103 protein-coding genes and 1 pseudogene (2 of these 104 running past the window's edge) are annotated in these 113,767 nt (G+C 63.4%); 45 read left to right on the top strand and 59 right to left on the bottom strand.

Going from position 1 to position 113,767, the window contains the following annotated elements:
- Window positions 1-729: the 3' portion of a GGDEF domain-containing protein gene (locus CSC67_RS05280; RefSeq protein WP_209304272.1), read on the top strand. It extends 480 nt beyond the left edge of the window; 729 of the gene's 1,209 nt are visible here — the last part of the coding sequence; its start codon lies beyond the left edge, outside the window; the stop codon is at window positions 727-729.
- Window positions 730-757: 28 nt separating this feature from the next.
- Here CSC67_RS05280 and CSC67_RS05275 read toward each other — a convergent pair whose 3' ends face one another.
- Window positions 758-1,132, bottom strand: coding sequence for a cupin domain-containing protein (locus CSC67_RS05275; protein WP_118993472.1), 375 nt, complete (start codon window positions 1,130-1,132; stop codon window positions 758-760).
- 84 nt (window positions 1,133-1,216) lie between these two features.
- On the opposite strand from CSC67_RS05275, the gene CSC67_RS05270 reads away from it, so the two are divergent.
- The 4 genes from CSC67_RS05270 to CSC67_RS05250 all read left to right on the top strand — a co-directional run bounded on the left by CSC67_RS05270 (window position 1,217) and on the right by CSC67_RS05250 (window position 5,028).
- Entirely contained in the window at window positions 1,217-1,852 is a 636-nt protein-coding gene (locus tag CSC67_RS05270; RefSeq protein ID WP_167752761.1) for a TetR/AcrR family transcriptional regulator, read from the top strand.
- 134 nt (window positions 1,853-1,986) lie between these two features.
- Entirely contained in the window at window positions 1,987-2,910 is a 924-nt protein-coding gene (locus CSC67_RS05265) for an Rpn family recombination-promoting nuclease/putative transposase (RefSeq protein ID WP_167752760.1), read from the top strand.
- Window positions 2,911-2,954: 44 nt separating this feature from the next.
- Entirely contained in the window at window positions 2,955-3,569 is a 615-nt protein-coding gene (locus CSC67_RS05260; RefSeq protein WP_118993469.1) for an ABC transporter ATP-binding protein, read from the top strand.
- Between the two features lie 268 nt (window positions 3,570-3,837).
- Complete coding sequence (locus CSC67_RS05250; RefSeq protein ID WP_135227424.1) at window positions 3,838-5,028, top strand: hypothetical protein; 1,191 nt, start codon at window positions 3,838-3,840, stop codon at window positions 5,026-5,028.
- A gap of 324 nt (window positions 5,029-5,352) precedes the next feature.
- Here the strand turns inward: CSC67_RS05250 and CSC67_RS05245 are convergent, their stop codons facing one another.
- The gene (locus CSC67_RS05245) at window positions 5,353-6,513 is read right to left on the bottom strand and encodes an IS30 family transposase (RefSeq protein ID WP_118993466.1); all 1,161 of its coding nucleotides are present in this window, start codon (window positions 6,511-6,513) and stop codon (window positions 5,353-5,355) included.
- A 177-nt stretch (window positions 6,514-6,690) separates the two neighbouring features.
- On the opposite strand from CSC67_RS05245, the gene CSC67_RS05240 reads away from it, so the two are divergent.
- Window positions 6,691-7,713, top strand: coding sequence for an LLM class flavin-dependent oxidoreductase (locus CSC67_RS05240; protein ID WP_118993465.1), 1,023 nt, complete (start codon window positions 6,691-6,693; stop codon window positions 7,711-7,713).
- A gap of 69 nt (window positions 7,714-7,782) precedes the next feature.
- Here CSC67_RS05240 and CSC67_RS05235 read toward each other — a convergent pair whose 3' ends face one another.
- The 7 genes from CSC67_RS05235 to CSC67_RS05205 are packed head-to-tail and all read right to left on the bottom strand — an operon-like array spanning window position 7,783 to window position 14,067.
- Complete coding sequence (locus CSC67_RS05235) at window positions 7,783-9,018, bottom strand: alpha/beta fold hydrolase (RefSeq protein WP_118993464.1); 1,236 nt, start codon at window positions 9,016-9,018, stop codon at window positions 7,783-7,785.
- Between the two features lie 41 nt (window positions 9,019-9,059).
- Window positions 9,060-9,764 (bottom strand): ABC transporter ATP-binding protein, encoded by a 705-nt coding sequence (locus CSC67_RS05230; protein WP_118993463.1) that lies wholly within the window; start codon window positions 9,762-9,764, stop codon window positions 9,060-9,062.
- Window positions 9,761-10,510 carry an ABC transporter ATP-binding protein gene (locus CSC67_RS05225; protein WP_118993462.1) on the bottom strand — a complete coding sequence of 250 codons (750 nt, stop codon included), beginning with the start codon at window positions 10,508-10,510 and terminating at the stop codon, window positions 9,761-9,763. Before CSC67_RS05225 ends, CSC67_RS05230 begins: the two co-directional genes overlap by 4 nt.
- Complete coding sequence (locus tag CSC67_RS05220) at window positions 10,507-11,520, bottom strand: branched-chain amino acid ABC transporter permease (RefSeq protein WP_118993461.1); 1,014 nt, start codon at window positions 11,518-11,520, stop codon at window positions 10,507-10,509. Before CSC67_RS05220 ends, CSC67_RS05225 begins: the two co-directional genes overlap by 4 nt.
- A complete protein-coding gene (locus CSC67_RS05215) occupies window positions 11,520-12,443 on the bottom strand; it encodes a branched-chain amino acid ABC transporter permease (protein ID WP_118993460.1) in 924 nt (307 codons plus the stop codon). Before CSC67_RS05215 ends, CSC67_RS05220 begins: the two co-directional genes overlap by 1 nt.
- A gap of 12 nt (window positions 12,444-12,455) precedes the next feature.
- The gene (locus CSC67_RS05210; RefSeq protein ID WP_118993459.1) at window positions 12,456-13,640 is read right to left on the bottom strand and encodes an ABC transporter substrate-binding protein; all 1,185 of its coding nucleotides are present in this window, start codon (window positions 13,638-13,640) and stop codon (window positions 12,456-12,458) included.
- Complete coding sequence (locus CSC67_RS05205) at window positions 13,633-14,067, bottom strand: hypothetical protein (protein ID WP_118993458.1); 435 nt, start codon at window positions 14,065-14,067, stop codon at window positions 13,633-13,635. The genes CSC67_RS05210 and CSC67_RS05205 overlap by 8 nt, the downstream gene beginning before the upstream one ends.
- 283 nt (window positions 14,068-14,350) lie before the next feature.
- On the opposite strand from CSC67_RS05205, the gene CSC67_RS05200 reads away from it, so the two are divergent.
- Both CSC67_RS05200 and CSC67_RS05195 read left to right on the top strand, forming a co-directional pair.
- The gene (locus tag CSC67_RS05200) at window positions 14,351-15,301 is read left to right on the top strand and encodes a helix-turn-helix domain-containing protein (RefSeq protein ID WP_118993457.1); all 951 of its coding nucleotides are present in this window, start codon (window positions 14,351-14,353) and stop codon (window positions 15,299-15,301) included.
- Complete coding sequence (locus CSC67_RS05195; protein WP_118993456.1) at window positions 15,298-16,242, top strand: AraC-like ligand-binding domain-containing protein; 945 nt, start codon at window positions 15,298-15,300, stop codon at window positions 16,240-16,242. Before CSC67_RS05200 ends, CSC67_RS05195 begins: the two co-directional genes overlap by 4 nt.
- Here CSC67_RS05195 and CSC67_RS05190 read toward each other — a convergent pair.
- The gene (locus CSC67_RS05190; RefSeq protein ID WP_118993455.1) at window positions 16,209-17,753 is read right to left on the bottom strand and encodes an FAD-binding oxidoreductase; all 1,545 of its coding nucleotides are present in this window, start codon (window positions 17,751-17,753) and stop codon (window positions 16,209-16,211) included. The two genes, CSC67_RS05195 and CSC67_RS05190, sit on opposite strands and share 34 nt — an antisense overlap.
- Window positions 17,754-17,774: 21 nt before the next feature.
- Window positions 17,775-19,187: a glycolate oxidase subunit GlcF gene (gene glcF, locus CSC67_RS05185; protein ID WP_118993454.1), complete on the bottom strand. Its 1,413-nt coding sequence runs from the start codon at window positions 19,185-19,187 to the stop codon at window positions 17,775-17,777.
- A gap of 208 nt (window positions 19,188-19,395) precedes the next feature.
- Here glcF and CSC67_RS05180 point away from each other — a divergent pair, with 208 nt between their 5' ends.
- Window positions 19,396-20,868, top strand: coding sequence for a 3-deoxy-D-arabino-heptulosonate 7-phosphate synthase (locus CSC67_RS05180; protein ID WP_118993453.1), 1,473 nt, complete (start codon window positions 19,396-19,398; stop codon window positions 20,866-20,868).
- A gap of 16 nt (window positions 20,869-20,884) precedes the next feature.
- Here CSC67_RS05180 and CSC67_RS05175 read toward each other — a convergent pair whose 3' ends face one another.
- The 6 genes from CSC67_RS05175 to CSC67_RS05150 form a co-directional block, all read right to left on the bottom strand.
- The gene (locus CSC67_RS05175) at window positions 20,885-22,081 is read right to left on the bottom strand and encodes an acetyl-CoA C-acyltransferase (RefSeq protein ID WP_118993452.1); all 1,197 of its coding nucleotides are present in this window, start codon (window positions 22,079-22,081) and stop codon (window positions 20,885-20,887) included.
- Between the two features lie 16 nt (window positions 22,082-22,097).
- Entirely contained in the window at window positions 22,098-24,515 is a 2,418-nt protein-coding gene (locus CSC67_RS05170) for a 3-hydroxyacyl-CoA dehydrogenase/enoyl-CoA hydratase family protein (protein WP_118993451.1), read from the bottom strand.
- Window positions 24,516-24,616: 101 nt separating this feature from the next.
- Entirely contained in the window at window positions 24,617-25,846 is a 1,230-nt protein-coding gene (gene clsB / locus CSC67_RS05165) for a cardiolipin synthase ClsB (protein WP_118993450.1), read from the bottom strand.
- Between the two features lie 198 nt (window positions 25,847-26,044).
- On the bottom strand, window positions 26,045-26,896 hold the full coding sequence (locus CSC67_RS05160; protein ID WP_118993449.1) for an endonuclease/exonuclease/phosphatase family protein: 852 nt from the start codon (window positions 26,894-26,896) through the stop codon (window positions 26,045-26,047).
- A gap of 15 nt (window positions 26,897-26,911) precedes the next feature.
- On the bottom strand, window positions 26,912-28,702 hold the full coding sequence (aspS, locus tag CSC67_RS05155) for an aspartate--tRNA ligase (protein WP_118993448.1): 1,791 nt from the start codon (window positions 28,700-28,702) through the stop codon (window positions 26,912-26,914).
- Between the two features lie 105 nt (window positions 28,703-28,807).
- The gene (locus CSC67_RS05150; protein ID WP_118993826.1) at window positions 28,808-29,119 is read right to left on the bottom strand and encodes an FmdB family zinc ribbon protein; all 312 of its coding nucleotides are present in this window, start codon (window positions 29,117-29,119) and stop codon (window positions 28,808-28,810) included.
- 408 nt (window positions 29,120-29,527) lie between these two features.
- On the opposite strand from CSC67_RS05150, the gene CSC67_RS05145 reads away from it, so the two are divergent.
- From CSC67_RS05145 to CSC67_RS05135, 3 genes are all read left to right on the top strand, one after another.
- A complete protein-coding gene (locus CSC67_RS05145) occupies window positions 29,528-30,826 on the top strand; it encodes an aminotransferase-like domain-containing protein (protein ID WP_118993447.1) in 1,299 nt (432 codons plus the stop codon).
- 9 nt (window positions 30,827-30,835) lie between these two features.
- Window positions 30,836-31,789 carry a 4-hydroxybenzoate octaprenyltransferase gene (gene ubiA / locus CSC67_RS05140; protein WP_118993825.1) on the top strand — a complete coding sequence of 318 codons (954 nt, stop codon included), beginning with the start codon at window positions 30,836-30,838 and terminating at the stop codon, window positions 31,787-31,789.
- A gap of 139 nt (window positions 31,790-31,928) precedes the next feature.
- On the top strand, window positions 31,929-33,197 hold the full coding sequence (locus tag CSC67_RS05135; protein ID WP_118993446.1) for a putative Na+/H+ antiporter: 1,269 nt from the start codon (window positions 31,929-31,931) through the stop codon (window positions 33,195-33,197).
- A gap of 140 nt (window positions 33,198-33,337) precedes the next feature.
- On the opposite strand, the gene ddpX is transcribed toward CSC67_RS05135, so the two are convergent.
- The 5 genes from ddpX to CSC67_RS05115 form a co-directional block, all read right to left on the bottom strand.
- Window positions 33,338-33,898, bottom strand: a complete 561-nt coding sequence (ddpX, locus tag CSC67_RS05130) for a D-alanyl-D-alanine dipeptidase (RefSeq protein ID WP_118993824.1) — start codon at window positions 33,896-33,898, stop codon at window positions 33,338-33,340.
- 142 nt (window positions 33,899-34,040) lie between these two features.
- A complete protein-coding gene (locus CSC67_RS21640; protein ID WP_280812754.1) occupies window positions 34,041-34,163 on the bottom strand; it encodes a hypothetical protein in 123 nt (40 codons plus the stop codon).
- Window positions 34,164-34,268: 105 nt separating this feature from the next.
- On the bottom strand, window positions 34,269-35,249 hold the full coding sequence (dctP, locus tag CSC67_RS05125) for a TRAP transporter substrate-binding protein DctP (protein ID WP_118993445.1): 981 nt from the start codon (window positions 35,247-35,249) through the stop codon (window positions 34,269-34,271).
- 19 nt (window positions 35,250-35,268) lie between these two features.
- Window positions 35,269-36,588: a TRAP transporter large permease gene (locus CSC67_RS05120; RefSeq protein WP_245220129.1), complete on the bottom strand. Its 1,320-nt coding sequence runs from the start codon at window positions 36,586-36,588 to the stop codon at window positions 35,269-35,271.
- Window positions 36,585-37,115, bottom strand: coding sequence for a TRAP transporter small permease (locus CSC67_RS05115; protein WP_209304271.1), 531 nt, complete (start codon window positions 37,113-37,115; stop codon window positions 36,585-36,587). Before CSC67_RS05115 ends, CSC67_RS05120 begins: the two co-directional genes overlap by 4 nt.
- 229 nt (window positions 37,116-37,344) lie before the next feature.
- On the opposite strand from CSC67_RS05115, the gene CSC67_RS05110 reads away from it, so the two are divergent.
- A complete protein-coding gene (locus CSC67_RS05110; RefSeq protein WP_118993444.1) occupies window positions 37,345-37,998 on the top strand; it encodes a 2OG-Fe(II) oxygenase in 654 nt (217 codons plus the stop codon).
- Window positions 37,999-38,001: 3 nt separating this feature from the next.
- On the opposite strand, the gene CSC67_RS05105 is transcribed toward CSC67_RS05110, so the two are convergent.
- The 12 genes and pseudogenes from CSC67_RS05105 to mdcA form a co-directional block, all read right to left on the bottom strand.
- Window positions 38,002-38,733, bottom strand: coding sequence for an ABC transporter ATP-binding protein (locus CSC67_RS05105; protein ID WP_118993821.1), 732 nt, complete (start codon window positions 38,731-38,733; stop codon window positions 38,002-38,004).
- Complete coding sequence (locus tag CSC67_RS05100) at window positions 38,733-39,512, bottom strand: ABC transporter ATP-binding protein (protein ID WP_118993443.1); 780 nt, start codon at window positions 39,510-39,512, stop codon at window positions 38,733-38,735. The genes CSC67_RS05105 and CSC67_RS05100 overlap by 1 nt, the downstream gene beginning before the upstream one ends.
- Window positions 39,509-41,428, bottom strand: coding sequence for an ABC transporter permease (locus CSC67_RS05095; RefSeq protein WP_118993442.1), 1,920 nt, complete (start codon window positions 41,426-41,428; stop codon window positions 39,509-39,511). The genes CSC67_RS05100 and CSC67_RS05095 overlap by 4 nt, the downstream gene beginning before the upstream one ends.
- Window positions 41,429-41,543: 115 nt before the next feature.
- Complete coding sequence (locus CSC67_RS05090; RefSeq protein ID WP_413817075.1) at window positions 41,544-42,761, bottom strand: ABC transporter substrate-binding protein; 1,218 nt, start codon at window positions 42,759-42,761, stop codon at window positions 41,544-41,546.
- Window positions 42,762-43,111: 350 nt separating this feature from the next.
- Window positions 43,112-44,167 (bottom strand): XdhC family protein, encoded by a 1,056-nt coding sequence (locus CSC67_RS05085; protein ID WP_118993441.1) that lies wholly within the window; start codon window positions 44,165-44,167, stop codon window positions 43,112-43,114.
- Window positions 44,168-44,306: 139 nt separating this feature from the next.
- Complete coding sequence (gene mdcH / locus CSC67_RS05080; protein ID WP_118993440.1) at window positions 44,307-45,245, bottom strand: malonate decarboxylase subunit epsilon; 939 nt, start codon at window positions 45,243-45,245, stop codon at window positions 44,307-44,309.
- Entirely contained in the window at window positions 45,242-46,096 is an 855-nt protein-coding gene (locus CSC67_RS05075) for a phosphoribosyl-dephospho-CoA transferase MdcG domain-containing protein (RefSeq protein ID WP_118993439.1), read from the bottom strand. The genes mdcH and CSC67_RS05075 overlap by 4 nt, the downstream gene beginning before the upstream one ends.
- On the bottom strand, window positions 46,093-46,893 hold the full coding sequence (gene mdcE / locus CSC67_RS21505; RefSeq protein ID WP_425337631.1) for a biotin-independent malonate decarboxylase subunit gamma: 801 nt from the start codon (window positions 46,891-46,893) through the stop codon (window positions 46,093-46,095). The genes CSC67_RS05075 and mdcE overlap by 4 nt, the downstream gene beginning before the upstream one ends.
- A gap of 144 nt (window positions 46,894-47,037) precedes the next feature.
- A pseudogene (locus CSC67_RS21500) lies at window positions 47,038-47,847 on the bottom strand (biotin-independent malonate decarboxylase subunit beta); the annotation flags it as partial.
- Between the two features lie 21 nt (window positions 47,848-47,868).
- The gene (locus tag CSC67_RS05065; RefSeq protein WP_118993437.1) at window positions 47,869-48,171 is read right to left on the bottom strand and encodes a malonate decarboxylase subunit delta; all 303 of its coding nucleotides are present in this window, start codon (window positions 48,169-48,171) and stop codon (window positions 47,869-47,871) included.
- A 54-nt stretch (window positions 48,172-48,225) separates the two neighbouring features.
- Window positions 48,226-49,155, bottom strand: coding sequence for a triphosphoribosyl-dephospho-CoA synthase (locus CSC67_RS05060; protein ID WP_245220128.1), 930 nt, complete (start codon window positions 49,153-49,155; stop codon window positions 48,226-48,228).
- Window positions 49,155-50,810, bottom strand: coding sequence for a malonate decarboxylase subunit alpha (gene mdcA, locus CSC67_RS05055; RefSeq protein WP_209304270.1), 1,656 nt, complete (start codon window positions 50,808-50,810; stop codon window positions 49,155-49,157). The genes CSC67_RS05060 and mdcA overlap by 1 nt, the downstream gene beginning before the upstream one ends.
- Before the next feature lie 116 nt (window positions 50,811-50,926).
- Here mdcA and CSC67_RS05050 point away from each other — a divergent pair, with 116 nt between their 5' ends.
- Window positions 50,927-51,862 (top strand): LysR family transcriptional regulator, encoded by a 936-nt coding sequence (locus CSC67_RS05050; RefSeq protein WP_118993434.1) that lies wholly within the window; start codon window positions 50,927-50,929, stop codon window positions 51,860-51,862.
- On the opposite strand, the gene CSC67_RS05045 is transcribed toward CSC67_RS05050, so the two are convergent.
- Entirely contained in the window at window positions 51,851-52,411 is a 561-nt protein-coding gene (locus CSC67_RS05045) for an MgtC/SapB family protein (RefSeq protein WP_118993433.1), read from the bottom strand. The genes CSC67_RS05050 and CSC67_RS05045 overlap by 12 nt on opposite strands.
- Before the next feature lie 97 nt (window positions 52,412-52,508).
- Here CSC67_RS05045 and CSC67_RS05040 point away from each other — a divergent pair, with 97 nt between their 5' ends.
- Window positions 52,509-53,819 carry a short-chain fatty acid transporter gene (locus CSC67_RS05040; RefSeq protein ID WP_118993432.1) on the top strand — a complete coding sequence of 437 codons (1,311 nt, stop codon included), beginning with the start codon at window positions 52,509-52,511 and terminating at the stop codon, window positions 53,817-53,819.
- A gap of 65 nt (window positions 53,820-53,884) precedes the next feature.
- Here the strand turns inward: CSC67_RS05040 and ppc are convergent, their stop codons facing one another.
- Complete coding sequence (gene ppc / locus CSC67_RS05035) at window positions 53,885-56,758, bottom strand: phosphoenolpyruvate carboxylase (protein ID WP_118993431.1); 2,874 nt, start codon at window positions 56,756-56,758, stop codon at window positions 53,885-53,887.
- 184 nt (window positions 56,759-56,942) lie between these two features.
- On the opposite strand from ppc, the gene ada reads away from it, so the two are divergent.
- Complete coding sequence (gene ada, locus CSC67_RS05030) at window positions 56,943-58,031, top strand: bifunctional DNA-binding transcriptional regulator/O6-methylguanine-DNA methyltransferase Ada (protein ID WP_245220127.1); 1,089 nt, start codon at window positions 56,943-56,945, stop codon at window positions 58,029-58,031.
- A gap of 24 nt (window positions 58,032-58,055) precedes the next feature.
- Here the strand turns inward: ada and CSC67_RS05025 are convergent, their stop codons facing one another.
- Window positions 58,056-59,054 carry an ABC transporter substrate-binding protein gene (locus CSC67_RS05025; protein ID WP_118993429.1) on the bottom strand — a complete coding sequence of 333 codons (999 nt, stop codon included), beginning with the start codon at window positions 59,052-59,054 and terminating at the stop codon, window positions 58,056-58,058.
- 215 nt (window positions 59,055-59,269) lie between these two features.
- On the opposite strand from CSC67_RS05025, the gene CSC67_RS05020 reads away from it, so the two are divergent.
- The 3 genes from CSC67_RS05020 (at window position 59,270) to CSC67_RS05010 (ending at window position 62,239) form a co-directional block, all read left to right on the top strand.
- Window positions 59,270-59,977 (top strand): TetR/AcrR family transcriptional regulator, encoded by a 708-nt coding sequence (locus CSC67_RS05020; RefSeq protein ID WP_118993428.1) that lies wholly within the window; start codon window positions 59,270-59,272, stop codon window positions 59,975-59,977.
- 67 nt (window positions 59,978-60,044) lie between these two features.
- Window positions 60,045-61,040: an aromatic ring-hydroxylating dioxygenase subunit alpha gene (locus CSC67_RS05015; protein ID WP_167752759.1), complete on the top strand. Its 996-nt coding sequence runs from the start codon at window positions 60,045-60,047 to the stop codon at window positions 61,038-61,040.
- A gap of 11 nt (window positions 61,041-61,051) precedes the next feature.
- Window positions 61,052-62,239, top strand: a complete 1,188-nt coding sequence (locus tag CSC67_RS05010) for an FAD-dependent oxidoreductase (RefSeq protein ID WP_118993426.1) — start codon at window positions 61,052-61,054, stop codon at window positions 62,237-62,239.
- A gap of 50 nt (window positions 62,240-62,289) precedes the next feature.
- Here the strand turns inward: CSC67_RS05010 and CSC67_RS05005 are convergent, their stop codons facing one another.
- Entirely contained in the window at window positions 62,290-63,312 is a 1,023-nt protein-coding gene (locus CSC67_RS05005) for a carbon-nitrogen hydrolase family protein (protein WP_118993425.1), read from the bottom strand.
- A gap of 142 nt (window positions 63,313-63,454) precedes the next feature.
- Here CSC67_RS05005 and CSC67_RS05000 point away from each other — a divergent pair, with 142 nt between their 5' ends.
- Window positions 63,455-64,498: a ketopantoate reductase family protein gene (locus tag CSC67_RS05000; protein ID WP_118993424.1), complete on the top strand. Its 1,044-nt coding sequence runs from the start codon at window positions 63,455-63,457 to the stop codon at window positions 64,496-64,498.
- A gap of 43 nt (window positions 64,499-64,541) precedes the next feature.
- Here the strand turns inward: CSC67_RS05000 and CSC67_RS04995 are convergent, their stop codons facing one another.
- The gene (locus CSC67_RS04995) at window positions 64,542-65,219 is read right to left on the bottom strand and encodes a GntR family transcriptional regulator (protein WP_118993423.1); all 678 of its coding nucleotides are present in this window, start codon (window positions 65,217-65,219) and stop codon (window positions 64,542-64,544) included.
- A gap of 178 nt (window positions 65,220-65,397) precedes the next feature.
- Between CSC67_RS04995 and CSC67_RS04990 the strand changes: the two genes are divergently transcribed.
- Window positions 65,398-66,237, top strand: coding sequence for a fumarylacetoacetate hydrolase family protein (locus tag CSC67_RS04990; protein ID WP_118993422.1), 840 nt, complete (start codon window positions 65,398-65,400; stop codon window positions 66,235-66,237).
- A 67-nt stretch (window positions 66,238-66,304) separates the two neighbouring features.
- Complete coding sequence (locus CSC67_RS04985) at window positions 66,305-67,246, top strand: VOC family protein (protein ID WP_118993421.1); 942 nt, start codon at window positions 66,305-66,307, stop codon at window positions 67,244-67,246.
- 425 nt (window positions 67,247-67,671) lie between these two features.
- On the opposite strand, the gene CSC67_RS04980 is transcribed toward CSC67_RS04985, so the two are convergent.
- The 4 genes from CSC67_RS04980 to CSC67_RS04965 form a co-directional block, all read right to left on the bottom strand.
- Entirely contained in the window at window positions 67,672-68,394 is a 723-nt protein-coding gene (locus tag CSC67_RS04980; RefSeq protein WP_118993420.1) for an ABC transporter ATP-binding protein, read from the bottom strand.
- Window positions 68,387-70,276 (bottom strand): branched-chain amino acid ABC transporter ATP-binding protein/permease, encoded by a 1,890-nt coding sequence (locus tag CSC67_RS04975; protein ID WP_118993419.1) that lies wholly within the window; start codon window positions 70,274-70,276, stop codon window positions 68,387-68,389. Before CSC67_RS04975 ends, CSC67_RS04980 begins: the two co-directional genes overlap by 8 nt.
- Window positions 70,277-70,279: 3 nt before the next feature.
- Window positions 70,280-71,137, bottom strand: coding sequence for a branched-chain amino acid ABC transporter permease (locus tag CSC67_RS04970; RefSeq protein ID WP_167752758.1), 858 nt, complete (start codon window positions 71,135-71,137; stop codon window positions 70,280-70,282).
- A gap of 83 nt (window positions 71,138-71,220) precedes the next feature.
- Window positions 71,221-72,438, bottom strand: a complete 1,218-nt coding sequence (locus CSC67_RS04965; protein WP_118993418.1) for an amino acid ABC transporter substrate-binding protein — start codon at window positions 72,436-72,438, stop codon at window positions 71,221-71,223.
- Between the two features lie 248 nt (window positions 72,439-72,686).
- Here CSC67_RS04965 and CSC67_RS04960 point away from each other — a divergent pair, with 248 nt between their 5' ends.
- Complete coding sequence (locus tag CSC67_RS04960) at window positions 72,687-74,081, top strand: amidase (protein WP_118993818.1); 1,395 nt, start codon at window positions 72,687-72,689, stop codon at window positions 74,079-74,081.
- 73 nt (window positions 74,082-74,154) lie between these two features.
- Here the strand turns inward: CSC67_RS04960 and CSC67_RS04955 are convergent, their stop codons facing one another.
- The 3 genes from CSC67_RS04955 to hmpA form a co-directional block, all read right to left on the bottom strand.
- Complete coding sequence (locus CSC67_RS04955; protein WP_118993417.1) at window positions 74,155-74,736, bottom strand: DUF937 domain-containing protein; 582 nt, start codon at window positions 74,734-74,736, stop codon at window positions 74,155-74,157.
- Window positions 74,737-74,750: 14 nt separating this feature from the next.
- Complete coding sequence (locus tag CSC67_RS04950) at window positions 74,751-75,173, bottom strand: DUF3597 domain-containing protein (protein WP_118993416.1); 423 nt, start codon at window positions 75,171-75,173, stop codon at window positions 74,751-74,753.
- 223 nt (window positions 75,174-75,396) lie between these two features.
- Complete coding sequence (hmpA, locus tag CSC67_RS04945) at window positions 75,397-76,602, bottom strand: NO-inducible flavohemoprotein (RefSeq protein ID WP_118993415.1); 1,206 nt, start codon at window positions 76,600-76,602, stop codon at window positions 75,397-75,399.
- A 245-nt stretch (window positions 76,603-76,847) separates the two neighbouring features.
- Here hmpA and CSC67_RS04940 point away from each other — a divergent pair, with 245 nt between their 5' ends.
- Entirely contained in the window at window positions 76,848-77,339 is a 492-nt protein-coding gene (locus CSC67_RS04940) for a DUF2165 family protein (protein WP_118993414.1), read from the top strand.
- Window positions 77,340-77,421: 82 nt separating this feature from the next.
- Here CSC67_RS04940 and ssb read toward each other — a convergent pair whose 3' ends face one another.
- Both ssb and CSC67_RS04930 read right to left on the bottom strand, forming a co-directional pair.
- A complete protein-coding gene (gene ssb, locus CSC67_RS04935; protein WP_118993413.1) occupies window positions 77,422-77,907 on the bottom strand; it encodes a single-stranded DNA-binding protein in 486 nt (161 codons plus the stop codon).
- Window positions 77,908-78,103: 196 nt separating this feature from the next.
- Window positions 78,104-79,096: a nitrilase-related carbon-nitrogen hydrolase gene (locus tag CSC67_RS04930; protein ID WP_118993412.1), complete on the bottom strand. Its 993-nt coding sequence runs from the start codon at window positions 79,094-79,096 to the stop codon at window positions 78,104-78,106.
- A gap of 154 nt (window positions 79,097-79,250) precedes the next feature.
- On the opposite strand from CSC67_RS04930, the gene CSC67_RS04925 reads away from it, so the two are divergent.
- Window positions 79,251-80,018: an IclR family transcriptional regulator gene (locus CSC67_RS04925; RefSeq protein ID WP_118993411.1), complete on the top strand. Its 768-nt coding sequence runs from the start codon at window positions 79,251-79,253 to the stop codon at window positions 80,016-80,018.
- A gap of 24 nt (window positions 80,019-80,042) precedes the next feature.
- Here the strand turns inward: CSC67_RS04925 and CSC67_RS04920 are convergent, their stop codons facing one another.
- Window positions 80,043-80,966 carry a LysR family transcriptional regulator gene (locus tag CSC67_RS04920; protein ID WP_118993410.1) on the bottom strand — a complete coding sequence of 308 codons (924 nt, stop codon included), beginning with the start codon at window positions 80,964-80,966 and terminating at the stop codon, window positions 80,043-80,045.
- Window positions 80,967-81,090: 124 nt separating this feature from the next.
- Between CSC67_RS04920 and CSC67_RS04915 the strand changes: the two genes are divergently transcribed.
- From CSC67_RS04915 to CSC67_RS04875, 9 genes are all read left to right on the top strand, one after another.
- Window positions 81,091-81,915, top strand: a complete 825-nt coding sequence (locus CSC67_RS04915; protein ID WP_118993409.1) for a dioxygenase family protein — start codon at window positions 81,091-81,093, stop codon at window positions 81,913-81,915.
- An 11-nt stretch (window positions 81,916-81,926) separates the two neighbouring features.
- Window positions 81,927-82,274: a hypothetical protein gene (locus tag CSC67_RS04910; RefSeq protein ID WP_118993408.1), complete on the top strand. Its 348-nt coding sequence runs from the start codon at window positions 81,927-81,929 to the stop codon at window positions 82,272-82,274.
- 31 nt (window positions 82,275-82,305) lie between these two features.
- Entirely contained in the window at window positions 82,306-82,767 is a 462-nt protein-coding gene (locus CSC67_RS04905) for a RidA family protein (protein WP_118993407.1), read from the top strand.
- Between the two features lie 160 nt (window positions 82,768-82,927).
- On the top strand, window positions 82,928-84,073 hold the full coding sequence (locus CSC67_RS04900) for an ABC transporter substrate-binding protein (RefSeq protein WP_118993406.1): 1,146 nt from the start codon (window positions 82,928-82,930) through the stop codon (window positions 84,071-84,073).
- Window positions 84,074-84,209: 136 nt separating this feature from the next.
- Window positions 84,210-85,376: an ABC transporter substrate-binding protein gene (locus CSC67_RS04895; protein WP_167752757.1), complete on the top strand. Its 1,167-nt coding sequence runs from the start codon at window positions 84,210-84,212 to the stop codon at window positions 85,374-85,376.
- 36 nt (window positions 85,377-85,412) lie between these two features.
- Entirely contained in the window at window positions 85,413-86,195 is a 783-nt protein-coding gene (locus CSC67_RS04890; protein WP_118993404.1) for an SDR family oxidoreductase, read from the top strand.
- 60 nt (window positions 86,196-86,255) lie between these two features.
- Entirely contained in the window at window positions 86,256-87,125 is an 870-nt protein-coding gene (locus CSC67_RS04885) for a branched-chain amino acid ABC transporter permease (protein ID WP_118993403.1), read from the top strand.
- A gap of 1 nt (window position 87,126) precedes the next feature.
- Window positions 87,127-88,986, top strand: a complete 1,860-nt coding sequence (locus CSC67_RS04880) for a branched-chain amino acid ABC transporter ATP-binding protein/permease (protein ID WP_118993402.1) — start codon at window positions 87,127-87,129, stop codon at window positions 88,984-88,986.
- Window positions 88,973-89,698, top strand: coding sequence for an ABC transporter ATP-binding protein (locus tag CSC67_RS04875; RefSeq protein ID WP_118993401.1), 726 nt, complete (start codon window positions 88,973-88,975; stop codon window positions 89,696-89,698). Before CSC67_RS04880 ends, CSC67_RS04875 begins: the two co-directional genes overlap by 14 nt.
- A 3-nt stretch (window positions 89,699-89,701) precedes the next feature.
- On the opposite strand, the gene CSC67_RS04870 is transcribed toward CSC67_RS04875, so the two are convergent.
- Window positions 89,702-90,895 (bottom strand): MFS transporter, encoded by a 1,194-nt coding sequence (locus CSC67_RS04870; protein WP_245220126.1) that lies wholly within the window; start codon window positions 90,893-90,895, stop codon window positions 89,702-89,704.
- A gap of 164 nt (window positions 90,896-91,059) precedes the next feature.
- Here CSC67_RS04870 and uvrA point away from each other — a divergent pair, with 164 nt between their 5' ends.
- The 3 genes from uvrA to CSC67_RS04855 all read left to right on the top strand — a co-directional run bounded on the left by uvrA (window position 91,060) and on the right by CSC67_RS04855 (window position 96,401).
- The gene (gene uvrA, locus CSC67_RS04865; protein WP_118993399.1) at window positions 91,060-93,906 is read left to right on the top strand and encodes an excinuclease ABC subunit UvrA; all 2,847 of its coding nucleotides are present in this window, start codon (window positions 91,060-91,062) and stop codon (window positions 93,904-93,906) included.
- Between the two features lie 194 nt (window positions 93,907-94,100).
- The gene (locus CSC67_RS04860) at window positions 94,101-95,147 is read left to right on the top strand and encodes an aromatic ring-hydroxylating dioxygenase subunit alpha (RefSeq protein WP_118993398.1); all 1,047 of its coding nucleotides are present in this window, start codon (window positions 94,101-94,103) and stop codon (window positions 95,145-95,147) included.
- Between the two features lie 93 nt (window positions 95,148-95,240).
- Window positions 95,241-96,401 (top strand): ABC transporter substrate-binding protein, encoded by a 1,161-nt coding sequence (locus CSC67_RS04855; RefSeq protein WP_245220125.1) that lies wholly within the window; start codon window positions 95,241-95,243, stop codon window positions 96,399-96,401.
- Between the two features lie 60 nt (window positions 96,402-96,461).
- Here CSC67_RS04855 and CSC67_RS04850 read toward each other — a convergent pair whose 3' ends face one another.
- Window positions 96,462-97,697 carry a LysR family transcriptional regulator gene (locus CSC67_RS04850; protein WP_118993396.1) on the bottom strand — a complete coding sequence of 412 codons (1,236 nt, stop codon included), beginning with the start codon at window positions 97,695-97,697 and terminating at the stop codon, window positions 96,462-96,464.
- Window positions 97,698-98,011: 314 nt separating this feature from the next.
- Here CSC67_RS04850 and CSC67_RS04845 point away from each other — a divergent pair, with 314 nt between their 5' ends.
- Entirely contained in the window at window positions 98,012-98,641 is a 630-nt protein-coding gene (locus CSC67_RS04845) for a cysteine hydrolase family protein (RefSeq protein ID WP_167752756.1), read from the top strand.
- A 51-nt stretch (window positions 98,642-98,692) separates the two neighbouring features.
- On the opposite strand, the gene CSC67_RS04840 is transcribed toward CSC67_RS04845, so the two are convergent.
- From CSC67_RS04840 to CSC67_RS04820, 5 genes are all read right to left on the bottom strand, one after another.
- On the bottom strand, window positions 98,693-99,622 hold the full coding sequence (locus CSC67_RS04840; protein WP_118993394.1) for an MBL fold metallo-hydrolase: 930 nt from the start codon (window positions 99,620-99,622) through the stop codon (window positions 98,693-98,695).
- Window positions 99,623-99,637: 15 nt separating this feature from the next.
- Window positions 99,638-100,198, bottom strand: a complete 561-nt coding sequence (locus CSC67_RS04835) for a 3-hydroxyanthranilate 3,4-dioxygenase (RefSeq protein ID WP_245220124.1) — start codon at window positions 100,196-100,198, stop codon at window positions 99,638-99,640.
- 200 nt (window positions 100,199-100,398) lie between these two features.
- Window positions 100,399-101,532, bottom strand: coding sequence for a deoxyguanosinetriphosphate triphosphohydrolase (locus CSC67_RS04830; RefSeq protein WP_118993392.1), 1,134 nt, complete (start codon window positions 101,530-101,532; stop codon window positions 100,399-100,401).
- Window positions 101,533-101,543: 11 nt separating this feature from the next.
- Entirely contained in the window at window positions 101,544-102,623 is a 1,080-nt protein-coding gene (aroB, locus tag CSC67_RS04825; protein ID WP_118993391.1) for a 3-dehydroquinate synthase, read from the bottom strand.
- Window positions 102,620-103,228: a shikimate kinase gene (locus tag CSC67_RS04820; protein WP_425337627.1), complete on the bottom strand. Its 609-nt coding sequence runs from the start codon at window positions 103,226-103,228 to the stop codon at window positions 102,620-102,622. The genes aroB and CSC67_RS04820 overlap by 4 nt, the downstream gene beginning before the upstream one ends.
- Before the next feature lie 115 nt (window positions 103,229-103,343).
- Here CSC67_RS04820 and CSC67_RS04815 point away from each other — a divergent pair, with 115 nt between their 5' ends.
- Entirely contained in the window at window positions 103,344-105,776 is a 2,433-nt protein-coding gene (locus CSC67_RS04815) for a penicillin-binding protein 1A (protein ID WP_118993390.1), read from the top strand.
- Here the strand turns inward: CSC67_RS04815 and cyaY are convergent.
- Entirely contained in the window at window positions 105,773-106,102 is a 330-nt protein-coding gene (cyaY, locus tag CSC67_RS04810) for an iron donor protein CyaY (RefSeq protein ID WP_118993816.1), read from the bottom strand. The two genes, CSC67_RS04815 and cyaY, sit on opposite strands and share 4 nt — an antisense overlap.
- Window positions 106,103-106,133: 31 nt before the next feature.
- Between cyaY and lptM the strand changes: the two genes are divergently transcribed.
- Complete coding sequence (gene lptM / locus CSC67_RS04805) at window positions 106,134-106,352, top strand: LPS translocon maturation chaperone LptM (protein ID WP_118993389.1); 219 nt, start codon at window positions 106,134-106,136, stop codon at window positions 106,350-106,352.
- On the opposite strand, the gene CSC67_RS04800 is transcribed toward lptM, so the two are convergent.
- Window positions 106,330-107,238, bottom strand: coding sequence for a LysR family transcriptional regulator (locus CSC67_RS04800; protein ID WP_118993388.1), 909 nt, complete (start codon window positions 107,236-107,238; stop codon window positions 106,330-106,332). The genes lptM and CSC67_RS04800 overlap by 23 nt on opposite strands.
- 119 nt (window positions 107,239-107,357) lie before the next feature.
- On the opposite strand from CSC67_RS04800, the gene CSC67_RS04795 reads away from it, so the two are divergent.
- The 5 genes from CSC67_RS04795 to lysA all read left to right on the top strand — a co-directional run bounded on the left by CSC67_RS04795 (window position 107,358) and on the right by lysA (window position 113,033).
- The gene (locus CSC67_RS04795; protein ID WP_118993815.1) at window positions 107,358-108,245 is read left to right on the top strand and encodes a branched-chain amino acid transaminase; all 888 of its coding nucleotides are present in this window, start codon (window positions 107,358-107,360) and stop codon (window positions 108,243-108,245) included.
- Window positions 108,238-109,239, top strand: a complete 1,002-nt coding sequence (locus CSC67_RS04790) for a hypothetical protein (protein ID WP_118993387.1) — start codon at window positions 108,238-108,240, stop codon at window positions 109,237-109,239. The genes CSC67_RS04795 and CSC67_RS04790 overlap by 8 nt, the downstream gene beginning before the upstream one ends.
- Window positions 109,240-109,258: 19 nt before the next feature.
- Window positions 109,259-110,536, top strand: a complete 1,278-nt coding sequence (locus tag CSC67_RS04785) for a metal-dependent hydrolase family protein (RefSeq protein ID WP_118993386.1) — start codon at window positions 109,259-109,261, stop codon at window positions 110,534-110,536.
- Between the two features lie 85 nt (window positions 110,537-110,621).
- Window positions 110,622-111,602: a TRAP transporter substrate-binding protein DctP gene (gene dctP, locus CSC67_RS04780; RefSeq protein ID WP_118993385.1), complete on the top strand. Its 981-nt coding sequence runs from the start codon at window positions 110,622-110,624 to the stop codon at window positions 111,600-111,602.
- 156 nt (window positions 111,603-111,758) lie between these two features.
- Window positions 111,759-113,033, top strand: coding sequence for a diaminopimelate decarboxylase (gene lysA, locus CSC67_RS04775; protein WP_118993384.1), 1,275 nt, complete (start codon window positions 111,759-111,761; stop codon window positions 113,031-113,033).
- Between the two features lie 128 nt (window positions 113,034-113,161).
- Here lysA and CSC67_RS04770 read toward each other — a convergent pair whose 3' ends face one another.
- Window positions 113,162-113,767 carry the 3' portion of an ABC transporter substrate-binding protein gene (locus CSC67_RS04770; RefSeq protein WP_118993383.1) on the bottom strand. 570 nt of this gene lie beyond the right edge of the window, so 606 of the gene's 1,176 nt are visible here — the last part of the coding sequence; its start codon lies beyond the right edge, outside the window — the gene reads right to left on this strand; the stop codon is at window positions 113,162-113,164.

The following is a 113,767-nucleotide window of genomic DNA, read 5'->3' as shown; positions in this document are numbered from 1 at the left end:
AGTGGAATCTGTATCTTGAACGCGCTGAAATTCATGAAAATTGTGGATGACGGCCTGGACGCGCTGCAGATGGACAGCCGCTTTCAAATGATCTTCTACATCTATATGTCCAGCCTGGCTACCATCGTGCCGCCCTCCATCGTGTGGCTGGTACTGCGACGGCTGACCGACGATCTGCGCAACAGGGCCGCACGCGACCCCATGACAGACCTGCTCAATCGCAGAGGCATCTCGGAAGCCCTGCAGCGGTACTTCAAGGCTCGAAAAGCCGCGCCCGCCTACTTGCTGCTGATGGATGTCGACCACTTCAAGCAGATCAACGACACCTACGGCCACCAAGCCGGGGACGAAGTGATATGCCAGGTTGCCCACCTGCTTCGCTCTACCGTGCGCCATGGCGACCTGACAGGCCGTATTGGCGGCGAAGAGTTCGTGGCCATCTGCCTGGAAACGGACAGTGAGGACATAAGGCAACTGGCAGAACGCCTGCGTGCCGACGTTGAAAGCCAGGCGATCAAGCTTGCTGGTTCCGGTCATGTGCTGCGCTGTACCGTCACCATCGGGATTTCACCGCATTTCTATGGCGCACATGGCCTGGAAGAGGCTCTTCGCCAGGCCGATTCCGCGCTCTACAGAGGTAAAGCGGCTGGACGCAATCGGGTCGAAGCAGCCAACCTCCCGCATGGTATTTCAGTTGAGAATGCTGAATTGGCAACAGTGAATCCATAGGCATTGCCAATGCCCATATAGCCGGAGCTCAGGCATGCAGCTCCGTCCACTCTTCATTGCCTTCACGCGGCGTGACAAACAGAATGTCGATATGGGGCGTGTGCAGTTGCGCCGAATGGGAATGGCCGTGTGGAATCAGCAGGGCGTCGCCTGCGGATAGACAGTGATCTTCCAGCGTGCCATCGTTGCCGCGGACAGTCATGGTAAAGCAGCCATCCAGCACCACCAGCAGTTCGTCTCCCTTGGGGTGGCGCTCCCATGAGCCCGCTGGGCGATTGTTATGGATGCGGATCACACCGACCATTGCACCGATTTCGCCACTTAGGCCGCCGAGCAGCGAGAATGGCTTATTGTCGGGAATGGACCGGACGGCGCTGTTCAGGTTTATGGACGTAGCAATCATCAGAACCTCTGTACAAGTGTTTGTTCAGGTACAAAAATTATGCGACCATTTCCTTGTACTGCCCACTCGCATTCGGATTCGTCTATGGATACCCGCACAAGACGCCGTAAATGGCCGCGCCAGCAGCGTTCCCGCGCCACTGTAGAGGCACTGCTCGAAGCCACCGCTCAGGTTTTGGTCAAACACGATTACAAGAACGCCACTACAGGCCGCATCGCCGAGCGCGCCGGCATCAGCATCGGCTCGCTGTATCAGTATTTCCCCCACCGCGATGCGCTCATCGCTGCGCTGGTAGAGCAGCACAGTAACCGTATCGTTGAATGCGTGGGTGCAGCCCTTGAGCAGGCCCCTGACCTGGAAACCGGATTGCGGAATCTAATCCATGCGGCACTGGATACCCAACGCATTGATCCGTCTCTTCACAAGATACTGGTCGAACAGATTCCGCAAGTGGGCCGGCGGGCCGAAGTGATCGATACGCACCGCTGCCTCACCACACAGATCGAGGCTTTTCTCAAACGGCACTCCCAACGGCTCTCCCCGGACCGCTCGCCCGCCCTGGCAGCGCTGCTTATCGAGAGCGCACTAGAGTCGGCAGTCCACCGCGCCGTGCAGACAGACGCTCAATTGCTTGATGACAGCAGCTTTGGCGATGAGTTGTATGTGTTGATGGTGGGTTATGTGACGGGAAGCTCGGCGAGACTTTCTGTTGGCAAGTAAACGGCCGCAAGATCTATCACAGACTCCGTCAGTCTCCGTACTTCCCCATGTGCTAAATCCATTCACCGAGCAACCCACATAAGTCCATAGCCCCATACAGTTCACGTATTGCTAATCCCCTTCGGAGCGCATGCGTGAACAAGTACGACGCCAGCTACCGCCTGCTGTTCAGCAATCCCGCCATCGTGCGCGGGTTGTTCCAAGGTATTGTTAGAGCGCCCTGGCAGGATCTGGTCAATTGGGATCAGCTCGAACCCCTGCCCGCAGATTACATCAGCGACAAACTGCGTCAGCGGCAGGGAGACATCGTCTGGCGCCTGCCCAGGCTGGATGGACCCGATGTATTTCTATTGCTGATGATCGAGCATCAGTCCACCATCGACTTCTACATGGCGCTGCGCATCCTCACGTATCTGGGGCTGCTGTACGAGGCGTTGCTGGCACGCAAGCTGATCAAGCCTGGCGAGCCGCTACCCATGGTGCTGCCTATCGTGATCTACAGTGGCGTGCCACGCTGGAATGCCACTCTTAATGTCTCTGATCTAATCAGGGCCATTCCCCAGGGTCTGCGGCGGTTTCTACCTCAGCTGCAGTACCTGCTGGTGGATGAAGGCGCGTTGGTCGCATCGGGGAAGCTGCCCCAGAACAATCTTGCAGCGCTGCTGTTTCGGCTGGAACATAATCGCGGTCTTCACGACGTGGAAGACCTGATTCAAAAAGTGTATAACTATAGTGAGGCTGACCCTTTCGTACGGCGCGCCTTCGCCAGCTGGACGCGGTACGTTCTGCTTCCGCGCTCACTGCCCGATGTCGATATGCCGCAGATCGATGATTTACTGGAGATCAAGAACATGCTCGCTGAACATTCTCGGTCTTGGACACATCAATGGAAGATGGAAGGCCAAACCTCCATCGTGCACAACCAACTCATTCGAAAATTCGGCCCGCTGCCCGAATCTGTTCGACAGCGGCTAGAAACCGCCACGCCGGAAGACCTGCAAAAGTGGTCACTGGCCTTGCTCGAGGCCTGCTCATTGGATGAAGTGTTTGGCGGCTGATCGCCAATAAGCAAGAAAGAGGGAATCAAGCGTAAACTTCCGGCATGCTACGCATCCAAAACCTCACCAAACGCTACGGCGACCATATCGTATTCCAGGGGCTGACTCACACCTTCCAGCCTGGCTGCTTCGCGCTATGCGAAGAACATAGCACCGGGAAATCCACTCTGCTGGACATCATCGCCGGCGTTACCGCCCCCTCCGAGGGCGACATCTGGATTGATGGGCATTCGCTAACAAAAACACCCCCGCAAGCCAAAACCCGCGTAGCCTACATTCCCGACGATTGCCTGGCGTTTCCCATGATGACGGGCCGCGCCCTGCTTGACCAAGTCGCAGCGGAAAAGAACACAACTGTCGACGATGCCGCGCTCGACTTCGGCTACCGAATGGGCCTAGAACCGCACCTGAACAAGCGCTTCGAACAAATGTCAAAAGGCACGCGCCGCAAGGTGTATCTAACAGCCGCCGCTTTGGGCAACCCGGCTGTCATCGTTGCCGATGGCCCAAGCAATGGTCTGGATACGCCGGCCTGCGCGGTGCTTGCCGAACAGTTCAAGGTTTGGGGGCAAGACCGCGTCGTGCTGTTTGCCTGCCATGACCATGAATTGGTGGAGGCGTGTGGGGCGAGCATGGTTGATGTTGGGGAGCTGTGCTAAGGGCGATTAGCCTTCACATTAGGTTCTCTTAGTATTGAAACTAACGCTTGTAGAAAGGCCGTATTCGGCCAGGAACTGCTATTCGAATCGCTGCAGGGATAGGTGCCTTGACGATCTCTCCAGCGCTTCATCTTTCTGCCGATCAGATAGCTCTAAACAGCAAGGGAAGTCATTCGACACACAACATGGGACAAACCGAGAACAACAACGAGGCGGTGGTGCTTCCGACGAAGTACCCACGGGCGAAGAGAGCGGTTTGCGTTCGGATATGGCTGATCACGATACAAAGTTCTCCCGATCTTCTACAGAGCTGCTTCTGAAGCTCGAGCGGGAGCGTCGACAACGACAGCGTCGAGAGCGGCTGCGCCGCTTTATGGAGGAGAGCCGTCTGGGGTGGCTTGTGCACCCAGATCCATTCGACACGTATCATCAAACTTTGCCACTACCGACCAAGTTGGAAGCAGCCCGTGCTCGCTTCATGCGACGATTTTCGTGGTTCGTGTTGCTTCGCAAGCGCAGTGAGCGGATATATCAGCTTGGCCTTGGCGGCATTGTGATAGCGCCGCTAGCTGCGTGGATTGTGCTACACAGCAACTCGGTCTTTGCGCGAGCCTTTCCCCTCCAGCTAGGTTTCCTCTACTTCTCTGGCCTTGCATATGTGCTGGCGTGTGCCTGGGTGGCTTGGCGCTGCCCGGATCTCATTAGAGAGGTATCCGAACGGCAGGCCAATTACGACCCTGATCGTAAGCTGCACTGGCGAGCCTTGATCGAGGAAGAGATTCATGCATTAGTCTCGGTCAGAGCCTATCCAATAGAGTTAGCCTTCGACGACTTCCAGCCCAGTGAAAACTCGAGACGGGCACGGCAACTTTTCCTTGGAGGTATCGAGCCACATCAAAGTGGCTTTGGTTCGTTTGGATGCTACCGGCTCGAAGAGGCCATCATCACGTGTGCGCATGAACGAGGACTTGCGGTGTATGAAGAATCAAGAACTTGCCCTCCGTTTCTGTCGCGAATCGAGGGGCCAAGAAAGCTGATCGAGGCGCGTGAACCATACGTCGTATCATTGTCGATCCGCCAAGCCTCAGAAAAGGAGGAAGAGTTTCATCGAGAGTCCAAAACTAAGCAGTCCTTGGCAGGCAAGCCCCTGAGCAGCGAATCCAAGGGCGTGCCGCCAGGCTCCATCATTATCAACTGGCACTCCAGTGGCTTCGAATTCAAATCGGAGGCGTTTTCAGACGCGCCGCTGGCGGTGCGGCATGTCCATGGCTTGCACACTTTGTACGAGGTGATCGACGTTGAACGATTGGCCGAAACAGTAGCAAGCTGGCAAGGGAGGCAAAACCTGTTGTCACGTCTCTTCGCCAGCGGCCTCTATCTGATTGCACTGCTCGCCTTCGGTGTATTTCTGACTATGCAGAGCTGGATTGTCGTGCAAGCGGTCAGGGGCGCGATCTAGCTTGATGCCACCATACACGCGAGGACTGCTTCGGGTCTTTGCAGCGGACGATGTCGCAAGTCGGTTAGCGGCCAGTGCTCAGTCGCAAATATAGACTTCAGCGCTTAAGTTAGGCCACTGTGTAGTTCATGCTAGGGGGCTCGAACACTCTTCGTTTCCCTGGCCATTATCTCGACCAAATCCCAACTCTCCACGGGGCGGCTTAATTTGAACATTGACGATGCAATCCAAATTCAAACGTTTGTTAACGAAGTTCGAGCGAAGTAGAAAAACTTAGTGAATAAGTTTTGAGTCTGACCCTAATGTCCGCTTGGGGTTGCGGATTCAACCGGTGGATGCAACGGTCTGGTTAAATCGTTGTGCCGGTGTGTCGTAGTTTAAGGTTTTTCTCGGACGTTCATTCAGTCGCCTTGCGATAGCATTGAGCTTGGCCTGCGAGTAGTCGGACAGATCAATTCCCTTTGGCAAGTATTGCCGAACAAGGCCGTTGGTATTCTCATTTGTTCCACGCTGCCAGGGATTCTGAGGGTCGCAGAAAAACACCTTGATATCCGTAGCCAGAGTGAAGCGCTTGTGATCGGCCATCTCCTTGCCCCGATCCCAGGTGAGCGACTTATAGAGTTCACGTGGCAGTTGTCGGGCATGCTTGATCAACCCGCTGACCACCGTCTCGGTATCCTTGCCTGCTACCTTCACCAGCATGACATAGCGTGTCTGACGCTCCACCAGAGTCGCAATCTGACTGTTACTGCTGCCGAATAGCAAGTCGCCTTCCCAATGCCCTGGAACCGCGCGATCTTCTGCTGAGGCTGGCCGCTCGCTGATCGAGACAGCATCGACGATCCGGCCATGGTTATCTGTCTTCTGCGTATGGTGGCGAGAGCGGCGCATAACTCGTGTACGTCGCAAGTGTGTCAGCAACTCCTTCTTCAGTGCGCCTCGCGCCTGAATAAAGAGCGTGCGATAGATGGTTTCGTGCGACACCTGATATTCCTCGTTTCCGGGATAGGCGCACCTCAACCATCCAGCAATTTGCTCCGGTGACCACTGCAGTTGGAGCTTCTCTGCGACCAGGTGCGCTAGATCTCGATTATGTGCCAATTTACAAGTCTTAGGACGAAGTGCTCTGTCCCACGCGGTTTGATCCGCTAAGCTAGCACGATAATCCGTTGACCCGCCGTTACGATTGACTTCCCGGCTGATCGTGGAGGGCGCCCGCCTGAGCATCGTGGCAATCGAACGGACCGAATAACCCGCGATTAGGCCCCGTGAGATCTCTTCGCGCTCGCCTAAAGTCAGAGCCAGACGGGATCGGCATCTTCGCACGGGTTGTATGCCGCCAGTCTCCGCAAGAATCCGCTGGATCGATGAGTGGTTTCGATCAAACAACTGGGCGATCTGCTGAAGTGATTCGCCCTTACGCCAGCGCTCCCACATCAGCGCTTTCTGGCTTTCCGTATAGTAGATTCGAGGCCGCTGCTTCATCTGCAACACTCCTTCTGCTTATGTAGCGTCTAGTATGTTGCATCCACCGGTTGAATCCGCAGTCGATAGCAGCCAATCACAAACCCGCCATCAGTCTAGAATCGTAGCAACGAAACCACCAGCGCCTGCCCCATCTAAATAACGCAGACACCACTCCCCCCTCAAGGTCGCTCTACGATGAAAAAACTCGGATTCCTCTCCTTCGGCCACTGGACGCCCTCCCCCCAATCGCAAACGCGCTCCGCCTCGGACGCGCTTCTGCAGTCCATAGACCTCGCCGTCGCCGCCGAAGAACTCGGCTTGGACGGCGCATATTTCCGCGTTCATCACTTCGCGCGACAGCTGGCTTCGCCGTTCCCGCTTCTCGCCGCCGCGGGCGCCAAGACGAAACGCATCGAGATCGGCACCGCGGTCATCGACATGCGTTACGAGAACCCCTGCTACATGGTCGAGGATGCCGGCGCGGCGGATTTGATTGCGGGCGGACGGCTGCAATTGGGAATCAGCAGGGGCTCGCCGGAGCAAGTGATCGAGGGCTGGCGCTATTTCGGGTATCAGCCGGCCGAAGGGCAGGACGACGCCGACATGGGGCGCCAACATACCGAGGTCTTTCTCGACCTGCTGCGGGGCGAAGGCTTTGCGCAGCCGAATCCCCGGCCGATGTTTCCGAATCCGCCCGGCCTCTTGCGCCTTGAACCGCTTTCGGAAGGGCTGCGTAATCGCGTCTGGTGGGGTTCCAGCTCCAACGCCACGGCGGTTTGGGCGGCGAAGCTGGGTATGAATCTGCAAAGCTCGACGCTTAAAACCGACGAGACCGGGGAGCCGCTGCACGTGCAGCAGGCGGCGCAGATTCGAGCGTACAAGGCGGCGTGGAAAGAGGCGGGCCATAAGCGGGAGCCGCGCGTTTCGGTCAGTCGCAGCATTTTCGCGCTGGTAAACGACCTGGATCGGGCCTACTTCGGCCGTGCGGGGCAGGACGAGGACCAGGTGGGTTTCATCGACGAGAAGACGCGGGCGGTATTCGGCCGCAGCTACGCCGCCGAGCCGGATGTGCTCGTCGAGCAGTTGAAGAAGGATGAGGCCATCGCGGAGGCGGACACCCTGCTGTTGACGGTTCCGAACCAGCTCGGCGTGGACTACAACGCGCACGTCATCGAATCGATCTTGACCCACGTCGCGCCCGGGCTCGGCTGGCGCTAAAAGAAAGGGGGGAGAAGAAGCTGCTTTGGGCTTCTTCCCCGGCAGGCAGAATGGCTGGCGGCCCGAGCGCTAGACGGAAGAGTCGACCGCACGAACGCCGTCGCTCATGGTCTTCACCATGGCCTGGCACAACACGCCTCCCGAATCCGCGAGGGAATCCAATACTGAATAGTGGTCGGCACCGGCTACAGGCAGATAGCGAGCGCTGTTGCCGCAACGCTCCCATTCGCGGCGATAGTCGTTGGTCTGCCTATGGAACTCGTGGCTCTCGTCCGCACCGACCGCGAGGGCCAATTGTGCGTCTGTGCGGCGTAGATGGCCGATGGGGCTCAGGCGCAGCACCTGCTCGGGCGTCAGGCGCACCTCCATATTGAGAAAGCTGCGCCGCAAGGGCTCGAGGTTGTATAAGCCGCTGATGGACAAACCGCTTTTTATCATTCCCTCGGGCAGCCCGGCTTCGGTGCCCCGGGTCATGGCCAGGGCCACAATATGCCCGCCGGCGGAGTGGCCGGCCAGATGGATGCGGGACGGGTCCCCGCCGAACTCGGAAGCATTGTCATGCACCCAGCGGATGGCCCCATAGCATTGGTCGACCAGTTGGTCCATGGTGACGTGCGGGCACAGCGCATAGTTGGGGATTACCACGGTTGCCCCCGACTCGGCCAGGCCTTCCGCGACGAAGCTGAAGTCGGACTTGTCGCCGGAACGCCAGTAGCCGCCATGGAAGAAGATGACGATGGGCGCGCCGGCGTCTTTCTGGCGGAAGATGTCGAGCTTTTCCATTTCGGTCGGGCCATAGGAGACATCGGCGGTGCATCGTAGCCTTTCGCGGGCGGCCCGGCTGCGGGCCTGCCACTCTGTGGCCAAGGCGGGAAAGTCCTTCACGGCAAGACGCGGGTTGTATTGCAGGTCGAGTTCGGTCTGGGTGTAGGACTCGAATACAGGAAGATTGACCGTCTGTTCAAGCGAACCCTGCGCGTCGTGCGAGCCGATGGCGGGCGACGCGCCGAAAAGCCGGGCGTCGACATCGAGGCCCGACGTGATGGCATTCATTTCCGTGGAGTCGTAGCCGCGCATCGTTTCCACGCGCCCGAATCCCTGCGCGGCATACCAGATGGAAAAGCGCGACACCGTTTCGGCATCGGGCGACTCGACGATGGTGACGTAGTCGTGCCGCCCTTGTGTGTAGTAGGAACTTTCCACGGAAAGGCCCAGTTCCTGGATCTTGGCGAACGCCATCCTGGACCGGGCTTCGGAACGCAGGGCCCACTCGGGGCTGTGCTGTCCAACGAGAATGAATTTCATGGGTGCATCCTTTCAAGTCTGTAAGCGAGAACCCAGCCGCGTCAAACACCAAGGTATGCCGCGGCGATACTCTTGTCTGCGAGCAGGGAGGCGGAATCCCCCTCCCACACCACTCTTCCTTTCTCAAGCACGATGTGGCGGTCGGCGATTTGGGCAACCTTGTCCATATTCTTGTCGATCAGCAGAATCGACTGTCCCATGCCCTTCAAGGTGGACAGGCACTGCCAGATTTCCTCGCGCACGAGGGGCGCCAGCCCTTCCGTCGCCTCATCCAGGATGAGCAGCTTGGGGTTGGTCATGAGCGCGCGGCCTATGGCCAGCATCTGCTGTTCGCCGCCCGACAATTGCCAGCCCTGGTTCTTCAGGCGCCGGCCGAGATTGGGGAAAAGCGCCACGATCTTGTCTATCGTCCAGGGGTCTCGAGCCCGCCTTGGATTGCCCGCGGTGGCGATCAGGTTCTCTTTGACCGACAAGTTGGTGAAGATTCGGCGGCCTTCCGGGACCAGTCCAATGCCCAAGCGCGCAATGGCGTGGCTTTCCATCGCGCCTATATTCCTGCCGTCGAAACTCAGCTTGCCTTCGCGCTGACGAAGCATGCCGGTCAGGGCCTTGACCGTGGTCGTCTTGCCCATGCCGTTCCGGCCCAGCAATGTCACCACCTGCCCTTCTCCGATGCTGAAATCGATGCCGAACAAAACCTGGCTGCTTCCATAGCGCGCCGTAAGGCCATTGACCGTCAGGGTCACGCTTCTTCTCCCAAATAGGCTTGCCGCACCGACTCGTCGCCGCGAATCGCCTCCGGGCTTCCCGTAGCGATGACACGGCCATAGACCAGTACGCTGATCTCGTCCGCCAGCGCAAAGACAGCGCTCATGTCGTGCTCGACGAGCAGAATGGTGTATTGGCGCTTGAGCTGCTCCAGCAGTCGCGTCATCTGCACCGACTCCACCGGGCTCATGCCCGCCATCGGCTCGTCCAGCAAGAGCACGCTAGGACGCGTGGCCAGCACGATGGCCAGCTCCAGCTGGCGCCGCGCGCCGTGGGCCAGGCTTCCGGTCATTTCGTTGGACGCGTGGGCCAGCCCCACCTGCTCGAGCAGCCTATCGGCGGTGTCGACCAAGGCGGAATCCCGGCGCGCGTCGGCCCAGAATCGAAAACTATGCCCCTGGCTCGCCTGCACCGCCACCGCCACATTGTCCCGGGCTGTAAATTCCTCCAGCACCGAGGTGATCTGAAAAGATCGCGCCACGCCCCGCCGCACTCTTTCCGCCAAGCCCAGCGGTGTAATGTCCCGTCCCTGCAGCAGAATGCTGCCCGCGGTCGGCCGAAGCTCGCCCGACAACAGGGAGAGCAATGTGGTTTTGCCCGCCCCGTTGGGGCCGATGATGGCATGCAGCCTGCCGCGTTCGATCGAGAGCGAAACGTCGTCCGTGGCCAGCAGGCCTCCGAACTTCATCCTGAGCCGCTGCGTAGTCAGTATGGGGCCATTCATTTGACGCCCCTTAACGTCTGCACAATGGGCTGTCCATCGGCGGGCGTAGCGGGCGCGGGCCTCGCCCTCCGCAGGGAGCCCCGGCCGAGAAGCTTCAGGTCCAGCAAGCCATTCCGCGTTGCGACGGCAAGCAGCACCAGCAAGGGGCCGAAGACCAGATGCCAATGCTCGGAATAGCCGGATAGAAGAATCTCCAGGAAAATAAAGACGAAAGCGCCGACCACACCACCCAGCAGCGTCCCGATGCCGCCCATGATGGCCATGACGAGCAGGTCTCCCGATTTGCTCCAGTGCAGCACCGCCGGCGAAATGAACTCTTCGTGATTGGCCAGCAGCGCGCCGGCGATTCCGCATAGGGTGCCGGCTATCACGAAGGCGGTCAGCTTGTAGCGGAAGGTTTTTATGCCGATGGCCGCCATGCGTCTTTCGTTCTGACGTATGCCGTCCAGCACGATGCCGAACCGCGACCGCCCCAGGCGTCGCATGAAAAAGAGGGTCAGGACAAGAACGGCAAAGGACAAGTAGTACAGCGTCAGCCCATCGTACATATCGAGGCCCGGCAGGCTGCTGCGCTCGGCCAGCACCATTCCATCGTCTCCGCCGAATGTCGCCAGGCTGATGCTGAGAAAGTACAGGAACTGGGTGAACGCGAGCGTGATCATGATGAAGTACGCCCCCCGCACGCGCAGCGACACGATGCCCACCAGAAAAGCGAATATGGCGGAGCAGGCGGCGGCAAAGGCGAAGTGAACAAAGCCGTCGCCGATGCCGTAGAAGGACAGGATGCCGACCGCGTAGCTGCCCAAACCCAGATACGCCGCATGGCCGAAGCTGACCATGCCCCCGAAGCCGATCAAGAGATCGAGCGATACGACGGCGATGGCCAGGATGACGATACGCGAGAACAGGTCGACATAGAAGGTCTCGCCGGTATGCTGTGCAACGGCCGGCACAATGGCCAGAATAGCCAGAACCACCAGCCACGAAACAAGGCTGTACGATGCCCTCATCAAGTGGACCTCCCGGCAAACAGGCCTTCGGGTTTCAAGAACAGCACCGCCACCATCATCACGTAGACCAGCATCGAAGCCATGGCGGGCGCCGTGCTGTCGGCCACGTCGGGCGGGAAGAGACCGCCCAGGGCGATACGCATGAACGCACGGCCCAAGGTGTCCACCAGGCCCACAAGGATGGCGGCGATGAAAGCGCCGCGAACCGAACCGATGCCGCCGATGATGATCACCACGAACATCAAGATCAGGATGTTCTCGCCCATGCCGGCCTCGACGGCAAACAGCGGACTGGCCGCCACGCCCGCCAGGCCCGCCAGTATGCCGCCCAGGGCGAAGACAACGGTATAAAGGCGCCGGATGTTCACTCCCAGCGCGGCCACCATATCCCTATCGGTGGCGCCCGCGCGGATGAGCATACCGATGCGGGAGTGCTCTATGAGCACATACAGGAAGGCGGCCACGGCCAGCCCGAGCAGCGACACCGCTAGCCGATAGGCCGGATACTCCAGCCCTCCCATCAGCACGACCCTGAAGTCGAGGAACTCCGGAATCCGCGAAAACAGCGCGGAAGGACCCCATAGCCAATGCACGAGCGCGTTGAAAAACAGGATCAGGCCGAAGGTGCCCAACACCTGATGCAGGTGGTCCTTCTGATACAAATTCCTGAAGATGGCGGTGTCGAGCAGAAAAGCGACGGCGCCGCCGCACAGCACGCCGGTAAGGGCGCCATATAGAAAAGAACCGGATGCCGAGTACGCCGCGATACCCGTGTACGCGCCCAGCATGTAAAGCGAGCCGTGCGCCAGATTGATGAAGTTCATGACGCCGAACACCAAGGTCAATCCGGCGCTGAGCAGGAAAAGCATGACGCCGAATTGCACGCTGTTCAGCAGCTGCTCGAGCAGGCTTTGCGCAGTCATGGGCCGCCGTCCTTATCCGGCCAGCGGCTTCATGTCGCACTCTCCCACATAGGCATCCGGATGCGCCTCGAAGATCGTCGCCCGGCGTTGCGCAACGAACTCATCCCCTTCTTTGACGATTTCCGCCAGATAGAAGTTCTGGATGGGAAAGTGGTTGGTGTTGAACTTGAAGTCGCCGCGCACGGAGGAGAAGTCCGCTTTCTGGAGCGCCGCCGCGATGGCGGGCTTGTCGTCCAGGCGCGCACCCACGGCCCGCACCGCGCTGTCGATCAGCATGACGGCGTCGTAGGCCTGCGCCGCATACCATGAAGGCGCATAGCCATAGGCCTCCCGGAACGACGAGACGAATTTCTTGTTGGCCGCATTGTCCAGGTCCGCCGTCCAGTTGCGGCCCTCGAAGTTGCCGACCGCCGCTTCCCGCTGCGCCGGCAGGGTGACCTCGTCCTGCGAGTAGACAGAATAAACGGGGATCCTTCCTTTCAGGCCGGCCTGCTCGAACTGCTTGATGAACTGTATGCCCATGCCCCCCGGCGCAAACAGGAAGACCGCTTCAGGATTGGCATTGCGGATCTGGGTGATCTCACCGGCAAAATCCTGGTGGCCCAGGGGAAAATACACCTCGCCCGCCACCTTGCCCTTGTAATAGCGCTTGAACCCCCGCACATCGTCCTTGCCGGCGGCGTAGTTGGGCACCAGAATGAATACGTTGTCCACCTTCTTGGACTGCAGGTACTGGCCAACCGCCTCGGGGGGCTGATCATTCGAAAGCGACGTGCTGTAGAAATACGGCGAGCAGTCCTTGCCGGCCAATTGGCTGGGCCCCGCGTTGGCCCCCACGAGAAACACCTTGGACCGCTCCGTCATGGGCTGCACAGCCAGCATGATGTTGGACCAGATAACGCCTGAAATGAATTGGACGCCGTCGCGCTTGATCAGCTCGGAGACGGCCTGGCGCGCCACATCGGGTTTCTGCTGATCGTCGGCGTAGATGATGCGGGATTCGACGCCCCCTATTTTTCCGTCCAAGTGTTTATAAGCAAGGTTCGCCGCATCCTGCATATGTTTGCCGATGACGCCTCCGGCACCCGTCAAGGTCGTGACAAAACCCAGTTTCAATTGTTCCGCGGACAGCGCCGGGCCGGCGGCGCACAAACTCAGTGACAGGCACAACAATACGGCTTTTGTAGTTTTACGCATTGGATGTCTCCTTGCGATCGAGAAATTCGTACGAGAGGATGATGTCGGGGCCGGTGGTGTAGCGCAGGAAGGAAGTAAAGCTTTCGCCGAAGCTGCCCACATGCTTCGCCCCTGGCCCGCGAAACGTATAGACGCCCTCCAGCACCATCGGGTCTGCGGACGGGTTGGTCAGGGTATAGACGTGCTCTTCGCCGTCGTCCGGCACCACGGCGACGTGGCGCACCGTCTTGCCGGGCCACCCGACCCATTTGAAAAGAAAGGTCCAGCCTTTCTCGTCGCCCTGGGGCCTGCGAAGCACCTTCACCCAACCGCCATACTCTCCCTCCGCGGGCGGTGCGCCGGGAAAATAGCGGTCCCAAGGTTCCCAGTCGATTTTTGCCGTATCGACTTTGCTGTTGATGGACTTTCGCGATGGTTGCGCGCCCATGACCTCCTCCCCTCGAAAATGCCTTGAGCCGAGCCGGCGAACCATTGAACCCGGTGCCCCGGTATCCGACTCGTACTTGAAGCTTCAACATTAAGGGGCGTGCGTCTTTTCGGCTCGGGGAAATGCGCATGCCGCTATGCGTAACGCGCACGACATCGCGGCAAACACACTAGGGAAAACCCAAATCGGCCTCCGTTTACACGCGGCTGTGCGGTGATCTACAGTGAGGTGGCAATAAATACGATTTTTCCACCCGCGTGCCGTTACATCTGAGGAGTGCCTCATGGAGGAAATCGCCCTATCGGCCCATATCCCCGCCCAGCGGGGAGGCAGCCGCGCGTGGCAAGACATCGTATGCAAGATGATCCACAACGTGTCCGTCAGCAGCCCAAGCTCCTCGCCTTTCAAAGCCCATATAGCAGGCCGCCGATACGGCGGCATCAGTTGCACCCGTTTCTGGAGCACGCCGCATCAGGTATCGTGCAGCCGCGAGACCTACGCCAACTCCGGCGGCGCGGGCTATCTTTTGAGCTGGCAGCTGGAAGGCCAGGCGTTCATAGAACAGGCGGGCATGTCGATCTGCCTCGAGCCCGGCAGCCTTGCCATCGTGGACGGCCGAAGGCCGATGCGCGTCGGCTTCTCCCAGAATGTGCGGCGCATGGTGGCCTCGCTTCCCGCCCACGCCGTCGAAACCGCCCTGCCGGCACTCATTGCCGGACGCCCACTCTCTTTCACCCCGCAAGGCGCACTGGCGAATATGCTGCTGGCCTATCTCCAGGAGATTGCCGACACAGGCAGCACGATCAGCGCGCATGAATTGCCGCTGCTTGCCGAAAACCTGTGCAATCTGCTGAAGGTCAGTGCCGCGCATGCCGGTGTGGACGCGGTCGACTCCAGAGAGTTGCGGCGGCGCACCATCGAGCATCATCTACGTATCATCGCCTCCAACCCTGACGTGTCCCTGGCCGAGGCCGCATCGAGCTTGAATGTCTCGCCGCGCCTATTGCAGAAAGAATTGCAAGGCATGGACACCAGCTTCACGAAACTCATCACTGAAGAGCGCCTGTCGTCCGCCGCTTTGAAGCTGAGGGCCGCCAGTTCCCTATCGGTGTCCGACGTGGCCTACCATAGCGGCTTCAACGATATTTCGCACTTCAACAGGCTCTTCAAGAAACAGTTCGGCATCACGCCGACCGAGTATCGATTGTCGGCACAAGAGGCTGGCGACCCATGATGCCTATTTCAATGTCCACCGAAGTCGTCCCGCACGCCGATTCGAGCAACTTCTGGCGCGAGGCCATCTGTAAGGTGATCCATAGGGTCGAAGTACGCAAGCTCGCGCCACGCGATTTTGCGGCCCGCATCTCGGGAAGAGACTACGGCGCGGTAAGCAGCGCCTCTTTCTGGAGCAAGCCGCACCAGGTCTACTCGCGGCGCGAGCAGATCGGCAATGCGGGGGGCGCGGGCTATCTGCTCAGCCTGCAAATCGAAGGCGACGCCTACATCGAGCAGGAAGACGCGCGTCTGCACGTCCGTCCCGGGTGCGTGGCCATCGTCGATGCGCGCCGGCCAATGTCCATCACCTTCCCCAGCGATGTGCGGCGCATCGTGGCCAAGCTGCCGGCCGGTTCCATGGAGAAGCGGCTTCCCGTGCTCGGACGCCAGCATTCGCTGAGCTTCCTGCCGCAGCGCTTTCTAGCGCAAACGCTGCACTCTTATCTGACCGAACTGTCAGACGAAGCGGCCGAGTTTTCGTCGCCCGACGCCGAGCTCCTGGCCGAGAATATTTCGAACCTGCTGCATATCGCCCTGGAGCCGGCAGGGCTCGATCGGCTGGACTCGAGCCCGCTGCGCGAACACACGCTTCGGCGGTACCTGCGCCAGCATGCCTGCGATGCCCGGTTGACGCTGGACATGGCCGCCGCGCATTTCAGGATCTCCCGGCGCCTGCTGCAGAAAATGCTGCAAGACATGGAAACTAGCTTCACCGACATTGTCATTGCCGAACGGCTCGAACGCGCGGCATCCCTGCTGGGCTCAAGCCGGGCCGCCGTGTCGCAAGTCGCCTACCGTTGCGGCTTCAACGATGTCTCGCATTTCAACCATCTCTTCAAGCGCGCCTACGGGATGAGCCCCTCGGCCTACCGGGCCTCGACCGTCTCTCCCGCGCTGTAGATTCCGTACTTGCCCTGTGCCAGGACGCCGTTGGGATCCAGCGCGTTCTTGATCTCGCCGAACGCCTTCTGCAAGGACGGCATCATCATTCCCATGTGCAGGTCGTGATAGTCCGCCGGGGCGCGGCCGACGCCGACTCCCCGCTTGGCAAACTCATGGGCCAGCTCCCGGTAGCACGCGTCCGCCCGGGCGTTCTCGTCGGCGTCGTCCTTGTTCCACACCAATACGTGCAGGCCGCGGGCAAATCGCGCCGAGGCGACGTGCATGATGATGTAGTCCATGCCATGCCTGGCATAGATTTCGCGGCCGAGGCGATCGAGCTCCAGGGCCTGCCGGCCCACCATGGGCGTCCCGGGAAGAAACCACGAGTTGCCGCTGCCGGGCCGCCACTGCAGCATGCCCAGCTCATTGGCGCTCGGACGTCCGTTCATGGCGTCGATGGCGATATTCAGTGCCGGAATGCCCAAGGCCTCGTCATGGCTGATGTAGCGCGCCTTGCCGCCGCGCTCGAAATGCGCTTTGACGCGCTGGATGGAAGGCTCGATGGTGGCGTCGGAGGCCCCATAGAACATGCCCGACACTTGCCAAGCGCCCAGGCCGTGCTTTCGTTGCAGGGTCTTCCGGCCCTCTACCGAAAAAGCCTCTTTACTCCCTTGCAGGTATTCCCAATTCTGATCTTCCGGCGCCATGGCGTACAGATCGTTGGAAATTCGGAATAGTGTCGGAACGAAGTTTGAAAGCTTCATGGGCCGGCACAAGTCGATGATCTCCCCAATGTCTTCGTCTTCCGGAAAGACAAAATGAAATGACCGTGCGGCCGGCGGACGCGGCATGAGCCAGATGGCCGCCCGCGTGACGATGCCGAAATTCGATTGCGCGAACAGCCCGTCCAGGGCAGGCCCGAAGGAATACTTCGACACGTGCCAGTTCACCAGGTTGTCGCCTTCGAGGCTTCCATCGCCGGTGCGCACGATATCGCCATTGCCCAGCACCACCTCCATGCCGCACAACATACCGAAGTGGTCGAAGTAGGGGCCATATCCGGCGCCCCGGTCCATGGCGTTGCCCAGGATACCGCCATGAGGCGGGCCCGAGGTGGCCGACACCATCAGCTTATTGCCGCGGCGGGCCAGTTCATCGTGCAGCATTTGAAAGCTGACTCCCGGCTGCACTTCGGCGAAGCAGGTTTCTTCATTCACATCGAGAATGCGGTTCATGCGGTAGCCCAGGTCCACGATCACCTGCCCCGGCTTGACCGGCGCGCGCGAGCCCAGGCCGATATTGTTGCCGGTACTGATGGGATACAGCTGCACCCCATACTGATTGGCGGCGCGCACGATGCTTTGCACCTGCTGAGTGGACTCGGGAAACAACACGGCGGCCGGGGGGCGCTCGGCGCCCGGCAAGGTATGTTCGCCGTAGCGCTTTACCGTTTCAGGCCGCTGGTCGACCCATTCCGCGCCCAGGGCGGCCGAGGCCGCGTCGAGAAAAGCTGAAAGATTGGTAGTCATTTGTCGTCCTCGCAGTATGGTTTACCAGACGCCCAGATCGCTTTCGTCCGAGGCGCCGGTGTGTCGATGTAAATGGATCGGTGCTTCCACGGCAGGCGCCGGCTCGGAATCTCTTGCCAATGGCTCAGGCGTCTCCAGGCGCACGCCTTCCAGCGCGGGCGGAACAGGGCCTCCGTAGGCCCAATCCAGCAGTTCCACCGTATGCACGATGGGTATGCCGCTATACAGGCGGATCTGGTTGATGCAGCCTATGTTTCCGGCGGCAATGATTTGCGGCTCGACCCGTGCAATGTTGGCAGCCTTGCGTGCGCCCAGCTGCCGGGCCAGCTCAGGCTGGAACATGTTGTACGTGCCGGCCGAACCACAACAAAAATGAGCCTCGCCCACGTCCACCACGTGAAAGCCCGCTTGGCGCAGCAAGTCTCGGGGCTGCACAGTCACTTTTTGCGCATTGCGCAAAGAACAGGCATCGTGATAGGCCACTTTGTAAGGAGGCAGCAAAGCGCTGTCGGAGAGGCCCATGCTCTGCAGCCATTCGGAAATGTCCATGGCGATGTTCGACACCCGATGCGCCGCTTCGGCCAAGTCGGCATCCCCGCTGAACATGTGCCCGTAGTCCTTTACCGTGGTACCGCATCCCGACGCGTTGACGACAATCGCGTCCAAACCCTCGCCGTCCATCTCGGAGACCCAGGCCCGTATGTTGGCGGCTGCAAACTGCATGGCGGCATCGCGCTTGCCCATGTGCAGATTCAAAGAGCCGCAACAGCCCGCGGCAGCCGGGACAATGACTTCGCATCCGAGACGCGTCAAAAGCCGGATCGTCGCATCATTGATATGCGGAGACAGGACCGGCTGCACGCAGCCCGCCAGTACAGCGACACGCCAGCGTCTTTCGTTCTGGGCGGGGTAGACAGTGCAAGCAGCCAAGGAATGTGGGCTTGCCTTGGCCGCCTCTGGAATCAGCTTGGTCATGTGGCGTAGCGACGGGGGCATCAGCTTTTCGAACCGCAACGCCAAGCGTCCGGCCGCCAGCATGGCCTTGAACAGCGCGGGGCGCGGCAGGACGTAGCCGAGCACATCGCGAGGGATTCTGTCGCGCCATGGCCGCCGGTAGTTCTCCTCGATGTAGACGCGCCCGATATCCACCAGATGCATGTAATCGACCTTGACCGCGCATGTCGTCATGCACGACATGCATGATAGACATCGGTCGATGTGCCCGATGGTTTTGGGCGAAGGGCTGCCACCCTGCTCCAGCATTTCCTTGATCAAGTCGATGCGGCCCCGCGGACCGTCATTTTCATCATGCAGCAAGGTGTATGTCGGGCAGCCGGAGGTGCAGAATCCGAAGTGCTGGCATGTGCCCAGAATCTTGTCGGCTTCGGCGATCTCAGGCCGGGCCAGTTGAGTTTCCGTAAAACTGGTTTTCATCTTGAAAGCGTCGGTGTTCTATGTGCCTTCATCATCACCAATCCTCTCGCGTGGCGCTTGGAGATTGACGCTCTCTTCTTGGGGAATCGCGCAAAAACAGCCGGCAGGCAAGTTCCGCCATGAAAGCGTAGACTGAAGGCTCGACCCGTTTCCTTGCGAGCCATCACGCGAGCCGTGAAAATCAGGACTTGAACCAAACATCTCAGCAATGGCGACCCGCCTCCCCTTACTCGATGACGTTCTGCGCAGCGTCGAGCGTCGCTACCGCCTGCCGTCGGCGCCCCATTTTTCCCGGCAAGCGCTCGAAAGCAATCCCGCCGCCATCCTGGCAATCGCGATAGAAGAGGCTCGTGCAGCAACCGCCGACGGGGAAATGCCGAGCCGGACGACGAAGCGCCACTTCCTCGAATCACTCTCCCGCATAATTCGCGACGCAATGCGCGCCGAACAGGGAGATCCGGCCTTCCAGGCCATGGTGCTCCAACACCAAACCGCATACGTACGCGAGTATGCATCGCTGGCTGCGCACGCCGATAAGGACCGCCGCCTTGTCCGTGCCGCCGTCAATGCGGTGGCGCATCCGGCCAAGCAGCGGCTGGCTTCGTCGCGACGGCAAGCCGAGGCGCTGGCTCAGCTGCATGAGCTGGCGTCTTCGTCATCCTGGAAGGAGCTGGCCGAGGAGGCCCGGCAAGCAGTTGAACTGTCCGATATCGCCGACGATCCGTCGCTGGCACACGGCATCGCCCGAATACGGGATGAAGCCGCGTTGGAACGCCTGCAGCGCCTGAAAGACCTGGCGCCCGACGAACTGATTCAGCGTTATCTATCGCTGCGCGACCGGAACGGGCCGCGCTCCGGCAGCGCTGGCGCCGCCGCGCAGGGCTCGGCGTCCCGGCGGCGCGGCGCGGAAGTCGAAGCCCTGGCGACACAGGTGCTTCAAGCGCTTGCCCTGCGTTTAGGCCGAGAGGAAGGAAGCACCGACTCATACCGCGTCGTCACCTCGCTGCGAGTGCCGGCCTCCATACCAGGCAATGCCGAGCGCGCCAAAAGCGAATGGGACGTGGTGCTACTGCGCAACGCTAAAGAAAGTAGCGACAGCGTAAGCAGGGAAGGCGAGAGAAACAAGGACGTCGAGGGAGACAGAGAAAACAGGGAAGACGAGGAGAACAGCAAGGCGAGCCCCGCCTGGGACGTCCTCCTGCTGGTCGAGGCCAAAGCCTCGGTAGATGCGGCTACGACGGATCTACCGCGTTTGCTGCGCGGCCTGCGCCTGTTGTCGCAGGCCGATCGCAACACTGTTTATTCCTTCGAAACAGAGCAGGGAACCATGCGGCTGCGCGGCGCGTCGCTATGCGAATTGAATCCGGACGAGGCCGGGGTTCAGAACAATGCCAAGCTGAAGAGTACCGTGCTCTATTTCTGCGATGCGCCCGCCGAAACCACGCCTCGCCTGCTCAGCCCTGCCACCCGGATGCAGCTCTTATCTGCCCAGTCCAGCCTGGAGTTCGCCGGCAAGCTGGCGCTCGGCCAAGAAACCAGTCCGCAAGATCTGGAACCCGTCTGGCAAGAACTGCTGGAATCACCGCGTTGGCTCGCGGTGTTGCATCAGTACCAGGCGCTGCATCAAGTGCGCGAGCTAATGGTGCATGCCGACGATCTGATGGCCGCTATCCAGCCATAGACAATCAAGAGAAAATCTACACCCGCTCGAACACCCCCGCCGCCCCCATCCCCGTGCCCACGCACATCGTCACCATCCCATAATCCAGCTTGTGTCGCTGCAGGGCATGCACGACGGTCGCCGAACGGATGGCGCCGGTGGCGCCCAGGGGGTGGCCCAGGGCGATGGCGCCGCCCATGGGGTTGACCACTTCGGGGTTCAGGTTGAGGTCGCGGATGACGGCGAGGGATTGGGCGGCGAAGGCTTCGTTCAGTTCGATCCAGCCCATCTGGTCCAGTTTGAGGCCGGCGCGCTGCAGCACTTCGGGAATGGCGAACTTGGGCCCTATGCCCATGATCTGCGGCGGCACGCCGCGCACGGCAAACGATACAAAGCGCGCCAGCGGCGTCAGGTTGTGCGCCTTGAGGGCGCGCTCGGACACCACCAGCAAGGCGCCGGCGCCGTCTGATGTCTGCGAGCTGTTGCCCGCCGTGACGCTGCCCTTGGCGGCGAACACAGGCTTGAGCTTGGCCAGGGCCTCCATGCTGGTGTCGGCCCGCACGCCTTCGTCGAGGGAGAAGTTCTTGCGGGTTTCCACCACTTGGTCGGAGGCAAGGTTGGGGGTGCGCCGCAGCACTTCGATGGGCAGGATCTCGTCGTTGAACTCGCCCGCTTTCTGCGCGGCCAGGGCGCGCTGGTGCGACTGCAGGGCGAAGGCGTCCTGGTCCTCGCGCGAGACCTTCCACTGTTCGGCCACCTGTTCGGCCGTCTGGCCCATGCCGTAGGCGATGCCGACGTTTTCATCGCGCTCGAAGATGCCGGGGCTGAAGGTGGTGGTGACGCCGATGATGGGCACCTGGCTCATGGACTCGGTGCCCGCGGCGATCATGACGTCGGCCTCGCCGACGCGGATGCGGTCGGCGGCCATGGCCAGGGCGGTCAGGCCCGAGGCGCAGAAGCGGTTGACGGTGGCGCCCGGCACGGTGTCGGGCAGGCCGGCCAGCAGCAGGCCCAGGCGCGCCACGTTGAAGCCTTGCGGGCCTTCGGGGATGGCGCAGCCGACGATGACGTCTTCGACGGCGGCCGGGTCGAGGTTGGGCGCCTGCGCCAGCAGGCCGCGCAGCACGGTCGCCAGCAGGTCGTCGGGACGGTAGTGCGCCAGGGTGCCGCGCGGCGCCTTGCCGATGGGGCTGCGGGTCGCGGCGACGATATAGGCTTGTTGCAGTGTGGTCATGTGTCGTCCCCTTGGCTTAGTTGCGCACCGGCTTGCCGGTCTTTACAAAACCCATGATGCGTTCCTGCGTCTTGGGATGAGCCAGCAGGCCCAGGAAGGCTTCGCGTTCGCGGGCCAGCATCCAGCCCTCGTCGACGCGCTCGCCCGGGTCGAGATCGCCGCCGCACATGACGTGGGCGATGGTGGCCGCCACGTGGAAGTCATGCTCGGAGATGAAGCCGCCCACGCGCATGTTCACGAGCTGTCCCTTCAGCGTGGCGATGCCGTCGCGCCCGGCCACCGGGAAAGGCTGGGGCATGGGCGCCCGCCAGCCCGCTTCGGCCAGCACGTGGGCTTCGCGCACCGCCACGTAGAGCAGTTCGTTGCGGTTCATGACGATGGGGTCGGAAGGCAGCAGGAAGCCGATTTCGCGCGCATGCAGTGCCGAGGTCGAGACCGCGGCCTGCGCGATGGGGAAGGCGAAACGCTTGAGATAGGCCAGCAGGGGCGCATCGGGCGCGCCCTCGGCCTGCAGTTCGGCTGCCCGCCGGGCGCTCCAGGTGAGGCCGCCGGCGCCGGGCACCAGCCCCAGGCCGGATTCGACCAGGCCCATGTAAGTCTCGAAATGCGCCACCCGCCGCGCGCAGTGCAGGGCCAGTTCGCAGCCGCCGCCCAGGGCCATGCCCGCCAGCGCCGCCACCACCGGCACCTGGGCGTAGCGCAGGCGCAGCACCATGTCCTGCATGGCGCGCTCGACCGGCTCGACCGCCTTGGGACCGCCCGAGGCGAACAGGGGCAGCATGGATTTCAGGTCGGCTCCGGCCGAAAAAGGGTCGGTGAGCTGGCCCACCACGAGAGCGCTGAAGGAGCCCTCGGCGATGTCCACCGCGTGCTGCACGCCCTTCATCACCTCGGGACTGAGGGTATGCATCTTCGACTTGAACGATACGATGAGCACGTCGGCGGGATGCGGCGCAGGCAGCGTCCAGCACTTGACCGCTTCGTCTTCGAACACCACCTCTTCGCCCAGGCCGCTGCCCTCGCCGACCAGGCGGGGCGCGCCCACCTGGCGTTCGTACACCGGCAGGGCGCTGCGCTGCTCGAAGGCCTGGGCGGCCGGATTCCAGGAGCCTTGGGGCGTATGCACGCCCTGGGCCTCGTCCACCGGGCCGCTGAAGACCCAGTCGGGCAAAGGCGCCGACGCCAGCGCCTTGCCGTTCTCGATGTCGTCGGCGATCCATTGCGCCACCTCGCGCCAGCCTGCCGACTGCCAGATCTCGAACGGCCCCTGGCTGTGCCCGAAGCCCCAGATCATGGCCTGATCGACCTGCCTCGCCGTATCGGCGATGTCGGCCAGGTGGAAGGCGCTGTAGTGGAAGATGTCGCGCAGCACCGCCCACACGAACTGGGCCTGCGGATGCTGCGATTCGCGCAGGCCGCGCAGGCGCTTGGCCGGATCGCGCTCGGCCAGCAGAGCTGCCACGGCATCGTCGACCTTGGCATCGGCCGGCACGTATTCGCGCTTCTCAGGATCCAGGCGCAGTATGGCCTTGCCTTCTTTGCGGTAGAAGCCGGCGCCCGTCTTCTGGCCCAGGGCGCCCTTCTCGATCAGCGCTTCCAGCACGGGCGGCAGCGCAAACGCCTCGCGGAAAGGGTCGTTGGGCAGCTGGTCCTGCATGGTGCGGATGACGTGGGCCAGGGTGTCCAGGCCGACCACATCGGCCGTGCGGAAGGTGCCCGACTTGGCCCGCCCCAGGCGGGTGCCGGTCAGCTCGTCGACCTGCTCGTAGCTGAGCCCGTACTTCTGCGCCTGGACGAATACGGACAGGATGCCGAACACGCCGATGCGGTTGCCGATGAAATTGGGCGTATCCTTGGCCCTCACCACGCCCTTGCCCAGCCGCGTGGTCAGAAAGGTTTCGAGCTGGTCCAGCAGGGCCGGCTGCGTGTCGGCCGTGGGAATCAATTCGACCAGCGGCATGTAGCGCGGCGGGTTGAAGAAGTGCACGCCGCAGAAGCGCGACCGCAGGGATTCGGGCAGCGCCTGGGACAGCCGGGTGATCGACAGGCCCGAGGTATTGCTGGCCACGATGGCCCCCGGCTTGATGGCGGGCGCCAGCTTTTTGTAGAGGTCCTGCTTCCAGTCCATGCGCTCGGCAATGGCTTCGATGACCAGATCGCACTCGGCCAGGCGGTGCAGATCGTCCTGGTAGTTGGCCGGCTCGATCAGTTCCGCCAGGGCGGGCGCGCCCAGCGGCGCAGGGCTGGCCTTGCGCAGCATCGCAATGGCCTTGTGGACCACGCCGTTGGGGTCGCCCTCTTTGGCGGGCAGGTCGAACAACACCACCGGCACGCCGGCGTTCACGCAATGGGCCGCGATCTGCGCCCCCATGACTCCCGCGCCGCATACAGCTACTTTGCGGATATGAAACTGGCCTGAATGACTGGTTTGCATGGACGTCGCTCCGTTCAAGCTGAAGGATGAATAGCTTTAGTGTAGTACGCGAAGCGTGGATCGGCCTGCAACGGTTTGTGGCAAGCCCGCGAGGCCTGGAATCAGTACTCTGACGCACGGCCCGTAAGGGCCACGCCGATCTTCAGCAGGAAATGCGAGACGTCGTCGCACAGCCGCTGGAACCAGGAATGGCGTGCGTAGGTCTCGGCGGTGACCCGGTTGCAGCTGTTGGCCAGCTCGCGCTCCAGCGCGGCCTTGAGTTGGTCGGCAAAGCCCTCGTCGCTGATGAAGACGTTGGTTTCGCGGGCCAGCAGCAGGCTGAACGGGTCCATGTTCGACGACCCGATCATGGCGCAGCCGTCGATCACGGCGACCTTGGCGTGCAGATAGCTGGGCTGGTATTCATAGATCTCGATGCCGCCGGCCAGGACTTTCTGATACATGCTGCGACAAGCGCGATATTGCAGGGCGTATTCGGCCCGGCCCTGCAGCAGCAGCCGCACCCGCACGCCGCGCCGGGCCGCCCGGCGCAGCGCGGCCTTCAGCCGGCGGCCGGGAAAAAAGTACGAGTTGGCGATGAGGGCGTCGTGGGTGGCCGTTTCCAGGGCCTGGACGTAGACGTTCTCGATGGTCTTGCGAAAGCGCAGGTTGTCGCGCAGCAGCACGGTGGCGCGCATGCCCGGTTCGAAGCGGGGCTGGGCGTCGGCCAGGACGCGCGCCCGGCGCTCGCGCCAGCCCCTGATGCGCTGGTAGAAACCGCCCCAGTCGTCGCGGCGGCGCCAGGCCATGCGCATCCACAGATCGCTCTGGGCCCTGGACAGGTCCTGCACGATGGGGCCGCGCACGCGCACGGCGAAGTCGAAGCGCGGCTTGGGGCCCTGGCCGTCGTCGGGCACGTCCACGAGGTCGTCGATGATGTTGATGCCGCCGACGAAGCCGATGCGGTCGTCCACCACGGTGACCTTGCGATGCAGGCGGCGCAGCCGGCTCAGCCTGAAGCGATAGCGGCCCAGGCCGGCCGGTTCGGGCCGGTAGACGCGCACCTGCGCCCCCATCTCGTCGAGCAGCCGCACTATCTCGGGGGCGTTCTCGTAGCTGCCGAAGCCGTCGATGACGACGCGCACTTTGACGCCCCGCTGGCAGGCGGCGCGCAGATGTCCCAGCACCTTATGGCCCGTGTCGTCCAGGTTGAAGATGTAGGTTTCGAGGTGAACGCTGGACTGCGCCTCGTCAATGTCCTTGCACAGCGCAGGAAAGAATTCGCCGCCGTTCTCGAGCAGTTCGATGCAGTTTCCGTCCCGCCAGACCAGGCGGGACTCTTTGCGCGCCATGACTATTCCGCCTCGCCAGCAAGTCTTGTAAGCACTGATTTTGCCATACTAACTTTACACGTGGCGGTGGGCAGGGCCCGCCACGTCCCAAGCATGAAACCGCTGCGCAAACCGTGCCGCGGCAATGTCAACGGCTCGGGCTCGCCGCGCTTCCAGCGGCCCGCGCGCCCTCGTTGTTGAAGCCGCTGTGCGGCCGGTTCAAGGCAGCTCGAGCTCTGCAAAGATGGGCGAATGATCGGACAGCTGCCTCCAGGGCAGGCCATGCAGCACGCGGGCCTTGCGCACGGCGAAGCCGCGCTGGTAGATGCGGTCCAGGCGCAGCCAGGGAAAGGCCGAGGGGAAGGTGCGCGGCGGCGGCGTCATGCGCGCCAGGCCATTGATGCCCAGCTCGTGCACCGAATCTGCAAGCCCCGACCGGCTGCGCAGGGTGCGGCCCAGCCGCTTTACGGTGTGATGCAGCGGCATGGAGCGCGTTGCCAGGCCCTGCGGCGAGACGGCGAAGACCTCGTACAGGCCGAGCTGCTGCACGAACAGCGGCGCCAGGCGGTTGGTCCAGTCGTTGAAGTCGCCGGCGATGATCATGGGCGCATCGGCGGGCACCATGCGCTTGATGCGCTCGACCAGGGCCATGATCTGGCGGGTGCGCCCGCCCGCGAACAGGCCCAGGTGGACTACCAGGCAATGCACCTGGGTGTCGTCGACCATGATGGTGGCGTGCAGCAGGCCGCGCTGCTCGAGCTTGTGGTCGGAGATGTCCTGGTTTTCGTAACTGAGGATGTCGTAGCGGGACAGCAGCGCGTTGCCGTGATCGGTCTGGGCGCGTATGGCGTTGCAGCCATAGCAGTAGTCCATGTCCAGCGCGGCGCCCAGCGATTCATGCTGGGCATGCAGGATGTTCTGGCGCTCGTTGCGCCCCTGTACTTCTTGAAGAAACAGCAGGTCGGGATGCAGGCCATACAAGCCCAGGCGCAGCTGCGACAGCGATTCGCGCGAGCCGATCGCCGATCGGCCCTTGTGGATGTTGTAGCTGACGATGCGCAGGATCGACATGGCCGGCCCCGGGGCTTATTTGGCCTCGGTCGAACGCAGCCGGATATGCAGCTCCCGCAACTGTTTCTCGTCGACCGGAGAAGGCGCGTGCGTAAGCAGGTCTTGCGCGCGCTGGGTCTTGGGGAAGGCGATGACGTCGCGGATGCTTTCGGCGCCCGCCATCATGGTGACGAGGCGATCCAGCCCGAAGGCCACTCCGCCATGCGGCGGCGCGCCATACTGCAGGGCGTCGAGCAGGAAGCCGAATTTTTCGCGTGCTTCGTCGGCGCCGATATTGAGCGCCTGGAACACCTTGCTTTGCACGTCGGCGCGGTGGATGCGCACCGAGCCGCCGCCGATTTCCCAGCCATTGAGCACGATGTCGTAGGCCTTGGCCAGGGCGCGCGCCGGTTCGTTCTCGAGCAGCTCTTCGTGGCCGTCCTTGGGACTGGTGAAGGGATGGTGGGCGGCGAAGTAGCGGCCTTCTTGTTCGTCGTACTCGAACATGGGAAAGTCGACGACCCACAACGGCTGCCAGCCGGCCTCGAACAGCCCGCGCTCTTTGCCGAAATCGCTGTGTCCGATACGCACGCGCAGGGCGCCGATGGCGTCGTTGACGACTTTGGTCTTGTCGGCGCCGAAAAAGACGAGGTCGCCGCTTTGGGCGCCGGTGCGCTCGATGAGCTGGGTCAGCGCCTGGGTATGGATGTTCTTGACGATGGGCGACTGCAGGCCCTCGGGGATGGAGGCGGCGTCGTTGACCTTGATGTAGGCCAGGCCCTTGGCGCCGTAGATGCCGACGAACTTGGTGTAGGCGTCAATCTCGCTGCGGGGCATGGCGGCGCCGCCCGGCACGCGCAGCGCCACGACGCGGCACGCCGGATCCTTGGCCGGGGCCGAGAACACCTTGAAGTCGACGTCGGCCATCAGGTCGGACACATCGACGAACTCGAGCTTGACGCGCAGGTCGGGTTTGTCGGAGCCGAAGCGGCGCATGGCTTCTTCCCACGTCATGGTGGGGAAGGCCTCGGGCAGCTCGACGCCCTGCACCTGGCTGAACACATGGCGCAGCATGCCTTCGAAGATGGCGCGGATTTCTTCTTCGTTGAGGAAGGAGGTTTCGCAGTCGATCTGGGTGAATTCGGGCTGGCGGTCGGCGCGCAGGTCTTCGTCGCGGAAGCACTTGGTGATCTGGTAGTAGCGGTCGAAGCCGGCCACCATCAGCATCTGCTTGAACAGCTGCGGTGATTGCGGCAAGGCGAAGAACTCGCCCGGATTAACGCGAGAGGGCACGAGGTAGTCGCGCGCGCCTTCGGGCGTGCTCTTGGTGAGCATGGGGGTCTCGATGTCGATGAAGCCCAGGCTGTCCAGATATTTGCGCACCTCGATGGAGACGCGGTAGCGCAGCATCAGGTTCTGCTGCATCTGCGGACGGCGCAGGTCGAGCACGCGGTGCGTGAGGCGCGTGGTCTCGGACAGGTTGTCGTCGTCCAGCTGGAACGGCGGCGTGACCGAGGTGTTCAGGATCTCGATCTCGCGGCACAAGACCTCGATCTCGCCGGAAGCCAGTTCGGGATTGCTGGTGCCTTCGGGGCGCAGGCGCACCAGGCCGGTGATGCGCACGCAATACTCGTTGCGGATGCGTTCGGCTGTGGCGAAGGCGTCGACGTTGTCCGGATCCACCACGATCTGCGCCAGGCCGGCCCGGTCGCGCAAGTCGATGAAAATGACGCCGCCATGGTCGCGGCGCCGATGCACCCAGCCAAACAAGGTGACTGTCTGGTCCAGTTGTTCTCGACTGACCTCGCCGGTGTAGCAGGTACGCATGAAGGAGTGCTCCGTTTGTTGATTCTGTAAATGTCGGTTCGGGCCGGTCCCGGCGGCCCCGGCGCCTGGGCCGGGGCTACGAAGCCAGGAAGTCCCTGGCAGGGTTCAGGAGGCCGCCGCCGTGGAGGAAGAAGTATCGGCCGGCTTCGCGGCCGTCGCCGGCTCGGACGATGAACTGGACGGCGAACTGGACGAAGAGGCCGCCGACTCGCCGGAGGCGCCCGTTTTCTTGCCGCCGTCGCGGAAGTCGGTCACATACCAGCCCGAGCCCTTGAGCTGGAAGCCTGCGGCGGTGACCTGCTTGGCATAGGTGCTTTGACCGCATTCAGGGCAAACGGTCAGGACGGGGTCGGACATTTTTTGCAGGACGTCTTGCGCATGACCGCAAGCGCTGCACTTGTATGCATAGATAGGCACGGAAAAAAATCCCAAGAAAAAATAGTCCAAGGAAAAACCGCTGGCTGCCGCCTTGGGTGGTGCGCACGGCAAGGTGCGATGCGCGGCAAAGCTTCGGCCTGGTCCTTTGATTGGAAAAGGTCGGCCGAATCAGACTATGAAAATCACGGATAACGCGTGATTTTAGCTGCTTTTGCCGTTTTTCACCCAGAAGGCGGCCAGCGCCTGTCAACTCTGGAAGGGCAGCCGCACTGGCCTTCGGCACATAGATGAGGGCTGCCGCGCCTAAATCAAGTCCAATGCCCGGCCGGCCGGCGACCGTCTTGCGGCGACGCCAGGCCCTTGCGCCGCGGGCCGCCGGGCATGCGCCGGGGCACGATCTGCAGTATTCTAAGCGGTTGAATCGCTCTTTTTTTCGGACCTTTTTCAATGCCCACCCCCTACACGTTCTCGCAGCGCGCAGAAAAAATCACCAGTTCGACCATCCGCGAAATCCTCAAGGTCACCGAACGCCCTGAAATCATCTCTTTCGCGGGCGGCCTGCCGGCGCCGGTGGGGTTTCCGCTGGACGACGTGAACGCGGCCTTCGACCGGGTACTGGGACAGAACGGGCGCACGGCGCTGCAATACGGCCCCACCGAGGGCTACACGCCGCTGCGCGAATGGGTGGCAGGCGATATGCAGCGGCGCGGCGCGGGGCATGTGGGCGCCGATGAGGTGCTGATCGTCTCGGGCTCGCAGCAGGCGCTCGACCTGTTGGGCAAGCTGTTCATCGATCCGGGCAGCAATGTGCTGGTCGAGGCGCCCAGCTATCTGGGCGCTCTGCAGTCCTTTTCTTTGTATGAGCCCAACTACGTCACCGTGCCCACCGACGAAGGCGGGCTGATCCCGGCCGGCCTGACCGACGAGCGCGTTCGCGATGCGCGCTTCATCTACGCCCTGCCCAACTTCCAGAATCCCACCGGCCGCACGCTGACGCTGGAGCGCCGCCAGGCGCTGGTGCGGCGCTGTGCCGAAGCGGGGCTGCCCATCGTCGAGGACGACCCCTACGGCGACCTGCGCTACACGGGCGAGCCCCTTCCCAGCCTGCTGGCTCTGGGCCGCGAGGCGGGCGCCACGGTGGTCAGGCTGGGCTCGTTCTCGAAGGTGCTTGCGCCGGGCCTGCGGCTGGGCTATATCGTTGCGCCGGCGCCTATCATCAGCAAGCTGGTGCAGATCAAGCAGGCCACCGACCTGCACACGGCCACGCTTACGCAGATGGCCGTGTACGAAATCGTCAAGGATGGCTTTCTCGACCAGCACCTGCCGGCCGTGCGCGAAATCTACCGCAAGCAATGCGGCTATATGCTCGACGCCATGCAGGCGCATTTTCCGTCCACGGCCAGCTGGACACAGCCCGAGGGCGGCATGTTTATCTGGGTCACGCTGCCGGCGCACATCGATGCGCACGAGCTGCTTGCGCGCGCCGTTGCGCAGAACGTGGCCTTCGTGCCCGGCGCGCCCTTCTTTGCCGACGAGGCCCGGCACAACACGCTTCGCCTGAGCTTCGTCACGGTGCCCGAGGCCCGCATCCGCGAAGGCATTGCCATTTTGGGCCGGCTCATTGCGCAGAGCGCCGCCGACACTGCCGGGCAAACGCTCGAATTGAATGGATCAGAATCGATTCCCGCGATCGTCGCCGCCGAGAACGCCATGATTTCCTCCGCCGCCCGCACGCAGGCGGTCTGATTGCCCTTTATGTCGTCGATACAGCAACCGCCTCCACCCGACAACTCAGCCCCGCACACACTGCCCGATCTGTCCGACATGCGCCACGACGACTGGGTGGAGCGCTGGCTGCCCCGGTCATGGGGGCCTTACGCCCGGCTGTGCCGGCTGGACAGGCCGGTGGGCACCTGGCTGACGCTGCTGCCCTGCCTGGCGGCGCTGGTGCAGGCGGCCGAGGGCTGGCCGACGCTGTGGCGGCTGTTCATCTTTTCGCTGGGCGCCCTGCTGATGCGCGGCATCGGCTGCACGCTCAACGACATCTTCGACCGCGATCTGGACCATCAGGTCGAACGCACGCGCTTCCGTCCCCTGACCAGCGGCCAGATCACGCTGCGCAATGCGCTGTACTTCCTGCTGGGGCAGTTTGCCGTCTGCGCCCTGCTGCTGCTCGCCATCAACGAGTACAGCCGCTGGATGGCGGTGGCGCTGGTGCCCATCGTGGTGATCTATCCGCTCTGCAAGCGCTTCACCTACTGGCCGCAGATCGTGCTGGGCATAGGTTTCAACTGGGGCATGCTGATGGCATGGTCCGACACGCAAAACTACATTCCGCTGGCCGGTGTGGCCATGTGGGTGGGCGCGGTACTGTGGCAGGTGGGCTATGACTCGATCTATGCCTACGTGGACGTGCGCGACGACCTCAAGGTGGGCGTGAAGTCCACCGCCATGCGTTTTGCCGAGCACGGCAAGCTCTGGATCAGCGGCTTTTATCTGGCGACGTTCGCGCTGTGGCTCTACGGCGGCCTGGCCCTGGGCCATCATGCCGGCTACTTCGTGGTGCTGGCCATCATCGGGGGCCATTTCGTCTGGCAGATGAGGGTCTTCAACCTGGCGCGGCCCGACCGCAATTTCATGCTGTTCCGCTCGAACATGGCGGTGGGCGTGATGCTGATTCTCGCGACGCTGCTGGGCACGCTTTTATAATGGCGCTCGCCGCCGGTAAAAAACGCGCACAAAACGGAAGACGCCGAAACACTTCCCGCGCAGCGGCCGCCTCGCTCAACAACCATTTACTCATCCAACGTGACAGGCGCTTCGCGCCTGCCTGTCGAAGGTAGACACTATGCCCGGTTTAGTCGAACTGATCGCCACCGCTCTTTTTGCCATCGCCATCGTGCACACATTCTCGGTGCCCGTGTTCGCGCGCCTGGCCAATCGCAACGGACCGCATGCGGGGCTTTGGCATCTGCTGTCCGAGGTGGAGGCGGTGTTCGGCGTCTGGGCCTTCGTGCTGATCATTATTTTCGGGCTGGTGGCCGGGGCGCATGAGGCAGTCACCTATCTGGACACACGCAACTTCACCGAACCGGCCTTTGTATTCGCCATCATGGTGGTGGCGGCCAGCCGGCCCATTCTGGACCTGGTGGGCATGATCGTGCGGGGGCTGTCGCGGGCGCTGCCGATGCGCAACGAACTGTCGACCTTCTTCGTCACGCTGTCCATCGTGCCGCTGGCGGGTTCGTTCATCACCGAGCCGGCGGCCATGACGCTGGCCGCCCTGCTGCTGCGGGACGCCTATTTCCACAAGCCCGAGCAGGTGGGCTTCAAGTATCTGACGCTGGGCGTGCTGTTCGTCAACATCTCGATCGGCGGCGTGCTGACGGCCTACGCGGCGCCGCCGGTGCTGATGGTGGCGCAGACTTTCGGCTGGGACTCCTCGTACATGGCGACGCACTTCGGCTGGCGCGCGGTAGTCGCGGTCTTCGTCAATGCGGCCGTGCTGACCCTTATCTGCCGAAAGTATCTGCTGTCGGGCGACATCGGCCGCGACCAGAAGCAGCCCCTTGCAATGACGCCCATGAGCGTCATTGCCGTGCATGTGGCGATACTGATCGGCATCGTGCTGGGCGCCCATCATCCGGTGGTCTTCCTGGGCCTGCTGATGATGTTCATCGGCTATGCGCAGGCGTATGCGCGCTATCAGGACCGGCTGATGATCAAGGAGGGCCTGATGGTGGGCTTTTTCCTTGCGGGGCTGGTGGTGCTGGGGGGGCTGCAGCAGTGGTGGCTGCAAGACCTCCTGGGCGGGCTTTCTCCCACGGTGCTGTTCTGGGGCTCGACGGCGCTGACGGCGGTGACGGACAATGCGGCGCTGACTTATCTGGGCTCTCTGGTAGAGGGCACGAGCGATCTGTGGCGCTACATGCTGGTGGCGGGGGCCGTGACGGGCGGCGGCCTGACGGTGATCGCGAATGCGCCGAACCCGGCGGGGTTTGCGATTTTGAAGGGCTGCTTTCCCGATGGGGCGATTTCGCCGCTCAAGCTGCTGATGTCGGCGTTGGTTCCGACGCTGGTGGCGGCGTTCATGTTCTTGCTGCCCAATGCGTTTTGAGTTCTCGCGCCGCCTGGGCGAGCGGCACGGTCTCATAGTATCTTGGATACTTGCATCGCCCCCCTACACAATTTGTAGAGCCTGAGCGTGATGAATACGACGCGTGTCCAGACCGTCGGTAAAGACCCACCTATAAACACCTATTCCGCCAACAAGACCCCTTCCTCGTCCAGCAAAGGATACGAAGCCGCGCCCGGCAATTCGTAATGCCACCACTCCGTAGGCAATGACACGAAACCCGCCTGCAGCATGATGCCCAGCAGCAGATGGCGGTTGCGCTGGACGGCAACCGGAAGGTCGGGCCGGTCGTGATGCGACTGCTCGCGCATGTCGTCGAAGCCCGTGCCCATGTCCAGCGCTTCGCCGTCGATGTCCAGCAGCGTTACATCTACCGCCACGCCGCGGCTGTGGTTGGAACCATGGCGCGGGTCGGCCACGTAGGCGGGATTCGGGCATATCCGCCACAGCACCTCCTGCGCCGCGGGCGGTCGATAGGCGTCGAATATTTTCAGGGTGAGCCCCGCCCGACGGGCCGCGACGGCGGCGCGCATCAGGCAGGCGGCGGCGTCCGGATGCAGCATGCAGGGCGCGTCGGCGGCGTAGATGGGCAGGCAGATGAAGTTGTTGGAGCCGGCGTAGACGAGTTCGATTTCTACCGGATACCCGGCCGGTTCGATCGTGACCAGCCCAGCGGGGGACAGGGGAGATGGCGCCCGCTTCGCGCCGGCGCTTCCTGCGTCAGATGCTGGTCGAGACGCGGCTGCCGCGCCGGCGGGCAGCGGCCGCGCACCGGTCTGAGCATGCGGCGCCGTGTCGTGCCGGCCGCCGGCCTCGGACGCCACGTCAGGAATCCCGCGTCTTCTTGGCGTCGCGGCGCAGCAGCCTGATCAGCCAGGAAAACAGGGTCAGGGAACACACCAGGCCGACCGCGAAGATCAGCAGGACAATGATTTCACCGGACGTCATACCGTATGAACACTCGTAGGCTTGGACATGCGGCTATGTTAACGCCATCGGCGTCATGATGCCGCCCGGACGGCCGTGGCGGGCCTCCGGGCGGAAAAGACCGGATCAGGAACCGGTGTTGTCGAACAGCTTGCGCAGTTCGGGCGCGTAGCGCGGGCTGGCCTGGTCGATGGCCTTCCAGGCCGCTTCGTTGGCCTTGGCGACGAATTCCTCGGCTTGCTTGGGCTCGAGCTCGACGATCTCGATGCCGGCGTCGATGAGCTGCTGCTTCTCTTTCTCGGCCAGGGCGTCGTCCTCGTCATAGCGGGCCTCGAGCTGCTTGACCTGGTCCTTCAGGAAGGCGCGCTGCTCGTCGTTCAGTTTCTTTTCCCAGGAATTCTGGTTCATGAACAGGCTGACCTCGACGTTGTAGAAACCGGGGTCGATGCGGTATTTGGTCTTCTCCTGCCAGCCGAGGTCGAAAATGCCGACGCTGGGCCAGCCATAGCCGTCGACTACGCCGCGCTCGAGGGCGGTGTAGACCTCGCCGGGCGGAACCTGCAGCGGCAAGGCGCCCAGCGACTGGAAGAAGGTGCGGTACACCGGCACGCTGCGCAGCTTCATGCCCTCGAAGGAGCCGTTCTCGGGCTTTTTGGTGGTGTATACGTGGTACTTCAGGCCGTCATGGACGCGGCCCAGCCATACCATGTTGGCCTTTTCGCGATGGATCTTGTCCATGAGCTCGTAGCCGCCGTTGGCGCGCACTTCGGCCATGGGCGTCGAAGAAAAGCTCATCACCAGCGCTTCGGGGACGAGGTTGGCGTGGAACACACCGGTGGTATTGGACATGTCGACCACGCCGGCGCGCACCGCATTGCCCACTTCGAACGGAGGCATGGCTTCGGGGCCGCCGATCATGTTGATCTGCACGATGCCCTTGCCCTCTTCATTGACCTTCTTCACGAAGGCTTCGAACTTGCGGTCGAAGAAGGAATCCTTGGCAAAGACGCTGACCGCGCGCAGCGTGACTTCCGCGCCGTGAGCGGCGCTGGCGGCCATGAGGCCCAGGACGGTACCCAGAGCGATCTGCTTGAACTGCAACTTCATAAGTGTCTCCACATTGCTACTACATCATCATCCTGGGCAGCCCGATGGCCAGCCAGGGAAGGAACAACAACAGGCCCAGCACCAGCAGTTCGAGAATGATGAACGGCATTACCGAGCCATAGATCTGAGTCAGCCTGATATGGCTGGGCGCTACGCTTTGCATAACCATGCACAGCAGCCCGAAGGGCGGCGTCAGCAGGCCGATCTCCATGGCCAGCAGCAGCATGACGCCGAGCCAGACAGGGTCGATGCCCGCGGCGTGGGCCAGCGGCATGAAGAACGGCAGCGTGATCATCATCATGCTGACCTGGTCGATGACGCAGCCCAGCAGCAGCACGATCGCCAGCATGCCCACCACCAGCCAGATGGGCGAAAGCTCGTACTGGGAGATCAGGTTCAGCAGGCCGGTGGTGGCGCCCGAAAAGCTCAGCAGCTGCGAGAAGGTGGTCGAGGCGATCAGCACGAACAGGATGATGACCGAGATGCGCGCGGTCTCCATCAGCGCTTTATAGAAGGTCTTCCAGGTGAAGGCGCCGTAAAAGACGGTCGCGAGCGCCGAGGCGACGGCGCCGATGGCCGCCGATTCGGTGGGCGAGGCCCAGCCCATCAGCATGCTGCCCACCACGGCCACGAAGATGGCGAACAGGGGCAGGACATCGCGCACGAAGGGCTTCCACTTCTGCCAGCCGGACAGGGTCGGGCCGGACTCGTCGATCGGCGCCAGCGAGGGGTCGAGCTTGCAGCGCACGACCACGTAGCCGACGAACAGCAGCGCCAGCAGCAGGCCGGGAACGATGCCGCCGATCAGCAGCTGCGAGATGGAGATGCCGCCCAGGCTGCCCAGCATGACGGCCAGGGCCGACGGCGGGATGAGCATGGCGATGCCGCCCACGGCCATGATGGGGCCCATGGCGATGCTGGGCTGGTAGCCGCGCTTGAGCATGTCAGGCAGCAGGGTGCCGCCCATCATGGCGGTGTTGGCGATGGTGGAGCCCGACAAGGTGGCGAACACGGTGCCGCCCACCACCGACACGATGGACAGGCGGCCCGGCACCTTGTTGATCAGGCTTTCGACCGCGCTGATGGCCCGATAGGCCACGCCGGTATGGAACAGCACCTCGCCCATCAATATGAACAGCGGAATCGGCGTCAGCGAGAAACTGCTGACCGACTGTATGGAGTTGCGCACGAGTTGGCCCAGGCCCGCTTCGCCGCCCATGAAGAACCAGGCGCCCAGGATGTTGACGCCCAGGAAAGCGAAGGCCACCGGCACGCCGACCAGCATCAGGACGAACAGCACGCCCAGCAGACCGCTCAAGGCCCAATACCATTCCATCATGATGCCGCCTTTGCGCACAGCGTGGCGCATGCCAGGCGGCGGATGAACTCCACCGACAGCAGAACGAAGCTGATCACCATGGGAATGGCGAGCCACCAGTCCGGAAACACCAGGACCTTGAAGATCATGCCGCCCTGCTGGGCGCTGTCCAGCATGCTGATGACGCCTTGCACCGCCAGCACCAGGCTAACGGCCAGGCACACCACATTGCCGATGATGCCCGCGATGCGCAGCGCGACGCCCGACAGGCCCCGCAGGAGGATATCGACGCGGATGTGATCGTTGGTGTAGACCAGCCACGGCGCCGCCAGAAAGGCCGACACCATCAGCATGTATTCAGTGGCCTCGACCGACCATGGGATGGAAGTGACGCCCAGGTTGCGCAGCAGTACGTCGGCGCATACCAGCAATGCCATGACGGCGAACAATATGGCGGCAACGACACCCGTGCCTATCATGAGCCCCCGGTACATGCACGCACCCAGAGAGGGCTGCCGCCCTTGCGGCGACTGTCCTGTGTCTTCCATAGACCTACCTTGATTCAATACAACGACTACAACTTCAGCCTACTGAAGACCAGTCGGGAAAAGAATTTTACACTTAAAGCATCTGCGCAATATTAGGGTTATTGCTAGGTAAACGCCGGGATGCCTTGGGTTTTCATAGGGAAAATGCGCTGCGGTTTTTTTTGCGTTGCAGTGTGTTTTGAGTCACAAATTCTGTGCAACAATGCCGACTTTAAGCGCATAAAACCCGATGGGCTTCCACGATGTGCTTTTCCAGCCGCTCGAAGAACGCGGCTGGGCGGTCGGCGATCGCATTGTCCCCCCCTCTCTGACGCAGTCTCTGCGCAATCACGCCCACCAGCTGTGGCAGCAGGGCTTTTTCAGGCCCGCCTCCGTCGGCCGCCAGGCCGGGCTGAAGCACGATCCCGACATACGCGGGGACGCCATCTGCTGGCTGGACGACAAAACGCCCGATACGCCCGCTGCGGAATTCCTGGCCTGGGCCGACGGCTTGCGCCAGGATCTGAACCGGCATTTTTTCCTGAGCCTGCGGGGGCAGGAATTCCACTTCGCGCACTATGAACCGGGCCGGGGCTACGCCCGGCACCTGGACCAGCACGGCGGAACGAGTGCGCGCAAAGTGTCTTTGGTGCTGTATTTGAACGAGGACTGGAAAGCCGGAGACGGCGGCGAGCTGTGCCTGTATGGCCCCGCGGCGAAAGAGGAGGCGGCCGCGAGCGCCGGACGGACCTCGGCAGGCGACGGGCCCGAAGCCGATGCCAGGATACTGCCCGAAGCGGGCCGGCTGGCGCTGTTCCTGAGCGACCGCATTCCCCACGAAGTGCTGCCCGCCCGGCGCGTGCGCTGGAGCCTGACGGGCTGGTTCCGGGACGATGCCGGCTAGGGCCTAGACGCTGAGGTAGGCGCGGCGCACTTCTTCGTTGTCGGCCAGTTCCTGCATGGTGGCGTGATAGCGGATCTGACCTTTTTCAAGCACATAGGCCCGGTCGGACACCAGTTCGGCAAAATGCATGTTCTGCTCGGACAGCAGGATGCTGACCCCGCTGGCCTTGAGCTCGAGGATCATGTTGGCCATCTGCTCGACGATGACGGGGGCCACGCCTTCCGAAGGCTCGTCCAGCAGCACGAGATAGGGGTTGCCCATCAGCGCCCGCGCCACGGTCAGCATCTGCTGCTCGCCGCCGCTCATGCGGCCGCCCGGCCGCTGCGGCATCTCGCCCAGGTTGGGAAACAGCTTGAACAGGCGCTCGGGCGTCCATTCGGGCGCGCCCTGGCCATCGCCACGCGGGGGCTGGCGGCCCACCGCGAGATTCTCCATGACGGTCAGGTCGGTGAAGACGCGGCGGTCTTCGGGCACGAAAGCCAGCCCGAGCCGCGCGGCCTGATAAGGCTCGCTGCGTGAAATGTCGTGCCCCAGGAAATGGATGTCGCCGCGGCGCTTGTCCAGCATGCCCATGATGGCCTTGAGGGTGGTGGATTTTCCGGCGCCGTTGCGGCCCATCAGGGCCACGACTTCGCCGCGACCCACCTGCAGGTCGAGATCGAACAGAATCTGGGCGGCGCCGTACCAGGCCCGCAGGCCCTTGGCATCCAGCAATGTCTGCGTCGCCGTGTTCATCATGCAAGCTCCTTGTCTGCCGCTTTTTTCTCGAATGTCTTGCCGCTGCCGAAATAGACCTCCTGCACCTTGGGATGGTCGCGGATCTCGAGCGGCTTGCCTTCGGCGATGAGCCGCCCGCGCGCCAGGACGATCATGCGGTCGGCGTAGGCGAACACCACGTCCATGCTGTGCTCGGTGAACAGCACGGCCATGTTGCGTTCGACCACCAGCTTCTTGGTCAGCGCCATGAGCTCGTTGCGCTCTTTGGGCGCCATGCCGGCGGTGGGCTCGTCCATAAGCAGCAGCTTGGGATTGTTGGCGATGGCGATGGCCAGCTCGACGCGCTTGACGTCGCCATAGGCCAGATCGGCGCAGGGCCGGTCGGCCTGCTGCGCCATGCCGACTTTTTCCAGCAGCTCGATGGCTTCGTCGCGCTTGTGGCCGGCCGCCTTGCGCCAGGTGGCCAGCAGCTTGCCGTCCGCCGAAAGCAGGGCCATCTGCACGTTCTCGACCACCGTCAAAGAGCCGAAGGTCTCGGCGATCTGGAAGGTGCGGCCCACGCCCAGCTTCCAGATGTCGCGCGGAGGCAGGCCGATCAGCTCGTGGCCGTCAAGCTTGATGGAGCCCCGGTCGGCGCGCAGCTGGCCGTTGACCATGTTGAAGGTGGTGGACTTGCCGGCGCCGTTGGGTCCGATGAGGGCCAGCAGCTCGCCCGCGGCCAGGTCGAAGCTGATCTCGTCGACGGCCTTGACGCCGCCGAAGGACTTGCCCAGTCCGGATACGTTGAGCAGGCTCATAGTTGCACTCCTTTCGCGCCCACGCGATCGATCTTCTTGCCGGCCAGGCCGTCGTAGAGCTGTTTGATGGTGCCGGCAATGCCCTGCGGGAAGAGCAGCACGAGCAGCAGGATGATGCCGCCCAGCATGGCGCGCCAGAAATCGGTGTTGCGGGCCACGACGTCATGCAGCCAGGTGAACGAGACGGCGCCCACGACCGGGCCGACGAGGGTTTGCATGCCGCCCAGCAGCACCATGACCAGGCCGTCGATGGATTTGTTCACGTGCAGGGTCTCGGGCGCGATGCTGCCCTTGGAGAAGGCGAACAGCGCCCCCGCCAGGCCGGCGACCGCGCCGGCCAGGATGAAGCCGTACCAATGGATGCGCTTGACGTTGATGCCGATGGCGTCGGCGCGCAGGAAGGAGTCGCGTCCCGCCCGCATGGCGTAGCCGAAGGGCGAGAACAGCACCCGGCGCAGCCACAGGATGCCGGCGATGACCAGCACCAGCGTCAGGTAGTAATAGACGGTCTTGTCCGCCAGCCAGGCCGCGGGCCACACGCCGGTGAGGCCGTTGCTGCCGCCAGTGAAGTCGTCCCACTGGAAGACGATGGCCCAGGTGATCTGCGCCACGGCCAGCGTCAGCATGGCCAGATATACGCCCGACAGCCGCACGCAGAACCAGCCGTAAATGATGGCGCCCACCGCGGCGACCAGCGGCGCGAGAACGAGCGAGGCCTCCATCGGCAGGCCGAGCTGGCGCACCAGCAGGGCGGCCCCGTAGGCGCCCAGGCCGAAGTAGGCGGCATGCCCGAACGAGTGCATGCCCCCCGGTCCCATGATGAAGTGCAGGCTGACGGCGAACAGCGAGGCGACCAGCAGGTCGATGAGCAGCACGGTGACGTAGGGCGAATCGATGGTCAGTATCGGCAGCGCCACGAGGAACAGCGCGAAGATGCCCATGCCGATCTTGAACCGGACGCTGGCCGGAACCAGCGGCTTCTCGCCCTGGCTGTTCTTGTGGCCGGGAGGCTGCGGCCGGCCGAACAGGCCCCAGGGACGCAGGATGAGCACCACCGCCATGACCAGGAACTCGACCACCAGGGTGAGCTTGGTGAAGGAGATGCCGACGCCCATGATCTCGACCACGCCCAGCCACACACAGAGGGCCTTGAGCTCGGCGATGAGCAGCGCGGCGACGTAGGCGCCGGGAATCGAGCCCATGCCGCCCACCACCACGATGACGAAGGCCGCGCCGATGATGTGGATGTCCATTTCGAGGTTGGCCGGTTCGCGCGGCAATTGCAGCGCGCCGCCCAGCGCGGCCAGCATCGCCCCCAGGGCGAACACGGCCGTGAAGAGCCAGGCCTGATTGACGCCCAGTGCGCTGACCATGCCGCGGTCCTGCGTGGCGGCGCGCACCAGCGTGCCCCAATGCGTGCGGGTCAGCAGCAGCCACAGCAGGCCCAGCACGACGGGGCCGGCGGCGATCAGGAACAGGTCATAGGTGGGAAACTGGCGGCCCAGGATCTCGATGGCGCCTTCCAGGCCCGGCGCCCTGGGACCCAGCAGCTCTTCGGGCCCCCAGTACCACAGCACGACGTCGCGCAGCACCAAGGCCACCGCGAAGGTGGCCAGCAGCTGGAACAGTTCGGGCGCATGGTAGATGCGGCGCAGCAGCAGCATTTCGATCAGGGCGCCCAATATGCCCACCGCGATGGCGGCAAGCAGGATGGCGGGCCAGAACCCCAGGGTGTCCTCGAACGTGAGCACGAGCGAATAGGCGACATAGATGCCGACCATGTAGAACGACCCGTGGGCGAAGTTGACGATGCGCGTGACACCGAAGATAAGCGACAGGCCCGCGGCGACCAGGAACAGCGACGAAGCGCCGGCCAGGCCGTTGAGCAGCTGTACGATGAAACCGGAGATGTCCATGACGACCCGCTATAGATATGGATGAAGCTGTAGGAACGACGGCGGCGACGCCGGCCTTGCGGCCGGCGCGTTTGCCGTTTTTGAAACGTGGCCGCCGGGCGGCGGCCGGCCGCGATCAATCGGCCTTGCGCAACGCCTTGACTTCTTCGTCGCTGGGCAGCAGCTCGCCGCCGTCCATGTATTCGCCCGTGGGCATGGAACCTTTCTTGCCGTCCTTGTTGACGAGGCGGCCGACATGCAGGCCGAAGGTGGACTGGTTGTCGATTTCACGGAAGTGATGATGGCCGAAAGGCGAATCGAACTCCAGTCCCTTGAACGCCTTGATGAGGGCTTCGGTATCGGTCGAACCGGCCTTCTTGATACCCGCCGCAATGGCCTGGACAGTGGCATAGGCCACCACGGAGTTCAGGCGCGGATACTCGCCGTACTTGTCTTCGTAGGCCTTCTTGAAGGCATTGTGCTCGGGCGTATCGATGCTGGTGTAGGGATAGCCGGTGACGATCCAGCCGTCGGGCGCGTCGCTGCGCAGGGGGTCGAGATACTCGGGCTCGCCGGTCAGCAGGCTGACGACTTCGCGGTCTTTGAACAGGCCGCGGGTCTTGCCTTCGCGCGCGAACTTGGTCAGGTCGGGCCCGAACAGCACGTTGAAGATGGCATCGGGCTTGGCGTCTTCGAGCGCCTGCACCACCGGGCCGGCATCGAGCTTGCCGAAGGGCGGCGCCTGTTCGGCCACGAATTCGACGTCGGGCTGCAGCTTCTTCAGCTCGGCCTTGAAAGCCTGGACGGCGGCCTGGCCGTATTCATAATTGGGATAGATGAGAGCCCAGCGCTTCAAATTGAGCTTGGCGGCGGCGGGGGCCACCGAAGCGGAGAGCTGGTGGGTGCCATAGCGCATGCGATAGGTGTAGCGATTGCCGTTCTGCCAGATGACCTTGTCGGACAGCGGGCCGGACGCCAGGAAGAACATCTTGCGCTGCTTGGCGTAGTCGGCCACCGCCAGGCCGACGTGTGACAGGGTGACGCCGGTGAGGAAGTCCACCCCCTCGCGCGACACGAGCTCTTCGGCGATGCGCACGGCCTCGCCCGCATTGGCGTTATCGTCGCGGAAGATGGTTTGCAGCTTTTTACCCAGCACGCCGCCGGCCGCGTTGATTTGCTCTTGAGCGAGCTCCCAACCCTTTTTATAAGGGCCCATATTTGCCGGCAGGGCCTTGTAGCTGTTGATTTCGCCGATCAGGATGACGTCGTCGTCCTTCGCCTGCGCCTGCCCGGCCAGACCAGCCATTCCGATCGATACCGCCGCCGCGACGGCCAAAAATTTCCATGACTTCATAGGTGTCTCCCAGGACATTTCATCGGGTGTTAGGGGTTTATTCTTCGGAGGACGGCTACCGCGATCTCGCCCTGAAAATGTAGCCAACACTTAATTTAAATGTAGTGATCACTAAATTGTTGGGAAAATACTAAGGGAATATTTTTGCGGGCGCAATGTGGGTAAGCCCTTATATCCCGGTTTTTTTTGTGTGGCTTGTAACTAAACGTAACTATTGCAGGGGGTTGGTGCGTAATCCTGTCCGTGCACTATGCAAGGCACCAACCCGGGGCGCCCAGGAGAGACTTTCGTGAAGGCATTGAACACAGCGATGCACTGCAATCATGCCGCCCATTACGACATGAAGCACTTTAATTAATGGAACAAACCAGATCGGTGTCGTTGGGCGGCACGCCCATGCTGTTCTTGGCCGCGGCAACGTCCATGTCGCGCGGCAGGGTGACGCCGTTCTTGACGGCCAGCACCTCGGCCATGATGCTGACGGCGATTTCGGAAGGGGTCTTGCTGCCGATGAAGATGCCTATGGGGCCGCGCAGGCGGGCCAACGACTCTTCAGTCTGGTCGAAATACTCGATGAGGCGTTCGCGGCGCAGGTTGTTGTTGCTGCGCGAGCCGATGGCGCCGATGTAGAAAGCCTCGGTTTCCAGGGCCTCGAGCAGGGCCAGGTCGTCCAGCTTGGGGTCGTGGGTGAGCGCGATGATGGCAGAGCGGCGGTCGGCTCGGAATTCGCGCACCACGTCGTCAGGCATCTCGGCGGTGATCTCGGCGCCCTCGACCGACCAATTGCCCCGGTACTCTTCGCGCGGGTCGCACACCGTGACGGTGAACCCGTTGAACAGCGCCATGGTGGCCAGGTATTCGGCCAATTGGCCCGCGCCTATGAGCAGCATGCGGTATTCGGGGCCGAAGTTGTTGCAAAGCGTGGTGTCGGAAACGCTCAGCTCGGACGGCTGCTCGGCCGTGCGCAGCGAGACCTTGCCGTCGGCCAGCCGCACTTCGCGCTGCATGAGCTTGCCGCTTTCGAGCTGGGCCACGAGCCGGCCGAGCAGCTCGGGCTCCGGGTCGAATTCCAGCAGCAGTTCCAGGGTGCCGCCACAGGGCAGGCCGAAGCGATGGGCCTCGTCGGCCCGAATGCCATATTTGAGGAACTGGGGCGCGCCCTGCGGGATGTCGCCGCCTTCGCCTTTGCCGGAATAGGCGTGGGTGAAACGGTAGATGAGATCGTCTTCGATGCAGCCGCCCGATACGGAGCCCACCACGGTACCGTCTTCGCACAAGGCCATGATGGAACCGATGGGGCGCGGCGACGAGCCCCAGGTGCGCACCACGGTGGCCAGCAAGGCGCGGCGGCCTTTCTGACGCCAATCGTGCAAAGCGCGCAATACGACGAGATCGAGATTGTCCATGGCTGAAACCGGTTTCTACCTTCTTAGTATAAGAGCTTCCGGGTTTCCAAGCATGTTTTATGCCGCCGCCGGGACTCGGCGATGGACTACGCCGGCGCCGTCCGGTGCACGGGGCCAGGTTCCCGGCCGCCGGGGCCGATCAGTCTGGAATCCATTGTCGCGCGCGGCGGATCAGGGCTGCCAGGCTGTCGGGGCGGTGGTTGTCGCTGCAGGCGACCCGTCCGCCTGCGAACACGGGCGCGGTCAGCCCGCTCAGCACCGAACCGCTGGGCATCTCCACCGCCAGGCGCGCACCGCGCTCCCAGGCCAGACGCGCGGTATCGTGCCAGAGCACCGGCCGCGCCAGGTTGTACGCCAGATCGTGGGCAATTTCTCGCCCGTCCCACAGGACGCGGGCGCGGCTGGCGCTCAGGTATTCGAGCGTGGGATCGCGAACGGCCACTTCATCGAACGCCAGCTGCAAGGCTTGCGCATCTTCATCGAACAGGGGGCAATGCGAAGGCACGGCAATGTCGATGCGGATGGCCCTGGCGGCCCCTTTCTTCAAGGCCAGCGCGACCACCTGCTGAAGCGCGGCATTGCTGCCGGAAATGACGAGCTGCGCGGGCGCATTGAAATTGGCGAGATAAACCGGCTCGCCCGGCTTGTGCACCGCGTCGACGAGCGGCTGCAGCATGCGGGCCTCCAGGCCGCTGACGGCCACCATGCCGTAGCCGGACGGAAAGCGGCTTTGCATGAGATTGGCACGCAGGCGAACGAGACGCACGGCATCCTCGAATCCCAGCACGCCCGCCACGACGGCGGCGGGGTAGGCGCCTATCGAAAGACCCGCCAGCATGTCGGGCGGCGCGCCGCGCCGAGTCAGGACGGCGGCCATGGCAACCCCGGCGGTCAACAGGCAGATCTGTGCGGCAACGGTCGAACGCAGGGCCTCGGAAGTATCCCATGACAATACGTCTTCACCCAGCGTTCGGCTGGCCGCCTCGATGACGGGCAGCGCTTCGGGCAGGGCGGCCAGGCGATTCAGCATGCCGGCGCGCTGCGAACCCTGGCCGGGGAAGGTAAAGAGCACGCTCACAGCACATTGCTCGGCGGATCGCCGGGGAAAGCATGCGTCCCCGGCCGCCAGGGGTCTTGGACCAGCACCGGCCCGGCTCCGGTTTTCAACAGCACCCGACGCCGCCCGCCACGGCCATGTGGCGGCCCGGCCCGCTGCGGAACGCAGCCGGCCCACTCTTTGAACGAGAAGCCTCCCCGGCCGGTATCGATCTGCAGGTCGACAGGCCGTTCCGAGCGCTCGACGACAGCCGCCAGAGCCAGCACCTGCTCTTGGCTCAAGGGCGCCGGGGCGCGCACGAGAAGATCGATATCGCTGCCTTCGTGCAGCACGGGAAGGCCGGTGGCGAGCGCAAATCCCAGACCGCCGGTCGGCCCCCAGGGCAGGCCGATGCCGGCCATGGCCGGAAAGACATCGAGCAGTGCGGCATATGGGTCAGGGCCAAGAACCATCGCTGCGGAGTCATGGCTTGTCTGCTTGGGCCCGATCCGCCCTGGATGCATTGCCGCCTTCTCGTTCTGTGTCAGCTCCTGTGGCCGGACTACTCGAGGAGCGTTTCGCAGCCAGGCTGCCCGCTCCGGCGATACGAGTTCCTCCGCAGACGATACAAGTTCCTCCGGCCGTATGACCCGTGCAATCGCGCATCGTTCGAGATACGCGGCCTGGCGCTCGTGCCGCTGGGTACCGCGTATGCCCACGGGCAACAGGCTTTCGTCGTCGATGTCTTCGCGGCGCAGCACCACCGGCGTGGGCGCGCTCGATCGCAGCCATTGCGCGCACCAGTCGGGCATGCCGCCGCGCCAATGCAGGGCCGCCGGGTCGGCCACCCAGACGAGATCGTGCGGGCCGAGGTCGCATGGACCGGCCATCATCCGCCCCAAAGTTCGCGCATGCGCTCGCGGACGCGGCGCGAGGCGCGGCGGTTTTCGCCCGCGAGACGGCTGGAAAGGTCGCGCCGAGGATCGGCCCGGATGTCGGCCACGGCTTCGCGCAACAAGGCTTGCGCGGCGCTCAGGTCGGCGGCGGTGGGCCGGTCGGCGTCCCGGGCCTGCATGGTCTGCCACAGCATGCCCAGGCTGGCGTAGTGGTCGATGTCATAGGCCATGGGGGGAATGGCGGCGGCCAGCGCCTCCAGCTGCTCGACCGTGCGCTGGGTGATGCGCGCGGCCGATGCCTTGCCCATGGCGTGTACCTGCACGCCCGGGTCGCGCAGGGCGATCAGGCGATTGGCCTGGCAGCCCAGGGCAAGGAAGCCGCCTGATATGGCCTTGCCCACGATCAGGCCGATGAACGGATGGCCGGCTAGCCGGGCTTCAGCGCCCGCGTCGGCGACGGCCGCCAGCGCCTGATGCAGGCCCAGGCCCTCTTCGAGCCGGCCGTAAGCCTGGCTGGGCACGTCCAGCACGGCGACGATGGGACGGCGCCGCGCGGCAATCCCGCCGCCGGGACGATGCGCAGGCGCGCCGCCGTCGTTTTCGTTCGCCGCGTCCTGCCCGCAGCACTGTCTGATGGCGCGAGCCAGATGCCAGCCCTCTTCGAGCCCCATCTCGCCATTGCGCACGCGGGGAAAACGATTGCCGCCGTCTGGAACGACGGCGATGTAGCGCGCCGGCTCTTCTCCCAGCGGCGCGTCGACCACGCGCACCGTGGCGGGAAAGCCGGCAAGCATGGGCGCATTGCCCGTCAGGCCAGCCAGCCAGGCCGCCCCGCGCGAAGCGGGAACGCCGCCCTGTTCCCATACCGGCTGCCGCCCAACGGCCTGTTCCGTGCCCGGCGCCGCATCCAAGGCTTCACGGACCATGCCGCGCATCTCGGCCGGGTCGGGCATGGGCTCGGGCTCGATACGCGCCAGCATGTCCATGAAGCCATCGCAGCGCTGGCTGCGGTGGCTGGCGGGCACGCCGCGTTGCAGGCAGGCAAGCAGCCTGTCGCGCACCTGGGCCACGTCGTCCGCGGCGAACTCTTCGGCCAGGCCTGCGCCATGGCGCTGCTCGCCGCCCGTCAGGCTCCAGATGAAGGGCTTGTCGTGGGAGTCGAGCTCGTCGATGCCGGCCTCCTGCTCGATGACGGCCGGCCCGTTCAGACCCAGCCGCGCCTCGCGCGTGACGATGAGGTAGCTGCACAGGCCGGCGGCGATGCCCATGCCGCCATAGCAGCCCACCGGGCCCGCGATAATGCCCACCACCGGCTGGTGGCGCCGCAGTTCGACCAGGGCGGCGTGGATGTCGGCAATCGCCGCCAGCCCCAGATTGGCCTCCTGCAGCCTGACCCCGCCTGTTTCCAGCAGCAGCACCGCGCAGGTGGGCGTGCCGCGCACATTGTCCTCGATGGCCAGCTCGAGCGCCGCGGCGATTTTCGCGCCCCCGACCTCGCCCATGCTGCCGCCCTGGTAGCCGCCGTCTATCGCCAGCACCACGGCGGGCCGGCCGTCGATACAGCCCTTGGCCGCCACCACGCCGTCATCGGCCTGGGCGACGATGCCCTGCAAGGGCAGCCAGGGCGACTTGATGCGGTCGAAAGGGCCGAGCAATTCGCGGGCGCTATGCGCATCGAGCAGAGCCAAGGCCCGTGCCCGGGCGTCCAGTTCGATGAAGCTTTCCCGCTGCAGCAAGAATGTAGTCATGGACTCGCCTTCTGTCTTTGATTAAAGCAATGCCGCGCCCGCCTCTTCGAACGCCTGCTCGATGCGCAGGCGCACGACGCCGGGCGTGGCGCCGCAGTCGTCGATGTCGAGGCGGGCCGCGGGCAACTCGGCCGCGGCGAAGACTCGCTCCAGCAGGGCCGACCATACGGCCGCCTTGCCGTTCACGGAGGTGGTGACGTGAATCTCAGTGCGTTCGGCAGCCGGCTCGAGCAGCACCTGCAGGTCGCCCGAGGCCACTACACCGACGACCGCCCGGCCCTTTGCCGCCCCGCGGGCGGCATAACTGAATGACATGGTTTCCATAATTCTTTCCTGGCTTGTTGACGTCCTTTATCGTTGCCCTGCATCTCGTCGCCTTCAACTCCGCGCCCTGTCTCCGGTCGATAAACAATCGGCGCACGGCACGGTTTCGGCGAGCATTGGCATTTCATCCCGGCAGGGCTCCAGGCCGTCCAGGAACAGCGCGGCCGCCAACAGATCGGCGGCGCCGCCAGGCGACAGGCGATAGGCCAGGGCATATTCGTTCAGCCGCAGCAGGGCGCGCCATCCGTCGCGGCTCCCGGCGCCGCCGACGGCCAGCACTCCGGCCGCCCTGGCCTGCATGCCGGCCAGGCCTTGCCTGCCGCCGCGCGACAGCAGGCACGTATCGTCCAGCTGAGCCATGATGGCCAGCAGCGCGTTCAGGCGGGCCGCCGCTTCGTCGTCTCCGCGCCGCCGCGATCCACGCAGCTGCGGCAAGGCGGCTCGCAGCACTTGCGGGAAGCCGGCCCGCGCCTGGGCCTGGGCGCCGCCTACTCCATAGCGCCGGCGCGCCGCTTCGCCCTTGTTGCCCGTGTGGCCGGGCGCTGCGCGATCGCGGCAGCGCGCCAGCATGCCGGCGCGCTTCGCCACGGCGAATGGCCTCAAGTCGTCGCTCTGGCCCGCGGCGGTAACTAAAAGACCCAATGCCCAGATGGCGCCCCGATGGGTATTGACGCCACCCGTCGCCTTCATCATGGCGGCCTCGGCCTGCCGCCCCAGCAGGCCGATCCGTTCGCGCAAAGCTCTTAGCTCCAACCCCCGCGCGCCGGCCCGGGCCATGGCAAGGAAGAAGGGATGCATGGCATGGGCCGAACGGCACATCAAGGCGAAATCGAGATCGGCATGCGCGCCGCCGCTGCGGCTGTCGGCCAGGCCGGGCTTGGGCGCCAGCGCCGCTTCTTCGATCAGGGCGCGCACCACCGCATCGGCCAGCGCCGAATCGGCATGCTCGTCCCGCGTTGAGTCCGGATGAAAGAGGGTCTTCATCACCAGCTCCGATAACGGGCGGGAGGCCGATAGAGCCCGCCCGACCATTCGACGAGATCGGCCACGCTCTTGGCCGCCAACAGGGAGCGGGTGGCTTCGGCCCGCCGCACGCCGAGGTCTTCGGGAAAAGCAACGAGGCCCTCGTCCCGCAAGCGCCGCACATCGGCGGCGCTGCTGCGCATCCCGATGGGGGTGACGCCCGCCACCGCGGCAAGCATGGCTTTGCGTTCATCCAGCGAGCGCGCCTTGTACAAGTAGGCGATGCCTTCTTCGGTGAGCACATGGGTGACGTCGTCGCCATAGATCATGACGGGCGCCAGCGGCATGCCGCTGTCCCGCCCGACCTGCACGGCATCGAGCGTCTCGACGAAGGTGGGCCGGCCGCCCTCCTGGAAGGTTTCCACCATCTGCACCACCAGCTTGCGCCCCCGGACCAGGCCGTCGCGGCCTTCGATGAGATCGAGCCAGGCGGGCGTGGCATGGCGCCGGCCGCCCGGGTCGTGGCCCATATTGGGCGCGCCGCCAAAACCGGTCAATCGTCCCTTCGTCACCGTGGAGGAGTTGGCCAGGCTGTCCATCTGCAAGGTGGAACCGATGAACAGGTCGACCGCATATTGGCCCGCCAGCTGGCACAGCAGGCGGTTGGAGCGCATGGAGCCGTCCGGCCCCGTGAAGAACACGTCGGGGCGGGCCGCCACATAATCTTCCATGCCCGATTCGCCGCCGAAGCAATGCACGCTTTCGACCCAGCCCGATTCGATGGCCGGAATGAGGGTGGGATGCGGATTCAGCGCCCAGTTGCGGCAGATGCGGCCCTTCAGCCCCAGCCTTTCGCCGTAGGTGGGCAAAATGAGTTCGATGGCGGCGGTGTTGAAGCCGATGCCGTGGTTCAGGGACCGCACCTCGTGCCGCTCGTAGATGCCGCGCAGGGCCATCATGGCCATCAACACGTGCACGGGCTTGATCAGGCGCGGATCGCGGGTGAACAGCGGCTCGATGAAGAAAGGCCTGTCGGCCTGCACCACGAAGTCGACCCACGATCCCGGCACGTCGACGCGCGGCAGCTCGCCGGCATCGTCCACCACCCGGTTGACCTGGGCGATGACGATGCCGTTGCGAAAAGCCGCCGCCTCGACCAGGGTCGGCGTGTCTTCGGTGCTGGGGCCGGTGTAGAGGTTGCCCTGCCGGTCGGCTATATAGCCCGCCACCAGCACCACGTCGGGAATCAGGTCGACATACAGCCGGGCATACAGCTCGGCATAGGTGTGGATGGCGCCGATCTCGAGGCGGCCGTCCTGCAGCAGCTGCGAAATGCGCAGGCTCTGCGCGCCGGCGAAGGAAAAATCCAGCCGGCGGGCGATGCCGCGCTCGAACAGGTCGAGGTGCTGAGGCAGGCTGACGCTGGGCATGATCAAGTGCAGGTCGTGCAACACGCCCGGATCGGCCCGCGTCAGGGCGCGCGCCAGGAAGTCGGCCTGCTTCTGGTTGTTGCCTTCCAGCACCACCCTGTCGCCCGGGTTCAGCAACTGCTGCAGGGCCTCGGTGATGCGCCCCGCGGGCAGCACCGCGTCCTCGGCCAGGCCGGCCACCCGCGCAAGGCGGCGCTGCTTTTCGACGGCGCGCCGGTTCCAGCGCGTTTCGGGCAGGGTCTTCACGACAGCTTCCTCGAAAGGTTCGACACGCCTCACCTTAGCGCCGCCGACACTCCCGCATCAATCAAGCCGATGGCGAAATCATTACGCTTATGCTAATAATTAAGGCAGGAGGCCCGATGAATACGCAAGACGCCCTTACCCTTCGCAAGCTCGACATCTTCCTGGCCTTCATGCGCCTGGGCAACCTGGCCCGCGTGGCCGAAGAGATGGAGCTGAGCACGGTCAGCGTTCACCGCGCGCTGCATACGCTGGAAGATGCGGTGGGCTGCCCGCTGTTCCGCCGCGAAGGCCGCAACCTGCAGCCGCTGGATACCGCCTATGCGTTTGCCGGCCACGCCCGGCGCTGCCTGGACGAATGCCGCCAGGGGCTGGACAAGGTCCGGGACATGGCCGGCGTCAATACGCCGCGGCTGCGCATCGGCTCGCTGTATTCGCTGACCCTGCACTGCATTCCGCAGGTCATCATAGGCCTGAAGCTGCGGCGGCCCGAACTGCACGTGGACCTGTCCATGGATTCGAGCCGGGGCCTGATCGAGTCGCTACAGAACGGCAGGCTGGACGCCATCATCATGGGCGCCAACGAGCCCCGGGATCACCCTCGCCTGCTGTCGGTGCCCATGTTCGAAGACGCCTTGTATTTTGCCGCGCCGGCCGACTCCCGCTATGCCTCGGCTTCGAAGGACATCGACCTGGCCTCGGCGCGCAAAGAGAAGTTCGTCATGCTGGGCCCGGGTTTCGTCACGTCCGAAAGCTTCGTCAACACCTTCAGGCTGGCCGGCTATGAGCCCGACGTAGTGATGCAGGTGGGCGATATTTTTTCGCTGATCAATCTGGTGGGCCAGGGCATGGGCTGCAGCCTGCTGCCCGGACGGGTGGCGGCCTTCAGCGACCGGGTGTGCCTGAAGACGCTGCAGCCCAGGTACCGTTCGCGCCAGCGCATCGCCCTGATGCTGGCCTCGAGCCGCGAGCACGACCCCAACCTTCAGGCGCTGGCGCAGGAATGCCGGGCATATGGCTTGAGAAAGGACCTGCGCCCTTCTTTATCTGTCTGAACCGTCGGCGTCCGCCGGGCCGATCGTCTCGGCCTGCTCGCCGGAGGCCGGCGCCGCCGGCGCGCCGGGGCCGTAATGGCTTTGTTCGACCCAGCGCAGCACAATCAGGATGAACAGGGCCAGCACCGTGGCCATGATGGCCGTAATCTCGCGGCCCAGGCCCACGGTGATGCCGATGGCGGCGGCCATCCAGATCGAGGCCGCCGTGGTCAGGCCCTTGATGATGCCCTCCCGATCGAGCTTGATGATGGCGCCCGCGCCCAAAAAGCCTATGCCGGCCACGACGCCCTGCAGTACGCGGCTCATGTCGGCGATTTCCATGCCGCTTTCGGCAGGGGCCAACACGAACACCGCCGCCCCGAGCGCCACCAGCATGTGGGTGCGCAGGCCCGCCGCCTTGCGTCGCTGTTCGCGCTCGTAGCCGATGAGCCCGCCCAGCAGTACGGCCATCAGCAGACGCACGGCGATGCGGGTGGCGTCGGCCAGATCGGTGACGTCGGAAAACTCCTGCGCCAGCGTCGACCAGATGATTGAAAGAGCGTCGTGCATAATGAGGGCGGCATTCCTTTGATATAACAGCCACTATACATATCCGCACGGGCCCCGCCCGCTGCGGACAAAGACGCAAGCTTACAGGAGACGCGCAATGTTCAATGCGATTACCCGAGGTTCGGTCAAGCTGGTGGAGCGGTATCTTCCCGACCCATATATCTTTGTTCTGCTGCTGACCATTGTAGCGGCGGCCGCTGCCATGCTGATAGAACAGCAAGGCCCGATGCAGGTCATTGAAATCTGGGGCGACGGCTTCTGGGGCTTGATGAGTTTTACCATGCAGATGCTGCTGGTGCTGCTCACCGGCCATATGCTGGCCAGCACGCCGCTCATACGCAGGCTGTTGACACGCCTGGCCTCGCTGGCGCGCGGCCCAGGCAGCGCCATCATCCTGGTCAGCGTGGTCGCCCTGGCCGCCAGCTGGATCAACTGGGGCTTCGGCCTGGTCGTCGGTGCGCTGTTCGCCAAAGAGCTCGCCCGCCAGGTGCGCGTGGACTACCGGCTGCTGGTCGCCAGCGCCTATTCCGGCTTTCTGGTGTGGCACGGCGGGCTCTCGGGCTCGGTGCCGCTCACCATTGCAACGGAGGGGCATTTCTCGCAAGAGCAGATCGGCATTATTCCCACGTCGGACACCATGTTCGCCTTGTTCAACGTGGCCATCGTGATCGCGCTGTTCATCGCGGTTCCGCTGGTGAACCGCCTGATGCTGCCGCGCGCCGAAGAAAGCGTCTACGTCGATCCGCAGCTTCTGGTCGAACCCGACGAAGAAGCCGGCACAGTGGACCGGCCCGCGGACAAGCTGGAAAACAGCCGACTCCTGGCCTTGATCATCGCCCTGAGCGGCCTGGCCTATATGTTCCACTACTTCGTCATCAGCAGTGGCACTCTCAATCTGAACATCATCAACTTCTCTTTCCTGATGCTGGCCGGCCTGCTGCATGGCACGCCGCGGCGCTTCCTGCATAGCCTGAACCAGGCGATACGCGGCGGCGCCGGCATCGTCATCCAGTTTCCCTTCTATGCCGGCATCATGGCCATCATGATCGAATCCGGGCTGGCGGCCACTCTGTCGGAGTGGATCGTGTCGCTGGCGACCGAGAAGACGCTGGCCTTCTGGACTTTCATGAGCGCCGGCCTGGTCAATATCTTCGTGCCCTCGGGCGGCGGCCAATGGGCGGTGCAAAGCCCCGTCGTCATCGCCTCGGCTCAGGCCCTGGGCGCCGACATGCCGCGCGCAGCCATGGCCGTCGCATGGGGCGACGGTTGGACCAATATGCTGCAGCCCTTCTGGGCCTTGCCCGTGCTGGCCATTGCCGGCCTGAAGGCCAAGGACATCATGGGGTTCTGCCTGATCCAGCTGTTCGTCTCGGGCGTGATCATATCGCTGGGCCTGACGTTCTTGTAAGGCCGGCCGGGGGGGCGGAACCTGACGCGCCGCTTCCCCATTGGCAAGCTTGGGACCTGTTGACGCTAACCCGAGTTGCGCAGGCCCGCGGCGATTCCATTGATGGTCAGGTGGATGCCGCTCTGGATTTCGCTTTCGACCGCTTCGGTGCTGCGCCTGCGTCGCGTGTTGCCGCGCAGGCGGCGCAGCAGCTCGACCTGCAGGCGGTTGAGCGGGTCGACGTAGGCGAAACGCTCGTCCAGCGCCGCGCGCAGGGCTTCGTCGTTGGCCAGCAATTCGTGGCCGGTCACGGTACGGAACATCTCCACGGTCAGGTCGAATTCCGCCTGGATACGGCCGAATATGCGCTCGCGCAGGGCTTTCTGGGGCACCAGGTCGGCATAGCGGCGCGCAATGCTCAGGTCGACCTTGGCCAGCACCTGCTCCATATTGGACAGCAGTGTGCGGAAGAACGGCCACGAGCGCGCCATGTCGCGCAGCAGCTCGAGCCGTTGCGCGGCGCCGGCCGGAGCGTTCTCGCAGCCGTGCTCGACGTAGTGCGACAAGGCCGTGCCGACGCCGTACCAGCCCGGAAGCAGCAGGCGGCATTGCGCCCACGAAAACCCCCACGGTATGGCGCGCAGGTCTTCGATCTTCTGGCCGGGCTTGCGCGCAGCCGGACGCGAGCCGATGTTCAGGCCCGCGATTTCCAGGATCGGCGTGGCGGCGAAGAAATACTCGGCAAAGCCGGGCGTTTCGTAGACCAGTCCGCGATAGACGCTCTGGGCCATTTCGGACACATAGTGCATGCCGCCGCCGAAGCGGGCCATGAAATCGTCCTCGTCGTGCGCGGACGAACGGGAAGGCGTCAGGCTGGCCTCCAGCGTGGCCGCCACCAGAAGCTCCAGATGGCTGGAGCCCACTTCGACGTCCTTGTACTTGGCCTGGATGACCTCGCCCTGCTCGGTCAGGCGTATCTGGCCGTTGACCGTGCCGGGCGGCTGCGCCACGATGGCGTCGAAGCTGGAGCCGCCCCCGCGGCCGACCGAACCGCCCCGGCCATGGAACAGGCGCAGGCGGGTGCGGCGCGCCTTGAACACCTCGACCAGCCGCCGTTCAGCGCAATAAAGCGTCCAGTTCGAGGTCAGGTAGCCGCCGTCCTTGTTGCTGTCCGAATAGCCCAGCATGACCTCCTGCACGCCGGCCTGGTCGCGCCGCACCCGCTCGGCCACTTCGGGCAGGCCCAGCCATTCGTCCATGATGTCCGGCCCGCGCTCCAGGTCGGGAATGGTCTCGAACAAGGGCACCACCATCAGGCCGCCGCCATCGTCATGGCGCGCCTGGCCGGGAGGCGCGCAGACTCCCGTTTCCTGCTGCAGCAGCAAGACTTCGAGCAAATCGCTGAGCGTTTCCGTATGCGACACGATGACCTGGCCGATGGAGCGCTCGCCGAAGCGGCGCCGGCACTGGGCGGCCATGCGCCATATGGCGAGCTCTTTTTCAGTCTCGTCGGAATAGCGCAGCCACGGCGACACCAGCGGCCGGGGCTGGCGGATCTCGTGGCGCAGCAGCTCGATGCGCCCGGCTTCGTCCAGCCGGGCGTAATCGACGGCCTTGCCGTTGCACTTGGCGCCGGCCGCCCGAAGCAGCTCGGCAACCACTCTTTCATTCACGTCCGAGCTTTGCCGCAGATCGAGCGTGGCCAGGTGAAAACCGAACACCGATACGGCCTGGCGCAGGCCGTCGAGCCGCAGGCGGGCAATGAGCGCGCCATGATGGCCCCGCAGCGACTGGGCCATGACGTCCAGGTCGTGCAGCAGCGCTTCGGGGTTGTCGTAAGCCGGCGCGGCGTAGGTGGGGAACAGCGCCAGCGAACGGCCCAGCAAGGCTTGCGCCGTGGCGGCCAGGCGCGCATAGACGTGGATGCAGGCCCGGCGGTAGGGTTCGTCGCTGCGGTGCGCCGAGGTGTCGCCGCTTTGGCTGGCCAGCTGCTGCAGCGCCGTCGAAGGCCCGGCCAGCGACTGCGACAGCGAAAGCTCGGTGCCCAGCACCTTGATTTCGGCCAGATAGTGCTCCATGGCGCAGGCGCATTGCTTGAGCACGGCCTGCTCCAGGGCCGCCGCATCGACATTGGGATTGCCGTCGCGATCGCCTCCTATCCAGCTTCCCATGCGCAGGAACGGCGGCAGCATGCGCGCCTCGACGTCGAATACGGAACGCCGCACCGGCTGCAGCCGGTCGGCAAAGTCCTGGTACAGGCGCGGAATGGCATCCAGAAAGGTGCTGCGATAATAGGACAGTGCATTGTCGATTTCATCGAGCACCGTCAGCTTTTGCTGGCGCAGCATGCGGGTCTGCCACAGCGTGGCCACCAGGCCGGTCAGGCGCTGCCTGATGTGCAGCCTTTCGGCATCGGTCAAGGTCTCGTCGCACAGGGCCAGCTGCTCGGCGATGGCGCGATGCAGGTCCAGGGTGCTTTTGCGCTGCACCTCGGTCGGATGGGCCGTCAGCACGGGCGCAATGACGGCGGTTTCCAGGTAGCGGCGGATGCGCGCCTTGCCCACCCCGCGGCCGCGCAGCACATCCAGGGTATGCTGGAGGCTGCCCCGGCCCGGCGCGTGCGAGACGAGCTCGTGGCGGCGGCGGCGCTGTATCTGGTCGCGGTCCTCGGCAATATTGGACAGATGCAGGAAATAGCTGAAAGCGCGCGCGGTCTGGGTAGCCTGGTCGTCGGTCAGGCGGGCGATCTGGCGCTCGAGGGCGCGGCCGTCGCGAACGTTGCCTTCGCGTCTCAGCCTCACGGCCACCTGCCTCAGCTTCTCGACCACGTCGAAAGCCCGTTGCCCTTCGCATTCTTTGATGACTTCGCCCAGCGTCCTGCCAAGTAGCCGCACATAGGCGCGCAGCGGCGGGACGTCTGAATCGGCAAAGAAAGACCTTGCTGCCGGAAGCTGGCTCATGAACCCATCCTTGTTTTGTAGTTGGAATACTGATGCCTGACGCAGCCCACAACTTTAGCAGGATTGTCGCCATGGCCATGGAACTGGGCAGCAAGAATCCGGAATCCGGATTCGATTTCCTGTACTACTCTAAGGCTGTGTCAATTAACCCAGCGAGCAGCTCAAGGCCATGGAACACATCGCCATGAAACCCACCCACACGGCTCCCGGCCCCTACGCCACCGATGACGCCCGCTGGCGCGCCATCGTTGAGCGCGACGCCGGCGCGGACGCGCACTTCGTGTATGCGGTGCGAAGCACCGGCGTGTATGCCCGGCCGGGCGCCGCGGCCCGTCGGCCCAGGCGGGAAAACGTGGAGTTCTTCTCTTCGCCGCAAGAAGCCGAGGCGGCCGGCTACCGGGCCAGCCGCCGCGATGCGGCGCCTTCGGCCAAAGGCCGGGGCGATCGCGCGTTGCTCATCGCCAGGGCCTGCCAGATCATCGAATCGGCCGATACCCCGCCGTCACTGGATGCACTGGCCCGGCAGGCGGGCATGAGCTCCTTCCACTTTCATCGGGTGTTCAAGGCCGAGACCGGCCTGACGCCCAAGGCTTACGCTGCCGCCCACCGGGCCCGCAGGCTGCGCGAACATCTGGCGGAGCCGGGCGCCTCGGTCACGCGGGCGCTCTACGATGCCGGCTTCAATTCCAGCAGTCCCTTCTACGAGGCGTCCGGCAGCCTGCTGGGCATGCGTCCCGGCGACTATCGGCGCGGCGGCGCCGGCTCGGTGATCCGCTTCGCGGTGGCGCAATGCTCGTTGGGCGCCATTCTGGTTGCCTGCAGCCAGCGCGGCATTTGCGCCATACTCATCGACGACGATCCCGAGGTGCTGGTGCGCGACCTGCAAGACCGCTTCCCCAAGGCGGAGCTGGTAGGCGGCGATGCGGCCTTCGAGGCGCTGGTCGCCCGCGTGGTCGGCTTCGTCGAGGCCCCCTCCATCGGCCTGGACCTGCCCCTGGACATACGCGGCACGGCCTTCCAGCAAAGGGTGTGGCAGGCGCTGCGCGACATACCGCCGGGCGATACGGCCAGCTACAGCGACATTGCCCGACGCATAGGTGCGCCGAACGCGGTGCGGGCCGTGGGACGCGCCTGCGGGGCCAACGCCATCGCGGTGGCGATTCCCTGCCACCGGGTCGTGCGCCGCGACGGCGACCTCACCGGCTATCGCTGGGGCATCGAGCGCAAGCGCGAGCTGCTGCGCCGCGAAGCCGGGCAGCGCGAGGCTTCTTGACCCGGGCACGGGACGGCGTCCCTTCTATTGCACGAACTCGTTGGTAAAGACGTCTTTCGAGTCGAGTTTCTTTTCGATGATGCCCTGCTGCAGGTAGAACTCCTGCAAGGCCGCGACGCGCTCGGCGTCGAACTGGCCCGGCACCTTCTGGCCCGGATAAACGTTTTTGGCATAGTAGGCCAGGACCTTGCCGACCATGTCTTCACGGCCTTTGTACACCGGCTGGGCCTCGATATACGCCTTGGCGGCGGCTTGGGGGTCGTTCTGCACTTCGGCCAGCGACTTGAGCGTAGCCGCGACGAACTTGCGGATGACTTCGGGATGCTGCTTGATCATGTCGTCGGACGCCAGTACGGCCTGCGCCATGCCGGGGAAGAACTCGCCGGTGGACTCCCATTTGAGCCGGGCGCCCGCTTCTTCGGCCACCGCGCCCATCTCGGGCGCCCCGACCATGCCGTCGGCATTGCCGTTGGCCACCAGCTGCCAGATGCCGGTGGGGCCGGCTGCCTGGACGTTGGCGTCTTCGCGCGTGAGCTTGGCCTTGGCCAGCACCGCCAGCGTGGCATAGAAGGAAGTGTCCTGGTAGGACATGACGGTAAGCGTCTTGCCCTTCAGGTCGGCGGGGCCGCCGATGTTGCGATCGGTGCGCGTCATGAGCTGATGCAGCGCCTTGCCTCCCAGCAGCGCGACGCCTTTGACCGGGATGCCGTTCTGGCGCAGGATGATGGGCGTATCGCCCAGGGCGCCGCCCAGTTGGCCGTTGCCGGCTCCCAGCTGCTTGCCGACGTCCGCCCCGCCCTTGACCGAGACGAACTTGACCTGCAGGCCGGCGTCGGCATAGTAGTTCTTGTGCTGGGCCAGCATCAGCGGCGCAAACGCGATCGCGTTGGCCGGAGCCGGCAGCAGATAGGTAATTTCAAAAGGCTTTTCCTGGGCGTGGGCGTTGCCGAGGGCCAGCGATGCCGCCGACGCCAGGGCGGCGGCCTTGAGAAACCGGCTTAACGCGTGTGTGATGTGCTTCATAGGTGTCCCCGTATGTGCTCTGTTTGCGTGGCTGCATTCCGCGTTCTGGCCGGCGGGCCGCAGTGTCCATATTTAATTCACTTCAACGTGAATTATATGGAGATAATATTTGCGAGTCCATGCCGCGAGGCTCACAATAGGGCCTGATCCGTACAAACCCCTAGTGCGGCCGAGGCTTAAAAGGCCGGCCGCCGCTTCCGACATATCGATACACCATGAGCGCAGCCACCTCCAAAAAGTCCAACTCCCGGGCCAAGGGCCGCCCCGACGCCGACGATACGGTCGGGCGCGAAGCGCTGCTGGCGGCAGCCATCGAAGAGCTGCGCGTTTCTTCGCCCGAATCGCTGACCCTGGCCGGCGTGGCGGCCAGGGCGGGCGTCCACCCCGCCCTCATACGCTATTACTTCGGCAACAAGGACAAGCTGCTGCGCGAAGTGGTGAAGCAGCTGGTCGACCAGGGGCAGGAATCGGCCCGTTCCACCATGGAAAGCAGCGCGCCGCTGGAAGACAAGCTGGCCGGCCGCCTGCAAAGCATGATCGACCTGATTCATTCGAACCCTCATTTCCATCGGCTGGTATTGGACAAGATCTACGGCCAGGGCAACGACGGCGACGGCGAGGACCTGCTCGGCCAGATCGCAACGCGCGGCATGCGCCTGACCGTTTCCTTGCTGCACGACCAGCCCTCGCGCCCGGTGCGGCCCATCGACCCACGCTTTCTCCATGTCGCCATGATCGGGCTGACGGAGTTCTTCGTGGCCGCGAAACCCCTGCTGCATGAACTCTTCGGCGAGAACGCCGACATCGATGAACTCAAGTCGCGCTATGTCTCCTTCGTGACCGACCTCATCCTGCATGGCATCTCGGCCGGAGCCCCCGCGACGCCTTCCGTCGTTGACAAGAGCCGGCGCTCGGGTCGATAATTCGCTCTATCGTGAATTAATCGGGCGACATGCCCTTGATCGCCGCCTCGACGGCGGAGACGAAAGCATGCTTAAAAACTATTGGTACGTGGCCTGCGCGAGCCGCGAGCTGGGGGCCGAACCCCTGGGCCGTGTCATCTGCGGCGAACCCGTGGTCGTGTTCCGGCAGGACGACGGCACGGTCGCCATCCTGCGCAATGTCTGCCCGCATCGGCAGGCGCCGCTGTCGATGGGCTCGGTCGACGGCAAGGTGTTGCGCTGCCGCTACCACGGCATGGAATTCAATACCGAAGGTCGCTGCGTGCACATTCCGTCGCAGGACGTCATTCCGCCGCGGGCGCACATCAAGAGCTATCCCTGTGTGGAGCGCTACGGCCTGATCTGGATCTGGCCCGGCGACCCGGCGCTGGCCGACTCCGCAAGCCTGCCCGGCCTGCCTTGGCGAGAGGATGAAGCCTGGAACAGCGACATCGTCCAGTATTTCCACGTAAAAAGCGCGCACGTGCTGATGAACGACAATCTGCTCGATCTCTCGCACGTCGCCTTTCTGCACGCCGATTCGATCGGCTTCGACTCCAGGCGCCTGGAGGGCGACCCGCTGGAGGTCGCCGTCGAAGACGCCTACGTCAGCACACGGCGCGTGTTCAAGAACACCATGCAGGCGCCGGCCCACAAGGCCTGGCGCGAACTGAAAGAGCCCATCGACCGCACCCAACTGGCCGAGTGGCGCCCGCCGTGCTTCATCAATGTGCTGGCCCGCAATGAAAACGAAGAGGCCCAGGTCGACCTGCGCGCCGACCACTTCATCACGCCCGAAACCGATGGCTCGCATCACTACTTCATCGCCATGGCGCGCAATTTCCGCATCGACGACGAGGCGCTGACGCACAAGCTGGACGACGGCGCGCGCAAGGTGCATGGCGAAGACGTGGAAATCGCCGAGGCGCAGCAGGCCATGAAGACCTTCACGGGCGGCGCGCCCGACATGGCGCTGAAGGCCGACAAGGCCGTCACCGCGGCGCACAAGATCCTGGCCCGCCTGGAAGCGGCCGAAACTCGCTGACACACCCGCTCATGTCCCTGATCAAGAACGCACTCATCATCGGCGCCGGCATCGCCGGATGCTCGGCCGCCATCACGCTCGCCAGCCGCGGCGTCGCCGTCACGCTGGTGGACAAGCAGAAAGAATGGCGCTTCCAGAGCTCCGGCATCTTCGTGTACAGCAACGGGCTGGCGGCGCTGCGCGAAGTAGGCGTACTGGACGAGATCATTGCTGCGGGCTTCGGCATCGGCGATGGCAAGAACATCTACCTGGACCACCGGGGCGCCCCCATCGTGGACGTCTTCTACCCCTCCATAGGCGGCAATGTGCCGCCCATCCTGGGCATCAAGCGCGCCGAGATCCATCGCATTCTCGCCGCCAGGCTGGAGGCGCTGGGCGTGGGCATACGGCTGGGCTCCACCGTCGCCGAACTGTCCACGGGTTCAGAAGCACAGCCCGCCCGCGCCGTGCTGTCGGACGGCACCGCCGGCGACTACGACCTGGTCATCGGGGCGGACGGCATACGCTCGCAGCTGCGCGGCCTGCTCCACCCCGCCATCCAGCCGCGCAACACCGGCTTCGGCGTATGGCGCAGCGTGCACCGGCGGCCGGCCGATCTCGACGTCAAGATCATGATGATGGGCATCGGCAAGCGACTGGGCATCATGCCCATCAGCGACGACCGGCTCTACATCTTCGGCACGGTTCCCGAGCCCGAGGCGCATTGGTATCCCACCGAAGAATGGCCCGCCATCATGCGCGAAAAATTCGCGGAATTCGGCGGACCGGCGCGCCGCTTCCTGGACGAGGTCTCGTCCGAGACCGAAGTGCTGTATACCGTGGTGGAGGAAGTGGCCGCACCCCTGCCCTGGCATCGGGGACGCGCCCTGCTCATCGGCGATGCCGCCCACGCCTCCACGCCCTTCATGGGCCAGGGCGGCGCCATGGCCATCGAAGACGCCGTGGTGCTGGGCCGCATGCTGGACGAAAACGCGCCCGACGTGCCCGAACTGCTGCAGCGCTTCGGCCGGCGGCGCCATCCCATGTGCAAGTTCGTCCAGGACGCCTCGCGCCAGGTCGGAGAGGCCGGTGCGGTCGAAGACCCCGAAAGCTGCAAGGCCCGCAACGCGGCCATGCGCCAGACGGCGCAGGGCCACGTCGACAATTTCTATGCGCGCCTGCAGGCCCTGCAGGAAGCAGAGCGGGCGCCTCAACGTTGAAGCTTGGCGGCCAGCGCGCCGCGCCCGACACGCCTCATTGCAACGCGCGCTCACTCATCGACTGCCTCGCTCTCGCGCTCCGCGCGGCGAGACACATCGTCCCGCCGCCACGGCACCTCGCCAAAAGGCTGCGATACCGGCTGGGGAATGAGGTTGGTGGCCAGGCGCAGGATGTCGGGCCGCGCATAATGGCCGGCCGAATCGCAGGCGTATTTCAGGTAGACGATTTCCGACAGGTCGATGTCCGCCACCAGTATGGTCTCGTCCTCCATATTGGGCCCGGCCAGCATGCGGCCGGTGGGCGAAATGATGGCGCTCCAGCCGCCGCCGGTGCGGATCATGTCGGGCTGGTCGACCAGATCGAGCCGCTTCAGCACTTCGTCATCGATGCGCGAGCTGACGTTGATGACGAAGCTTTGCGACGCCCAGGCATGGTAGCGGGCGGCCGTCTCGACCACCTGGTTGAAAAAGCCCGAGTTCGGATCGTGTGTGAGCGCGGAAATGCCGGGCCAGCAGCCCACGTGGATCTGCTGCCCCTGGCTGGTCAGCGCATAGCGCGCCAGGTCCATGGTGTGTTCCCAGCAGATCAGGCCGCCCAGCTTGCCGAGGTCGGTATTGAAGACCGGCAGGTCGGAGCCGTCGCCGCGGCCCCAGATGGTGCGCTCGACGTGGGTGGGCTGCAGCTTGCGGTGCCGCCCCATGATGGCGCCGCTGCGGTCGAAATACAGCTGGGTGTTGTATAGCGTGCCGCCCTCGCGCTCCGACATGCCCAGCACCACATAGACCCCCGCGCGCCGCGCCGCCGAGCCGATGCGATCGGTGGCTTCGCTGCCTATTTCGACACTGTTGGTGTACATCTCGTAGTACAAAGGCGCCCCCCGCGTGGGCGTATGCGTCCAGATCCAGAAGGGATATCCGGGCACGAAGGTCTCGGGAAAGGCGACCAGATCCGCCCCCTGCTCGGCCGACTCTTCGATGAGCCGGCAAGCCTTGTCGATGGACTCATCGCGATTCAGGAACACCGACGCGGCATGCACCGCCGCCGCCTTGAACTTGGGAAAAACGTCTGCCATGCAAGCCTCCTGGTTGTGACCGTGTTCGGAAATGAAACGGCACCACCATGCCGCAGGGAAGGAAAAAGGTCAATGGCTCCGCCGACAGGCGCCGCATCGCTGTGCTAGAGTAAAAACTCATCCCGGAAGGAAGGGCCCGACCATGAGCACGTCCGCTTCTCCGTCCGCCGCCAGCGCGCCGGCCAGCGAAACATCACTGCGCATCGCCGTAGCGGGCGCGGGAGCCGTCGGCTGTACGCTGGCGGCCGCGCTGGCTCATGCTGGCCAGCCCGTCAGCCTGCTGGCGCGCGGCGCCTCCCTCGAGGCGGTGCGCCGCAATGGACTGCGGCTGCGCCGCGCCCACCACACTTTGCACGTGCGGCTTCCAGCCAGCGACGACGCCGCCGAACTCGGCGTGCACGACGTCGTCCTCGTCTGTACCAAGGCTCAAGACCTGCCGGGCATCGTGCCCGCGCTCGCGCCGTTGATCGGGCCCGACACCTGTATCGTTCCCATGGTCAACGGCGTGCCATGGTGGTATTTTCAGCGCCTGCCGGGCCGTCTTGCGGGGCGCCCCGTCAGGGCTGTCGATCCCGACGGCGCACTGCTGCGGGCCTTGCCCAGCGAGCAAGTGCTGGGCGCCGTGCAGTTTCTTGCCGCCGAACGCCTGGAGCCAGGGGTGGCATCGTCCTCCAACCCCATGCGGATCGTGCTGGGCGAACTCGACCACAGCGAAAGCCCGCGCACGGCGCGCCTGGCCGAGACATTCAATGCGGCGGGCATCGAGTCACGCGTCAGCAGCCGCATCCGCGATTCGCTGTGGACGAAAATCATCGCCAATCTCATCTCCAACCCGCTTTCGGTCATTACCGGCGCAACGCTCGACACGCTGTACCGGAACCCGCGCCTGCAGCCCATCGTTCGCAAGATAATGAATGAATGCCTGGCACTGGCCGCCGCCTACGGGGCGCGCCTCGATTTCGACCCGGCCAGCTTCGCCGAACAGGCGACCCGCCTGGGCGCCATTCGCACCTCGATGCTGCAAGATTCGCTCGCCGGCCACCCGTTGGAACTGGCGGCCATCGGCGACGCGGTGCTCGAGCTGGCCGAACTGCAGAACGTGCCCATGCCGGTTACCCGCGACATTCTCGCCCTGACCCATTTCCGCAACGACGCGCGGCACGCCGCCAATTTAAGTCGCGGCTAGCCGGTGAAGGCCGCGCACGGCGGCGCTTCGGGTGTTGACGACCCTATTCCTGCAAGAGCCGCGCCACCAAGCGGGTGGTCGCGGCGAAGTGGCCTGACAGCAGCTCGCAGGCACGGTCGGCATCGCGCTGCATGATGGCGTCGACGATGGCCTGATGTTCGGCGTCGACGTTGCGCTGCTCGGCATGGCCGATGCCGGCCGACAGGGCCCGATAGCGCGCCGTCTGTTCGCGCATGGTGGCGCAGAAGCGCTTGAGCCACTTCGAAGAACAGCCCGATATCAGCGTTTCGTGGAAGGCGTCGTGCGCGCGCTCCCAATCGGGGTTGATGTCTTTATCGGGTCCTTCCAGATGCAGCGGCAGGCGCTTGAGCTGATGATACGCCGCCAGGACCCGCCCCTCCCATTCGCCGTCATGGCGCGAGATGGCCTCGCGCAGGGCCAGGGACTCGAGCTGCTGGCGCGTGCGGGTGATGTCGAGAAGCTCGTCTTCGGAGACGTCCGAGACCCGGAAGCCTTTTTGATCTATGGCGTCGATGAAGCCGGTATTGCACAGGCGCGACAAGGCTTCGCGCAGGGGGATGGTGCCCACTTCGTAGCGTTCGGCCAATTCACGTATGCGCAGCTTGGCGCCCGCCGGAAACACCCCATTGATGAGGTCCTGGCGGATGGCGAATTGCAGGGAGGAGGCCGTAGTGCGGGCAGTGCTGGGATCGGAGCTCAATTCGGGTTCGTAATGAAGTCGACAGCCCCGGGCACCGGCCATGGGGGCGGATGGCCGCTATTTTACCCAAGCCTGCAAAATTAATCTACAAAACTTGATTTTGTATATATTTTGGCATAGGATTTCAAGCAGCATAGTTTTTCATCCACCGGAAGGTTTCATAACAAGAGGGGTCTGCATGCGGTACGTATCCATAGAACTCAATGGCAAGCCCGCCCTGGGCGTGCGCAACGAGCAAGGCGACATCGACGTCATCGGCAACGAAAGCCTGGAGGCCTTGCTCGCCGGCGGCACCGACCTGGCCGGCTACGCCAAGGGCCGCCAAGTATCGCAAACCATCAAGGCGGCCGACGCACGCCTACTGCCCCCTCTTTCGCGGCCTCCCAAAATCATCTGTGTCGGCCTGAACTATGCCGACCATACGGCCGAAAGCCCCTACGAACAGCCCGATTACCCCACGCTGTTCCTGCGCCTGCACACCAGCCTGGTGGCGCACGACCAGCCCATCGTCCGCTCCAAGCTCTCCGACTCGCTCGACTACGAGGGCGAGGTGGCCGTGGTGCTGGGCAAGGGCGGCCGCTACATCTCCAAAGAAAACGCTCTGGACTGCGTGGCGGGCTATTCCATCTTCAACGATGGCTCGATACGCGAATACCAGTTCAAGGCCCCTCAATGGACAGTCGGCAAGAACTTCGACGCCACCGGAGGCTTCGGCCCCGACCTCGTCACCGCGGACGAGCTTCCGGCGGGCGCCAAGGGCCTCAAAATCGAAACCCGCCTCAACGGCAAGGTCGTGCAGTCGGCCACCACGTCGGACATGATCTTCGACGTCGCCACCCTTATTTCCATCATCAGCGAAGCTATCACGCTCGAAGCCGGCGACGTCATCGTGTCCGGCACGCCGGCCGGCATCGGCTGGGCGCGCGACCCCAAGCTGCTGATGCGTGACGGCGACGTCTGCGAAGTCACGGTCGAAAAGCTGGGCACGCTGCGCAACCCCATCGTCGACGAGGCGTAATACAACCCGAGAGGGCGGAAACATACACCACAAAAGCCCTCTCTTTCCGACGCACACGGAGGAAGACATGTCAGCTCAACCCGTCGGCAACGCAGCCATCCACTCCATCGATCACTTCGCCCTCAATGTGCCGTCGCTCGACCAGGCCGAACATTTCTTCGGAAATTTCGGCCTGCAGGTCGAACGCAGCGGCAATGAGATCCAGTTGCGGGCGGCCGACAACCATCGTTGGGGCCGGCTGCTGGCCTCCGACCGCAAATCATTGGCCTACCTCAGCTTTGCCTGCCTGGAAGGCGAGCTGCCGGCCATCGAAGCCCAGGCCCGCGCCGCAGGCGCCGATTTCGACCGCGCCTCGCCGCACAAGACCGCCGAAGGCATCTGGTTCCACGACCCGGACGGCAATCTCGTCCAGGTCAAGGAAGGCCCGCGCACCATGCCCACCGCCAAGGCGCCTTTCAACGTGCCCGTCGCCGACGCCCATCAGCGCGGCGCCCATGCGCGGTCGGAAGGCCAGCCGGTTCGGCCGCGCCGGCTGTCCCACGTGCTGCTGTTCACCCCCGACGTGCTGCGCGCGGTGGAGTTCTACAACAAGGCCATCGGCCTGCGCCTGTCGGACAAATCGCTGGACATCATCGCCTTCACCCATGCGCCGCACGGCTGCGACCATCATCTGCTGGCCTTCGCCAAAAGCTCGGCCAAGGGCTGGCATCACTGCTCCTGGGACGTCGCCTCGCTCGACGATGTGGGCCGCGGCGCCAGCCAGATGAACGACGCCGGCTACAAGCACGGCTGGGGCACGGGCCGCCACGTGCTGGGCTCCAATTATTTTCACTACGTGCAAGACCCCTGGGGCTCGTTCTCGGAATACTCGGCCGACATCGACTACGTGTCGGCCGACAAGCCGTGGCCGGCGGGAGAATATCCGCCCGAAGACTCCATGTACCTATGGGGGCCCGACGTGCCCGACGACTTTATCTTCAATACTGAAGCCGCCACCGCCCAGGCCTGACGCATTGATGGGCTATATGGATGGTCTTCTTATACGGGAGACGTCTCATGCTCGGCGGGCATTTGGTTTCTTAAGCGCTGTCCTGGGCGAAGCCTTTTTGGCCGGACGGTCGGGCGGACCGAGGCAGCGCCCTCCAACGTCCGGCCAAAAAGGCTTCGCCCAGGGCAGCTCGCACATACGGCTGGCCGCGGATGTAGCAAGACATCAATATGCGCGTAGCACCGACATGTTCTGCACCGACAAAAGAACGCAGTATATGGAGCTTGAGCCACTATAAGCTGCCGGGGGATGGCCTGGCTTGTACCGGGCGTTGGAGGGCGCTGCCTCGGTCCGCCCGACCGCCCGGTACAAGCCAGGCCATCCCCCGGCAGCGTCTAAAGAACACAATGACGGTCTCGCTCAATAAGACACCGAATAGAAATACTCTAGACGACCTCTTCGGCATCCAGACCCAGATAGGCCCGTCGTAGTTCGGGGCGGGCCAGCAGTTCGTCGGGGGTGCCGGTGGCCACGATGCGGCCTTCTTCCAACACGGCGGCGCGCTGGGCCACCTGCAGCGCCATGGTCACGTTCTGCTCCACCAGAAGCACCGCCATGCCTTCGGCGTGAATCTCGCGGATGACGCGGAACATGTCCAGCACGATGCTGGGCGCCAGGCCCAGCGAAGGCTCATCGAGCAGCAGCAGGCGCGGCCTGGCCATCAGGGCGCGGCCAATGGCCACCATCTGCTGCTGGCCGCCCGATAGCGAGCCGGCGGGGTCGTCGAGCTTGGGCACCAAGGCGGGGAACAGGTTGCATACCCGTTCGATCGAATCGGCGCGGTGCGCGCGAGCCTGGCCGGTGTAGCTGCCCAGCTCGAGGTTTTCGCGCACGCTCATTTCGGTGAACAGCCGGCGGCCTTCGGGCACCAGCGCGATGCCCGCCGCGCAAAAGCGATGCGGCAGCAGGCGGGAGATGTCCCGGCCGTCCAAAGACAACTTGCCCGCGCTGATGCGGTTGAGGCCGGCGATGGCGTTGATGAGAGTCGTCTTGCCGGCGCTGTTGGGGCCAACTACGCACAGCAGCTCGCCCGCGCCGACCTCCAGGGAAACGTCCCACAGGGCGGTCGCCGCGCCATAGGCCACGCGGATGGAGTGGGCTTCAAGCATGGATGGGTACTCCCGATGCATTGGGGGATTCGCGGCCATCGTCGATGGGCTTGCCCAGATAGGCGGACACCACTTCGGGGCGCGCCATGACGTCGGCGGGCGGCCCTTCGGCCAGGACTTCTCCTTGATTGAAGATGACGATGCGGTCGCACAGCGCCATGACCGCGCGCATGACATGCTCGACGAACAAGATGGTGGTGTCCTGCGCGCGTATGCGCTGTATCAGGGCCACTGCTTCATCGATCTCGGAGGGTGTCAGGCCGGACAGCACTTCGTCCAGCATCAGCAGCTGGGGCTGCGCGGCCAGCGCGCGGGCGAACTCCAGGAATTTGCGCTGGTGCAGATTGAGGTCGTCGGGCAGCGCATGGGCGCGCGCCGCCAGGCCGGTGAACTCGAGCCAGCGCCAGGCGTCTTCCTGCGCCTGCTGGCGCTCGACCAGCTGGGCGCCGAACATGGCCGGCAGGGCGACGTTCTCGAGCACCGTCAGATGGGCGAAGGGCCTCGGTATCTGGTAGGTGCGCGAGACGCCGCAGCGCGCGATGCGGTGGGCGTTGATGCCGACCAGCTCCCGGCCGCTGAATACGATGCTGCCCGACGTGGCGGCAAAGTGCCCGCTGGCCACATTGATGAAGGTGGACTTGCCCGAGCCGTTGGGGCCCAGCAGCCCCAGGATTTCGCCGCGCCGCACCTCGAGGCTGACGCCCTTGAGCGCCTTGACGCCGCGGAACGACTTGGCGACGTCGCGCGCCACCAGCAGGGCCTCGCCTGACCGTATCCCGGATGTCCCGGGTGCCGCATTCGCGGCGGAAACGGCGGATTCTGGCGAACGGGACAGCTCGGCCATCTCGGACGTCTCGGCCGTTCGCCCTGTGCCACCTTCGGCCAAACGAGCCTGCTCATTGATCGCCGACGGAGGCGATGAAGCCACCGCCGCCCTGCCCGGCGGCTTGCGGCCGAAGCGCTTGAGCGCCTGGCCCAGTATGCCTTCGGGCATGAACAGGATGACGCCCACCAGAATGACGCCCATGGCCACCTTGCCCAGCACCGCGCTGTCGCCGGCGGTGAAGCTGTACAGCAGCAGCGTGATGACCAGGGCGCCGACCGCCGGCCCCAGCCAGTGCCGCGTGCCGCCCAGCACGCTCATCAGCACCACGGTAAGCGGCATGGCCACGGTGAAGACGTCGCCCGTGGTCACGTAGGACACGAACATGGCTTGTATGCCTCCTACCACGCCCGCCAGCGCGCAGGACAGGGCAAAGGCCGCCACCTTGTACTTGAAGGTGGGCACGCCCATGACTTCGGCGACGTCCTCGTCGTCGTGGATGGCGAACAGGCCGATGCCGAAGCGGGCATGGTAGATGAGCAGCGCGATGACGATGGTGGCCACGGCGGCGGCCAGCGCGAGCAGATAGAAGGTGCCCGAAGGCGAGGGGCCGAACTCGGGCATGGGCACGGCGCTGAGATATACGCCCTGCCCGCCGTCGATGGGCGTATTGAGCACGATGGTGGCCACGACGAAAGTGGCGGCCAGGGTCAGCAGGGCGAAGAGCTCGCCCCGCACCGCCTTGACCCGGAACGAGACGGCGCCCAGTACGGCGCCGAACAAGGCGGCGAACAGCCCCGCCGCGGGAAGCGTCCACAGGAAGGGCACGTCGAACTGGCTGGTGAGCGTGGCGGTGGTGTACATGCCGATGCCGTAGAACGCGCCATGGCCGAACGAGAAATAGCCCGAATAGCCCGACAGCAGATTCCAGGAAGTGGCCAGCGCCACCCAATGGAAGACCAGGTACAGGACCGATTCATAGAAGGCCGGCAGGCCGAGATAGGGCACGATGGCCAGCAGCACGCCGGCCAGCAGGACGATGATGAGGGAACGGCGCATGGGTCAGGCCCTCCCCGGACGGAAGAGCAGCACGAGAATCAGCAGCGAGAACGACACCAGCGGCGCCCACGAAGGCGAGGCCACCGCCATGGTGACGGCCTCGGAGACGCCGATGATGCAGCCGGCGATCAGCGGGCCCATGGGCCGCCCCAGCCCCCCGAGCATGACGGCCGCGAACACCACCCCGATCCAGGTATAGATCTGGGACGGCGCCAGTGTGTAGCTGAGCGCGATGCACACGCCGGCGATGCCCGCCAGCGCTGCATTGAGGCCCGACAGCATGAGGGCGAGCGCCCGCTGGTTGATGCCGAAGGCGGCGGCGATGGGCGCGTCTTCGGCCGCCGCGCGCAGCGCCTTGCCCAGGTCGGTGCGCTTGAGGGCCAGCCAGATGGCCACGGAAATGGCCACGCTGAGGCCCAGCGTGATGAGCTCGGGCAGCGGCAGGAACACGTCGCCGATGCGGTAGCGGTGTTCGGCATAGCTGGAATCCAGACGCCGGTAGTCGGCTGTCCAGATCCACTGCAGCAGGGCCTCGATGATGATGGTGAGGCCGAAGGTGATGAGCAGTGAATTGAAGGGCGTGACCTTGAAGCGCGCCAGCACCCAATGGACGGCGACGCCGAGCATGAAGAACAGCGGCACGATCATCAGCAGCGTCAGCATGGGGTCGACGCCCCCATAGCCGGCGAGCTGATAGGTGAGGTAGGCGCCCAGGAAAGCCAGGGCGAAGTGCGCCAGGTTGATCTGGCGCAACAGCCCCCAGGACAGGCTCAGCCCAAGCCCCAGAAGTCCATACAGCGCGCCGGTGAAGATGCCAGCCAGAATGGACTGGGCCAACAGGGTAGAGCTTGGTAGATTCATCAGCTAAACATCATACGTAGGGGTTGTGCCGCCAGCGCAGCAAGCAGGCGTCAGCCCTCGCGGCGCGGCGGCTTTCTTTGCCGTCAAGAGGTCTTCAAGGTGGCGCCGGGAGCGGCCCAGTCTTTGGGCCAGACGGTAAGCCACTGCCCGTTCTGCACCTGCTTGACCCGCCCCAGGTCATCGCCGAAGTTGCCCCGTTCGTTGAAACGCAGCTTGCCCTGGATGGTGTCGACGGTATTGTTCCGCAGCCAGGTCGCCAGCTTTTCGTCGTCCAGCGAGTTGTTGGCCACCACCGCCGTTTCGATGATCTGCCAGGCCGAGAACGACGCGGCGGCCTGCACTTCGACCGAAGTCTCGGGCATATTGGCCTTGGTGGCGCGCTCGCGGAACTGCTCGACGAACTGGGCGGCCACCGGGTTGTCGGTATAAGGCGGGTGAGCCTCGAAGATGGTGATGGACAGCGCCCCATCGGCCTCGGGCGCCTTCACCATCGGACCGGGCGCGGGATACAGGTGGAAGTGGTTGCGCGGCTTGTAGTCGATTTTCTTCAGGGCGTCGAGCAGCAGATTGCCCTCGAGGCCCAGGCCGCCCACCCACAGGAAGTCGGGATCGGCTTCTTTGATGCGGCCGGCGATGGGGGCGTAGTCGCGGTTGCCGAAGTCCCACTCCAGGAACAGGACTTCTTCCAGGCCTTTTTTCTTGGCGACTTCGCGCGCGCCCAGCGAGACAAAGTGCACCGAGGGGAACTTGCTGGTGACGACGGCGATGCGCTTGGGCGGATGCTGCGACTGCGCCATCATGTCCAGCACCATTTCAGGCGTGGTGGTTTCGGGGTCGGGGCCCAGCGACCAGGCCGGAAACTGGCGCTCGTACTTGGCCAGTTTGGGAATACCGAACGTATGGTGAACCAGCATCTTGCCGTAGCGCTGGGCCACGCCCATGGCCGAAAGGATGTTGCCGGTGGCGTAAGGCCCGATCAGCAGGTCGACCTTGTCGGACGTGATCAGCTGCTCGTACAGCGTGCGCGCCACATCGGGCTTGGACTGGTCGTCTTTAAGCACCCACTCTACCGGTCGGCCCAGCAGGCCGCCGCGCTTGTTGAGGTTTTCGACATAGATTTCGCCGGTAAGCTTGTGAACGAGCCCGGTGGCCGCCAGAGGACCGGTCAAGGCCAGGGTGCCGCCGATGCGAATCGGGTCGCCTGAAGGCGTGCCGCCGGTTTGCGCAAAAGCGGCAGGCGCAAGCGCCCCCGCGCCCATCGCACTGAGTGCGGCCAAGAAGGCACGTCGATCGATCGTCATGTTTTTGTCTCCTGTTGGAATGCCTGGCTGTCGATTAATTATTGTCAAAGCGGCGAAGCTCTGCGGCTTCGTTCGGTATGCGGTGCCGGGGCGCGCACGAGGCGCGTTTCATTCGTTTTTGTATTGACAGATTACGTCAAAATATACAATCCTGACAAAAGTATATATTGGCAAGACGAAAAGGAAATCAGGGTTTCCATGCATAAGGCCCGAGGCTGCAGGCGAAACCCGCATATGGACCGATGCGCATGACCGACATTACCGAACTCGACGCCCTGTCTCTTTCGCGCGCCATACGAGAGAGGCAGCTGAGCTGCAAAGACACCATGCAGGCTTATCTGCGCCATATCGAAAAGGCGAACCCCGCCGTCAACGCCATCGTTTCCCTGCGCCCGCAAGACGAACTGATGGACGAAGCCAAAGAATACGACGAGATGCTGGCGCGCGGCCAATATCTGGGCTGGATGCACGGCATGCCGCAGGCGCCCAAGGACGTCACCCCGGTGCGCGGTCTGCGCACCACCTTCGGTTCGCCCTTGCTCGCGCACTTCGTTCCGCAGGCCGACGCCCCCGTCATTGGCCGCATGCGCGCGGCGGGCGCCCTCTTCATCGGCAAGACCAATGTGCCCGAGTTCGCCCTGGGCTCGCAGACTTACAACAGCCTGTTCGGCCCCACCCGCAATGCCCTGGATCAGCGGCTTACGGCCGGCGGCTCCAGCGGCGGGGCGGCGGTGGCCCTGGCCTTGAACATGCTTCCGGTGGCGGACGGCAGCGACATGATGGGCTCGCTGCGCAATCCGGCGGCCTTCAACAACGTGTATGGAATGCGGCCCTCGCAAGGCCGGGTGCCGTCGGGCACGCCCGACCTCTTCTGCCAGCAGCTGGCCACAGACGGGCCCATGGCACGCAATATCGCCGACCTGGCCATGCTGCTGTGCACCCAGGCGGGCCGCCTTGAAAACGACCCCTTCTCTCTACGCGAAGCGCTTCCCGCCGAGGGCCTGGAACACAGCTTCAAGGGCTGCCGCATCGGCTGGCTGGGCGACCTGGGCGGCCACCTGGCCTTCGAGCCCGGGGTGCTCGAGCTATGCGAGAAGGCGCTGCGGAAATTCGAGACCATCGGTGCGCGAGTGGAAACGACTGCCCCGCCTTCTTCGCCCGAGCAGATGTGGGACACCTGGCTGACCTGGCGCCACTTCCTGTTGGCCGGCGCCCTGGGGGTGCATTATGCGGATCCCGAGCGGCGCGCGCAGCTCAAGCCCGAAGCCGTCTGGGAAATCGAACAAGGCCTGGACATGCCGGCGTCGCGCCTGTTCGGCGCATCCCTGGCCCGCTCCAACCTGTACCGCAGCGTCGTCCGGGCTTTTGAAGAGGTCGACTTCCTGGTGCTGCCCGCCGCGCAGGTCTTTCCCTTCGACGTGGACATCGCCTGGCCGAGCGACATCGGTGGCCGCGCCATGGACACCTATCATCGATGGATGGAAGTCACGATACTTCCCTCGCTCACCGGCTGCCCGGCGCTGAGCGTTCCCGCCGGATTCAACGCCGAAGGCCTGCCCGCCGGACTGCAAATCATCGGCCGGCCCGGCGCCGACTGGTCGGTACTGCAATTGGGCCGGGCGTGGGAGCAGGCGGAACTCTGAGCGGGCCGCCCAACGCCCAGCTCCCACGGATACAGTCGGCACGTGACTCGTTCAGCACCTCTTGGCGGATCGATCAGCGCAGCGCCTTGCCGGCCATGCGCATGATGTCATCCAAAGCGTTGCCGTCGCCGTTCGCATCGAGCATGGCGGCGATGCCCGAAAGCGGGCTTGCGCCCTGCTGCGGCGGCGTCGCCGCACCGCCACCCAGTAGACCGCCCAGCACGCCCGCCAGCCCGCCGGACGGCGCCTGTGCCTGGCCCAAATCGCCCTGGCGCGCCATGTAGGCCGTAACCAGCGATACCAGCACCGGCAGCATCTGCTTCAGCAGGGAAACGTCGAGGCCGGTTCGCACGGAGGCGTCCTGCGCCACCGCCCGGCTGACGTCCTTGGAGCCGAAGATCTGTCCCAATACCTCGTTGCCTTGGCCGGCATCCAGGGCCTGTTCCCCCTGCGTACCGCCGAATACGCCGCTGCCGCCCAGCATGCTCAGCATGGCGCCCAGGCCGCCGCCCGCCTGCACCTGTTTCTTGAAGCCTCCCATGATGGCGGGCAGCAACGCATCGGCTGCGCCCGCCGCCTGATCGTGGGTAAGGCCAAAGCGGCTGGCGAACGCCTGGAATTCCGGCGTTTGTGCAATGGGATCGGAAACGCCCATGTCGGCCTCCGGGCTCAAAGGAGATCGGGAGGAATGTTGCCGCCGTTTTCTGCGATACGGGCCAGGACGGTCTTGTGCAGCCACATGTTCATCTGCGCCGAGTCGGCCATGAGTTCGGGCGGGCAGCCCAGCTCGGTGGCCAGTTCTTTGCGGGCGGCCAGGCTGCTGTCCAGGTCGAGCAGCTTCAGCAGGTCGACGATGGAAGTGCGCCAATTGAGCTTCTGCGGATTGGCGGCAGCCTTCTGCTCGAGTTGAGCGACGACGTCGGTGACGGGAACCGCGGCCGAGGAGGACGATGCTGCCGCCGCTGCCGCGGGCGCCGCGGTCGTGCCGGCCTGAGTGGCCGCCGCGCCTTGTTCCACGCCTTGACCCGGGGCGGGAGCCGCCTTGGCGTCGCCAATACCCAGTTTTTCAAGAATCTTGCTGAAGAAACCCATGCCATTCTCCTCGAGGAAAGGTTGCCAATGACTTCCGAGTATACGGTTCAACTCCTGCGCGCAGAGCGGCAAACGGAATGGCTTTACCTTTCTTGACAACTGATTACACGGCCGGCGCCTGATGGCACGGCCATGTCGAGCACAATGGCGCCGGCGCCGCAAAAGGCACGCCCGGCATGCGCCGGGCGGTTTGGTTGCCACGGACCACTGCAGGCCCGCCGGCTTATTGCAAAGTATCGAGCAGGTCGGGGCCGAACACTTCGCGATGAATGCGCGCCGGCGGGACTCCATGCGCCACCAGGTCGCGCCATTGCGCCTGCATGAAGCCTACCGGCCCGCACATATACACCTTGACGTCGGCGCGGTTCCACTCGGGCAGCAGCGAAACCCGCATGCGGCCTTCGTACACCTGCGGATCTGCTTTGTCGTTTTCGGTCAGCGTCTCGTAGAAGGTCGCCACTTGAAGCTCGGGCATGGCCTCCTGCGCCCGGACAAGATCTTCGCGATGCGCATGGCAGGCCGGACTGCGCGCCGCATGAGCAAAGACCACCCGGCGACCGGGGTTCACCTGGGCGATGCGGTTCAGGGCCGAGATCATGGGCGTCACTCCCACCCCCGCCGACAGCAGCACAATCGGGTCCTCGCCTTCAGTGTCGGGATTGAAATCGCCGAACGGCGGGGTCACATGCAGCACATCGCCTTCCTTTACATTGTCGTGCAGCCAGTTGGACACCACACCCGCCGGCGTCTCGGCGCCCGGCGCTTCGCGCTTGACCGAAATGCGCACCTGGTTGTTGCCCGGCGCATCGGACAGGCTGTATTGCCGCAACTGGCGCTGGCCGCTGGGCAGCACCACCGCCACGCTGACGTACTGGCCGGGAACGAAGGAGCGCAGTTCGGAACCGTCCGCGCTCGTCAGCACGAACGAGCGCACCTCGCTGCTTTCGTCCTTGACCGACAGCACCCTCATCTCGCGCATGTAGCCGGGTTCCATCTTGGCCGCCTCGTACAGCCGCTTTTCTTCCGCGATGAAGGCATCGGCCAACATGCCGTAGGCCTCGCCCCAGGCGGACAACAGCTCCGGCGTGGCGGCCTCGCCCAGCGTCTCCTGGATGGCGCCCAGGAGATGCCGGCCCACGATCGGATAATGCCGGGCCGCGATGCCCACCGAAGCATGCTTGTGCACGATGCGGCTTACCACGGGCGCCAATGCGTCCGGATTGTCGATATTGGCCGCATAGGCAAACACGGCGGCCGCCAGCGACTGCTGCTGGGCGCCATTGGCCTGGTTGCCCATATTGAAGATGTTCGTCAACTCGGGATGCTCGGCGAACATGTTCTTGTAGAACTTGCGGGTGATGGTAACGCCATGCTCGCGCAGGACGGGAACGCTCGCTTCAATATACGGGCGCGCTTCGGCAGACAACATATTCGCTCCAATTGATGCATTTAAAATACATCTTTAAATTCAAAAAAAACGGATCAACCTGGATCCGGCGCCGGCCCCAATGGGGTTCCGCCTGAACCCGTCGTTCCGGACAGTTAAATGATACCAATAAAATATATCTTCAAAATGGAATTCTGGCCGGGCCTTGATTTAGATCAAACTTTGCAGTGCAGCCGGCCTGGGGCATACTGCGAAGGCCCGCCACCGTCACTTAACAAGAGGCCCAAATGCTCATCCGCTACTCGAAAATCCTGCTGGTCGCCGCTATCGCCCTGTTCGCATCGCTGGTCGCCTTTGGCAACATCACCGACTACGGCAGCAATTTCGCTTTCGTGCATCACGTGCTGCTGATGGACACGATCTTCCCCACCGCCACGATCAAGTACCGCGCCATCGACTCGGTATTCCTGCATCACGCGGCCTACATCTTCATCATCGCGCTGGAAACCCTGACGGCGGTACTGTGCTGGTGGGGCGCGGGGCGCTTGCTCGGGAACGTGCGCGCACCGGCCGCGGAATTCAACCGCACAAAGAACATTGCCATCGCCGGCCTGACATTGGGCTTTCTGGTGTGGCAGGTGGGCTTCATGTCGATAGGCGGCGAATGGTTCGGCATGTGGATGTCCGACCAATGGAATGGCGTTCCCGACGCATTCCGCTTTTTTATCACGATAGGCGTGGTGCTGATCTATTTGGTGCAGCGCGACGACGAGATCTGAAACCCGAGCACTCAAAAAAACATAAGGCCCTGTAAAAACAGGGCCTTATACATATGCCTACCCATTAAGCAATGGATTTTTCCTAGAACGGAATATCGTCGTCCATATCGGCCAGGTTGGCCGCCGGAGCCGCCTGCGGCGCGGCGGGACGCTGCTGCTGCGGCGGACGCTGGCTGCGCTGCGGGGCCGAACCGTAGTCGCCGCCGCCCATGGGGGCGTCGCCCGAGCTTTCGCGCCCCCCCAGCATCTGCATTTGGTCGGCAACGATCTCGGTGCTGTAGCGGTCGGCGCCGGTGTCCTTGTCTTGCCACTTGCGGGTCTTGAGGCGGCCTTCGACATAGACAGAGCGGCCCTTGCGCAGGTATTCACCCGCGATTTCGGCCAGGCGGTTATAGAAGACGACGCGATGCCATTCGGTTTCTTCGCGGCGCTCGCCGCTGCTCTTGTCCTTCCATTGCGAGGTGGTGGCAATGGAGACGTTGCAGATGGCGGCCCCATCGGGGCTGTAGCGCACCTCGGGATCGCGTCCCAGGTTGCCGACGAGTATGACTTTGTTGACTGAGGCCATGACAGTATCCCTAACTTGAATTCACATTGCCGCTATTATCGACGATTTGCTCGCCGTATCGATAATAAACCGCACAATTACGCGGGCCATAATTGCCCATCCTCGAGAATCGAGTGTCGTGCGGGCGGACTTACACATCCAAGTTAAATACTAACAAACTCAGGGCCGCCGAGCCCGCGGCCCGTCCGATCGACGATTACCGTTCTACCGGGGCGGAAGCCTCTTCGCTTGCGGATCGGGGGGAATCGAACCATGCGACGGGATCCTGGCGCCGCTCATTCACCGACAGCTGGAACACATCCGGCCTGGCATAGTGGCCCACGACGTCGAAATCGAATTTCCCACGCGCGACCTGGTCAAGCTCGATTTCTGCGATGAGAATCGTTTCACGCTCGAAATCCGGTCCCGCAATGATTTCGCCGAAGGGATTCACGATGCAGCTTCCGCCCCGCGAAATGACCGTCCCGGGGTCATTGCCCAGCTCGCAGGGAAAGTCATCGGGGAAATCGCTGCGCACGCTGTATTGGTTGCAGGAAAGCACATAGCAGCGGCCCTCTATCGCGACATGCTGCATGGAAGCCACCCAGCTATCTCGCGCATCGGCCGTGGGAGCGCACCAGATCTGGATGCCTTTGGCGTACATGGACGTACGCAGCAAAGGCATGTAGTTTTCCCAACATACCACCGCGCCCAGGCGCCCGTGCGGCGTATCGAAGACCGGCATGGTGGAACCGTCGCCGAACCCCCATATCAGACGTTCGCAGCCGGTGGGCATCAGCTTGCGGTGCTTGCCCATCAGCTCGCCCTCGGGCGAAAAAAACAAGACGCAGCAATATAGAGTTCCTCCGTCGCGCTCGATGACGCCCATGACGAGGTGAATGCGGTTTTTGCGGGCAATCTCGCCTAACGCCTGAGTGGCGGGTCCGGGAACATCCACCGCGCTTTCCCAGTAACGACGATATTCGTCGCGGCCCTCCATGCTGCGCGTGCCGACGACCGAGCCGAAAGTGGACCCCTTCGGATAGCCGGCGACAAAGGCTTCGGGAAACACAACCAGCTCGGCGCCCCCGCGAGCCGCGTCCGCCGCGAGATCGGCGGCTTTGGCGATACAGCCATCGCGATCGAACACTACCGAGGCAGCTTGCACAACAGCCGCGATAGAGGGCCGGGGAGTAGTGGCTTCATGCATGGCAAACTCCTATATTGTATCAATAATGGACATATAAAGAATCAATATCGGAATATTGCATGAGGCGCGGCGATTTGACAAGCATCTGTGCGAAACGCAAACTCCCGCCCATGTGCGAAGGCACGAGCATGTTCTGTCAAAGGAGAAGCGCCCCATGCCGGCGGACAAAGCGGGCAAGCAGGCCCAAGGTGTAAACAGCGTGGACCACGCATTGCGGCTCGTCACCCATCTCGCCGAGCGCGCATCGGTGCATGGAGCCACCATGGCCGAGCTGTCTGAAGGGCTAGGGTTGCCGCGGCCCACGCTATACCGTCTTTTATCGACCCTGCAAGCCCACGATCTCGTTGTACGCGTGAACAAGCGATACCGGCTTACCCTGCGTCTGGCCGCCCTGGCGCAGGCGGCGTTCTCGAGCAGCGGCATCCAGACCCTGTGCCAGCCGAATCTGATTGAACTGGCCCGCCAGACCGGCGAAACAACCCATTTCGCCATACTGGACGGCGACCGCGCCGGCTATATTGCAAAAGTGGACGGAGCCCACGCCATACGCATGATGAGCCATGTAGGCTGGCGGGGCCCCTTGCACGCTACGGCAGCGGGCAAGATACTTTTGGCCTGGTCGCCCGAAGAGCTTAGAAACGTCTTCCTCCAAGGGCCGTTGGAAGGCCTCACAACGCATACGCTGACCGACCCGGAAAAACTGCGCACACAGCTCGACCTGATCAGACGCCAGGGTTATGCATTGGATGACCAGGAGCTGCTGGAAGGACTGGTTTGCGTCGCCGCGCCGGTGGTGGCCGATGGTTGGCTGGTCGGCGCGGTTTCAATTTCGGGCCCGACCATACGCCGTCAGGCCCTGCTTGACGCCGTGCCCCTGGTGCAGGCGGCCGCCGACGCCATTGCCGCGCAACTCGAAGCGTAAGACCAAGGGGAGAACCTCAACGCGTCAATGTGCGCCGATGGGGTTGTGAACCAAAGTGTCCCAATGGGGCTGTGAGTCAAAGTGCTCTTTGAGGAAAGCCACAAATGCGCTGACCTTGGCCGGGATGTTGCGCCGGCTCGGATATACGGCCCAGATGGCCGTGCTGTTGGCGATGGGATAATCGTCGAGCACAGTGCAAAGGCGGCCCTGCTTGATGGCGCCCGCAACGTCCCACGTCGCCTTCAGCGCAATGCCCAGCCCCGCATAGGTGGCATCCCGGATGGCTTCGCCGTTGTTGCACACATAGTTGCCCTTGACCTTGATCCGCTCGAGCCCCTGGGGACCATTGAAAGTCCAGTACGGCTGCTGCGACAGCGCCAGGCAATTATGCTGGACGAGATCCGAAGGCCGCTTCGGCACGCCATAGCGCGAAAGGTAATCGGGTGAAGCGCACACCACGCGATGATCCGCGGCCAGGCGGCGCGCGATGAGGTCGGAGTCCTCGAGGGCGCAAATGCGTATGGCCACGTCGAATCCCTGCGAAACGATGTCCACGATCTCGTCGTTCAGCGCCAAACTCAATTGCACCTGAGGATAGCGCTTCAAAAACCGGGGCATGATGGGCGTGATGTGCTTCAGGGCGAACGAAGCCGGCATCGTCACCCTCAGCACGCCCTGCGGGAGCTCGTCGCGGCGCGAAGCCGCGGAAGACACCTCTTTGATCTCGTTCAAAAGCGGCTCGACCTGCGCCAAATACTCCATGCCGTCCTGAGTCAAGGTCAGGCGGCGGGTCGTGCGGTGGAAAAGCCGCGTCCCCAAATACTTTTCCAGCTTCACCAGCCGGTAGCTGACGGCGGCCGGGGTGACGTTCATTTGCCGCGCGGTAGCGGACAGACTGCCGTTCTGCGCAATAAGAATAAAGACTTCAATGTCGGCAACGTCCAACATACCGTCCTCACTTATTAAGCATTTTTAAAAGTGATAGAAATTCTATACCGATTATTTGCGTAATAGCCATTGATATCATGGCCTCACTATTAAACGTGAATGAAAACTCACGAAGGAGAGAGGCATGACCCCAAGCACAGGAGAGCTCCTGAAATCCTATTTCGTTCCGAATGGTTCGTATCTGATGGAGCTGGCGGAGGACGGCAGCGATGCGGAACAGGTCAAAGTACTGCAAGCCATCGGCAAAGCCATTGAACAAGATCTCAAGGCCGACGCAATCATCGTCGCATCGCCTCATTGGCTTCCCAAAAGCGCATTCTTCGTGGACTGCGGCAGCATTCATGAATCCTTTCACGACTATGTGCTGCGGCCGGCTCCGTTCGGCAGGCGCTTTTTTACGCACGTGATGCCGGGACACCCCGAGCTGGCGAAAGCATTGATTTCCGCCGGGCAGCAGGCCGGCCTTCCGGTCAAGGAAAAAACCTATGGCCTCGACCACGGCGCGTTCTGCCCGCTGAAGGTAATGGGCGTGCGCATCCCGGTCGTTCCCATCTCCATGTCGCAACGCTCTCACGAAGAATGTGTTCAGTGGGGCAAGGTCATCCGTAAAACGGTCGAGGAAAGCGGCTTGCGCGTGGTGCTTCTAGCGCCGGGCAACCTTACCCATCGCCTGGACCTGCGCATTGAGAAAGCAAAGAAAGACGAATACTTCGGTGACGGCAGACGATTCGACCGAGAAGTATGCGATCTGGTCGCTGCCGGCCGCAGCCGCGACGTCGACAAGATCGACCCGGCCCTCTGGGCGGCGGCGGCTCCCGAGGCGAATCTATGCAATCTATTCATGATCGCGGGGGCAAGCGGCGATGCGCCTGGAAGCATTCTTCAATACCACGGCGCCATCTACTCCGTAGGTGACGTGACCTTCGCTTTCGACACTGTCGCAGTTTGAGGAGACAAGACATGAACGTGACGGCATCCCTCGACACCATGAATCCTCAATTCATCTATGACGCCCTGCGAAAGGTCGGTACCGGACGCGCCACCGATCCGCTAGGCAGGCAGTGGCTCATCGAGTTCACCGGACGCAATGACGACGACAGCATGCAGGTGCGCATCATCAGCCCCGAAGACCGAACCCAGGAACTGCTGGTGACAGAAGAGGATTTCCACTTCAGCGACAACAAGGTGCGGATCAAGGGCGTGGACGATTTCATAGGCTTCATGCATCCCGTCTACCTGAAGAAGATGCGCGGCTTCACCCGCGGAAACATCCCCACCCCCGACATAGCCGGCCCCACGCTGCCCTGACATCCCGACCATCAGTTGCCAGGAGACGCCCATGAGCGCAGAACAAAGAATCGCCGAACTCGGCCTGACATTGCCCGAACCCGCCACGCCGGTAGGCAGCTATGTGCCGGGAGTGATGGTGGGTAACATCCTTTTCATGTCCGGCCACGGGCCCTTCGACAGCCAGGGACGAACCACCTCGCAAGGCAAGGTGGGCCGCAGCATGAGCACCGAAGAAGCGCAGCAGGTGGCGCGCCAGGTGGCGCTGAACATGCTGGGTTCGGTGCGCGGCCTGGTGGGCGATCTGGACCGCGTCAAGCGTGTGGTGAAGGTGCTTGGGCTGGTCAACTGCGTCGACGGCTACACCGACGCGCCCAAGGTCATCAACGGCTTCTCCGACTGCATGGTCGAAGTCTTCGGCCAGGCGGGCGGCCATGCGCGCTCTGCTTTCGGCGTCACCGAACTGCCGGCCGGCATACCGGTCGAGGTCGAAGCCGTCTTCGAACTCAGGTGACCCCGTCGCAGCGCAAGGCAAACAGCCCAACGAAGCACAGGAGGAAGCGAACCGACATAGCGGCACGAAGAAGGAGACAAGCGGTACGCAGTACATCAGTGCAAACCGCGGGGCGCCGCCCTTCAGGCGAGCCCTGAAAACATAAATCAGGAGACGAGTGATGAAAACGAAGCTAGGTGCTCTGGCACTGCTAGCCAGTGCCATGTTGTGCGCAAATTCCGCAGCAGCACAGTCCACGTTCAAGATAGGGCTCATACAACCCGCGACCGGCCCTGCGGCGTATGACGGCCAAAGCGTGATCAACGGCGCGCGTCTCGCCGAATCCGAAGTCAACGCCGCCGGCGGGGTACTGGGCCGCAAGCTGGAAATCCTCCTTCAGGACGGCAAGGCCGACCCGGCCGAATCGCTGAATGCAGCGGAACGCCTGATCGATCGCGACAAGGTGCGCGTGCTCATCGGCGCGTGGGCGAGTTCCGCCACATTGGCCGTCATGCCGCTGGTGCAGCGCTATGAGATTCCATTGATCGTCGAGACCTCCACCGCCGAGAAAATCACCGAAGCCGGCAATCCATGGGTATTTCGCACGTCCTCCAACAGCAAGATCGATGCGGACGTACTGGGCCCTCATCTGGTGAAGGACCTGGGCCTGAACAAAGTGGCGTTCATGGCGGCCAACAATGATTTCGGCAGGGCGGTGGTCTCGAACTGGACGCGTGTCCTGACACCCCAGAATGCACAGATCGTGGCGACCGAATATCACAAGCCCGGCGAGACCAATTTCTCTCCGACCCTGACCAAGATCAAGAACAGCGGTGCGGACACCATCGTCATCACCAGCGATGTGACGACGGTATCCAACATCATCAAGCAATCCTACGAACAGGGCCTGCAGAATCTCAAGCGCATCGTCACCAGCGGCAACCCGCCCGAGGCCATCATCCCTCTTGCGGGCAAGGACGCCGCAGAGGGCATGCTGGTGCAGAACTACTGGGTTCCCTATGCGCCGGCGCCCGGCCAGGAAGAAGCCTCCAAGAAATTCCAACAGACGTACGAAAGCACATACAAAGGGCGCCTGGCCGACAAGTACGCTGTCAGCGGCTACGACGCGGTGAAGCTGGTGGCCGCGGCTGTCAATGCGGCGCAATCCGACGAACCGGAGAAGATCCGCGATGCGCTCAAGGGCATCCGCCTGGAGGCCTTGCAAGGCGTCATAGAGTTCGACGCGCAGCAACAGGCGCGGCCCTTCCAATCGATGTCCCGCATCGAGGACGGCAAGCCGGCAATCATCCTGAAGGCCGGCCAGTAATGCAGACAGGCTCCCCGGCGCCCTAGGGCCGGCGAGCCTGATTCCAGAACGTCCAGCATCAAGCTCCCCCGTGCCGGCGCATCGGGGGGCGGGGATGGTTGCGTACAGACACCGGGGAACAGATAGGGAGAAGACTGTGCATTGCTCAACGACATATACGGGACGGGCGAAACTGCTCATCGGCGCAGGCGTGGCGCTGGCCGCACTGGCAGCCGGCGCACACGCCGAATCGATCAAGATCGGCCTGATACAACCCGTCAGCGGGCCGGCCGCCTACAACGGCCAGAATACGGTCGACGGCGCGCGGCTGGCCGAAGCGCAGATCAATGCCTCCGGCGGGGTGCTGGACCGCAAGCTCGAGATCCTGCTTCAAGACGGCAAAGCTGATCCGGCGGAATCCCTGAGCGCCGCGGAGCGCCTGCTGGACCGCGATCAGGTCAAGGCGGTGATCGGCGCCTGGGCCAGTTCGGCCACCCTGGCGGTAATGCCTTTGATGCAGCGCTACGAAGTGCCCTTGATCGTCGAGACTTCCACGGCGGAAAAAATCACCGAGGCGGGCAACCCCTGGGTATTCCGCATTTCATCCAACAGCCAGATCGACGCCGACGCGCTGCGTCCATACGTGGTCAAGAAGCTGGGCTTGAAGAAGCTGGCATTCATGGCGGCCAACAACGATTTCGGCCGAGCCGTCGTGTCGAACTGGACGCGTGTGGTGGAAGCCGAGGGCGCCACGGTGGTGGCGGTCGAATATCACAAGCCAGGGGAAACGAACTTTTCGCCCACGCTGACCAAGATCAAAGGCAGCGGCGCGGATTCATTGGTCATCACCAGCGACTCGAGCACTTTGTCCAATATCGTGAAGCAGTCCTATCAGCAGGGCATGGCCGGCATGAAGCGCATCGTCACCAGCGGATTCCCCGCTGAAACCATCGTCACACTGGCCGGCAAAGAGGCGGCCGAAGGCGTGATGGTGCAGAACTACTTTGCGCCGCACGCGCCGCCGCAAGGCAAGGAGGAAGCCTACGCGAAGTTCGCCCAGGCCTATCGCGATGCCTATGGCAAGCAGGATCAGGGCGTCGACGCCAATGTGGCGGCGGGCTATGACGCCGTGCGTCTCTTGGCGAAGGCCATTGGCCAGGCGGGCAGCGCCGAGCCCGGACGCATACGCGATGCCCTGAAGCAGATCCGCTTCGACGGCCTGACCGGCGTCCTGCAGTTCGATGAGAAAGGGCAGGCCCGGCCGATGCAATCCATCTCGAAGATCGTCGACGGCAAGCCGCAGCTGGTTCTGCAGATCCAGTAAGCATTTTGTATCACTACCTTCATCACTAGGCACCTTATGAACTACGACATCACAGGCAAGAAGGCAATCGTTTGCGCGGCGAGCCGCGGTTTGGGCAAGGGCTGCGCCATGGCCCTGGCGCACGCAGGCGTCGATCTGGTCATCAATGGACGCGATCCGGATGTCCTGGCGGCAACCGCGGAAGAAATCCGCAGCGCATGCGGCGTCAAAGTCCAGGCAGTGGCGGGCGACATCACCACGGAGGCCGGCCGGGCGCGAGTGCTGGCGGCGTGCCCCAGCCCCGACATCCTGGTAACCAACGCCGGCGGCCCGCCGCCGGGCGATTTCCGCAGCTGGGAGCGCCAGCAATGGATGGATGCGCTGGATGCCAATATGCTGACGCCGATCGAATTGATCAAGGCAACGCTGGACGGCATGATCCAGCGCCGATTCGGCCGCATCGTCAACATCACGTCCAGCGGCGTCAAAGAGCCCATTGCCGTGCTGGGCCTCTCCAATGGCGCACGCACCGGCCTGACCGGCTTCGTGGCGGGGCTGTCGAGGGACACCATCCGCCACAACGTCACCATCAACAACCTGCTGCCGGGCGCATTCGATACCGATCGGCGCGCCGCGATCGTCGCCGCCGGCGCCAAGGCCAGCGGCAGGTCCGAACAGGAAGTACGCCGGGAACAGATCAGCCAGACTCCCGCCGGCCGGTTCGGCACCATAGAAGAATTCGGCGCCGCCTGCGCCTTTTTATGCAGCGCCCAAGCCGGCTTCATCACCGGCCAGAATCTGCTCCTCGACGGGGGCGCCTATCAGGGAACCATGGGATAAGCCCATTTCGAAGATGCGCACGAAGGACGGCCCGGCGGCCGTCCCATTAGGAGCACGACAATGAACGAGATTCTGCAGCAACTGCTCAACGGAATCATCATAGGCAGTTCCTATGCGCTGCTGGCAGTAGGCCTGACACTGATCTTCGGCATCATGCGCATCGTGAACTTCGCGCATGGCGAGTTCTACATGCTGGGCGGCGTATTCTGCTTCTATCTGGCCAGCCGGCTGGGAATCAACTACTTCGCAGCCTTGGGGCTGGCCCTGGTGCTGGCGATGGCCTTGGGCGCCTTGCTTGAACGCTCCATACTGCGCTGGCTGAAAGACGCCTCGATCGATTCCACCATCATCGTCACCATAGGCCTGTCCGTTTTCATGCAGAACATCACGCTGCTGTGGATGGGGCCGGTGCCGAGAAACATCCCCACCCCCTTCAGCAACGCGCCCCTGTCGGCGTTCGGCCTGACTTTCACCGCCATACAGATTTTTGTGTTGCTGGTCACGGCGCTGGTCATCGTGGGCTTTCATGTGCTGCTCAAGCATACCTTCCTGGGCAAAGCCATGCGCGCCACCTTCACGCAGAGGGATGCGGCGCGGCTGGTCGGCATCGACACCGACCGTATCGGCGGAGTGACCTTCATTCTCGGCTCGGGCATGGCGGCCCTGGCCGGGGCCATGCTCGGCTCTATCTATCTGGTGTATCCGTCCATGGGAGCCATTGCCGTCCTCAAGGCCTTCATCATCGTCATTGTCGGCGGCCTGGGGAACATCATGGGCGCCATAGCCGGGGGACTCATACTCGGAGTGGCCGAAAGCTTCGTCTCCGGGTTCATCTCGTCGGACTACAGCGAGGCCATCGGCTTCTTCATCGTGATCGCCGTGTTGCTCTTCAAACCGCAAGGCCTGTTTGGACGAAAGGGGCAAGTCTGACATGCGAACTTCCAAATTCATGCTGACGGCGATCGTCGCCATTGCAGCCATTGCAGCCGCCGCACCGTTTGTGCTTCCAAACTACCATCTGCATGTACTGACCACGGCGGGACTGTTCATACTGCTTACGTCCGGCCTCAACCTGATCCACGGATACATAGGGCGCTTGTCGCTCGGCCACACGGCATTCTATGGGCTGGGCGGCTATACCGCGGGCATGCTGTCGGCCAAACTGGGGCTGGGACTGCTCATCACGCTGCCCATGGCGGCGCTGGTCACGGTCGTGGCGGGACTGGCCCTGGGCCACATCACCCTGAGGTTCAGAGGAGCCCAGTTCGTGCTGGTCACTTTGGCATTCGGTGCAATTCTGCATCTCTTTGCAAACAACCTGGTCGAGGTTACCGGCGGTCCCATGGGCCTGCCCGGGGTGGCGTCCCCGCTGATACATCAGAACCTGCCCGGCGCGCACCTGTTCGGCAGTCGAGCCAGTTTCTACTGGCTCGTGCTTGGGCTCGATCTGCTGGCGCTGTACTTCATATGGCGCATCGTAGGGTCGCCTCTGGGCGATGCCATGATCGCTGTGCGCGAGGACGAGAACCTGGCCCAGGCCGTAGGCATCAATGAATACCGCTACGCCATGCTTGCCTTCGTTTTCGGGGCCGCATTGGCGGGCCTGGCGGGCGCCATCTACGCCCACTATGTCAGCTTCGTCAGCCCCGAGATCTTTCACTTCAACATCATGATCATGATTCTGGTCATGGTGATCCTGGGAAGCGTCGGAACCATGATCGGCCCCGTGATCGGCAGCGTGCTGGTCGTGCTGCTGCTCGAAGTCCTGCGGCTGCAGGACGCATGGCGAGAACCGCTGTTCGGCCTCATATTGGTGTTCGCGACACTGTTGTTTCCCCAAGGCCTGGCCCTGTTGGTCCGCAACGGCTTTCAAAGACTGTTCCATCGCCAAACGGGCAGGCAGGCGGATGGGGCCGACGCGCCCGACGATTCCGGCCCGACGGCGCCCCGCCCGTCCCCTGTGCCGGCCGAGGCCCGGGCGGCATCCGGACGTGCGGACACCGGCGACACAGGCGATCTGTTGCTGAGCGTCCAAGACCTGACCGTGCGATTCGGCGGGCTGGTGGCGGTCGACCACGTCAGCTTCGAAGTCCGGCGCGGACAAATCGTCAGCCTCATAGGCCCGAACGGAGCGGGCAAGACGACAACGCTCAATCTCGTCACGGGCTTCATTCCCAGGCATGCGGGAACGATTCGCTTCAACGGGGCGGACCTGCCCCGGCGCCTGATGCCGCATGAAGTCGCCGAGCAAGGCATGATACGCACCTTCCAGACGACCCGAGGGCTGCAATCCATCGCCGTGGGCAAGGCTGTCGAAACGGGCCTGCATCGAACCCTGGGACTCAATTGGCCGAACATCTTCAAGGCCATCACTGTCGGCATGCCGGAAGGCGGTCGTACGGCCAGGGCGGAAGCCTTGCTGAAGCGCGTGGGCCTGGAACGCGATCCGCAGGAGTTGACGTCCAATCTTTCTTATGGAGAACAACGCCTGCTGGAAGTGGCGGTGGCCCTGGCCGCCAATCCCACCCTTCTCGTGCTCGACGAGCCCGTCGCCGGCATGAACCCTGAAGAAACAGCAAGAATGATGAAGCTCATCCGCAACCTGCGGGACACAGGCGTCACGGTGCTGCTTGTGGAACACGACATGAAGCTGGTCATGGGGCTTTCCGATCACATCGTCGTGCTCGATCACGGCAAGAGAATCGCCCGGGGATGCCCCGCCGAAATCCAAACACATTCCGCGGTGATTGAAGCCTACCTGGGTCGAGGAGCGGCACATGCTACAGCTTGAAGACATAGACGTGAAGTACGGCCAGCGGCAGGCGCTGTTCGGACTCAACTTGCACGTCGGCGAAGGCGAGTTCGTCACGTTGCTGGGCGCAAACGGCGCCGGCAAGACCACCACGTTGCGGACCATCTCGGGCCTGATCAAGCCCGTGCGGGGCCGGATACGCTTCTATGAAGAGGACATACACGGCCGGCCCCCTTCCGCCATCGTCAGCCGAGGCATCTCGCATAGCCCCGAAGGGCGCAAAGTGTGGCCCTTCATGAGCGTGGAAGACAATCTGCTGCTCGGCGGCTACGTCCATCGCCACAAGCGGAAGCTGAAGGACGAACTACAGCGCATTTACGATCTGTATCCGCGGCTGCACGAGCGTCGCCAGCAACATGCCGGCACATTGAGCGGAGGAGAACAGCAGATGGTCGCCATCGGACGCGCCCTGATGTCGAATCCCCGCATGCTGATCCTGGACGAGCCATCGCTCGGCTTGGCGCCCATCATGATAGACCGCACCATGGACCTCATCCGGGACATCCACCGATCGGGCATCACCGTGCTGCTGGTCGAGCAGAACGCCGCGCTCGCCCTCGAGATATCGGATCGCGCCTATGTGATCGAAACCGGCAAACTGGTGCTGGAGGGCGCCAGCGCCGCGCTGCTCAAAAGCGACTACGTGCAGCAGGCCTATCTGGGCATGGGCGTCGCGGTCCAGCAGGATTGACGGTCAGCTCTGTTGCCCGGTGGGCCCCGACCGGAATCCCCGCGCGGTCAAAAACCACACGAAGGCCAGGGCGGCGGCCAGCAGGAAGACCTTGCTGGCGTCGCCGCGGGCGCTGATCACGCCTCCCAATGCCGCGCCGGCAAAGACGCCGAGGGACTGCGCCGTATTGTAGAAACCCAGGGCAAGCCCCTTGTATTCCACCGGCGCCACGCGCGACACCAGCGAGGGCTGCAGGGCCTCCAGAATGTTGAAGGCGATGAAAAAACCCACGAACAGCACGACCAGCGTGTAGAAATTGTGGCTGGCCAGCGGCATCAGGGCCAGCACCACGGCCAGGCCGGCCACGGCGACCTCCAGGGCCACTTTGTGGACGCGCCGGGTCTCGGTGTAGAACACGGCCGGCACCATCAATATGAAGGACAGCAGGATCACCGGCAGGTAGACCTCCCACAGGTGGGCCGAATCGTAGCCGCCCAGGCTGGAAAGCAGGCCCGGCGCCACCATGAAGAGGGCCATCAGGATGAAGTGCAGGCAGAATACGCCGAAATTCAGGCGCAGAAGGCCCGGATGCCGCAGCACGTCGCGCGGCCTGGCCTGGACGATGGGCTTTTCGATGCGGGGCGCCGAAGGCACCAGGGCCGCGGCGATGAACAGACAGACAAAGCCCAGCAGGCTGATGGCCCAGAACAGGCCCGACAGCCCGAACTCGCCCACCAGCAAGGGGGAAAGCACCAGCGAGGCCGCAAAGGAAATACCTATCGAGCCGCCCACCATCGCCATGGCCCGCGTGCGCACTTCGGGTCGGGTGGCATCGGCGATCCAGGCGGTGATGGCCGCCGACACGGCGCCCAGGCCCTGGACCACGCGGCCGGCGATGATCCAGTCGATGTCGCTGGCCAGGGCGCATATGACGCCCCCCGCCGTGAACAGGAGCATGCCGAAGACGATGACGGCGCGGCGGCCGTAGCGATCGGACGCCATGCCCAGCGGAATCTGCAAAAAAGCCTGGGTCAGGCCATAGGCGCCCAGCGCGATGCCGACCTTGGCCGCATTGTCGCCCCCGGGCACGGACAGCGCCGCCACGGCAAAGATGGGGGTCAGCAGGAACAGCCCCAGCATGCGCGAGGCGAACAGCAGCGAAAGCATGATGCTGGCGCGCCGCTCGGTGGGAGTAAGTTTCAGTTTGGCGGGTTGCATCGATCCCGACGGAAGGGGGTGGCTGGACATAACCATCAAGTATAAACAAGCCTGCGCATCGGGAGCCGCCCGGCTCCCCGCCGGGCGGGCGCGGTCCAGGCACACCACGCGAATCGCCTCGGCGCGCTATAGTAACAAGTTGGCCTTTCAAAGACTTGAACCTGATGGACGCGATTCGCATCCGGGGCGCCCGTACGCATAACCTGAAGAACATTTCCGTCGACCTGCCACGTCACAAGCTCGTCGTGGTCACGGGACTGTCGGGCTCGGGAAAGTCGTCGCTGGCCTTCGACACGCTGTACGCCGAAGGGCAAAGGCGCTATGTGGAAAGCCTTTCCGCCTACGCCCGGCAGTTCCTGCAACTGATGGACAAGCCCGACGTGGACCTGATCGAGGGGCTTTCCCCGGCGATCTCCATCGAGCAGAAATCCGCCGGCCACAATCCGCGCTCGACGGTGGGCACCATCACCGAGATCCACGACTATCTGCGCCTGCTGTACGCACGGGTCGGCACGCCCTACTGCCCCGACCACGGCCTGCCGCTGCAGGCGCAAAGCGTCAGCCAGATGGTGGACCAGGCCATGAACTGGGCGGCCAATACGCGCCTGGCGATTCTTGCGCCGCTGGCCCGGGCGCGCAAAGGCAGTTTCGAGGACGAGTGCGCGAGCCTGCAGGCGCAAGGCTTCGTGCGGCTGCGCGTCGATGGCGAAATGCTGGAAATCGACCGTATCCCCCCGCTCAAGAAAACCGAAAAGCACGATCTGGACGTCGTCGTGGACCGCCTGCGCATCAAGCCGGAAAGCCGGCAGCGCCTGGCTGAAAGCTTTGAAACCGCTCTGGGGCTTTCGGACGGCAGGGCGATCGCGCTCAATATGGATTCCGGCGAGGAATTGGCTTTTTCCAGCCGCTACGCCTGTCCGGTCTGTCACCACAGCCTGCCCGAACTCGAGCCGCGCCTGTTCAGCTTCAACAATCCGGTCGGCGCCTGCCCCACCTGCGATGGCCTGGGCCATGTGGACTTCTTCGACCCCAAGCGCGTGGTCGCCTTTCCCGAACTGAGCCTGGCCAGCGGCGCGATCAGCGGCTGGGACCGGCGCAACGCCTTCACCCATTCCCTGCTGAGCAGCCTGGCGGCCCACTACGACTTCGACCTGGAGACGCCTTTCAGCGAGCTGGACGAGACAGTGCAGCAATGCGTGCTGTACGGCTCGGGCGAAGAGGACATCGCCTTTCTCTACCTGAACGAGAAAGGACGCAGCACGGTCAAGAAACACCCCTTCGAGGGTGTGATCCCCAATCTGGAACGGCGCTGGCGGGAGACCGATTCCAGCGCGGTGCGCGAAGAACTGGGCAAGTTCCGCCATACCAAGACCTGCCCGGCCTGCGAGGGTTCGCGCCTGCGCGTCGAAGCCCGCAACGTGCTGATCGGCGACGAACCCGGTGTGCAGCAGCGCCGCGGCCGCGCTATCTATGAGGTCGAGGCCCTGTCGCTGGCCGCCTGCCTCAAGTGGTTCCAGGAGCTTGAACTGAGCGGCGCCAAGAAGGAAGTCGCCAACCGCATCACGCGCGAGATCGAGGCCCGCCTGCAGTTTCTGAACAACGTCGGGCTCAACTACCTTTCGCTGGACCGCAGCGCGGATACGATTTCGGGCGGCGAAGCCCAGCGCATACGGCTGGCCAGCCAGATCGGCTCGGGGTTGACCGGGGTCATGTACGTGCTGGACGAGCCCTCCATCGGCCTGCATCAGCGCGACAACGACCGGCTCATCGAAACCCTGCATCACTTGCGCGACCTGGGCAACAGCGTCATCGTGGTCGAGCACGACGAGGACATGATCCGTTCGGCCGATTTCGTCATCGACATGGGGCCGGGCGCCGGCGAGCACGGCGGCCAGGTGGTCGCCCAGGGCGCGCCCGAGACCCTGGAAGACAACCCCGCCTCGCTCACCGGACAGTATCTCAGCGGCAAACAGCGCATCGAGATCCCCGAGCGCCGGCCCGTCACGCCGGACACGCACTGGCTGCGCATCAAGGGATGCACCGGCAACAACCTGAAATCCGTCGACCTGGGCATTCCGGCCGGACGCCTGGTCTGCGTCACCGGCGTATCGGGCTCGGGCAAGTCCACCCTGATCAACGACACGCTGGCCACGGCGGTATCGCGCGAACTGCATCGCAGCCAGGCCGAGCCCGCCCCTTACGAAAGCATGGAAGGCCTCTCGGCCTTCGACAAGATCATCAGCGTGGACCAGAGCCCCATCGGCCGCACGCCGCGCAGCAACCCCGCCACCTATACGGGCATGTTCACGCCGATACGCGAGCTGTTCGCCGGCGTGCCCGAGGCCCGCACGCGCGGCTACGACCCGGGCCGCTTCTCGTTCAACGTCAAGGGCGGCCGCTGCGAGGCCTGCCAGGGAGACGGCGTCGTCAAGGTGGAAATGCATTTTCTGCCCGACATGTACGTGCCCTGCGATGTGTGCGGAGGCAAACGCTACAACCGCGAGACCCTCGACATACGCTATCGCGGCCGCAACATCAGCGAAGTGCTGGACCTGACCGTGGAGCAGGCGCTGGACTATTTCGAGGCCGTGCCCGCCATCGCGCGCAAGCTCAAGACCTTGATGGACGTGGGCCTGTCGTATGTGCGCCTGGGCCAAAGCGCCACGACGCTGTCGGGCGGCGAGGCGCAAAGGGTGAAGCTCTCGCTGGAGCTTTCCAAGCGCAGCACGGGCAAGACGCTGTACATCCTGGACGAGCCCACCACCGGCCTGCATTTCCAGGACATCTCGCTGCTGCTCGACGTATTGCGGCAATTGGTGGACAGCGGCAACACCGTGGTCATCATCGAACACAACCTGGACGTCATCAAGACCGCCGACTGGGTGATCGACATGGGCCCGGAAGGCGGCGCCGGCGGCGGACGCGTCATCGTCGAGGGAACGCCGGAAGCCATCGCCGCCCACTCGGAAAGCCATACGGGACGGTATCTGCGGGCACTGCTGGGAAAGTAGAGGCACGGCCCGCTGCCCCGCCTCCAGAAGAGAAGAACGGCACGCCTGCATTCGTATAAAAAAATTGGCGACCGTTAGAAGCATTATAGGTGCCTTGCAAGGAACCTTTCATGCGAGACTGGTGGCAACTTCACTGTGTGGGGCCATCCGCGCTCGCGATCCGCGGCCCCTTGAGCACCGAATAGGAGGAGCCCATGTTTCCGAAGAACACCTGGTATGTCGCAGCAAGATCCGAAGAGGTCGAAGCCAAGCCTCTGGGCCGTCAAATATGCGGAGAGAAAATAGCCTTCTACCGCGGGTTGGACAACAAAGTCTGTGCCGTTGAAGATTTTTGTCCCCACCGCGGAGCCGCCCTCTCCCTGGGCTACGTCGAAGCCGGCAACCTCGTCTGCGGTTACCATGGCCTCGTGATGGGCTGCGACGGCAAGCCCGTGTCCATGCCCATGCAGCGCATCCAGGGGTTTCCGTGTATCAAAAGCTACCCGGTCGTGGAGCGATACGGCTTTTTATGGGTATGGCCCGGCGAAGCCGAAAAAGCCCAGGAGTCGCTGGTGCCCACATTCGAGTGGTGCGACAACCGCAAGTGGGTATACGACGGCGGCCTGTACCACATCGGCTGCGATTACCGCCTCATGATCGACAATCTTATGGACCTCACCCACGAGGCCTATGTACATGCCGGAAGCATCGGCCAGCCCGAGATCGACCTTGCCCCCGTCAACACCACCACGGACGGAGACATGGTGATCACCAGCCGCTACATGAACAATATCATTGCTCCGCCTCATTGGCAGGCCGCCCTGCGAGCAAACGGCCTGCCGGACCAGCAGCCGGTCGACCGCTGGCAGGTCTCGCGGTTCACGCCCCCCAGCCACATCATGATCGATGTGGGAGTGGCGCTTGCGGGCAAGGGGGGCTACGAAGCCGACCCCCAGTACAAAGCATCGTCCACGGTGGTCGATTTCATTACCCCCGAAACCGAAACATCACACTGGTATTTCTGGGGAATGGCCCGCAACTACAAGATCGACGATGCAGCGCTGACGGAGGCCATTCGTGAAGACCAGGGAAGAATCTTCCACCAGGACCTCGACGTTCTCGAGGCGCAGCAACGCAATATACAAAGCCACCCCGACCGCAAGCTTCTCATGCTGAATATCGACACCGGCGGCGTGCAGGCCCGGAGGATCATCGACAAGATGATCCGATCGGAACGTGAAGAGGCCATGGAGGAAGCTTGATTCCGTTCGAAGGATGTAAAAAAGCCGCAGACACCCGCGGCAATAGAAAACATGCGCCCGCCCCTTGCCGGCCGGTGCCCAGAAGGGACAAAAATGAAAATAATTCATCAGTTGGTGCTGGCAGTTTCATGCATGGCTTTCGCCGGGCTCGCGCAGGCAGCGGAATCCTTCAAGGTCGGCTTCATCATTCCTATGACGGGGCCCTTCGCCATGGTCGGCCATCAATCGCAGATCGCGATTGATTTGTACATGAGGCAACATGGAAACGAAGCTGCGGGCCGGAAGATCGAAGTCATCATCAAGGATGACGGCGGCGTTCAGCCCGAGGTGGCGAAGCGGCTCGCGCAGGAGTTGCTCGTAAAAGAAAAAGTAGATGTGCTGGCGGGATTTGGACTGACTCCAGCCGCCTTTGCCGTCGCTCCCCTGGCGACCCAGTCGGCGACACCCATGATTGTTACCGCTGCCGGCACGTCCGCAATTGTCAAGAAATCCGACTATATCGTCAGGACCTCGCAAGCCCTGCCCCAAACCACGGCTCCCTTGGCCGACTGGGCGGCGAAGAACGACATCAAGAAAGTAACCACGCTGGTTTCCGACTATGGACCGGGACACGATGCCGAGAAGACATTCGTCAAGCGCTTTGCCGAGGCGGGTGGAGAGGTCATCGATTCTGTTCGCATACCGCTGCAAAACCCGGACTTCGCGCCATTCCTCCAGCGCGTCAAAGACAGCCGGCCCGACGCCGTGTTCATCTTCGTACCGTCCGGGCCGGGCGCCGCGCTCATGAAACAGTTCGCGGACAAGGGCCTGTCGGCCTCGGGCATCAGGCTGATCGCCCAGGGCGGCCTGCTCGAAGACGACTTGCTGCAATCCATGGGGCCCGAGGCACAGGGCGTCGTGTCATCGATGCATTACTCCGCCGCCCATGACTCGGCGACCAACAAGGCATACGTCGCCGAATTTCTGAAACTCTCGAACGGCGAGCTGCCTAATTCCATGTCGGTGGGGGCATATGACGCCATGCACCTGATTTACGAGTCGCTGAAAAAAACGGGGGGCGAAGCCACGGGAAAACGCCTGCTCGACGCCATGAAGGGCATGAGCTGGGAAAGCCCCCGGGGACCCATCAGCATAGACCCTGATACACGGGACATCATCCAGAATGTCTACATACGGCGCGTCGAGAACGTCGATGGCCAAATGTACAACGTGGAATTCGACAAGGTGGCGAATTTCAAGAACCCGGAAGGTTAAAGCGGCTTCCGCCGCTGTCTCTGCGAACGCGGCCGCCTGCAGCGGCTGCGTTCGGCTCGTTCAGCTCGTCGTATGTATCGAGCGGATTTCCTCGATCAGCAATTGAGCCCCGGGAGATGAGTGATCTTGTTTTCGGCGAAGGATGCCGATGGGTCGCCGTATCTGTGGCAGTTCGACAGGCAGCGCCGCCAGTAAACCCGATCTGATCTCGGGCTCGAACAGATGTTGCGAAGCCACGGTGATCATGTCGCTATTGAACAGCAGGCCGCGAATCACGGAAAGGTCCGACGATTCTACCGCCACGCGAGGTTCGGATATGCCGAGTGTTTCGAATATGGTGTTCAGCACCTCTCGTGTAGGAGTACCCTGGATGGGCAATACCCAATAGCTTGCGAGCAGCTGGGACATTGACGGCACACCACTGTTCACCAACGGATGATCCGCCCTGACGATTACGGCCATACGGTCGCCGAAGATTTCTTCGCGCACCAGGTCTGAATAGTGCTCCACCGGCGGCATCGAGCCCAGGATCAGGTCCAGGTCGCCGCACCATAAGGCGTTTGCCAGCGTTTCGAATGGCCCTTCTATAGTGGTGAAATGCAGCAACGGGTACTTTTTGTGTATGCGGGCGATGGCGGTGGGCAGAATATGCGCCCGGCCGAAAGGCAGGGCCCCCACGAGCACGTGGCCTTCCATGACGCCGTTCAGCGCCGCGATCTCGGCGAAGGCCAGGCGCAACTGCACCAGGGCGCGTTTCAGGTGCATCAGCAGCAACTCGCCCGCCGACGTCAAGCGCACCACCGGCGTAGAACGATCAAACAGCATCAGTCCCGTACTGCCTTCCAGGTCACGCAGAGCCATGCTGACGGCAGGCTGCGATATCTGCATCTGCTTGGCCACCTCGCCCATGTGCTTGCGCTTTGAAAAAGCGATCAGAACGGCAAGGCGGCGTTCGTTGACCGCCAGCGAGAAAATGGGCGGGTCATGCAGCCTGGCTCCGTCCGTATCGCGATGCATTTCGTCGAGCTTGGCGCGCACCGTCTGCATTTCCTCGAAGGCGCACTCAACGCGCTTGACAAGAATCTTGCCGGCCTCTGTCAGCATCATTCCCCTCGCGGTACGCTCGAAGAGCGTAGCGCCAAGGGACAGCTCAAGCTGCCGGATGGAGTGAGCCACGGCCGAGGGCGCGCGGCGCAGTTCCTCAGCCGCCTTGGACATGCTGGCCAGCCGCGCCACTTTATGGAACACGCGCAAATGCTTCGTAGGGAGCAATACGTTTTCGGGATACAAGGTCATGACGAAAATACACCCGCTGCGCTGGATAGGCTTCTTTCACCCTCTTATAAATTCTTTAGTCGATGATAGAACCTTTTTAGATAGCGCCTTGATGAGCAACATGCCAGAATGATTTCATCAGGAACCACTGCTTTACTTCTGCGTAGAAACCAGGAGACGTAAATGCCAACAGTATCAAATTTTGCAATGTCTAACATCGAGGTTGAAGATATCATGCAGCACTCCGCCGAAACGGGCAAGCACAAGCAGCAATTGTGCACCGGTAAACCATGCGCACCTGTCGCTCCAGGCCACTGCTGACAGGCGAGCGCAACATGGAGACAATCGCTAACACCTCTTCGTGGAAACAGGCCGATCGTATGGCATTGCTGGTCATAGACCTGCAAAATGACTTCTGCTCACCCGACGGTTATCTTGCCCAGCGCCGCGGCTACAAGGTCGACCATGTCAAGGGCGTGCTACCCAATATCAGGCTTTTGATAAGGCAGGCCAGGGCCGCCGGCACGCCGATTGTGTGGATCCGTTCCCACTACGATTTCAAGTACATCAACGAAGCCTTCATGGCGAAACGCGGCGAAGAGGGCTGCTGCCTCGAAAACACCTGGGGCGCCGATTTCTATGAGGAACATCCTGCCGAAGGCGACATCATCGTCGACAAACACAGTTTCAGCGGTTTCCACGGCACCAATCTCGATGACATCCTTCGCCAGCACGGAGTCAAAACGCTGATCGTCACTGGGGTGGCCACGAACGTCTGCGTCGACTCCACGCTGCGCGACGGATTTTTCCGCGGATATCACATCGTTCTCGTCGGCGATGCCGTCGGCAGCAATAGTCAAACCGGCCACGATGGAACGCTCGCGACGGTAAACAACAATATCGGCACGGTAGCTCCCACCGCCGAAGTAGCCCAGTGGCTCGCCCGCAACTATGTGCCGGCGTAGCGCCCCGGCTGATCTAGCGGCGCCCGGGGCGCGGCTAGATCAGCCGGGGCGCTACCGTTGCCAAATGGGCATGTAGGACGGCTCCTGAGCCGTGCCGACGGAATCGATCCGGCACAGGTAGGGCTCGGCAAAATGAGTGGGCAGCAGCAAAATGCCATGGGCGGCGCAGTTGTCCAGTACATCGAGGCGAGTCTGCAGCGCTTGCACCGGATCATCGTCGAAAACCGAATATACCTTGGGATAAGGCAGCTGAATGGGGTGATGTATGACGTCGCCGCAAAACAATGCATGCCCTCCGTCCGTCCTGAGCCTTATTTTTATGTGGCCGGGCGTATGGCCGTATGCCGCCTCGACCGTCATGGCATCGTCCAGCGTATAGCCCTCATCGACAAGTTCCATCTGCCCCGCTTCCACGACCGGCAACACGCTGTCGGCAAAAATAAACCGTTCCGATTCGCGATGTACATAGTCCGGCCTTCTGTCATCCCAGCGGGCGAATTCCTTCTTCGTGAATAAATACTTGGCATTCGGAAAGGAGGGCACCCAGCGGCCGTTTTCGAGCCGCGTGTTCCAGCCGACGTGGTCGGCATGGAAATGCGTACACATCACGAAGTCGATATCCTCGGGCTTCGCTCCGGCGCGCGCGAGCCGTTCTATCCAAGGTTCGTTGCGCATATGGAAACGAGGATCGACCGGCCGCTCTTTGTGATTGCCAATGCAACTGTCGATGAGAATCGTATGGTGCGGAGTACGCACCAGCCAGCTGTGTATGCTGGTCCTGATACGGTCTTCCTGCGGGTCGTAAAAGGCGGGAACCAGCCAGTCCTTCTGCGCCTGCCACATTTCGGGCCGGAAATCGGGAAACATGCCGGTGCTCTTGAGCCCCGGGCCCTGATAGTCCTCGACACGCGTAATTTCGACAAGGCCCAGCCTCAGGCCGCAGCCACAGCGGTTGACGTCCATTGCATGGCGAAGCATCATTCATGCCTCCCCATCCTACAACCTCTCGGGGGCCGGCAATACGTGACCGCATTTGTCGCAGGTGCGAAACTCTTCGGAGTTGTAGAAGTTCTCGTAGGCGCGTCCCACCGGGTCGTTGGTGTAGTGGGCGACCACGTAGCTTTCTTCATGCAGGAAATTGTCGCACTGCGGACAGTACCAATGGAAGCGGTCGATTTCGCCGGGCAGCCGGGCGCGCTCTATGACGAACTGGAAGGAGTCGGGCGCAAAGCGCGGCGAATGCGGCACCAGGGGCGGCTGGAACAGCACCGAACCCTCGGGCACGTAAGCGATCTCCTCTTTGCCCTCGGGCGTGCGATAGTGCAGGTTGAGATCGCCCTTGAGCGAATACTGGATCTCGTAGCTGGGGTTCAGGTGGAATTCGCTGCGATATTCGCGTCCCCGCGCCACGAAGGCCAGCGAATCGGGGGTGAGCCACAGTTGGTGGGTTCGCTTGCCGGTCTCGGTAAGGTGGCGCATGACGGCCTCAAAATCGAGATTGGGCATCTCGAAACCGCTCGTCACGATCATCTGATTCAGTGCACTCGCTGTGCTCATTGCATGTCTCCTCGACTGAAATATCCCCTGCTTGGCAGGCCGGGCCTGCTCGCCGTCCTCTTGAAAAGAGGTGCGCCTCGCCCAGGGGGCGGCGGCAAGAAAGCGCGCCGCGCTTTGCTTCGAATCCCATTTTGGCATGTAGCGTCAGCGCCTGGTTGCGCAAAAATCTTCTAAGGTTGCCGAAACGCTTTATGCCTGCCTCAATCCATGCGGAACAATTCGCGATGCTCGCGGATGGCGTAGCGGTCGGTCATGCCGGCGATGTAGTCGGCGATGGCGCGGGCCTGCTCGACGTCGCCCTCGCGCCGGTATTCGTCCTTGAGCAGGCGGGGGTCGTCGATGAAGGCGGTGAAGAGCTCGCGCACGATGCGGCGCGCCTTGGTCGTCATGCGCATCACACGGCTGTGGCGATACAGGTTGGCAAGCAGAAAGCTCTTGAGCGCATTGGTCTGCGCGCGCATGGGCGCCGAGAACGCGGCCAGCGGACCCGCCAGGCGCACCTCGTCGGCGCTGCCGGGACGCGCATGCCCGATCCGGGCTCGCGTGGTCTCGGTCAGGTCGACGATCAGCGTATTGATCATGGCCCGGATCGTTTCCGAGACGGCGCGCTGGCGCTCCAGATTGGGATATTTGCGCATCACGCCGGCGTAATGGGTGGCGAATATCTCGATCTGCATCAATTGCTCGATGCGGATCAGGCCCGAGCGCAGGCCGTCGTCGACATCGTGATTGTTGTAGGCGATTTCGTCGGCCAGATTGGCGATCTGCGCCTCGAGCGAAGGCTGGGTGCGATCCAGAAAGCGCCGGCCGATCTCGCCGAGTTCGCGCGCGTGCGAGACCGAGCAGTGCTTGAGTATGCCCTCGCGCGTCTCGAAGCACAGGTTCAGGCCATTGAAGGCCGCATAACGCTCTTCCAGTTCGTCGACGACCCGCAGGCTTTGCAGATTGTGCTCGAAACCGCCGGCCTCCGGCGCCATTTCATGCATGCAGGCATTCAGTTCGTCCTGGCCGGCATGGCCGAAAGGAGTGTGGCCCAGGTCGTGGGCCAGTGAAATCGCCTCGGTCAGGTCTTCGTGCAGGCTCAGGTTTCGAGCCAGGGTTCGCGCAATCTGCGCCACTTCGATGCTGTGCGTCAGGCGGGTGCGAAACAGGTCGCCCTCGTGATTGATGAAGACCTGGGTCTTGTACTCGAGCAGCCGGAAGGCGTTGCAATGAATGATGCGGTCGCGGTCGCGCTGGAACTGGGTGCGATTGATGGGCGGCGCCTCGGGGTGCAGGCGGCCCCGGCTGCGTTCCGGATCGCATGCATAAGGAGCCAGCGCCGTCGCCGCCATGGCCCGCACCGCTAGACGGCCGCGGTGCGCTGCAATACTTCTCGCACCGCCTCGTCCGGAACCGACTGGCACACCGCGCGCCCGATCTCGGGCAGCAACACGAAGCGCAATTGCCCGCCCTCGGTCTTTTTGTCGACCTGCATCAGGTCCAGCCAGCGCTCGACGCCCAGGTCGGGGGGCGTGTCGGGGCAGCCGATGGCCCGCACCAGCGACCGCACCCTTTCGACGCTTTCGCGCGGCAGGCCCAGCGCAACGGCCGACAGTTCGGCGGCCTGGATCATGCCGCATCCCACCGCCTCGCCATGCAGCCACTGGCCGTAGCCCAGGCCGGCCTCGATGGCATGGCCGAAGGTATGGCCGAAATTCAATATGGCGCGCAGCCCGGATTCCCGCTCGTCCTGCGAAACGACATGGGCCTTGAGTTCGCAGGAACGGCGGATCGCATAGGTGACGGCCGACTCGTCCAGGGCCCGCAAGGCGTCCACATTCTGCTCGCACCAGTCGAAAAACGGCGCATCGATGATCAGCCCGTACTTGATGACCTCGGCCAGTCCCGCGGTGATCTCGCGCGCCGGCAGCGTCCGGAGCACGTCGATGTCGATTTCCACCGCCACCGGCTGGTAGAAGGCGCCGATCATGTTCTTGCCGAGAGGGTGGTTGACCGCCGTCTTGCCGCCCACCGACGAATCGACCTGGGCTAGCAGCGTGGTCGGAATCTGCACGAAGCGCACTCCCCGCATGTAGCACGCGGCGGCAAAGCCCACCATGTCGCCTATGACGCCGCCGCCCAGGGCGGCCAGCACCGCCTTGCGGTCGAAGCGGTTCTTCAGCAGGGCATCGAAAACCAGATTCAGCGTCTGCCAGTCTTTGTACTCTTCGCCGTCCGGCAGGTCGACCCGCAGCACGCGATGTCCGGCCTCGGCCAGCGTTTTTTCGACGCCGGCGGCATACAGTCCGCCCACGGTGGGATTGGTGATCAGGGCCACCGCGGTCGCGTCCGCCGGGATGCTTTGCGCCAACAGGGCCAGCCGGCCGGGGCCGATGTGGATGGGATAGGACCCTCCGGGTGTTTCAACGTGTACAGAGTTCATCGCGCGTGTTCGTGTTGTTCCAATAGCGTCACCAGGTCGTGCACCGCCTGGGGAATGGGCGTGCTGCCGGTGTCGAAAGCGAGCGTGGCCACTTCTTCATAGAGCGGCGCGCGCTGCGCCAGCAGCTCGGCCACACGGGCGCGCGGGTCGTCTGTTTGCAACAACGGACGCTGGCGGTCGCGGGCGACGCGCTGGTACAATTCGTCGCTGGTGGCCCTGAGATAAATGACCAGGCCGCGTTCTTTGAGCATGCAACGGTTCTGCTCGGCCAGCACGGCGCCGCCGCCGGTGGCCAGCACAATGCCTTCCCGCTGCGAATACAGGTCCAGCAGCTGGCTTTCGCGGCGCCGAAAACCTTCTTCGCCCTCGATTTCGAAAATTACCGCAACGGGCACGCCGCAACGGGCCTCGAGCGCAAGGTCCAGGTCCACGAATTCGCGGTTCAGGGCCTTGGCCAGGTGGCGTCCGATGGTGGTCTTGCCCGCCCCCATCATGCCCACCAGAAATATCGGCTTGCCGCCGGCCCCGGCAGGCGCCGCAAGCGTCTGCTCGTCGCATGAAACATCGGCCGGGACGGCGGCATTCGCGCGTAAAGAATCATTCATTTGTGTATTATCCCACTTGCAATCCTTCTTTAGCCCACTACCCCCGCATTAATCCGTTACATTGTTCCTGCGCATCGAGCGCTGCGCGGTTTGCCTGGGCTTAAAATCGCCATCAATGAGTTCTACTAAATCTTCCAACAGCAAGCCCCGATCACGCTTGCCGCGATTCCTGATCAAGTCGGCCGTCTTCCTGGCCGGGCTTGGCCTTTGCGGGGCGCTGCTTGGCGCGCTGGCCCTGGCGCTGGCCTGGCCCAATCTGCCCGACCTCACGGCCATGGTCGACTATCGGCCGCGCGTTCCGCTGCGGGTGTATACGTCCGACAAGGTGCTTATCGGCGAATTCGGCGAAGAACGCCGCAACGTGCTGCGGTTCGACGAAATTCCCGACGTCATGAAGTCGGCCATTTTAGCAGCCGAGGACGACCGTTTTTACCAGCACGGCGGCATCGACTGGACGGGCGTGGCGCGAGCCGTGGCGGCCAACATCGTCCACATGTCCAAGACCCAGGGCGCCAGCACCATCACCATGCAGGTGGCCCGCAATTTCTATCTGTCGTCCGAAAAGACCTACACCCGAAAATTCTACGAGCTGCTGCTCACCTTCAAGATCGAGGCCACCCTTACCAAGGACCAGATCCTCGATCTGTACATGAACCAGATCTTCCTGGGCCACCGGGCCTACGGTTTCGCCGCGGCATCACGCACCTATTTCGGCAAGCAGCTCAGCGACATCACCGCGGCCGAGGCGGCCATGCTGGCCGGCATCCCCAAGGCGCCCTCGCGCTTCAACCCCATCGCCAACATGCCGCGCGCCAAGGCCCGCCAGGCCTATGTGCTGGGCCGCATGCGCAGCCTGGGCTACCTCACCGAAGCCGAATACCAGGAAGCCATGGCCCAGCCCATCGAGCTCAAGTCCGCTCCCGGCACGCCGGCCGGCGGCTATGCCATCCATGGCGAATACGTCGCCGAGCTCGCCCGCCGGCTGCTCTACAGCGTCTATCAGGACAACGTCTATTCGCGCGGCTTCAACATCTACACCACCATACATTCCAAGGACCAGCAGGCCGCCTACGAGGCGGTGCGCGACGGCATACTGCAGTACACGCGCCGCGCCATCTACCCCGGTCCCGAAGAAACCATCCGCCTGCCGGAAGGCATCGAAAAAGACAGCACGGCGCTGGACACCCTGCTCGACGACCTGCAAGATAAATACCCCGACAGCGACGACCTGCTCATGGGGGTCGTGCTGGCGGCCAGCCCGGAAAAGGTCACGGTGGCCCGCAGTTCGCAGCAGATCATCGAGGTCACCGACAAGGACGCCCTCAAGATTGTTGCGCGCGGCCTGGGCAAGAACGCCAAAGACCAATACCGCATCGAACGCGGATCGATCGTATATGTGCATAAAAACGGCGATACCTGGGAGGTCATCAACCGCCCGGCGGTGCAAGCCGCCTTCGTATCGATCCGTCCGCAGGACGGCGCCATCATCTCGCTGGTGGGCGGCTTCAACTTCGAAGAACAGTTCAACCGCGTCACCCAGGCCTGGCGCCAGCCGGGCTCCGCCTTCAAGCCCTTCATCTATGCCTCGGCGCTGGAGCGCGGCCTGACGCCCTCCACCCAGGTGTCCGACGAACCCTTCATGCTAACGGCGGCGCAAACCGGCTCCAAGGCCTGGAGCCCCAAGAACTACGGCAACACCTACGAGCCCATGCTGACGATGCGCCAGGCTTTGTACAAGTCGAAGAACATGGTGTCGATCCGCATCATGCAGGCGGTGGGCCCCAAGTACGTTCAAGACTACATCACCCGGTTCGGCTTCGACCGGTCGCGCAACCCGGCGGTGCTGCCCCTGGCGCTGGGCGCGGGCAACGTCACCCCGCTGCAGCTGGCGGGCGGCTATGCCGTCTTCGCCAACGGCGGCTACCGCGTCCCGCCCTATCTCATCGACCACGTCACCGACTCCAGCGGCAAGGTCATCATGCAGGCCAAGCCCACCGTCGCCGGCGACGCCGCGGCGCGCGCCATCGACCCCCGCACCGCCTACGTGATGAACGACATGATGCGCGGCGTCGCCACCTACGGCACGGCGGCGCGCGTGCACGGCGCGCTCAAGCGCAACGACATCGGCGGCAAGACCGGCACCACCAACGACTCGCACGATGCCTGGTTCGCCGGCTTCACGCCCAAGCTCGTTGGCGTCGCCTGGATGGGCTTCGACCAGCCCCGCTCCCTCGGCTCACGCGAAACCGGCGGCGGCGCTTCCATGCCCATCTGGCTCGATTACATGCGCGTTGCGCTGGCCGATATACCCGAAACGCCGGTGGGCGATCCGCCCAGCGGGCTCAGCAGGATCGACGGCGATTACTATTTCTCGGAATTCCCGCCGGGACAAGCCGTGGCCCGCGTCGGGCTGCCCACGCCCAACGAGTTGAACATCGACGGCAGCGGCATCGATGGAAGCGGCATCGACGGCATCGGCACGCTGCTCGAACAGCTCAGCTCCAGCGGCCGGGGCGATGCCGCCCAGGTTCAACGCGTACAGTTCTAGATCACGACTTTGATGGGCTGGCCCGTGGCCTCGGACACGATCTGCGACAGGGCCTCCGCCATGTGGGGGCCGCCGCGCGTGTCGTTCCAGCGCTGCCCGTCGAAGCGATAATGAAAACCGCCGCTGGGCGCCGCCACCCACATTTCCTGCATGGGCGCCTGGCTGTTGATCACCACATGGATGGCGTCGTCGAACACCAGGGTCAGGACGTTTCCGCTGCGATGGGCCTCGATGTCGAGGTCATACAATGATATCCAGTCGTCGGACTGGCTTTCCAGGTCATCCAGTATGGCCTCGCTTCGAGCGAGGAATTCTGTTTCGTTCATATCGCAATACACCCGATTTTTGGAGTTCGTCATGCAAGCGTCCCGAACCAAGACACCCGCTTCAGTCACGTACCGCATTGTAGCCAGCCTGGCCGTGTCGACGCTGTTGGCCGCCTGCGGCTACAAGGGGCCGCTGTACATGCCGCCCCCGCCGCCCCAGGATTCGCTGACCGCGCCCCCGCAGCCCGCGCCGACACCGGCGCCCGACGACAGCAACACCGCCACGGCTATTCCTTTAGCAGGCGAATGACGAGCTCTCTCAGCCATCTGTTGCTGGCTTCATGCTCGTAGCGGCGGTGCCAGTGCACCGCAACATCGCTGGGCGGAACGTCGATGGGCAGCGAAAAGATATGAAACCCGCCGTGGCGGTTGAACTGCCGCGCAATGCGATGCGGTATCGCACACACCATGTCGCTGCGTTCGAGAATGTCGGGCACGACGGTGAAATGCGGCACGCGTAGCGCGACCTTGCGGTGCACTCCCTGAGCCAGCAACAGATCCTCGAACAGTCGATGGGCGTTGGAGTTGGAGCCCACCAGGATGTGCGGCATGGATAGGAAGTCGTCCCGCGTCACCTCCCGCCGCCCGGCGAAGGGGTGTTCCTCCCGGACCATGCCGACGTAGGCTTCGCGAAACAGGATATCGTGCTGCGTCAGGGGATTGAGGTTGGCGAGATGGCCGATCGCCAGGTCGAGTTCGCCCTGGCGAAGGGCGTCGACCGTTTCGTCCATGGAAACCGGGTCGACTTCGACGCGCACGTTGGGCGCGTGAACGCCGAGGTACTCGCACAGCGGCGGCAAAAAAGCCATTTCGCCCAGGTCGGACATGCTCAACCGGAATGTGCGGCGGCTATGCGCCGCATCGAACACCAGATGGCTGTGCACCGCATTGTGCATCATGTCCAGGCTGATGGAAATGGGTTCGAACAGGCGTCTTGCTGCGGGCGTCGGCTCCATTCTGTGCCGCTGCCGGACGAACAAGGGGTCTCCCAAAAGCTCTCGCAAGCGGCCCAGCGAATAGCTGATCGCAGGCTGGGTCAGGCCGAGCTTGTCCGCTACCGTGGTAAGGCTGCCTTCTTCATAGATGGCGCGAAAGACGCGCATCAGGTTCAAGTCGATTTCGCGTGGAAGCGTCATTTCGGATAAACCAGACTTATTTAATTAATAAACTCCATTAGATTGACCCATATTAGAGCCGCAACCATACTTTGTTCAACTATTTGGAGGACAAGGTGGAAAAAGCGGACTACATCTGGATGGACGGCAAGACAGTGGCCTGGGACGAGGCCCATGCACACGTCATCAGCAACACACTGCACTATGGCTTCGGGGTCTTCGAGGGTATACGCTGCTACAAGACGGAACGGGGTCCGGCGGTGTTCAGGCTGCGCGAACACATGAAACGTCTGAGACACTCGGCCACCATCCTGGGGTTCGAAGTGCCCTACTCGCTGGACGAGCTCGTGGAAGCCACCCGCGAGATCATCAAGGCCAACGGGTCGGACGAGTGCTACATCCGGCCTCTGGCCTACATCGGCCATGGCGGCATGGGCCTGTCCTACGAGAACTGCGACGTCAATGTCTCCATCGCCACCTGGCATTGGGGCGAGTACATAGGCCAGGGCACGCTCGAAAAAGGCAGCCGCGCCAAGACGTCCAGCTACATACGCCATCACATCAATTCGCACATGTCCAAGGCCAAGGCCTGCGGCAACTACATGCTGTTCCAGATGGCAAGGACCGAAGCCCGGCGCGACGGATATGACGAAGCCCTGCTGCTCGACGCCAATGGCCATGTCGCCGAAGGATCGGTCGAACACGTCTTCATCGTCCGGGACGGCGTGCTGTTCACGCCGTCGCTGGCGCACTTGCTGGACGGCATCACACGCGCCACCATCATCACCCTGGCTCGCGACAAAGGACTGGAACTGCGTGAAGAACTGTTCTCCCGGGACTATGTCCTGACAGCGGACGAAGCCTTCTTCGTCGGCACGGGCGCCGAAGTGACGCCCCTGGTGGAACTGGACAACCGCCGTATCGGCGACGGACGTCGCGGCCCCGTGACGACGATGCTGCAGCAGGCCTACTTCGACCACGTCCATGGCCGTGCCGACACCCATCCCGAGTGGCTGACCTATGTCTGATGCGCGCATCAGGCTGCTCAGCCTGGACGACGTCAGGGCGGCCAGCCCTTCGCCATCCCAGGTTCTGCAGCATATCCGGCAAGCCTATGCCCACGATGGGAACGGCCACGTCGATGTGCCGCTGAAGATCGGCATCCGGCCCGACCGGCCCGACAGTTTTCTGGACGCAATGCCCGCCTGGGTCGGCGCCGACTGCCGCGCGCTGGGCATGAAATGGGTCTCGTACTACCCCGACAACCGCGGGCAGGGCAAGGCCGATTCCTCGGGGCTGATCGTGCTGAACCATCCAGAGCATGGCCATCCCGTCTGCATCATGGAAGGCATGCTGGTCACCTTCATGCGCACGGCGGCCTGCGCGGCTGTCATGGCGAAGCCCTTCATCCGCAAACCGCCACGCCGGCTCGGCCTGGTCGGCTGCGGCGGACTCGGCAGATGGGCGCTGCGCATGTTCGGGATGGCCTTTCCGACGCTGGACACGGTCTACGTTTCATCTCTCAGCAGCGCTTCGCGCGAGCGCTTCTGCCATGAAATGAGCCGGGAGGGAGACTGGACGCTGATACCGGTCGCCGAGCCGTCCCAAGCGGTTCAGCCCGCCGACATCGTCATCTCTTCCGTTCCTCCGTCCTCAGCGCCTCCCATTGCACCGGGGTGGCTGGGGCAGGACTCGATATTCGTTCCGCTCGATTTGCTCAATTCGTGGCAGCCCGAAGTGCTTTCAGAAGCCGGCCTGCTTGTCGCGGACGCGCCCGCCTTTTTCGCCAAGCTGCTCCAGGCGCATCGGCCCGGCCTGGCGCCGCCGCGGCGCATGCTGCGCTTCCAGGACGTTTCAGCCGCCGAACCGCATCATGCGGGCCCCACCATGATTGCCGTATGCGGAATAGCCAGCACGGACGTCGTCCTCGGCTGGGAGATCTACCGGCGCGCCTGCGAGGCGGGCCTGGGTGAACTCTTCGACATGAAAGCATCGGACGCGGACATGATCCGCGCCGCCTGACACATACCAAGGAAAAGCGATGCAGCCAAGCACTTCATGTGTATATCGCAATGCCCGGATCATAGACGGAACGGGTCGTATACGGCAGGGCTACCTGGCGGTCGAGGGCGCCTGCATTGTGGACGTCGGCGACGGCGACCCGCCAAAGAGCCTGGCCGGCCGAAACGCCGTCGACCTGCGGGGAAGGACGATCGTGCCGGGAATGATCGATTGCCATGTGCATCTTTCCATGGACGCCAAGCCCAAGCTGGACCCGCCCGTCTCGCCGCAGGATCACATGCTCGCCGTCCTGCGCGCCGGCCGCAACGCCCTGCACACGCTCCATAGCGGCGTCACGACCGTGCGCGACTGCGGCACGCCGGGCCAAGTCGACTTCGCGCTGCGGCGCGCCGCCCAGGACGGCCTGTGCATCACGCCCCGGCTGCTGCTCAGCGGACAGGCCTTGTGCATGACCGGCGGTCACGGCTGGCAGTTTCTGGGCACCGAGGTCGACGGCCCGGACGCGGCCAGACGCGCCGCCAGGCAGCAATTGAAGGCCGGTGCGGACAACATCAAGCTGATCGCCACCGGAGGCATCCTGACGCAGGGCAGCGAAATCGGCAATGCGGAGCTGTCCGTGCAGGAGATGCGCGCCGCCGTGGACGAAGCCCACAATGCGGGCAAGATCGCCGCCGCCCACGCCCACGGAGGCCAGGGCATCAAGAACGCCATCCTTGCCGGCGTCGATTCGATCGAGCACGGCTACTTCATCGACGCGGAAGGCATCGACATGATGCTGGAACGTGGGACATGGCTGGTGGCCACGTCCACGCCGGTGCGCAATGTCGTGCTGCACGGGACCGAGGCGGGGATACCCGAAGCGGCGGTCGCCAAGGCCCGCAGCGCCATCGATGCGCATGTCGCTTCGTTCAAAGCGGCGCGGAAGGCGGGCGTCCGGCTGGCCATGGGTACGGACGCGGGTGTTCCCTTCACCAGGCATGGCACGAACCTGGACGAACTGTTCTATCTGGTCGAATTAGGCATGACCCCCATGGAAGCTATCCAGACCGCGACCCGGGACAGCGCGCGCATGCTCAAGATGGAACATCTGGTCGGCACCCTGGAAGCCGGCAAGTATGCGGATTTCCTGGTGCTGGACGCCGACCCGCTCGAGGACATCTCGCTGTTGCGAGACCCGGAACATGTGCGCCAGGTCGTCCTGAACGGGCGCACAGTGCTCGATCGCGATGCCAGCCGCTTTCTGATGGGCGCGGCATTCAGCAATATCGGCGTCGGCGCCCCCGGGACGCCCGCCTGATCAGCCGGCCCTTCGGGCCCGGCGGCCGCGGCCCATGCGCCTCGGCGTGTTTCATTACAAAAAAATCATACTCAAGGAGGCAGTAATGAAAGTAGTCAAGAAAGCCTGGAGCCTATTAGCCGTCACCGCCCTGCTATGCGCAGGCGGCATCGCCCATGCGGAAACAGAACTGCGGGCGGTCAGCGCCTTTGCCGCCGGAACCGCTTTTTCAAAGCCTTTCGAAAGATTTGTCCAGAAGGTCAACGAAGACGGCAAAGGGCTGCTGCGCATCCGCATACTGGGCGGCCCCGAAACCATGCCTCCCTTCGAGCTGGGCAACGCGGTGGCCAGCGGCGTGGTCGACATCGCCAACATTCCCGGCGCCTTCTACCTCAACCGCATGCCCTCCGCGGATGCCTTGCGGCTCAGCGAGATACCCATACACGAACAACGGCAGAACGGCGCATGGGAATACATCAACTCGCTGCACAACAAGAAGATGAACGCCTGGTACCTGGCGAGAACCGCCGACGAGCAGCCGTATCACTTGTACCTCACGCGCAAGATAGACAAGCCCGACCTCGACCGGCTCGTCATCCGGGTCTCGCCCACTTATATGTCCTTCTTTCGCGCTCTGAACGCCAGTGTCGTCCAGACTCCCCCGGGCGAGGTCTACACCGCGCTGGAGCGCGGCGTCGTGCAGGGCTATGGCTGGCCGCTGCACGGGGTGATCGACCTCGGCTGGCACGAAGTCACCAAGTACCGCGTGGATCCGGGCTTCTACCGCGTGGACGTCAATGCCCTGGTGAACCTCGACCGCTGGAACGGGCTCAGTCAGGAGCAGCGCGACCTGCTCAGCAAAACGGCGCTTTGGCTCGAACAGAACCAGCATGAAGAAATGCCCGAGCTGAACCGGAAAGAACTCGAACTTCAGAAGCAGGCCGGCATCGAAACCCTGACCTTCAGTGCGGAGGACGAGAAGCGCTGGAGCGACACCGCCCTGCGGACGGGATGGGAGCAGCTCGCCGCGCAAGCCCCCGCCGAAGAAGTCGAGCGCTTGCGAGCGCTGCTGACCAAGCAGGAGTGAAAGACCGGCTCTCGGGCAAGCGCCCGGGGGCTGTCCATGAAACGGGGCGCATGTGTTGTATTATTTTGGGCTGTGTGCGAACTTGCGCGTACAGCCCGATAATGCCCGGCATGCCGCCGCGTCCTGCGCCGGCATGCGCTTCCTATCTTTGATTTCATGACCGTCGCTCCCCATTTCGCCTTCAAGAACCAGGTCCTGCACGCCGAGGACGTCCCCCTCACCACGCTCGCCCAGGAATTCGGCACGCCCCTGTACGTGTATTCGCGCAAAGCGCTGCACGATGCCTGGCAGGCCTACAGCACCGCCGGCGAGGGTCGCAATGTGCTGGTCTGCTTCGGCATGAAGGCCAACTCCAACCTGGGGGTGCTGAACGAATTCCGCAAGCTGGGCTCGGGCTTCGACATCGTCTCGGGGGGCGAGCTGGCCCGGGTGCTGGCCGTGGGGGGCGATCCGGCCAAAGTGGTGTTTTCCGGCGTCGGCAAGCAGGACTGGGAAATGCGGGCCGCGCTGGAAGCCGGCGTCAAGTGCTTCAACGTCGAGTCCGAGGCCGAGCTCGAGCGGCTGGCGCAGGTTGCCGCACAGGCGGGCAAGGTGGCGCCGGTATCCCTGCGCGTCAATCCCGACGTCGACGCGCATACCCATCCCTATATCTCCACCGGCCTCAAAGAGAACAAATTCGGCATTGCCATCGAGACGGCGCCTGAAGTCTATCGGCGCGCCGTGCAATTGGACAGTCTGAAGATCGTGGGCGTCGACTGCCACATCGGATCGCAGATCACCGAGGTGGATCCCTACCTGGATGCGCTCGAAAAACTGCTGGACCTCATCTGCGCGCTGGCCGACAAGGGCATACGCATCGAGCATCTGGATCTGGGCGGCGGCATCGGCATCCGCTACACCGACGAAACGCCTCTTACGCCCAAGATGCTGCTCGACAATGTATTCGAACGGCTGCAAGCACGAAACCTGGGCCATTTGCAGATCGTGCTGGAACCCGGGCGTTCGCTGGTGGGCAACGCCGGCGTGCTGCTGACCGGCGTGCAATATCTGAAGCACACCGACGCCAAGAACTTCGCCATCGTCGATGCCGCCATGAACGACCTGTTGCGTCCCACCCTGTACGATGCCTGGCACAGCGTCGAGCAGGTCGGACAGCCGGCCGAGCAGCGGCCGGCCGACGCCAAGACCTACGACGTGGTGGGCCCCATCTGCGAAAGCGGAGACTGGCTGGCGCGTGATCGGCAGCTCGACCTGCGGCAGGGCGACCTGCTGGCCATCATGTCGGCCGGCGCCTATGCCTTCACCATGTCCAGCCAGTACAACACCCGGCCCCGTCCCGCCGAAGTCATGGTCGATGGCGGCAGCTATCACGTCGTGCGGCCCCGTGAAACGCTGGAAAGCCTGTTCGCCGACGAAAAAGTGCTGCCTTAGAGCCTGTCAACACTAAAAAGGGCAGCCGCACTGGCCGATTACCGGTCCGATCCGCGAAAGCATGCTGGAAAAACCGGCTCCGGGCTTGCGCCCGGAGCCGGTTTTTTTATTCGCAAAGGCCTTTGGTCCTACATCTTGCACTGCTCGTAATAAGCGTCTTTGTGGTCTTTCAGAACCACGTCCACCGCGTGCAGCGCCGCCTTGCCGTTTTCGTCCTTGACGACGTCGACGCGATACCAGTCGGTGATGGGGAAGTGGTTGGTGTTGTACTTGAATTCGCCCCGTATCGACTTGAAGTCGGCGGCCTCGAGCGCCTTGCGCAAGGCGTCTTTGTCCTTCACATCGCCGTTGACCTTGCGCAGCGCCGAATCGATGAGATTGGCCGCGTCATAGGACTGGGCGGCATACTGGGAAGGCACCCTGTTGTACTTGGCCTGGAAGGCCTCGACGAATTGCTTGCTTTGCGGGTTGTCGAGGTTGGGGGCCCAAGGCGCATTGGTGATGGCGCCCAGGGCAAGGTCCTGCAAGGCCGGCAGGGTGGAGCCGTCGATGGTGGCCGCTGAAATGAGCGGCAATTTGCCCAGCAGGCCCGCCTGGCGGTACTGCTTGACGAAGTTCACGCCCATGCTGCCTGGATACATGACATACACGGCGTCCGGCTGGACCTGCTGCAGCTGGGCGATTTCGACCGAGTAGTCCATCTGGCCGATCTGGGTGTAGACCTCGTCCAGCAC

This window comes from Pusillimonas caeni (assembly GCF_003545815.1).
Lineage (GTDB): Bacteria > Pseudomonadota > Gammaproteobacteria > Burkholderiales > Burkholderiaceae_B > Pusillimonas > Pusillimonas caeni.
Note: the sequence above shows the minus strand (reverse complement) of the source record. Positions and strands in the feature narration are given on the sequence as shown.

Excerpts from the sequence above, each read along its gene's own strand:
- CSC67_RS04800 (WP_118993388.1), bottom strand. The coding sequence starts at position 107,238 with ATGACGCTTCCACGCGAAATCGACTTGAACCTGATGCGCGTCTTTCGC.
- lptM (WP_118993389.1), top strand. The coding sequence starts at position 106,134 with ATGCAAGCGTCCCGAACCAAGACACCCGCTTCAGTCACGTACCGCATT.
- ppc (WP_118993431.1), bottom strand. The coding sequence starts at position 56,758 with ATGAGCCAGCTTCCGGCAGCAAGGTCTTTCTTTGCCGATTCAGACGTC.
- CSC67_RS05195 (WP_118993456.1), top strand. The coding sequence starts at position 15,298 with ATGATGCCTATTTCAATGTCCACCGAAGTCGTCCCGCACGCCGATTCG.
- CSC67_RS04925 (WP_118993411.1), top strand. The coding sequence starts at position 79,251 with ATGCCGGCGGACAAAGCGGGCAAGCAGGCCCAAGGTGTAAACAGCGTG.
- ubiA (WP_118993825.1), top strand. The coding sequence starts at position 30,836 with ATGTCGTCGATACAGCAACCGCCTCCACCCGACAACTCAGCCCCGCAC.
- CSC67_RS05250 (WP_135227424.1), top strand. The coding sequence starts at position 3,838 with ATGGCTGATCACGATACAAAGTTCTCCCGATCTTCTACAGAGCTGCTT.
- CSC67_RS05210 (WP_118993459.1), bottom strand. The coding sequence starts at position 13,640 with ATGCGTAAAACTACAAAAGCCGTATTGTTGTGCCTGTCACTGAGTTTG.
- CSC67_RS05010 (WP_118993426.1), top strand. The coding sequence starts at position 61,052 with ATGTCCCTGATCAAGAACGCACTCATCATCGGCGCCGGCATCGCCGGA.
- CSC67_RS04975 (WP_118993419.1), bottom strand. The coding sequence starts at position 70,276 with ATGCGCCGTTCCCTCATCATCGTCCTGCTGGCCGGCGTGCTGCTGGCC.
- CSC67_RS04880 (WP_118993402.1), top strand. The coding sequence starts at position 87,127 with ATGCGAACTTCCAAATTCATGCTGACGGCGATCGTCGCCATTGCAGCC.
- CSC67_RS05135 (WP_118993446.1), top strand. The coding sequence starts at position 31,929 with ATGCCCGGTTTAGTCGAACTGATCGCCACCGCTCTTTTTGCCATCGCC.
- CSC67_RS05180 (WP_118993453.1), top strand. The coding sequence starts at position 19,396 with ATGGCGACCCGCCTCCCCTTACTCGATGACGTTCTGCGCAGCGTCGAG.
- CSC67_RS05200 (WP_118993457.1), top strand. The coding sequence starts at position 14,351 with ATGGAGGAAATCGCCCTATCGGCCCATATCCCCGCCCAGCGGGGAGGC.
- CSC67_RS05050 (WP_118993434.1), top strand. The coding sequence starts at position 50,927 with ATGAATACGCAAGACGCCCTTACCCTTCGCAAGCTCGACATCTTCCTG.
- CSC67_RS05060 (WP_245220128.1), bottom strand. The coding sequence starts at position 49,155 with ATGAAGACCCTCTTTCATCCGGACTCAACGCGGGACGAGCATGCCGAT.
- CSC67_RS04910 (WP_118993408.1), top strand. The coding sequence starts at position 81,927 with ATGAACGTGACGGCATCCCTCGACACCATGAATCCTCAATTCATCTAT.
- aroB (WP_118993391.1), bottom strand. The coding sequence starts at position 102,623 with ATGAACTCTGTACACGTTGAAACACCCGGAGGGTCCTATCCCATCCAC.
- CSC67_RS05270 (WP_167752761.1), top strand. The coding sequence starts at position 1,217 with ATGGATACCCGCACAAGACGCCGTAAATGGCCGCGCCAGCAGCGTTCC.
- CSC67_RS04815 (WP_118993390.1), top strand. The coding sequence starts at position 103,344 with ATGAGTTCTACTAAATCTTCCAACAGCAAGCCCCGATCACGCTTGCCG.
- CSC67_RS05015 (WP_167752759.1), top strand. The coding sequence starts at position 60,045 with ATGCTTAAAAACTATTGGTACGTGGCCTGCGCGAGCCGCGAGCTGGGG.
- CSC67_RS04970 (WP_167752758.1), bottom strand. The coding sequence starts at position 71,137 with ATGAATCTACCAAGCTCTACCCTGTTGGCCCAGTCCATTCTGGCTGGC.
- CSC67_RS04790 (WP_118993387.1), top strand. The coding sequence starts at position 108,238 with ATGTCTGATGCGCGCATCAGGCTGCTCAGCCTGGACGACGTCAGGGCG.
- CSC67_RS04855 (WP_245220125.1), top strand. The coding sequence starts at position 95,241 with ATGAAAATAATTCATCAGTTGGTGCTGGCAGTTTCATGCATGGCTTTC.
- hmpA (WP_118993415.1), bottom strand. The coding sequence starts at position 76,602 with ATGTTGTCTGCCGAAGCGCGCCCGTATATTGAAGCGAGCGTTCCCGTC.
- CSC67_RS04850 (WP_118993396.1), bottom strand. The coding sequence starts at position 97,697 with ATGACCTTGTATCCCGAAAACGTATTGCTCCCTACGAAGCATTTGCGC.
- CSC67_RS05260 (WP_118993469.1), top strand. The coding sequence starts at position 2,955 with ATGCTACGCATCCAAAACCTCACCAAACGCTACGGCGACCATATCGTA.
- uvrA (WP_118993399.1), top strand. The coding sequence starts at position 91,060 with ATGGACGCGATTCGCATCCGGGGCGCCCGTACGCATAACCTGAAGAAC.
- dctP (WP_118993445.1), bottom strand. The coding sequence starts at position 35,249 with ATGAAGTTGCAGTTCAAGCAGATCGCTCTGGGTACCGTCCTGGGCCTC.
- glcF (WP_118993454.1), bottom strand. The coding sequence starts at position 19,187 with ATGAAAACCAGTTTTACGGAAACTCAACTGGCCCGGCCTGAGATCGCC.
- CSC67_RS04795 (WP_118993815.1), top strand. The coding sequence starts at position 107,358 with ATGGACGGCAAGACAGTGGCCTGGGACGAGGCCCATGCACACGTCATC.
- CSC67_RS05105 (WP_118993821.1), bottom strand. The coding sequence starts at position 38,733 with ATGAACACGGCGACGCAGACATTGCTGGATGCCAAGGGCCTGCGGGCC.
- CSC67_RS05085 (WP_118993441.1), bottom strand. The coding sequence starts at position 44,167 with ATGGACAATCTCGATCTCGTCGTATTGCGCGCTTTGCACGATTGGCGT.
- CSC67_RS05045 (WP_118993433.1), bottom strand. The coding sequence starts at position 52,411 with ATGCACGACGCTCTTTCAATCATCTGGTCGACGCTGGCGCAGGAGTTT.
- CSC67_RS05090 (WP_413817075.1), bottom strand. The coding sequence starts at position 42,761 with ATGAAGTCATGGAAATTTTTGGCCGTCGCGGCGGCGGTATCGATCGGA.
- CSC67_RS04940 (WP_118993414.1), top strand. The coding sequence starts at position 76,848 with ATGCTCATCCGCTACTCGAAAATCCTGCTGGTCGCCGCTATCGCCCTG.
- cyaY (WP_118993816.1), bottom strand. The coding sequence starts at position 106,102 with ATGAACGAAACAGAATTCCTCGCTCGAAGCGAGGCCATACTGGATGAC.
- ada (WP_245220127.1), top strand. The coding sequence starts at position 56,943 with ATGAAACCCACCCACACGGCTCCCGGCCCCTACGCCACCGATGACGCC.
- CSC67_RS04915 (WP_118993409.1), top strand. The coding sequence starts at position 81,091 with ATGACCCCAAGCACAGGAGAGCTCCTGAAATCCTATTTCGTTCCGAAT.
- clsB (WP_118993450.1), bottom strand. The coding sequence starts at position 25,846 with ATGGCGCGCAAAGAGTCCCGCCTGGTCTGGCGGGACGGAAACTGCATC.
- CSC67_RS04835 (WP_245220124.1), bottom strand. The coding sequence starts at position 100,198 with ATGAGCACAGCGAGTGCACTGAATCAGATGATCGTGACGAGCGGTTTC.
- CSC67_RS04905 (WP_118993407.1), top strand. The coding sequence starts at position 82,306 with ATGAGCGCAGAACAAAGAATCGCCGAACTCGGCCTGACATTGCCCGAA.
- CSC67_RS05220 (WP_118993461.1), bottom strand. The coding sequence starts at position 11,520 with ATGAGGGCATCGTACAGCCTTGTTTCGTGGCTGGTGGTTCTGGCTATT.
- CSC67_RS04845 (WP_167752756.1), top strand. The coding sequence starts at position 98,012 with ATGGAGACAATCGCTAACACCTCTTCGTGGAAACAGGCCGATCGTATG.
- CSC67_RS05040 (WP_118993432.1), top strand. The coding sequence starts at position 52,509 with ATGTTCAATGCGATTACCCGAGGTTCGGTCAAGCTGGTGGAGCGGTAT.
- CSC67_RS04920 (WP_118993410.1), bottom strand. The coding sequence starts at position 80,966 with ATGTTGGACGTTGCCGACATTGAAGTCTTTATTCTTATTGCGCAGAAC.
- CSC67_RS05020 (WP_118993428.1), top strand. The coding sequence starts at position 59,270 with ATGAGCGCAGCCACCTCCAAAAAGTCCAACTCCCGGGCCAAGGGCCGC.
- CSC67_RS05275 (WP_118993472.1), bottom strand. The coding sequence starts at position 1,132 with ATGATTGCTACGTCCATAAACCTGAACAGCGCCGTCCGGTCCATTCCC.
- CSC67_RS05100 (WP_118993443.1), bottom strand. The coding sequence starts at position 39,512 with ATGAGCCTGCTCAACGTATCCGGACTGGGCAAGTCCTTCGGCGGCGTC.
- CSC67_RS04870 (WP_245220126.1), bottom strand. The coding sequence starts at position 90,895 with ATGCAACCCGCCAAACTGAAACTTACTCCCACCGAGCGGCGCGCCAGC.
- CSC67_RS05240 (WP_118993465.1), top strand. The coding sequence starts at position 6,691 with ATGAAAAAACTCGGATTCCTCTCCTTCGGCCACTGGACGCCCTCCCCC.
- CSC67_RS04830 (WP_118993392.1), bottom strand. The coding sequence starts at position 101,532 with ATGGCGGCGACGGCGCTGGCTCCTTATGCATGCGATCCGGAACGCAGC.
- CSC67_RS04955 (WP_118993417.1), bottom strand. The coding sequence starts at position 74,736 with ATGGGCGTTTCCGATCCCATTGCACAAACGCCGGAATTCCAGGCGTTC.
- CSC67_RS05075 (WP_118993439.1), bottom strand. The coding sequence starts at position 46,096 with ATGATGGCCGGTCCATGCGACCTCGGCCCGCACGATCTCGTCTGGGTG.
- CSC67_RS04785 (WP_118993386.1), top strand. The coding sequence starts at position 109,259 with ATGCAGCCAAGCACTTCATGTGTATATCGCAATGCCCGGATCATAGAC.
- CSC67_RS04965 (WP_118993418.1), bottom strand. The coding sequence starts at position 72,438 with ATGACGATCGATCGACGTGCCTTCTTGGCCGCACTCAGTGCGATGGGC.
- CSC67_RS04875 (WP_118993401.1), top strand. The coding sequence starts at position 88,973 with ATGCTACAGCTTGAAGACATAGACGTGAAGTACGGCCAGCGGCAGGCG.
- CSC67_RS21640 (WP_280812754.1), bottom strand. The coding sequence starts at position 34,163 with ATGACGTCCGGTGAAATCATTGTCCTGCTGATCTTCGCGGTCGGCCTG.
- mdcE (WP_425337631.1), bottom strand. The coding sequence starts at position 46,893 with ATGCTTGCCGGCTTTCCCGCCACGGTGCGCGTGGTCGACGCGCCGCTG.
- CSC67_RS04960 (WP_118993818.1), top strand. The coding sequence starts at position 72,687 with ATGACCGACATTACCGAACTCGACGCCCTGTCTCTTTCGCGCGCCATA.
- CSC67_RS05235 (WP_118993464.1), bottom strand. The coding sequence starts at position 9,018 with ATGAAATTCATTCTCGTTGGACAGCACAGCCCCGAGTGGGCCCTGCGT.
- CSC67_RS05000 (WP_118993424.1), top strand. The coding sequence starts at position 63,455 with ATGAGCACGTCCGCTTCTCCGTCCGCCGCCAGCGCGCCGGCCAGCGAA.
- CSC67_RS05245 (WP_118993466.1), bottom strand. The coding sequence starts at position 6,513 with ATGAAGCAGCGGCCTCGAATCTACTATACGGAAAGCCAGAAAGCGCTG.
- CSC67_RS04985 (WP_118993421.1), top strand. The coding sequence starts at position 66,305 with ATGTCAGCTCAACCCGTCGGCAACGCAGCCATCCACTCCATCGATCAC.
- aspS (WP_118993448.1), bottom strand. The coding sequence starts at position 28,702 with ATGCGTACCTGCTACACCGGCGAGGTCAGTCGAGAACAACTGGACCAG.
- CSC67_RS04900 (WP_118993406.1), top strand. The coding sequence starts at position 82,928 with ATGAAAACGAAGCTAGGTGCTCTGGCACTGCTAGCCAGTGCCATGTTG.
- CSC67_RS05065 (WP_118993437.1), bottom strand. The coding sequence starts at position 48,171 with ATGGAAACCATGTCATTCAGTTATGCCGCCCGCGGGGCGGCAAAGGGC.
- CSC67_RS04890 (WP_118993404.1), top strand. The coding sequence starts at position 85,413 with ATGAACTACGACATCACAGGCAAGAAGGCAATCGTTTGCGCGGCGAGC.
- lysA (WP_118993384.1), top strand. The coding sequence starts at position 111,759 with ATGACCGTCGCTCCCCATTTCGCCTTCAAGAACCAGGTCCTGCACGCC.
- CSC67_RS05170 (WP_118993451.1), bottom strand. The coding sequence starts at position 24,515 with ATGCAAACCAGTCATTCAGGCCAGTTTCATATCCGCAAAGTAGCTGTA.
- CSC67_RS05120 (WP_245220129.1), bottom strand. The coding sequence starts at position 36,588 with ATGATGGAATGGTATTGGGCCTTGAGCGGTCTGCTGGGCGTGCTGTTC.
- ssb (WP_118993413.1), bottom strand. The coding sequence starts at position 77,907 with ATGGCCTCAGTCAACAAAGTCATACTCGTCGGCAACCTGGGACGCGAT.
- CSC67_RS04950 (WP_118993416.1), bottom strand. The coding sequence starts at position 75,173 with ATGGGTTTCTTCAGCAAGATTCTTGAAAAACTGGGTATTGGCGACGCC.
- CSC67_RS05225 (WP_118993462.1), bottom strand. The coding sequence starts at position 10,510 with ATGAATGGCCCCATACTGACTACGCAGCGGCTCAGGATGAAGTTCGGA.
- CSC67_RS04885 (WP_118993403.1), top strand. The coding sequence starts at position 86,256 with ATGAACGAGATTCTGCAGCAACTGCTCAACGGAATCATCATAGGCAGT.
- CSC67_RS04980 (WP_118993420.1), bottom strand. The coding sequence starts at position 68,394 with ATGCTTGAAGCCCACTCCATCCGCGTGGCCTATGGCGCGGCGACCGCC.
- CSC67_RS05190 (WP_118993455.1), bottom strand. The coding sequence starts at position 17,753 with ATGACTACCAATCTTTCAGCTTTTCTCGACGCGGCCTCGGCCGCCCTG.
- CSC67_RS05145 (WP_118993447.1), top strand. The coding sequence starts at position 29,528 with ATGCCCACCCCCTACACGTTCTCGCAGCGCGCAGAAAAAATCACCAGT.
- CSC67_RS05005 (WP_118993425.1), bottom strand. The coding sequence starts at position 63,312 with ATGGCAGACGTTTTTCCCAAGTTCAAGGCGGCGGCGGTGCATGCCGCG.
- CSC67_RS04930 (WP_118993412.1), bottom strand. The coding sequence starts at position 79,096 with ATGCATGAAGCCACTACTCCCCGGCCCTCTATCGCGGCTGTTGTGCAA.
- dctP (WP_118993385.1), top strand. The coding sequence starts at position 110,622 with ATGAAAGTAGTCAAGAAAGCCTGGAGCCTATTAGCCGTCACCGCCCTG.
- CSC67_RS04860 (WP_118993398.1), top strand. The coding sequence starts at position 94,101 with ATGTTTCCGAAGAACACCTGGTATGTCGCAGCAAGATCCGAAGAGGTC.
- CSC67_RS05175 (WP_118993452.1), bottom strand. The coding sequence starts at position 22,081 with ATGACCACACTGCAACAAGCCTATATCGTCGCCGCGACCCGCAGCCCC.
- CSC67_RS04820 (WP_425337627.1), bottom strand. The coding sequence starts at position 103,228 with ATGAATGATTCTTTACGCGCGAATGCCGCCGTCCCGGCCGATGTTTCA.
- CSC67_RS04990 (WP_118993422.1), top strand. The coding sequence starts at position 65,398 with ATGCGGTACGTATCCATAGAACTCAATGGCAAGCCCGCCCTGGGCGTG.
- CSC67_RS05215 (WP_118993460.1), bottom strand. The coding sequence starts at position 12,443 with ATGACTGCGCAAAGCCTGCTCGAGCAGCTGCTGAACAGCGTGCAATTC.
- CSC67_RS05160 (WP_118993449.1), bottom strand. The coding sequence starts at position 26,896 with ATGTCGATCCTGCGCATCGTCAGCTACAACATCCACAAGGGCCGATCG.
- CSC67_RS05205 (WP_118993458.1), bottom strand. The coding sequence starts at position 14,067 with ATGGGCGCGCAACCATCGCGAAAGTCCATCAACAGCAAAGTCGATACG.
- CSC67_RS04840 (WP_118993394.1), bottom strand. The coding sequence starts at position 99,622 with ATGATGCTTCGCCATGCAATGGACGTCAACCGCTGTGGCTGCGGCCTG.
- CSC67_RS05095 (WP_118993442.1), bottom strand. The coding sequence starts at position 41,428 with ATGGACATCTCCGGTTTCATCGTACAGCTGCTCAACGGCCTGGCCGGC.
- CSC67_RS05110 (WP_118993444.1), top strand. The coding sequence starts at position 37,345 with ATGGGCTTCCACGATGTGCTTTTCCAGCCGCTCGAAGAACGCGGCTGG.
- CSC67_RS05025 (WP_118993429.1), bottom strand. The coding sequence starts at position 59,054 with ATGAAGCACATCACACACGCGTTAAGCCGGTTTCTCAAGGCCGCCGCC.
- CSC67_RS05115 (WP_209304271.1), bottom strand. The coding sequence starts at position 37,115 with ATGGAAGACACAGGACAGTCGCCGCAAGGGCGGCAGCCCTCTCTGGGT.